Genomic DNA, 100,605 nt, shown 5'->3' with positions numbered 1-100,605 from the left:
CCTGAGTCAGCTGCCGGTAATGCGTAGTCATCTGCGCTTGAATCCTTCGGTGTGAGAGCCTGGATTCTACCGGTGGCTGACTCTCTGCCTATCGTTTCAAACGTTGCACTTATTCTATGAATTCAGGGTCATTAATGTTGGCGCTGCCAATCAGCGCATAGCGGTCATCGACAATCATGAGTTTGCTATGAATGTAAATCTGTTCGGTCACATAGCGCTCTTGTAAGCTGACCCAGTTGCGCAAGTTGAGCAGAGTTACATACTCGAAGCAGTCTTCGTCGGTCGCCACTAACACATCTTCAAATTCTTTACTTTCAACAAACTCCTGAATATCCGCGACTGTCTTTGCCATTACATCAGCACACACTGCCTGCGTGATTCGGTCAGCGTCGTACAGGCGCCCTAACTTCAAGTAAGCCTTAATACCCTCCAGCAAGCTCTGCTTACCAAAGGCAATGGTTTGTTGCGTGAAGTAAACCTGCGTGACAATCGCCGCGTTATCCAGCCCACCCCCTTCAGGGTGAACCGGCAGCACGATATAGGCGTGAAAGAGCGTCTTGCTCATGATCGCCCTGCCAATGCGATGGATCAGGCGCTTACTGATAACGTTCTGGACTTTTCCCTTGCTATCGCCCGCAAGGGCACGGGTTGCTCGCGGCCCGATGCCTGCGTTTTTTTTAATAGTGATAGAAGGCTCCTGAGGGTCTTCTTTCACCTCCTCACCAAAGTCACTCACAAAAAACTGCTGTTCGATATAGACGTAGTGCTTGGCCTTTTCGATCAACAACCCCATGGCCCGGTAGATATCGTCCTGCGCTTGGGTTGGCGGTGTGTCCAATGGCGGTTCGTTGCGCTCAATTTTCTGCATATTCAGCGGCGCACTGCGCAACACCTGTACCGAGCAAGTGCCTTTGGTGGGGTAGGTCTCAGGCTTGGCGGGTAGCGGCAGCACCGTTTTCTGGAGCGTGGATACCGTCTGTGGGCCATTCCAGCGCAGCACAAAATTACGCGTCAACTCCGCCACCGCAGGCCCTTCGATGCGCAGGTGCATGTCTTGCCAGGGCATGCGTGGCTGTCGGGAGGCATCGAGGCCTGCGGCGTTGGGTTTGAGGCGACCGAAACCGAGGGCCGCTTCGGCTTCATACGGGGTTTGGTAGTGATGAGGGGCAATCTGGAAATTCTCCTCATCGGGGTTGACCAGATTCTCCAGGCCCAAATGGCCTAGCTGAGGGACGCAACCGTTGTAGCGATTCATGCCCTGGCGTTCGTCGGCGTCGGCGCGTAGTTCAAAACAGTCATCGTCGTAACGGCCATAGGCCAAGTCCAGGCCGCCGACAAAGGCAAGTTGCTGGTCAATAACGACTTGTTTCTGGTGATGGCTGTAGAACGAAACGGCCTGGTCAGCGTTGGACTTGGCCAGGGTCACGAACACCCGCTGCTGAGCAACGATGCGATTGATATCGAGCAGCACGCGGCGGGTTTGCTCGTCGTAGGTTTGCACGGGCGCGCTGTCGTCCCAGGGCATCACGTAGATGTTCACACCCCGCTGGGCAGCGGCAAGTAGGCAATCGTAAAGGCGCACTTTCGGCGCTAGTTGCGCATCCCAATTGACCTGCCAGCCAGCGATGTAGATCGACTCTTTGGCCCCCGCGAATTCGTCTATCAGTTCGGCAAAGTATTCCTTGCCGTTGAAGTAGGGTTTAACACTGTTGCCTTTTTGGGGGGGCGAAAACGCAGGCGCAAGCCAGATGTTTTCAGTGGCAACGGCTTTATAGGGGTTGCCGTCGGTATCGACGATTTGGAGCACATTGCGCCGTGGCTGGCTGTTTTCTACAAGCGTCATTTCACTTGTCCTTCAGTTTGTTAATCAGCGACTGCGGGCTACCGGTTTTGGCGTCCTGTCTGGCCAAAGAGGCGTGCATCAAGCCAGCACTCACGCCGCCAACCTGAAAGTTGTTATCGCTGTAGCCCATCGCATCCAGTGCGTTGAAAAGACTCTGCTGCTCGTTCCAGTTGCCCTTGTCGACCTCCAGCACAACCTCGCGCACCTGGTCGGCATAGACCAGCCAGCACTGATTGGGCGCTTGGTTGTAGTGCTCTTTCAGTGTTTTCTCTTGCTCGTCGGTTAACTCGACTTTGCCCTGAGCGTTGCTTTCGCCTTGCAGGACGATGCTTTTGGTGATGAGTGCGCTGGTGGGATTGTCGGCCTGGACAATTCGCCAAGCCGTTTGGGGAGTCGCGGTTCCATCAGGCCCCGGCACATCCATCAGCCGCAAATCAAATGTGGCCGCGACCTCGGGCAGGGGGTTGCGCGGGAATGGGGGCAGGGGGAAGTACTGGTGTATGGGGCCGTTGAACTGGCGTTTGCCGGCATACACCTTGATGCTGCCCGGGCAGGCGAAGGTGATGTTGCCGCCTTCCAGGGTCAGGCTGGCGCCGCCCTCCACGGCCAGGTGCAGGGTGGTGCCGGCGGCCATTTGTGCCGCTGCCTCGATCGAGATGATCTTCAGGTCGTCTTGGGCGCTGAGGTGGATGTCGCTCTGTTGCGCCTGGATGTCCACCGCCCCGGCGCTGGCGATCAGGGCCAGGCCGATGCCGTCGGCCTGTTGCGCGCCGGCCAGGGCGCCGATGGCTTGGCCGCTGTGCAGGCGCAGGGTTTGGCCGGTGGCCAGGTGGGTGTCGGCGCCGCTGCCCAGGGTGAGGGTTTGCGCGGCGGTCCATTGCAGTGATTGGCCGGCGATTTTGGCGATGCTGTCGCGGGCGCTGAGGGTGAGCAAGGGGTCGGCGCTGTGGGGGATGGGGTGGTGGCTGTCGCGCTTGAGGGCGTCGGCGCTGGCCTGGGCGAGTTGCTCGCCGGTGACGGTGGCGCTGAGGCTGGCGTGCAGGGCCTGGAGCGGTGCTTGATCGGCGATCAGCGCGCTGAGTTGGGCCTGGTGTACGCCGCGGTGGCTGGCCAGGGGCACGGTGTGGTGGATCTGCGCGGCCAGGTCGAAGCGTGCGGCGAGGTCGCGTTGTTGTTGCAGCAGCGCTTGCGCGGCGCTGGCATCGCCTGCCGGGGTGTGCGGCTCGATGGCGTAGGTGCTGAGCAGCAAGCCTTTGGCGGCGCGCACCGCACCGTAGGCGTCGGTGCGCAGTTCAAACCCCTGCCCGCGAAAACTGCCCCGGTAGTTGCCGGCCTGATGGATCAGGTGGCCGAGGTTGAGTTGGCTGTGGGCTTGGGTGGTGGCCATCTGGATGCGGCCTTGTTGGTCGCTGTCGTCGAAGACCAGTTGGTTATGGCCTTGGCCATCGAAGCCTTGGGTCTTGAAGCCCGACAGCGCCGCCGCGTTGCGGTGCTGTGTTTCACCGCCGCCGCCACCATGCCACGCCGGGCTGTTGCCCCCGGCGAGGTTGGCTTCGGCGCTGGGGCGTTGGTCGTTGGCTTTGGCATACACCGCCAGGTTGCTTTGCCCGGGGGCGCCGCCCGGTGTGGGGGCCACGCCGCCTTCGCCGCGGCCGTTGTACAGGGCCTTGAAAATGATCGGCCGGTCGATGTCGCCGTTGATGAAGTGCACCAGCACTTCCTGGCCGATACGGGGCAAGAACTGCGCGCCGAACCCCTGGCCCGCCAAGGCTTGGCCGACCCGCACCCAGCAGGCGCCACGGTCGTCTTCGGCCTGCCAATGGAAGCGCACCCGCACCCGGCCCATGGCATCGCAATGCAAGGGGCTGCCGCTGCCCGCCGTGGTTTGCCCGTCGGCGCCGACGACGATGGCCGTTTGTGGGCCGTGGGCGGTGGCCACCGGGTTGAGGCGCTGGCCGGTGCCATCGGCCAGGGTCGGGCGCCACGGTTGGTTGTGCCCCACAGCGTTGAACTGCTGGGCAAAGCCGCTGCGCTGGGCTTCGGCCAGCACCTGGGGGTCGAGGTGGTCGAGTTGCAGGCGCGTTGTTAGGTCGGCATCCAACAGCGCTGCGCCGCTTTCCAGGTTGTTGATGCCGTAACTGTGCACCTGGGTGAAGAGGAAGTGGTCCTGCCCGCGCAGGTGCGCCGTGTGGACCCAAGGCGCGTGCAACAGCTCAAAGCGTGTTCCGGCGCGGGCACTGCGTACGTTGGCGCGGCCGTGCCAGAAGGACTTATCGACCTGCAGGGCCTCGCTGTGCAAACGCACGTAATGCTCGGCCTCGCTCAGGGTGGCAAAGGCGTAATCGCCCACCGGGTCGTAGCTTTCCAGGCCCTCGCGCTCGGGGCCGACGGGGCGCGAGGCGCTGATGGCCTGGCGGGTTTTGTAGTCGCTGCTCAGCAGGGTGATGCGCCGGTGGCTCAGGCGATGGAGCTGGCCCATGAACTGCACGGTGTCTTGCTCCTCCACCGCGTCGGCACGCTGGTAGCGCAGGCCGGTGGCGCTGGCCGAGGTGAGGTCTTCAGGCAGCCCAGAGCTCTGGCCGAAGATAACCAGGCAGTGGCCGGCCGGTGCTTGTGGGTCCTCGACAAAGCAATAGCCCAGGCCCTCTTCGGCCAGTAGCCGCTGCACGAAGTCGAAATCGGTTTCACGGTACTGCACGCAGTAACTGCGCGGGCGCACGTGGCTCAGTAACTGGTCGGCGTCGAGGGTGAAACGCCAACGGGCGTAGGCCTCGTAACCGGCGAAGACCTGGCTGACGATCTGCTGCACGGTGCTGTCTTGGAACACCCGGGAGCGAAAGCTCTGGCTCAACACCCAGAGCCAGGGCACCAGGGTCAGGTGATAGCGGGTCAGGGAGCCGTCGCTGCCCAGGCGGGCGACACGGCTGAGCAAACCGCTGCGTCGGCTGTGGCTGCCATCGGCCAGGGCCGTGAGCAAGGTAATGGGCGCACCGAGCATCGCCTCGAGGGGCAGGCGATGGTCGGCGCTCAGGGCCAGCACGTCCCAGCGGTACAGCTCGGAAAGCGCCTCGCGGCCGGCCCAGCGCTCAACGTGCAGGGGGGCCATGGACGTGGGCGTTTGCAGGGAATACAGGCGTGTTTGATCGCTGATGAGCGGGGCAGTGGGGTTCATGGGCGTGAAATCCAAACCAGGCATAAGGTTGCGGAATTCGCAGTTCAGCCAGTCGGCCATAACCCGCCAAAGAGGCTAACAGCGTTGGGATGTGAAACGCGCCAGGCAGCGGGGCGCGGCGGCATTGTGCCTAGTTGCGGGGGAGGATTGAGGGGGGGCGGAGCGTTTAAATATGAGGCCTACATGAATTAGAGAAAAACCCTACGCAACATGCCAGTGGGGGGGGCACCGTAGCCCCCTCACAACGCGATCTGTAAGGGGAGCACACGGCGGGCGGGACCAATCAGGAGAAGTTCTGCACCAGCACTTCGCTGCCCGCGCCCAGGCGCCGGTAACTGAGCAGCGCCGCCGCCAGCACTACCGCCCCGGCCGCCAGCGCCAGCCAGAAACCGCTGCGGGCACCGAACTGGTCCACCAACGCGCCGGAACCGGCGGCGCCAATCGCCACGCCGACGCTCAGGCCGGTGATAAGCCAAGTCAGGCCTTCGGTAAGACGGGCCGGCGGCACCAGTTTTTCGATCAGGGCCATGGCTACGATCAGGGTCGGGGAGAAGAACCAACCGGCCACGAACACCGCCAGGGACAAGCCGAGGATATCGCTGGCCAACAACAGAGGCAGGGTGGTCAGGGCCGTGGCCATGCCACCGTAGAGGAACAAGCGGGGCAAGGGGATGGCGGTTTTCCACGCGCCAAAGGCCAGGCCTGCCACGCACGAACCGATGGCGTACACCGACAACACGATGCTCGCCGCCGCCGGTTGCCCCTGCTGCTGGGCAAAGGCCACGCTGACCACATCCACCACCCCGGCGATGGTGCCCATGGCCATCATCAACAGGCACAACAGGCGCACCGCGCCACTGCGGATCACCGAGCGCTGGCGGCCGGCCGCGCGGGGGTGAATCGCCGGCTCCGTGGCCCGTTGCAGCACGAACGCGGTCACGCCGATCACCAGCATCACCAATGCCACCAACGGCCCGGCCTCGGGAAACAGGCCCACCGACAAACCCACCGCCACGGGCGGGCCAAGGATGAAGCACAGCTCATCGAGCACCGACTCAAGGGCGTAAGCGGTTTGCAGCTGTGGCTGGCCGCGGTACAGCGCCGTCCAACGCGCCCGCACCATGGGCGACATGCTGGGCATGCAACCGGCCAGCGCGGCGAACACGAACAGCATCCAGTGGGGCGCCTGCAAGCGGGTGCACACCAGCACCATCAGCAACCCGCCGCCGCCCACCAACGCCGCCAGCGGCAGCACCCGGCCCTGGCCGAAGCGGTCCACCAGGCGCGACACCTGGGGCGCGCAAAAGGCCGTGGCCAGGGCGAAGGTCGCCGCCACCGCCCCCGCCAGGGCATAGCCGCCCTGCAATTGGGCGAGCATGGTAATCAGGCCGATCCCCGTCATGGAATACGGCATGCGCGCCACTATGCCCGCCAGGACAAAGGCCCGGGTGCCAGGAAGCTGGAAGAGTTCGCGGTAAGGGTTGGCCATGGGGCTGGGTCTCTGGGTCGGGGTGTGACGCAGCATCAAAGCACAGGTCAGGGACCTGCAAATACCCAGAGTGTGTAGGTGTTTGGTAAGGACCGTGGGTAGCCAGCGGGCAGCCCGCTGGCTACGTCAGAATCAGTATCAGGCGATCAGTGCCGTTTGTGCTTGCGCTTGTGCTTGCTCGACTTGCCGTGGCTCTTGCCGTCGTCGTTGGACAGGTTGCTGCCCACTGCCCCACCCGCTGCACCGCCCAGGCCCGCGCCGATGGTGGAACCGGTGGAACCACCCAACTGGTTACCGACCACCGAGCCACCCGCACCACCCAGGCCACCACCGATGGCGGCCTCGGTGCGGCTGCCCTTGCGCGCACCCACCGCACTGCCCGCCGCGCCACCGACGCCAGCACCGATGGCCGCGCCGGTGCTGCCGCCCAGTTGCTGGCCGACCACGTTGCCCAGGGCACCGCCCAGGCCGCCGCCGACGGCAGCGGTGCCATCCCCTGCCGCCATTGCACCTTGTGCGGCGAGCAGACCGAAAACCAGAGCAGGCAGTGTTAGACGCATGACGAGAACCTCGAGAATCGCAATGGGAGTGCCCGACCCACGCGCCGGTAAAGGCGCGGTGCGGGCGACAAAGGATTGGACAGGCAATGCCGAGAGAGATTCACACAGGCAAAAAAAAGCCCGCTGGGGAAGACGGGCTTGAATGGATCTGCTTTTTAACGGATGAGCTGAGACTACCGAGGCGCTTGTGAATAATTCGTGAAAGGAATGTGGACAGAACGAGAAATAACGCCCACAACCGTAGGAAAGTTCCTAAAAACACATCACACAGGCATCGCCGCCAGAGCCATGATGGCCGCCAAGGCCTGCTCCCCGGCCTCGGGCGCCAGTGCCGCCTCGCGCCCTGCCCCACGCAGGACCGACAACCCCTCCAGCAGCGCCACGATCAACACCGCCCGCCCCCGTATCGTTTCGGCCGGCACCTGGGCTGCGTCCCGCGTCAGCAGCACACACACGCGGTCGATGTAGGCCTGGTAGAACCCGGTCAGCGCGGTGTTGGCCGCCGGGTCGTGGCCGGCCATCGCCCACAGTTCCCACAGCACCTGGCAGTCCTGGCAGTGCAGATGGCTGTCGAGTACCAGGGTCAGGGCCGAGGCCAGGTCGTCTGGAGCCGCGGCCAGGCGCTGGTCCCACTCGCGCAGATAACGCTCGACCACCGCTGCCAGCAGGCTGTCCAGAGAGGGGAAGTAATACTGCACATGGCTCAGGGACAGGTCCGCCGCGCTGGCCACCGCACGCATACGAAAGCCATGGGCGCCCTGCTGCGCCAGCACTTGCAACGCCGCCTCCAGAACTCGCTCGCGGCGCACCTCGCCTTTTGTCGCCATCCCTTACCTCCTGACCGTTGAAAAAAAACCTCGACGCCGCCCGCCACCGATGCCAATAATTGGTCAACTGACCAAATATAGGAAATCACCCCGTGAAAGTACACCGCGTATTGCTGGCCGGCGGGGCCGGCGTCGTCGGCGCGCAAGTGGCGGCCATGCTGCATCGGCGCCAGCCCCAAGTACAGTTGATTGTCGCCGGGCGTCGCGTGCAGGCCGCCGAGGCGATGGCGCGGCCCCTGGGCGCTGAAGCGCTGCAACTGGACATCGATGGGCCGCGGTTCCCGGCCCTGGCCGAGGGCACGCTGATCGTCGCCCTAGCCAATGACCGCCACGACCGCTTGCTACGGTTCGCCTTGGACGGCGGCCATCCTTATATAGATGTCACGCGCTGGACCGAGCGCCTCAAGCAAGCGCTGGTGTGCGTCGCCAGTGGCCCGCCGCCACGGGCGCCGGTGGTCTTCGCCTCGGCATGGATGGCCGCCACCGCCGGCCTGATGGCCCGCGAACTGGTGCAGGACTTGGCCAGCGTCGAGCGCATCAGCCTGGACATTCTCTACGCCTTGGCCGACCGTGCCGGGCCGAACTCGGTGGAGTACCTGGATCGTCTGTCGGTGCCCTTCCACACCTTGGATGGCGGGCAGTGGCAGCAGCGCCAGGGTTTCAGCGACGGCCAGGTGGCGGATTTCGGCGACGCCGGGCGCCACACCACGTACCGCTTCGACACCCCCGAACAAGCCAGCCTGCCGCACCTGTTGGGCGCGGCGACGGTGGAAGCGCGCATCGCCTTCGACGACCGCAACGCCACGCGCCTGTTGCGCACCCTGGTGGCCAGCGGCGTGTGGAAGCTGATTGCCGGCCCGCGCTTTACTCCCCTGCGCCGCGCCATGCTGTACAACCCCGGCAACGGCGGGCCGCACCGCATCCGCCTGCGCGCCGCAGGCACGGACCGGCAGGGCAGCCCCGCGCAGCGCACGCTGTTGCTGACCGACCCCGCCGGCCAGACCCACCTCACCGCCCTGGGCACCGTGCTGCAAATCGAGCGCCTGCTGGGCCTGGAACAACCGCCGCCCGCACCGGGGGTTTATTTGGGGGAAAACCTGCTCGACCCCTGCCAGACCAAAGCACAGCTTCAGGCAGAAGGTGTGTTGATAAGCGAGTAAAAAACCAGGCTGACGGGCGAGATAGAACCGCCCGGTTGCCTGCGACAGAGAATGACCGTTTATCGGGCGAGAACTATTCACCCAGAACAAGGTAAAACGCCCTACATAGCTGCTCTCGTTATATCCCTAGATTGGCGCCTTCATTTTTCAACACGGTAATTTCCTCGTGTTTAAGCGCCTTTTCTTACTCATCACCTGTAGCTTTTTCGTACACATCAGCCAAACCACAGCCAGCCCACTGCCCCAGGTCATCGACCGTGCCCACGATTTGATTGGCACACCCTATCGCTGGGGCGGCAACAGCGAAAAAAGCGGTTTCGATTGCAGCGGCCTGATGGTCTACCTGTTTCACCATGAAGCCGACATCAAGTTGCCTCGCACCACCGCCGCCATGGTCAAGGCCGGCTACAAGACCGTTGAAAAGCCCCATTTGAAACCGGGAGACGCGGTGTTTTTCGCGCGCAATGGCAAAGGCCCGATCAACCATGTGGGGCTGTACATCGGTGACGACAAATTCATCCACGCCCCGCGCACCGGCAAAAACGTGCGCATCGACAGCTTGAGCAACAACTATTGGCGGCGCAGCTACAAAACCGCCAAGCGCTTTCATGAGCCACCACCGCGCCCGTTCAACGCCACCGCCGCCCAGCAAGGCCTGGCCCTTCAGAGCCACCAACGCAGTAGGTAGAACATCCCCATGCTCAGCAGCACCGTGGTCAGCACACGGCCAGTCCACAGCATCAGCCCCACCGCACACAGGCCGGCCCACAGGTAAGGGTTGGCCGGGTTGAGGTTGAGCTGATGGTCACTGATGAAAATGATCGGCCCGCAGATCGCGGTGAGCATGCCCGGCACCGCGAAACCGAGAAAATCCTTCACGTTGCGCCCCAGGCGCAATGGCAGCCGCGGTTCCAGGAACAGGTAGCGGTTGAAAAAAACGATCAGGCCCATGCCCACAATAATGGCGAAGATCATCACAGGCGCACCGCCAGGCGTTTGCACATAAACCCGGCGGCCATGCCCGCCAACCCCGCGGCGACCACCGCCGACTCCCACCGCCAGTAGCTGAACAGCACCGCGCAAAACAGCGACACCGCCACGCAGATCACCGTAGGCACGTCGCGCACCACCGGCGTAATCAAGGCAATGAAAGTTGCCGCGATGGAAAATTCCAGCCCCAGGTGTTCCAGCCCCGGGATGCTCTTGCCCAACACGATGCCGGCGAGGGTGAAGAGGTTCCAGATCAGGTAAAAACTCAGGCCCACCCCCAGGGCGTACCAGCGGTTGAAGGTCTGGCGGTCGTACTGGCTGACCAGAGCGAAGAACTCGTCGGTGAGCAAAAAGCCCAAGCCCATACGCCAGCGCAACGGCAGCGGCGACAGGGTCGTGCGCATGTGCATGCCATACAGCAAGTGCTGGGAGGTCAACAAAAGCGTGGTCAACAGGATCGACAGCGCGCCCGCGCCACCTTTAATCATGCCGATGGCCACCAGTTGCGCCGCGCCGGCAAACACAATCACCGACAGGCTCTGGCTTTGCAGCGGCGTGAGTTGAGCGTCGATGGCGGTGGACCCGGCCAGCAGGCCCCAGGGCGCACAGGCCAGGGACAGCGGCAGGATCGCAATCGCGCCACGGACGAATGCATGCTGGGGAAGCGCAGTGGGCATCGCAGGGTGCTCATCAAGGTCGGCCGCCAAGGTTGGCAGTTTTGCCAGTGGCTGTCTTGAACGATCTTGCGTTGCGAACGTAGAAAACGGCACAAATGGGGCGCCAAACGGCGGCGAATGGGGGCGGTATGCAAATAAAACCGGTCAATTACCGTTTTTATTTGCGCTTGGACTAACCTTTTAGACCATTCAGCCGATGATATTCCCCCCGTCATACCATCAAGAGCATAGGGATATGAGAAACAACCAGCCTGTCACCCACAGAGAAGTCGCCCTGGGTTCGTCGCAAAAGCTCATCTCCACTACCGATGCGCGGGGTGTCATCACCTACTGCAACGATGCGTTTGTCGCGATCAGCGGCTTTGAGCGCGATGACCTGATCGGCGCCCCGCAGAACATCGTGCGCCACCCCGATGTACCGTCCGCCGTGTTCGCCCACATGTGGGCGGCCCTCAAGCAAGGGCGCCCGTGGATGGGCATCGTCAAGAACCGCAGCAAGAATGGCGACCACTACTGGGTCAACGCCTACGTCACGCCGATCTTTGAGGGCAACCAAGTGGTGGGCTACGAGTCGGTGCGGGTCAAGCCCACGGCCCGGCAGATCCAGCGCGCCCAAGCCCTGTATCTGCGCATCAACCAGGGCAAACCGGCCCTCCCCCGGCGCCATCTGTGGCTGAGCCTGGCCCAAGACTGGCTGCCATTGCTGCTGCTTAGCCAAGTGAGCGCGGCGCTGATGCTGTGGCTCGGCGCGCCGCTGGCTTTCGCCCTGGCGGCGGTGCTGGCCATCGCCCTTGGCGGTGCGACCCTGTACGGGCGTAAAAACGGCCTCAAGCATTTGCTCCAGGGTGTGGAACGCAGCACCTGTGATGGTTTGATCGCCCAGATGTACAGCGACGGCCGTGGCCCCCAGGCGCGCCTGGAAACCGCCCTCATCAGCCAGGACGCACGCCTGAAAACCTGCCTCACGCGCCTGCAGGACAGCGCCGAGCAGGTCAATCAATTGGCCAGCCGCTCCGACACGCTCGCCGCCGATAGCTCCAAAGGCCTGGAACGCCAGCGCGTGGAAACCGAGCAGGTGTCCACCGCCGTCAACCAGATGGCCGCCACCACACAGGAAGTGGCCAGCCATGTACAGCGCACCGCCGACGCGACCCAGCAGGCCCATCAACTGACCAGCCATGGCCGCAACGTGGCCCGCGACACCCGCCAGGCCATCGAGCGCCTATCGGTGGTGGTGGGCGAAACTGGCGAGACCGTGGCTCAACTGGCCCGCGACAGCAATGAAATCGGCACGGTGGTGGACGTCATCAAAGGCATCGCCGACCAAACCAACCTGCTGGCCCTCAACGCCGCCATCGAAGCGGCGCGGGCCGGCGACATGGGCCGCGGCTTCGCGGTGGTCGCCGACGAAGTGCGGCAACTGGCCCAGCGCACCACACAATCGACCCAGCAAATCCACCAACTCATCACCCAGCTCCAGCAGTCGTCCAACAACGCGGTGCAGGTCATGGCCAGCGGGCATCGCCAGGCCGAAGAAGGCGTGGCCTGGGTGCTCGAAGCGGACAAGGCGCTGGTGGGCATCAGCGATGCGGTGGCCCACATCACCGATATGACCACCCAAATCGCCGCCGCCACCGAGGAGCAAACCGCCGTGGCCGAAGAGATCAGCCGCAACATCACCACCATCGCCCACCTCGCCGACCAGACCTCCGAGCAGGCCCAGCATTCGGCCCTGCTCAGCCAGGAACTGACCCGCACCGCCACCACCCAGTACTCCCTGGTGGAACGCTTCAACCGCTAGCCGCGAGCGGGGCGACGCCAGTTGCGGCGCCCCGTGCGCGACAAGTTTTCCTGTTGTGCAGCTACAAGTTTTTTTGTTGGACGCATCCCCCCCTGGCGGCAAAGATGCTCGCCACTGACGCTGGGCCTCCCGGGTCAATAATAAAAACCGAGTCGCGCTGCGCGCCGTTCTCCAAGCATGAACCTGACCTGCGCGTCGGTTCGCTGTGGCGCCGTGGCCTGCCGCTGAGGACTTCAACCCCATGCAAACCGTCGTGAACCTGTGGCCGCTGATAGGCGTGCTCGTCATCGTGGTCGGCTTCGTGCTGCGCTTTAACCCCTTGCTCGTCGTCACCGCGGCGTCTATCGCCACGGGCCTGGCCGCACACTTTTCCCCGGAAAAAATCCTCGCCACCATGGGCGAAGGCTTCATCGAAACCCGTGCCCTGCAACTGATCCTGCTGCTGCCCCTGGCCGTCATCGGCCTGCTGGAACGCCACGGCCTGCGCCTGCATGCGCAGAACTGGATCGCACGGTTTCAGCGCGCCACCGTCGGGCGCCTGCTGATTATTTACCTGTTCGTGCGCGAATCCACCGCCGCGATGGGCCTGACCAGCCTGGGCGGGCACCCGCAAATGGTGCGCCCGCTGCTGGCGCCCATGGCCGAGGGCGCAGCGGAAAAACGCTACGGCAAACTCCCCGATGCCCTGCGCCACAAAGTCCTGGCCATGTGCGCGGCCACCGATAACGTGGGGCTGTTCTTTGGCGAAGACATCTTCGTCGCCTTCGGTGCGATTGCCCTGATGCACACCTTCCTGTTGGGCTCGGGCCTGGACGTCGAACCGCTGCACATTGCCTTCTGGGGCATCCCCACGGCCATTTGCGCGTTCATCATCCACGCCATCCGCCTGCACCGTTTCGATCGCATGCTGACCCGCGAAATGCAGCCCACCGGGCAACCCGGCCGCCAGGTGGAGAGCGCGAAATGATTATCTCGATCCAATACCTGTTCTGGCTGGCCGGAGTGCTGCTGCTCATCACCGCCGGCATGATCCTCAGCGACCGCAGCCACCCCAAGCGCTGGTCCACCGGGCTGTTCTGGATGCTCTTCGCCGTGGTCTTCCTGGTGGGTGAACGCCTTGACCCGGCCGTCGTCGGCGGCGGTGTGGTGCTGATGGCAATCATCGCCGGCCTGGGCGGCGTCGGCCGTGGCGCCCACGCCGAATTGCACGTCAAGGCCGCCCGCGCCAGTGCCGGACGCCTGGGCCACAAACTGTTCATTCCGGCCCTGGCCATTCCGCTGACCACCGTCATCGGTTCAGTGCTGCTCAAGCACACCGAGATCGGCGGCGTGCCACTGCTGGACCCGAAGAACACCACTTTCGTCTCCCTCGGCCTGGGCTGCCTGATCGCCCTCGGGCTGGCCTGCTGGCTGACCCGCGACACGCCGATCCAGGCCATGCGCGAATCCCGGCGCCTGACCGAAGCCCTGGGCTGGGCCATGGTGCTGCCGCAGATGCTGGCCATGCTCGGCCTGCTGTTCAACGAAGCGGGCGTGGGCGACGCCGTGGCGCACGTGGCCACTACCTACATCAACCTCGACCTGCGCCTGGTGGCGGTGATGGTCTACGTACTGGGCATGGCCCTGTTCACCGTCATCATGGGCAATGGCTTCGCCGCGTTCCCGGTGATGACCGGCGGCATCGGCGTACCGGTGCTGGTGGGTGTGTTCGGTGCCAACCCCGCCGTGATGGCGGCCATCGGCATGTTCTCCGGCTACTGCGGCACCCTGATGACGCCCATGGCGGCCAACTTCAACATCGTCCCCGCCGCGCTGCTGGAACTGCCGGACAAAAACGCCGTTATCAAGGCCCAGATGCCCACCGCGCTGCTGATGCTGGTGGTCAACATCGTCCTTCTCTACCTGTTGATGTGAGGCGCCAATGAACACCCTGCTGCTGACCGGGTTCGAGCCCTTCGACCAAGACCCCATCAACCCCTCCTGGGAAGTGGCGCGCAGGCTCGACGGCGTGCAGTTGCGCGACGACCTGCGGATCGTCGCCCGCCAGTTGCCCTGCGCCTTCGCCACCGCGCCGGGCAGCCTGGCGCAACTGCTGGCCGAACACCGCCCGCAGATGGTCATCGCCCTGGGCCTGGCCTCGGGGCGCCCAGACCTGTCCATCGAACGCGTGGCCATCAACCTCCACGACGCCCGCATCCCAGACAACCTCGGCCAGCAACCCATCGACACCCCCGTCGCCCCCGACGGCCCCGCGGCCTACTTCAGCACCCTGCCCGTCAAAGCCATGGTCAAAGCCCTGCGCGAAGCCGCCATCCCCGCCAGCGTTTCACACACCGCCGGTACCTTTGTCTGCAACCAGGTGTTCTACCTCCTGCAACACAGCCTCGCCGGCACCGGCATACGCAGCGGCTTTATCCACGTTCCCTGCCTGCCCGCCCCCACCACGCCCCATCCGACCATGGCTTTGGCCACACAAGTCGAGGGCCTGCGCATCGCTGCGCTGGCGGCTTGGGAGACTGCGGTGGATGTGGTGGAGAGTGGGGGGCAGGTGAGTTAGGGGCAGTAACGGCTGGTTCCACAGCGCTTCTGCCCGCACGTAAACATGCACTGAGCCTGTAGCGTGATGACCCGAAGGCCGATTTTCCAGACGCCAGAAACCACAAAACCCCTGATTTCGCTAGAAACCAGGGGTTTTGTGTATCGAATATGGCGGTTGAGGAGGGATTCGAACCCTCGATACAATTTCTTGTATACACACTTTCCAGGCGTGCTCCTTAAGCCACTCGGACACCCAACCGTTGCTCTTCAAACTCTTTCAGTCTGTCGAGGCGCGCTAATGTAGTCGAAAGCTTTTCCGATGGCAAAGGTTTTTTTCAGAATTTTCATGCGCTTAAGGCATTTAGGCAGCTTGCCCGGCTGGGGTGCAGGGCAAACCGGCCAATCTCTGGCTTGGCGGGCCCTTCTATATAGAAGGTAATGGGCCGCGGGCGTGGCGGGTGGGGCCTGGCGCTGGGCTCGGGGCTGACCGGGCGGTCAGTCACGGCGCTTTACCTGGAAGGTGGCGGTGAGTAACGTCTGCCTACTTCATTACAAGGAATAGCGTCATGAGTGAGTTGATTTCCTACCACCTCGAAGACGGTATCGCGACCCTGACGTTGAACAACGGCAAGGTCAATGCCATTTCCCCGGACGTGATTGCCGCGTTCAATAGCGCGCTGGACCAGGCAGTGGCCGACCGTGCCGTGGTCATCATTACCGGGCAGCCGGGAATTCTGTCCGGTGGCTATGACCTGAAAGTCATGACAGCCGGCCCCAAGGAGGCGGTGAGCCTGGTGACCCAGGGCTCCACACTCGCGCGGCGCCTGCTGTCGCATCCCTTCCCGGTGATCGTCGCCTGCCCTGGGCACGCGGTGGCCAAAGGTGCCTTCATTCTGTTGTCGGCCGATTACCGCATTGGTGTCGACGGCCCGTTCAGCATTGGCCTGAACGAAGTGCAGATCGGCATGACCATGCACCACGCCGGCATCGAGCTGGCCCGCGATCGCCTGCGCCGTTCGGCGTTCCACCGTTCGGTCATCAATGGCGAGATGTTCAACCCGCAGAGCGCGGTAGACGCCGGTTTCCTCGACAAGGTTGTGGCCCCTGAAGAGTTGCAGAGTGCAGCGCTGGAAGCTGCCCGTCAGTTGAAGAAGATCAACATGACCGCCCACAAGAACACCAAGCTCAAAGTGCGTAAGGCCCTGCTCGATGCCCTGGAGAGCGCGATCGCCCAGGATCAGCAGCACATGGGCTAAGCCGCGCTCCCTGGCCGCAAAAAAAACCGCATCCCTGGGGCTGCGGTTTTTTTCTGCCTGGAGTTTGCCTTCGAAGGCGTGGCTGACTTGCGCCCGAACTCTCGCCGTGAGGGGTGACGTGTGAGCTGTTTTGGAGGGTGCCGATGGAGCGGCCCGGCGAGCATCCCCACGCAACATAGAGACTTGATCCGACACCATCTGCCGGAAACATGCGCTTAAACATCCGCTATCTCCTACCTCCACCGGGGTAATTGTGCAAAACAGTGCACATCCGTACACTGCGCCACCTTTTGTCCCGGCGGGCCCACAAATGCTGTACCTGTTTCGCATGTTGCTGATGAGCCTGCACTTTCTGCTAGCAGGTGTGCTGGGCGTGGTGCTCGGCCTATGCCGCCCGTTCAACCCAGACAACAGCCGCCTGTGCGCGCGGCTCTACGCCTGGCCGGCGATGTGCATTTTGCGCCTGCGGGTGCGGGCCAAAATCGCCTCCCTCAAGCATAAGCCGTCGGGCTGCGTGATCGTCGCCAACCACCAGTCCAACTACGACCTGTTCGTGCTGGGCAACGTGGTGCCCTACCGCACCGTGTGCATTGGCAAAAAGAGCCTGAAGTGGGTACCGCTGTTCGGCCAGTTGTTCTGGTTGGCGGGCAATGTGCTGATCGACCGCGGCAACGCCCGCAAGGCGCGCCAGGCGATGCTCACCACCACCGAGACTTTGCAGCATAAGGACACCTCCATCTGGGTGTTCCCCGAAGGCACCCGCAACCTGGGCCAGGACCTGCTGCCGTTCAAGAAAGGCGCGTTCCATATGGCCATCGCCGCTGGCGTGCCGATCATCCCGGTGTGCGTGAGCAGCTACATCACCCACATGCGCCTGAATCGCTGGAACAGCGGGCAGATCCTGATCGAATCACTGGCCCCCATCCCCACCGCCGGCCTGACCCTGGACGACATCCCCGGGTTGATCGAACAATGCCGCGTGCAAATGCACGACTGTATCGCCGCCCTCGACCGCCAAGTGCTGGCCCGGTAGTAGCAAGCGGGCTGGCCCGCGCTGGGTGCGTAGCGCACCCCGACGGTGTATTGCCCAGTAGAGGTTTACGACCCTGCGCAGCCGAGCGCAGGCAAGCCTGCTGACTACTCAAGCACGCTCAGGCTAAGCTGCACGCTGTTTGTGGCCAGAAGAAGTGAACCGGGACCATGGGTAGAGTCGTTGCAGCAGCGGTGTACAGCGCCGGCAAGAAAGTCACCAACATCACCCTCGACGAAGGCAGTGCCTGGGCCGCCAAGCCCGGCCACTTTGTGTGGATCGGCCTGGAAGAGCCCGATGCCCAGGAGCTCGCCAACCTGCAACGCCAGTTCAACTTGCATGAACTGGCCATCGAAGACGCCCTGGAAAAACACAGCCGCCCCAAGCTGGAAACCTTCGGCGACGCACTGTTTATCGTGACCTACTCGCCGATCCGCACCGCCGGCAAGCTGGAGTTCATCGAAACCCACATCTTCGCCGGCAAGGGCTACATCATCACCGCCCGCAACGGCCACTCGGCGTCCTATGCCCACGTGCGCCAGCGCTGCGAGGCGCGGCCGCTGCTGCTGGAGCACGGCGAAGATTTCGTGCTCTACGCCTTGCTCGACTTCGTGATCGAGAACTATCAGCCCGTGGGCGAAGCCATTCATGCCGAGATCGATGAACTGGAGCGCAACGTGCTGTGCAGCGCGATGAACGAACGCGACGTGCTGGCCCTGCACAGCCTGCGCCGCGATGTGCTGCGCCTGCGCCGCTATGCCGCGCCCATGGTGGAGATCAGCGAGGAGCTGCAAAAGCTCAACTTCCCGTTTATCGACAAGAACATGCGCCCCTACTTTCGCGACGTGCAGATCCACGTCACGCGGCAGATGGAAGATTTGTCGACTCTGCGCGATATCGCCAGCCAGACCATTGAGATCGGCGTGCTACTCGAAGCGGCGCGCCAGAGCGTGGTGCAACGCAAATTCGCGGCGTGGGCGGCGATCCTCGCCTTCCCCACCGCCGTGGCGGGCATCTATGGGATGAACTTCGAGAACATGCCTGAACTGACCTGGCACTACGGCTACTTCGGCGTGCTGGGGTTCATAACCTTGGGGTGCGTGGGGTTGTGGGCCAGCTTCAAGCGCTCGGGGTGGCTGTAGCAAACCACATGGCTACGCTGTCGGAGCAACTGTCTTACCCCTTCCACTCGTCACCGCCATTCAATGCCGCCATCGCGAGCAGGCTCGCTCCCACAGTGGAAAAATGAAAATCCCGCCCACACCCCCGTTCAACTGTGGGAGCGGGCTCGCCCGCGATGGCCGCATTCCAATCACTAGAGAGGCTGCGGTTTTACCCGCCTCATCGCGGGCAAGCCCGCACCCACAAGCCTTCTTCCACACAAACGCCCACCGGGCAGTGGCGGTCTGTCAAGCCTGATGCGCCACAAACCGCATCATCCATTCCGCCACCGTGGTGCCGTGGTGGTCGTGTTCCAGGCTGGCCACGCCGCGGGTGTAGACCTGTTCCCCCAGGTGCTGCTGGCGCAGGTCGAGCAAGGCGCGGGAGTAGTCGTGGATGAATTCCGGGTGGCCCTGAAAGCACAAGACCTGGTCATTGATGTGGTAGGCGGCGAACGGGCAGAAATCGCTGGAGGCGATCACCGTGGCGTTTTCCGGCAGCGCGGTGACCTGGTCCTGGTGGCTGATGAGCAGCGTCAGTTCTTCCACCACCGGGCTCATCCACGGCGCCTTGGCCGCCAGCTGATAGTTGTGGGTGCCCACGCCCCAGCCCTTGGTCGCGCGCTCGCTGCGCCCGCCCAGCAACAGCGCCAGCAACTGATGCCCAAAGCAGATGCCCAGCAGTTTGTCGCCACGCTCGTAGCGTTCAAGCAGGTAGGTCTTGAGGGTTTCGATCCACGGGTCGGTGCCGAAGGAGTCGGCCTTGCTGCCGGTGACCAGGTAGGCATCGAAGTGTTGGTCATCGGCCGGGTACTGGCCCTGCATCACGTTGTAAACGGTGAACTGGGCGGCAATCGGCTGGCGTGAAAACAAGCGCTGGAACATCTGCCCGTACCCCTGGTATTGGTCCACCAGTTCGGGGCGCAGAACGTCGGTTTCCAGAATGCAGATGTGTAGCGACATAAAAAGTACCTGACACGGTAAAGGCAAGAGCGCACGCCCCAGAGCCTGCCTTGAAATACCAGCCCAAGGCAAGCGTCGGGGCGCGGCTCAACCAGTCAGAACAACTGCCCCCGGGCGGCTTTTTCCAGCAGCAGCGCCGGCGGCGCGAAGCGCTCGCCGTACTGCTCGCGCAGGTACTGGGCGCGGGCGACGAAATCAGCCACGCCGTACTGGTTGATAAATTGCAGCGCACCGCCGGTCCATGGGGCAAAACCGATGCCGAAGATCGAGCCGATGTTGGCGTCGGCGGTCGAGCGCAGCACGCCCTCCTCCACGCAGCGCACGGTTTCCAGGGCCTGGATGAACAGCAGGCGATCACGCACGTCCTGGGGCGCGATCTGCCCGTCAGCCTTCTCGAACCGCGCCTTGAGTTCGGGCCACAGGTGCTTGGTGTCGCCCACCGGGTAATCGTAGAAACCGCCACCGGCGGCCTTGCCCGGGCGCTGATACTCGTTGAGCAACAGGTCGATCACGGCGAACGCTGGGTGCTCGGGCAACGGCTTGCCTTCGGCTTGCAGGTCTTTGATGGTCTGCTGGCGGATGTGGCTCATCAGGCTCAGGGACACTTCATCCGAGATCGCCAGCGGCCCGACAGGCATGCCGGCCTTGCGCGCCTCGGTTTCGATCATCGCTGCAGCGATGCCTTCGCCAAGCATGGCGATGCCTTCGTTGGTGAAGGTGCCGAACACCCGGGAGGTGAAGAAGCCGCGGCTGTCGTTGACCACAATTGGGGTTTTCTTGATTTGCAGGACGAAATCGAACCCCCGGGCCAGGGTTTCGTCGAGGGTGTGGGTGCCCTTGATGATTTCCACCAGGGGCATTTTGTCCACGGGGCTGAAGAAGTGCAGGCCAATGAACTTGCCTGGGTCCGGCACGGCCGTGGCGAGGCCACTGATGGGCAACGTGGAGGTGTTGGATGCGATCACCGCATCGGCGCCTACCACCTGCTGCGCCGCCGCCGAGACGCGCGCCTTGAGTTCACGGTCTTCGAACACTGCCTCGATCACCAGGTCGCAACCGGCCAAATCGGCGTCCTGCTCGGTGGCGTGGATGCGCGCCAGAGTGGCGTCGCGCTGCTCCGCGCTCAACTGGCCACGCGCAACCTTCTTGTCGAGCAGCGCCGCGCTGTGGGCTTTGCCCTTTTGCGCCGCCGCCAGGGTTACGTCTTTGAGCACCACCTCGATGCCGGCCACGGCGCTGACGTAAGCGATGCCGGCGCCCATCATGCCCGCCCCCAGCACACCGACCTTGCGCGTCACGGTCGGGGCAAACCCGGCGGGGCGCGAGCTGCCGGCGTTGATTTCGTTGAGCTGGAACCAAAAGGTGCCAATCATGTTTTTCGCCACCTGGCCGGTGGTCAGTTCGGTGAAGTAGCGGGCCTCGATCAACTGCGCGGTGTCGAAATCCACCTGCGCGCCTTCTACGGCGGCGCAAAGGATTTTCTCCGGGGCCGGCAGGCAGCCTTGGGTCTTGCTGCGCAGGATCGACGGGGCAATGGCGAGCATCTGCGCCACTTTCGGGTGGGACGGCGTGCCGCCGGGGATCTGATGACCTTTGATGTCCCACGGCTGTTTGGCGCCGGGGTTGGCCAGAATCCAGGCGCGGGATTTGCTCAGCAGTTCATCGCGGTCCGCCGCCAACTCATCCACCAACCCGGCCTGCAAGGCTTGCTGGGGCCGCACTTTCTTGCCTTCAAGCAAATACGGCAGGGCTTTTTCCAGGCCCAGCATGCGCACCGTACGCACCACGCCACCGCCGCCCGGCAACAGGCCGAGGGTGACTTCCGGCAGGCCGATCTGCACCGATGGATGGTCCAGCGCGACGCGGTGATGGCAGGCCAGGCAGATTTCCCAACCGCCGCCCAGGGCCGCGCCGTTGACCGCCGCAACCACTGGCACGCCGAGGGTTTCCAGGGCGCGTAGTTGGCCCTTGAGCTCCAGGATATTGCGGTAGAAGGCTTCGGCCTGGGGCTTGCCGACTTTGATGAGTTCGTTGAGGTCGCCACCGGCGAAGAAGGTCTTTTTCGCCGAGGTAATGATGACGCCGGCAATCGCGTCTTTGTCGGCCGTGAGCCGGGCCACAGTGGCGGCCATGGCGTCGCGGTACACCGCGTTCATGGTGTTGGCGCTCTGGCCCGGCATGTCGATGGTCAGTACGACGATCCGGTCCTGGTCTTTTTCATAGCGAATGGCAGCGGTCATGGCAGCAGTTTCCTTGGAATGGGGGGCTCAGAGGCGTTCGATGATGGTGGCAATACCCATGCCGCCGCCGACGCAGAGCGTGGCCAGGCCATAGCGTTGCCCGCGCACTTCCAGTTCATCGAGCAAGGTGCCGAGGATGGCGCACCCGGTGGCGCCCAAGGGGTGGCCCATGGCGATGGAGCCGCCGTTGACGTTAACCCGCGCCGGGTCGATGGCCATGTCTTTAATGAACTTGAGCACCACCGAGGCAAAGGCTTCGTTGACCTCGAACAGGTCAATGTCCTCGACCCGCAGCCCGGCCTTAGCCAGGGCCTTGCGCGTGGCGGGCGCGGGGCCGGTGAGCATGATGGTCGGGTCGGTGCTGGTGACCGCCGTGGCAACGATCCGCGCCCGGGGCGTGAGGCCCAGTTCGCGGCCCTTGGCCTCGGAGCCGATCAGCATCAACGCGGCGCCATCGACAATCCCCGAGCTGTTGCCCGGGGTGTGTACGTGGTTGATCCGCTCCACGTGGCTGTAGACCCTCAGCGCCGTGGCGTCGAAGCCCATCTGGCCCATCATCTCGAAACTCGGCTTGAGGCTGCCCAGGCCTTCGAGGGTGGTGCTGGCGCGGATGAACTCGTCATGGGCCAGCAGCACGATGCCGTTCTGGTCACGCACCGGCACCAGGGATTTGTCGAATGAGCCGTCGCCGCTGGCGCGTGCCGCTTTTTGCTGGGAATGCAGGGCGAAGCGGTCGACGTCGTCGCGGCTGAAGCCTTCGAGGGTGGCGATCAGGTCGGCGCCAATGCCTTGGGGCGCGAATTGGCTGTGGATGTTGGTTTGCGGGTCCAGGGCCCAGGCCCCACCGTCGCTGCCCATGGGCACGCGGGACATGGATTCCACGCCGCCGACCACCACTAAATCCTCGAAACCGGAACGCACTTTCATCGCCCCCAGGTTGACTGCCTCCAGCCCCGAGGCGCAAAAGCGGTTGATTTGCACACCGGCCACGCAGATATCCCAATCGGCCACCAAGGCAGCGGTCTTGGCGATATCGGCGCCCTGGTCACCCACGGGCGTCACGCAGCCCAGGACAATGTCATCGACCTGGCTGGTGTCCAGTGCCGTGCGCTGTTGCAGGGCGCCGAGCAACCCGGCCACCAGGTTCACGGGTTTGACGCTGTACAAGGCGCCGTCGGCCTTGCCTTTGCCACGGGGCGTGCGTAGTGCATCGAAAATCAACGCTTGGGTCATGACGTCCTCGAACCGCTGTGCAGGAGAGTGAATGGCGAGTTCCCACCTTAGGCTCGGCGGCGGCGGATTCAATGACCTAAGCGCTCACGGGCCTTGACGGTCACGCTCAGACGAACGGTAGTCGCCTAACGGATTGCCCCGCGTGAGGGCGCCACGTGTCTAGCCAAGGGGCCGCTAGGCGGCTGGCAATAGGCCTCATACCTATTTGGAAGGTTTTATAAAGACATCCATACGAAATGGGTCTAAGCCAGGCGCCACGTGGCCCCTAAGGTAAATTCTGTACGAGATAGCCGTCGGGTTTTGCCGGGGCTCTCGTCACAAGGAAAGTACAGCGCTTTGCCCAGACGGATCTGACAGGCAAGCATTTGACGCTCAGGAAATAACAAAAAAGGCAGTCAGCCATGTTTAAACACTCGAAAGTACGCCAGGCCGGGCTCATTCTTTTCGCCACCACTCTGCTGTTGATCGTGCCGAACATCACCAAGTTGATCGGGTAGACGTGGGTGTGCCAGTCTTGCCAGCTCGCCCGGCAACTGGCACATACCCCACTTTTTTCGACAGGCCTCCCTTCTTGAAAGCCCTTCTGCTGCTGGCAGCCCTGCTGCTTTGCCCGCCCTTGTCCGCGGCACAACTGGTGCTGGAGCTGGGCACCCCGCAACGCACCTGGCAAACCGCCGAACTGCTCGCCCACCCGCAAGCGCAAGCCGTGCATATCCGCAACGACGTGACCTATAAGCGCGACATGACTTACCGCGCCGTGCCCCTGGCAGCGTTGCTGACGGGCATTACTGCGGCCGATCACCTGCAAGCCGTGGCCCTGGACGGTTTTGCCGCCGAACTGGCCGCCGCGCCACTGTTACAAACTGCCGGCGCGCAGGCTTGGCTGGCGGTGGAAGACCCGCAAGCACCCTGGCCGCCATTGGCCCAGGGCAAGCCCAGCGCCGGGCCGTTCTATCTGGTGTGGACACACCCGCAGGCCAGCGCCATCAGCCCCGAGCAGTGGCCGTTCCAAGTGACGCGAATCAAACGCCTGGCCCCGGTGGCCGAACGCTTCCCGGCGCTGCGCCCCGACCCGGCCCTGGCCAGCGACGACCCGGTCAACCGTGGCTTTACCCTGTTCCAGAAAAACTGCCTGGCCTGTCATCGCCTCAATGGCGCGGGCGATGCCCAGGTCGGCCCGGACCTGAACCTGCCTTACAGCCCCACCGAATACTTCGGCGCCGACTTTCTCAAGCGCTACATCCGCGACCCGCAAAGCCTGCGCCACTGGCCCCAGGCAAAAATGCCGGGCTTTAACGCCAGCATTCTGCCGGATGAGCAATTGGCGTGGTTGGTGGAGTATTTGACCCATATGGCGGGGCGCAAACCGCGCCTTTGAGGCTGCGCGGCTGCTGTAGCAAGCGGCGGCATCAGCAGCACGCCGTTAGCTTTACTGCTGCTGGACGAGAAGCACCGGTGTGGGCGAGACGAACACCTTGGCGTGCATCTGCTCGCAGCCGCCGCCCCGACGCATGCCGCGTACCGGGCAGGCATCGAGGTAATCCAGGCCCACGGCCAGTTTCAGGTGGCGTTCGGGGCGGGCCAGTTCGTTGGTTACGTCGAAGCTGTACCAGGCGTCGTCGAGCCAGGCTTCGGCCCAGGCGTGGCTGGCCAGGTGTTCGCAGTTTTCGCTGTACAGGTAACCCGACACGTACCGCGCCGGGATGCCCAGGCTGCGGGCGCAGGCGAGGAAGGCGTGGGTGTGGTCCTGGCACACGCCGGCGCGCCCGGCGAAGGCCTGCGCGGCGCTGGTGTCCACTTCGGTGGAGCCGGGGGTATAGGTCATGTGCTGGTTGAGGGCGTGCATCAGGTCGATCAAGGCACTGCGGTCGCGACGGCTGAAGCATTGGCGGCGGGCGAATTCGCGCAAGGCCTCATCGGCCTCGGTCAGCCGGGTGAAGCGCAAAAACGGCAGCGCCGACTGGCTCTCGTGCTCGGCCTCGCGTAATTCGTCGATGTCCACCTGGCCCCGCGCGCCAATGATGATGGCTTCGTGGGGTTCGTCCAGGGTCAGCACGTGGAGGATGTTGCCGAACGGGTCCAGTTGCGCGCGCACCGGGCGCGGCAGGTCCAGTTGCCAACTCAATACGTGCTGGCGCTCGCTGTCGTGGGGCGTGAGGCGCAGGTACTGGATGCTGGCGCGCACCTGGTCGTCGTAGTGGTAGGTGGTTTCGTGGCTTATGGAGAGTCTCATGCAGCCTCCAGGTAGGAACGGTGAATGGCGTTGCCCAACTGGCGCACCAGTGGGATGAACTCGGTCAGCCAGGCGTGCAGGCCTTCGTCGAGGATTTCGTGGATGCCGGTGTAACGCAGGCGCGCGTCCATTTCCGCCGCCAGGCGTTGGGCCGGGCGGCCGTTGGTGCCGGGCAGGCTGGCGAGGATTTGGTCGATTTCTTCGGTGCAGGCACGTAGCGAGCGCGGGACGTCGGCGCGTAACAGCAGCAGTTCAGCCACATGCCGCGCGCCGGGGGCGTCGCGGTAGATCTCGGTGTAGGCCTCGAACGAGGACAGCGCCCGCAATAACGCGCTCCACTGGTAATAGGCATGGGCGGTGCCGTCGCTCACCGCTTCGGCCTGGTCGCCGGCCATCTCGTAACGCGCATCGAGCAGGCGCAGGGTGTTGTCGGCCCGTTCGATAAAGGTGCCCAGGCGTATGAAGCGAAAGGCATCGTTGCGCATGATGGTGCCGTAGGACGCCCCGCGGAACAGGTGGGAACGTTCCTTGATCCACTCGCAGAAACGGCTCATGCCGTAGCGCCCCAGACCTTGCTCGGCGATGCCGCGAATTTCCAGCCAAGTGGCGTTGATGTTTTCCCACATGTCGGCGGTAATCCGCCCACGCACCGCGTGGGCGCTGGCCCGCGCCGCGCCCAGGCAGCTGTAGATGCTGGCGGGGTTCTCCGCGTCCAGGGCGAAGAAATGCAGCAGGCGTTCGGCATGCAATTCGCCGTGGCGTGCCAGGTAATCGTCCAGGGTGCCGGTAATCAGCAACGGCATCGCCAGTTCATGCAGGCCATCGCCGCGCCCGTCCTGGGGCATCAGCGACAGCGAATAACTGACATCGAGCATCCGCGCGAGGTTTTCCGCCCGCTCCAGGTAACGCGACATCCAATACAAATCCGAGGCAGTTCTACTCAACATGGCAAGCTTCCTTCAATCCTCGACCACCCAGGTGTCCTTGGTACCGCCGCCCTGGGACGAGTTCACCACCAGGGAGCCCTCGCGAAGGGCCACGCGGGTCAAGCCGCCGGGCACAACCCGGGTTTCGCGGCCAGACAAGACAAACGGGCGCAAGTCGATATGGCGCGGCGCAATGCCGTTTTCGACGAACGTCGGGCAGGTGGACAGCGACAGCGTGGGTTGCGCGATATAGGCGTGGGGCTTGGCCTTGATCCGCTCGCGGAAGGCTTCGATTTGCGCCGCCGTGGACGCCGGCCCCACCAACATCCCATAGCCACCCGAGCCTTGGGTTTCCTTGACCACCAGGTCTGGAAGATTGGCCAGCACATGGGAAAGCTCCGAGGGGTTGCGGCACTGCCAGGTCGGCACGTTCTTCAGAATGGGCTCTTCGTCCAGGTAAAAACGGATCATGTCGGTGACGAAGGGGTACACCGACTTGTCGTCCGCCACCCCGGTGCCGATGGCATTGGCCAGTACCACGTTGCCGCAGCGATAGGCCGCCAGCAGGCCCGGCACGCCGAGCATGGAGTCCGGGTTGAAGGCCAAGGGGTCGAGAAAGGCGTCGTCCAGGCGCCGGTAAATCACGTCAACGGCCTTCGGGCCGTCGGTGGTGCGCATGAACACGCGGTCGTCGCGCACGAACAGGTCGGCGCCCTCCACCAGTTCCACGCCCATTTCCCGGGCCAGGAACGCATGCTCGAAAAACGCGCTGTTGAAGCGCCCGGGGGTCAGCACCACGACGCTAGGGTCGTCCAACGGGCTAGAGCTTTTCAGGGTGTCGAGCAACAGGTTGGGGTAGTGGTCGATGGGCGCGATGCGCTGGGCGGCGAACAGCTCGGGGAACAGGCGCATCATCATCTTGCGGTCTTCGAGCATGTAGCTCACGCCGCTGGGGGTGCGCAGGTTGTCTTCGAGCACGTAGTAGGTGCCGTCGCCGTCGCGCACCAGGTCCACTCCGGAAATATGGGAGTAAATGTCGCGGTGCAGGTCCAGGCCCTGCATGGCCAACTGATACTGCTCGTTGGCCAGCACCTGCTCGGCCGGAATGATCCCGGCCTTGATGATGCGCTGCTCGTGGTAGAGGTCGGCCAGGAACATGTTCAAGGCCTTGACCCGCTGGATGCAGCCGCGCTCGACCACGCGCCATTCGCTGGCGGGGATGCTGCGCGGGATGGTGTCGAAGGGAATCAGGCGCTCGGTGCCCTGCTCGTCGCCATAGAGGGTGAAAGTGATGCCGGCCCGATGAAATAGCAGGTCGGCCTCCCGACGCCGCTGGGCCAGCAGTTCATCCGGTGTTTCGGCCAACCAGCGGGCGAACTCCCGGTAATGCGGGCGCACTAGGCCGGCGGCATCGTACATCTCATCAAAATAGGTGCGGATCATGCCGTACTCCTTGTCACCAGGACACGAAGGCTTCGCAAGCCTCGTGCCATCGGCATAAACGCTTAAATATCAATCAGTTGGATATACAGCCAGCGTACGGCGCACCATTCCTGTGCAGCAAACGCCTCCCTCTGATCGATCCCGCTTCATTGCGAAGCAATAGCCATAGCTATCAACAGCATAGTCAGAGTTGATTTCACTGCACGCCGGCGCGTCGGGATAATCGCCGCCACTTGCCCCAAAGCGCCCAGGACGGCGGACCGGGTGCCCACGCTCTTCCCTTTTGGCCACCTTCGCGGTGGCTTTTTTTTTGCGCGTCTGTCGCCAGGTTCAGTGCCGCACAAACAAAATCGGCCGACCCGAAGGTCAGCCGATGCTGGTATGTGATGACACTCAGGGTGTTCAGGCCAATCGCCCGCGAACCTCCTGCTTGACGCCCCAACCTTCGAGAATGCCGCCCAGTGGTTCGACCACTGCCTCGAAGTCCTGCTCGAAATCGCCGATGCCGCCGTATGTGGCGTACATCACCTTGCTCAACTCCAGGTGCCAGGCGCCGTCGTCGCGCGCACTGACTTGGGCATTAAGGGATTCACCGCGAAACTGCCTGGCTGCCCGGCGCGCTCCTTCTTCGTCCGGGAAAATGGCGTAAAACTCGATGGGATGGAATCGTGAAAAATCAAAGCCGCCTTCTTTCATGCGGCGCAGCACGCTGGTGCTGAGGTCTTCTTGATAGGCTGTGCTCATGAAACGTCCTCCTCACGATGGATAGACTTTCCGTACTCCCTGCACTGGCGCACGACGGCGGACAGCGATATGGCCCGGTAATGGCCAACGGGAAACAAGCATGTAGCTGACAAGACCGGAACTAGCGATGGACTCGCTGATCTCCGTTGCAGAGTAGCCCGAAGCCATTAGCTCTGCCAACGGGCTATGGTGGGTTTTTTAACCGGGGCTGGTCGGCAGAACACTGATGATTTCGATGCTGTTCTGCTCTTTCAGGCTCTTGAGCGTCGGGTCATCGGTGCGCCCTTCCAGGTCATTGAGGGGCAAGGCGTCGAGCGCGGGAAACAAGCGGGCCCGGATCAGCTTGGCCGCCTCTTCATGACTGGGCGGACCGACGCACTCAAACACCTCGACATTGGGTTCACCGTGATCGTCGACATAGGTGACATTCCACTTTTGCATCAGCGCCTCCTCGATAAACCCCAAAGTGGGCTCACAGTATCTCGACCGGCCCCACGCCCGATTCGTTCAACCCGCCCCACAGCAAAAGACCGCCACGGGGGCGGTCTTGGGCGGGCACGTTGCGCCCTTACTTCTCGGCGCGTTCCTTGAGGGCCTTCAAGGTATTGAACGGCGCCTCGACCACGAACTTGTTGGCCAGCCACGACGGCACGCTGCCGCCCGGCTCGGTGTGGACCTGGTAGGTCACTTCAATCTGGTCCGCGCCCTTGGGCACGAACTTCCAGAAGCCCTCGACCTGGGCCACCCGCACAAAGCCCTTTTCTTCGGGCAGGTAGGTGGGCACGCCTTTGAGCGTGCGGGTCAGGCTGCCATCGGCGCCTTGCTCGGTGGTGATCTGCGTCACCGAATCGCGCGGTGTGACCGGCCATGGCGTATTGAACTGGGTGTAGGTCCAGCTCTGCGCGCCTTCGTGCTTGAGCAGTTTCTGCGACTTGCACTCGTGGATCCAGGCGCAAGCGCCGGCCACGTCTTCCTGCAGACCGCGCAGCTTGTCCATGGAGGTCTTAATCACCGTGACGCCGCGGTAGGCCTTGTACTGAGAGCCTGCGACTTCACTCAGGGAAATCTTGATACCGTCCTCATCCTTGGCGGTTTTCCAGTCCTCAGCTTGGGCGGTGGCCGCCAATAAAACCGTTAAACCACAGCACATTGCCATTCGATGCAGCGAACCCATTGTCTTATTCCTTGTTGTTGAAGTTCCGGTCATGGCTGGCCCTCAGGCCGCCGTCATGTCTTCCCACCAACCGATCAGCCTGATGGCTTCTTCGCGATCACTACCACAGACCTCGACATCCGCCTGAAACGCACCACACACGGGCGGGCGTTCGGGCTGGCCGAAAATCAGGCACAGGTGTTCGACCGACAGGTGCAGGCAACGTTCGCCCGCAGCTTTGCCGTTAGGCATGCCGGGCAACGGTGTACTGATGGAGGGGGCGATGCAGCAAGCGCCACAGCCTTGGCGGCAGTTCATGACGAGGGGTTCCTAGATAACAAGCCAGAGCAGGTGAAACGCGGCACAGGTTACTCGCTAAAACAGCCGTTTGAAATTCCCCGGAACCGGGTTTTTACGCGCAAAGCGCCGTGACCGGGCAGTCGGCGACAAAGGGTCATGGCCAGAACGCACAACGGTGGTGATGGGCTACTGCTTGAACTCGAAGTCCAGGGCTGCGCCTTCCACATCGCGGCGCTCATCATTGCGCAATTGCAGGCCCATTTCGTTGCTGAGCAAGCGCCCGTTGAGCTGGAAGGGGCTGTCGTCCTTAGGTTTTTCGTTGAACAACGGCGGCAGCAGCGGCTCGCGCTTGACCAGCGAGGGCAGCGCGCCCAGTGGCTGCAAGTGGCGAACCATGTCCTGGGGCAAGCTCAGGTCCAAGTGCGCCGGCACCAACGGGGTTTTCGCCAGTTCGCTGGCAGACTTGGATTTAGCCGCGACCGGCGCACGTTTGCGCGTGGGCCGAGGCTTGGGCTTGGCGGCGGTATTTTTCGGGGAGACCGTTTTTTTCGCGCCGACCCCAGCCGGGTTCACCGTGGTGCTAGCGGTGGACTTCTCCTGGCCGCTGGCCGCCAGCACGGTGCCCACATTGAGGGCACTCAACAGGCCGACCAATAACCAAACAGCGGGAAAACTCGGTTTCATAGACCTGACAGCATTAACGGCAGAGGGCCATATGCTGGCCTGTTGAACACTTGATGACAAGCGCGCCGGCTCAATCGCCCGCTCAAAGCCCCGCAAAACCGCCGGTGGTTTCCTGGCACAGTTGGCTGGCCAGCATGCCCAAGGTCATCAAGGTGCGCTCCGCCTCACGGTTCCAGGGCGTGGCGCAGTTGAGGCGGATGCAGTGGTTGAACTGCTCGGTGTTACTGAAAATCAGCCCAGGTGCAATGCTGATGCCCTGCTGCAACGCCCGCACATGCAGCTCCTGGGTGTTGACCCGCCCCGGCAAACTGACCCACAGGATAAAGCCGCCCGTAGGCCGGGTCATTTGCGTACCTTCGGGAAAATGCTGCTGCACCGCCAGTTGAAAGGCGCTGAGGTTCTTGCGGTACTCCTGGCGGATGTAGCGCAGGTGGCGATCGTAGCCGCCGTTTTCCAGATACGCGGCGATGCCCATTTGTGTGACGCTGCAGGCCGAATGGGTACTGAACGTCTGCAAACGTTGGATTTCCTGCTGGTATTTACCGGCAATCATCCAACCGATGCGCACCCCCGGCGACAGGGTTTTGGAAAAGCTCGAACAGTAGATCACCCGGTCCAGTCGATCGTAGGCCTTGAGGGACTTGGTGCGCCCCTGCTCGAACATCAGTTCGCCATAAATATCGTCTTCGACGATCTGGATATCGAAATCCGAGGCCAGGCGCAGGAGTTGCTTCTGGCGCTCTTCCGGCATGGTCCCGCCCAAGGGGTTGCTCAGGCGCGTGGTCAGCACCAGGGCCTTGATTGGCCACTGGTTGGCCGCCAATTGCAGGGCCTCCAGGCTCATGCCGGTGGAGGGGTCGCTGGGGATCTCGATGACCTTAAGCCCCAGCAGGTCCGCCAGTTGCAGCAGGCCGTAATAGGTCGGCGACTCGGCGGCGATCAGATCGCCGGGGCGGGTCAGCACCCGCAGCGACATCTGCAAGGCATCGACACAGCCGTGGGTGATAACGATTTCCGAAGGGTCAACCACCACCCCGGCATCGCGCATGCGGATCGCCACCTGGCGGCGCAGCGGTTCGAACCCGGGGCTGAACATGTAGCTGAAGGCCCGCGGGCTATGGAAACGGGTGACCTTGGCCAGTTGCTGGTGCAACGCCCTTACCGGCAGGTAATCCACGCTGGGCACCGCCGCCCCCAGAGGAAACACGCCTTCGCGGCGCGACTCGACCAACACCTGCTGGATGATACTGCTGCGGGTGACCAACCCCGGCCGCTCGACCCGCGCGATATCCGGGGTAGGCGCCGTCAGTGCTGGCGTCTGGTGCACGTAGTAACCCGACTGCGGCCGTGCGCGGATCAGGCCCTGGTCTTCCAGGTTGGCATACGCCTGCAGCACTGTGGCATGGCTGACATTGAGCTGCGAACTCATCTTGCGCACCGACGGCACGCGCTCGCCGGGCTGATAGACACCGCGCCGAATGTCCTCGGCCAACTGCTGGGCGATACGTTGGTAGAGCAAAAGGTTGGTCATGACGCGGTACTCGGCTTACGGGCCTATTATTTTTGTGGGACGTAACACCGGCACAGTTTAGAAGTGTACGGGCACAGTTGCCACAATAGTCGAGCAGCCAAGGCAGTGACAGGAAAAACTGGACGGTTTGCGCTGTTGTTCACAGGTGCAAACCCGCGCATCAGTGGCAGGTTTGCCCTGTGGGAGCGGGTTTGGTCCGCTCCCACAGGCTCGTTCAGTGTTTTTTTTGGAGGGCCGGATTTAGCGGGCGGCGCCGAGTTGGCCTTTTTCGTCGGAAAAGACGATTTCCACCCGGCGATTCTGGGCACGGCCGCGCTCGGAAGCGTTGGCTTCCACCGGGTATTCATCGCCATAGCCTTCGACCTGGATGCGTTTTTCGTCGATGCCCAGGTCGATCAGCACGTCCGCGACCGCTTGGGCGCGGTCGCGGGACAGTTTCAGGTTGTCCTGGCGCCCGCCCGTGCTGTCGGTGTAACCCTCGATGCGCACCACGCGCTTTGGGTTCAGTTGCAAGAACTGCACGAGTTTGAGCACGGTACGGTTGGCTGAGCTTTTCAGGTCGGCCTCGCCCGTGTCGAACAGCACGTCGCCCAGGGTCATCACCAAGCCGCGGTCAGTCTGGGTGGTGGCCAGGCTGATGATCTGCTCTTCCAGCCACTTGCCCTGCTGCTGCACGCTGAGCAACTTGGCCTCGCGCAAAGCCAGTTGCAGGCGTTGGCGCTCCAGTTCCAGCTTGGCGGCGCGCTCCTGGTTGAGCACCTGCTCGGTGTGCTCCAGGGCGATGTCGCTGTAGCGCTGGCTCAGGTAGGCGTAATGGGTCACGTCTTCGCCACTGCCCCAGTAACTGGAGAGACGATCGGCACGGGCCAGGGATTCACCGGCGCGGATCACATCCTTGGGCGCGATGCGCAGCACATTGGAGTCTTCCTTGACCTTCTGGAACTGGGTCGCTGCCTGTTGCAGCGCCGCATCACTGTGCTGGCCGGCGCAGCCGAAAAGGCTGGCGCAACTGGCCAGGAGCACACCGCCCATCACGCTTTTATTCAGGCTCATTGGGCGTCTCCCAACTGCTTGCGCAAGCGCGTGATACGGGTGTTAAGCACATTCAACTGCTCGCGGCTCTTGAGGGTCAGGACCCGCGCTTCGGCCAGGCGGGCGTCCAACTCGGCCTGTTCAGCCTGCATGCGGGCGTCCTTGAAGGACTGATCGGACATCTCGGCCCGCGCGCGCAGCAATTTATCTTCGGCCAGTTTCAACTCGGCCACGTCCTCGGGCATGGCGCCCACGGCCTTGGCCTGTTCCAGGGCTTGCTCGGTCAAACGCATTTGTTCATTCGGCGCCGGATCGGCTGCACAACCCGCCAGAGCCAGAACGGCCAGGGCAGCGAAAAGAGGTCGAATACTCACTAAAAATCCCTACTGATTTGGGGCGCTGGCGGGTTGCTTCTGCTGGGCCTTCCAGCGCTCGATATTGCGCTGCAGCACAGCCTGCGCCAGGCCGGACGCGGGCAATTCTGTCATCTTTTTGGCCAACTGTCCGCGCAACCATGGATCGTTGCAGGCCGAGTTATGGGAAACCGCCAGGAACAACCCCGGCTGATCCACCGCTTGCCCGTGGGCCAGGAGGTCGTCGGCCATGCCCAGGGTCTGGGCCATGGCCATTCCCGCATAGCGCCCGGCTAGGACGTACTCCACTTCGCCCAGCAGCAGTTTCTGCAAGGCCTGGGTCAGGTTGGGGGGGCGCACCAGGGCCAGGTTTTGCTCGGCGAACAGTTCAAAATCCTGGGTAAGCCGGGCCTTTTGCGACAAGGCCCCGGAGTGGCCCTGTAAGTCTGAAGCCTGGCTGTAGACCAGCGGCGAATCCTTGCGGGTCCAGACCAGATAGTCGTTGCGTACCAGCGGTGGGTGCACGTAGTCCAGGGCGGCCAGTTCATTAACCGTCAACGGTGCGTCCAGCAGCAAGTCCATGCGCCCGCTGCGCACTTCGTCCAAGGCCTGGGCCCGTTTGCCGGCGTACAACACTTCGACCTTAAGCCCCAGCTCACCGGCCACTTGCTGCATCAGGTCGGCACTGGCGCCGATCAAATGTTTGGGGTCTTGCGGGTCCTGCCACAGGTAGGGCGGGGCATCCGGGCTGCCAGTCACCACCAGCCGCTCGCATTTACCGGCCGCGCCCGCCAGTACCGGCAACAGGCCCAACCCCACCAGCAACGACATTCCGCCCAAGCGTCGCAACGCCATGCCTACCTCCCCACCCACAGTGAACACAATAAAAAAAGCCCGACCATAAGGCCGGGCTCTTTATAAGTGAAGCGACTGGTTTAAACCAGCTTCTCCAACTCAGGTACAGCTTCAAACAAGTCAGCTACCAGGCCGTAATCAGCCACCTGGAAGATCGGCGCTTCTTCGTCCTTGTTGATCGCAACGATCACTTTGGAGTCTTTCATACCGGCCAAATGCTGGATCGCGCCGGAGATACCGACAGCAATGTACAGCTGTGGGGCGACGATCTTGCCGGTCTGGCCAACCTGCATGTCGTTAGGCACGAAGCCTGCGTCCACGGCCGCACGGGAAGCACCCACAGCAGCCCCCAGCTTATCGGCCAGGGCGTAGAGGTGCTTGAAGTTGTCGCCGTTCTGCATGCCACGGCCGCCGGAAACGACGATCTTGGCAGCGGTCAGCTCAGGGCGGTCGGACTTGGCCAGCTCTTCGCCAACGAAGGACGACTTGCCCGCGTCGTGCGCAGCGCCAACGGCTTCAACCGCGGCCGAACCGCCCTCGGCGGCAACCGGGTCGAAACCGGTGGCACGCACGGTGATGACTTTCACCGAGGCCGAGGATTGCACGGTGGCAATGGCGTTACCGGCGTAGATCGGGCGTTTGAAAGTATCGGCTGATTCTACCGAGATGATCTCGGAGATCTGGTCAACGTCCAACTGAGCGGCAACGCGCGGCAGGATGTTTTTGCCGTTGGAAGTCGCGGCAGCCAGGATGTGGCTGTAGCCAGCGCCCAGTTCGGCAACCAGCGGCGCGACGTTTTCCGGCAACTGGTGGGCATAGGCAGCGTTGTCGGCCAGCAGCACCTTGGACACACCAGCCACTTTCGCAGCGGCTTCAGCCACGGCGCCAGCGTTGGAGCCCGCTACCAGGATGTGAATGTCGCCACCGATTTTCGCAGCCGCAGCCACAGTGTTCAGCGTGGCCGGGGCCAGCACTTTGTTGTCGTGTTCAGCAATAACCAAGATAGTCATTTAGATTACCTTCGCTTCGTTTTTCAGTTTCTCGACCAGTTCAGCCACCGACTTGACCTTGATACCCGCGCTGCGTGCAGCCGGCGCTTCGACTTTCAGGGTCTTGTTGGTGGAGGCGGTGGAAACGCCCAAAGCGTCCGGAGTCAGCACTTCCAGAGGCTTCTTCTTGGCTTTCATGATGTTTGGCAGGGACGCGTAGCGCGGCTCGTTCAAACGCAGGTCGGTGGTGACGATCGCTGGCAGGCTCAGGGAGACTGTTTGCGCGCCGCCGTCGATTTCGCGGGTGACTGCAACCTTGTCGCCCGCCACTTCGACTTTCGACGCGAAGGTGCCCTGGCCGAAACCGGTCAGCGCCGCCAGCATCTGGCCGGTCTGGTTGTTGTCGCTATCGATGGCCTGTTTACCCAGGATCACCAGTTGCGGCTGCTCCTTATCGACCACAGCCTTGAGCAGCTTGGCCACGGCCAGGGAGTTCAGTTCATCGGCGGATTCGACGAGGATGGCACGATCGGCACCCAGGGCCAGTGCGGTACGCAGTTGCTCTTGGGCAGTGGACGGACCAATGGAGACGACGACGATTTCAGTCGCTACACCTTTCTCTTTCAGGCGTACCGCTTCTTCCACTGCGATTTCGCAGAAAGGGTTCATCGACATCTTGACGTTAGCGAGGTCGACGCCGGAGTTGTCCGCTTTGACGCGAACCTTGACGTTATAGTCGACCACTCGTTTGACAGCTACAAGAACCTTCATGGATTCCTCGTTACTCTCCGGTGAAAAGAAAGTCGCCTAGGCGAACCTGGCGGTTGATGCTTATCGGCGCAAGGGCACCTCTAAAAACGCCGGCATATTGAACGGGGGACTGTGCCCGCAAGGCGGATGACCATTCGTCAGTAGTGACTGACAAGTCATTCCCTTTCGCGGTGTGTAAACTGCGCGCCAAACCACGCGCCTATGTCACCTGATGCTGCCTTCGCCCTGTCTTTAGAGGTGCTCTTGAAACCAACAGCCAGCCTACGGCGAGCGCAAAACCGACCGTATCTTGACCGGAACGCCTATTCCGGTCAATACGGCAAAATGGTCAGTTATAAGCCGCGCTTCTTTGATTTATCTGGCTTCCAGCAAATTCAAACAAACGTTTGTATTGGACGCTGAGAGTGGTGTAGATATAATGCGCCGCTTAGAGAGACAGGTGGGTCATCCATTGCTTGCCCCCCTTGAGTGCGGCGTCATAAAGCGGTAGCCCAAACAACGGATGCAACACCAAACCTCCAATTAGAAAAAACTGTGAGCCTTGAGTAGGAGAGAGCCTGTGGAACGCGAATACATGGAATTCGACGTAGTCATCGTCGGAGCCGGCCCCGCTGGCCTGTCTGCCGCCTGCCGTCTGAAGCAAAAGGCCGCGCAAGCGGGCCAGGAAATCAGCGTCTGTGTGGTCGAAAAAGGCTCGGAAGTCGGTGCGCACATCCTGTCGGGCGCCGTGTTTGAACCCCGGGCCCTGAACGAACTGTTCCCGGACTGGAAGGAACTGGGCGCGCCGCTGAACACGCCAGTGGTACGCGATGACATTTATGTCCTGCGCAGTGCCGAGAACGCCACCAAAGTTCCCGACTTCTTTGTGCCCAAGAGCATGCACAACGAGGGCAACTACATCATCTCCCTGGGCAATCTGTGCCGCTGGCTGGCCCAGCAGGCCGAGAACCTGGGCGTGGAGATCTACCCAGGCTTCGCTGCCCAGGAAGCGCTGTTCGACGAAAACGGCGTGGTGCGCGGCATCATTACCGGCGACCTGGGCGTAGACCGCGAAGGCCAGCCCAAGGAAGGCCTGTACACCCCCGGCATGGAACTGCGTGGCAAGTACACGCTGTTCGCCGAAGGCTGCCGTGGCCATATCGGCAAGCAACTCATCAAGCGTTTCGACCTGGGCAGCGACGCCGACGCCCAGCACTACGGCATCGGCCTGAAGGAAATCTGGGAAATCGACCCGGCCAAGCATCAGCCAGGCCTGGTAATGCACACCGCCGGCTGGCCGCTGGACATCATGAGCAACGAGAACACCGGTGGCTCGTTCCTTTATCACCTGGAAAACAACCAAGTGGTGGTCGGCCTGATCGTCGATCTGTCCTACAGCAACACCTTCCTGTCGCCGTTCGATGAGTTCCAGCGCCTCAAGCATCACCCCGTGCTCAAGCAGTACCTCGAAGGCGGCAAGCGCATCAGCTACGGCGCCCGCGCACTGAGTAAGGGCGGCCTGAATTCGCTGCCGAAAATGGTCTTCAAGGGTGGCGCGCTGATCGGTTGCGACCTGGGCACCATGAACGTCGCCAAGATCAAGGGCAGCCACACGGCCATGAAGTCCGGCATGCTCGCCGCCGACGCCGTGGCCGATGCGCTGCTGGCCGGCGGCGAAGGCGCTGACGAGCTGACCAGCTACGTCGATGCGTTCAAGGCCAGCTGGCTCTACGAGGAACTCTTCGCCACCCGCAACTTCGGCCCGGCGATGCACAAGTTCGGCCCGATCCTGGGCGCCGGGTTCAACTGGTTCGACCAGAACATCCTGGGCAGCAAGATCCCGTTCACCCTGCACGACACCAAGCCGGACTACGCCTGCCTCAAGCTGGCCAAGGACAGCAAGAAGATCGACTACCCCAAGCCCGACGGCAAACTGAGTTTCGACAAGCTCAGCTCGGTATTCCTCTCCAGCACCAACCATGAAGAAGAGCAGCCGTGCCACTTGAAACTGGCCGACCCGAGCATCCCGATCAACCAGAACCTGCCGTTGTACGACGAACCGGCGCAGCGCTACTGCCCGGCCGGCGTATACGAAGTCATCACCAAAGAAGACGGCGAAAAGCGCTTCCAGATCAACGCCCAGAACTGCGTGCACTGCAAGACCTGTGACATCAAGGACCCTGCGCAGAACATCACCTGGGTCACGCCCGAAGGCGCTGGCGGCCCGACTTACCCGAACATGTAAGCCGCACGCTTGAACATCGAGGCTCCCGCATGGGGGCCTTTTTGTTGCCCGCCGCTTTAGCGCCCGCCTACGACGCCACCCGCTCCGCCCCCGGGTTACGCTCGAAATAGCGCTTGTACTCACGGCTGAACTGCGAGGTGCTCTGATACCCCACGCGGTGGGCCGCCTGAGCCACGCCCATGCCTTCGGCCACCAGCAATTGCTGGGCCTTGAGCAAACGCAGGCGCTTGAGGTACTGCACCGGCGACAACAGGGTGCTGCGCTTGAAATGCTCGTGGAAGGTCGATGCGCTCATGTTCGCGTAGCGCGCCAGGGTTTCCACATTCAGCGGCTCGGCATAGTGCTCGTGCAAATGGCTGAGGGACGCGGCGACCCGGGCAAATTGCCCCTGCTGTTCCACCAGCGCCCGCAGCACATCGGCCTGGGGCCCGCGCAGCGCGACGAACAACAGCTCGCGCAAACGGGCGCTGCCCATCACCTGGCATTCCAGCGGATCGTGCAGGCAGCGCAACAGCCGCTCGACGCAACCGCGCATGGTGTCATCGAGCACCGCCGAGCTCATGGACTCCAGGGTTTGCGCCGCCACGGGGCCTCCCTCGTCGCGGCCCATCGCCAACACCAACTCGCCGAGCACGGCGCGGTCGATGCCGATCGCCAAGCCCAATAAAGGCGCATCCGCCGAGGCGAAGGTTTCGCACTCGAACGGCACCGGCAACGCCTGGATCAGGTAATGGCCAGCGCCGTATTCCAGGGTGCGCGGGCCCAGATACGCCAGTTTGCTGCCCTGCACGATAATCATCAGGCTCGGCTCGTAGATCTGTGGCCCGCGCGCCACATCCCGGCTGGCGCGCAGCAATTGCACGCCCGGCACGGCGGTGGGAATGAAGCCATCGCGGGTAGCAAGCGGCGCGAGCAAGGCAACCAACGTGGCATTGGCGTCCAAATGACGGGTCAACAACATGGCACAGGCTTCAGGCAAAAAATGAGGCGCCCATCATCGCAGGTCTGCTGGCCGTTGCCGCGCGCCACGGGGCGAATCCGGAGGAATAGGCAAGAGAGCCGGAGTATTCGCCCTGTCGAGCCGGGCCACCGGCGCGCAAAATAACCCGCCTCAACAGTCAACGCATCTGCGAGGTTCTTCATGTACACAGCCATCGGTTACGCCGCCCAGTCCGCGACCACTCCCCTCGCCCCCATGACCTTCCAACGCCGCAGCCCGCGCCCCGACGACGTGGCCATCGAAATCCTCTACTGCGGCGTGTGCCACTCCGACATCCATCAGGCGCGCAACGAGTGGGGCATCGCCGTATACCCGCTGATGCCGGGCCATGAAATCGTCGGCAAGGTCACCGCCATCGGCGCCCAGGTCACGGCCCACAAGGTCGGCGACCTGGTGGGCGTGGGTTGCATGGTCGATTCCTGCCGCCACTGCGACGCCTGCCACGCCGACCTGGAGCAGTACTGCCTCGAAGGCCCGACCATGACCTACGCCACCCCGGACCGGGTCGATGGCAGCAACACCATGGGCGGTTACTCCGACAGCATCGTGGTCAGCGAGCGCTTTGTGGTGCGCATCCCGGCCAAGCTGGACCTGGCCAGCGCCGCGCCGATCCTTTGCGCCGGCATCACCACCTACTCGCCCCTCAAGCACTACGGTGTCGAGCCCGGTGACAAGGTTGGCATCCTCGGTATGGGTGGCCTGGGCCATATGGGCATCAAGTTCGCCAAAGCCATGGGCGCAGAAGTGACCCTGTTCACCCGTTCCGCCAGCAAGGCTGAAGAAGCGCGGCGCCAGGGTGCGGACCATGTGATCGTATCCACCGACGCCGCGCAGATGGCTGCCGCCGCAGGGCAGTTCGACTTCCTGCTCGACACCATCCCGGTGCAGCACGACCTCAACCCCTACCTGCAAACCCTGCGCTTTGACGGTGTGCATATCCTGGTCGGGCTGATCGAACCGGTGAACCCGCCGATCCACGCCGCACACCTGGTGACCCAGCGCCGCGTACTGGCAGGCTCATTGATCGGCGGCATGGCCGAAACCCAGGAAGTGCTGGATTTCTGCGCCGAGCACAACATCACCTGCGACATCGAAATGCTCGACATCCGCCAGATCAACGAGGCCTACACCCGCATGATCGCCGGCGATGTGAAGTACCGCTTCGTGATCGACATGGCCACGCTCAAGGGCTGAACCGGCCGATAGAAAAGCTGCGTTTGTTCTGACCTCATCGCGTGCAGGCTCACTCCCAACCCGGGCGGCTTGCTCGCGATGGCCGTGGCCCTGCCAACACAGACGCGGTGTCAGCCCTGGGCAAACTCGCGCAGAGAATCCCCCTCCATGCGATAGCGCACCCATTCTTCCTGGGGCTTGGCGCCGATGGATTCATAGAATTTGATCGCCGGCTCGTTCCAGTCCAGCACGCTCCACTCGAAACGCCCGCAACCGTTGTCGCAGGCAATGCGCGCCAGGTGGCGCAACAGTTTCTTGCCCGCGCCGCCGCCACGCTGCTCCGGGTTGATGTACAGGTCTTCGAGGTACAGGCAATTGCTGCCCAGCCAGGTCGAGTAGCTGAAAAAGAACACCGCGAAGCCGATCGGCAAACCGTCGCGCAGGCAAATCAGGCCATGGGCCGTGGCGCCTTCGCCGAACAGGCTGCGCTGGATGTCGGCGACGCTGGCAATGACTTCGTGGCGGGCCTTCTCGTAATCCGCAAGCTCAGTGATAAAGGAAAGGATTTGCTGGGCGTCACTGGGCAACGCCGGGCGGATTTCGATGGTCATGGACGATCCTGGCAAAAATTCAAAAGGCGATGCTAATGCAGTTTGCCGACCTGGCGCAGCTCAATTTCAGCGGCGAATGGCAGAACCTTCGCAGCAGGATCAGCACCGCCCGTCGCCCGCCCGGCACCCCACCGGCCAGCGGCTGACCAATTGAAGGTAACCCCCTGACATTGGAGACGACACCATGAATCGCTCACTCCTTACAAACCTGGCCCTGGCCGGCCTGCTGTCCTCGGTTTCCCTGGCCTCGTTCGCCGGTTCCACCGGGCCGACCAACCCGGTCGATTCGCCAACGCCGCCCACCACCCAGGGCTCGACACCGTCGATGGACACCGGCGGCGCCATGGATAACGGCGGCCTGCCTCCATCCACCGGCACCGACCCGCGGGTGCAGGGTAACGACAGCGGCCGCCAGGGCGGCGCGCCCGATCCGGAAAACGGCAAGATGGGCAGCGGCTCGAAAACCACCACCGGCGGCTCTGGCTCCGAAGGCAACGGCGCCGCTCAGTAAGCGCCAGGCCCCTGGCTCAGGGTTCCAGGCCGATGGGGAAGAACACCCCGGCGCTCCACACCCCGAGCCAGTTCTGGCCATCGATGGGGCGGCTCACCGCCAGCTCCACCAATTGGTAGAAGACGTTGCGGTGGATCAGCGCTTCCAGATTGCTGCGTACCAGCACGTAGGGCGCTGGCTCCTGGCTCGCAGGATCGATCACCACCCGCAATGGGTGTTCGGCATCGGCGGCGAAGGACTCTTCGACATTGCTGGTAAAGCGCAACACTTGGCTCTCGCCCTGCCCTTCAACCTCCAGGGTCACGGCAATGAACGGCGCGTCGTCGACCTTGATCCCTACTTTTTCCACCGGGGTAATCAGGAAGTAGTCATCGCCGTCGCGGCGCAGGATGGTGGAGAACAACTTGACCATCGGCTTGCGGCCAATGGGCGTGCCCTGGTAGTACCAGGTGCCGTCGCGGGCGATGCGCATATCGATATCGCCGCAGAACTCGGGATTCCACAGGTGCACCGGTGGCAGGCCCTTGGCCTTGGGGATCTGGGCGAACAGGTCGAGGGCTTTTTGCGTGTCGCTCATGGAGGCTCCGGGGGCCGCGCTCAGTCGCTCAGGCCCAGCAGGCTGCGCGCGTACTGGCGCAGGGGTTGGCCGAGCAGGTCTTGCGGCTTGTTGTCATGGAACGTCAGTAAACCGCCACGGCTGCGGATGCGCGCCGTGTCGATCAGGTATTGGGTACTGGTCTCGATCAGCATGATCTGAATCACACCGGTGTCCACCCCTAGGCGATCCACGGCTTCCTGGTCGGCCCATTCATCGTAGTTACCGATGCGGTCTTCGGCCTTGGCGAAGCGGGTGTAGAGCAGGTAATGGGCGCCGGCGGCGCGAGCCTCGGTCATTGCCTCGTCCAGCCCTTCGGGGGCACGGGCGCGGCGCACCATGGGGAAATACTCGACGAAGCTGTTGAACGCCTCTTCGGCCACCACATTGGGCCGCGGGTAAGCGCTGCCCGGCGGGGCGAACGCGCCCTGGGCGATAAACACGAAGGAATCGGGTTGGATGCGCACGGAGCTGGTGCGGCGGGTATCGCTGTGGTCCAACAGGCCCGCATCGCTCATGTGGTAGCGAGCGCCCTCGCCCAGGTCACTGACATTCATGCAGCCACCAAGCGCCAAAACGGCCAGCAGCAAAACCAGGCTACGCATCCTACCCTCCAGAGGCCGGTGACGGAAAACCGGCGAATGGGCACCAGATGCAGCTTCCGGGCCAGCCTGCCTGGGCCTCAGCCGCCAATGATCTTCATCACCGTCGCGCCGCCGGAGAACGCCACTTCCTGCTTGTCGTCCAGGGCTTTCATCAGCAGCCGCTGCAACGCGGGCAGGGCCTGGTGGCGCGGTTTGTCCAGCAAGTCGCCGATGTAGTGGCGGTTGCTCGACGACAGGCAGCCATGCAGCCAACCGGTGGACGACAGACGCAAGCGCGAACAGGTCCGGCAAAACGGCACGCTTTCATTGGCAATCACACCGAAGAAGCCATGGCCCGGCACTTCGTAGCGCACCGCAGTGGCGTCCACCGGGGCGTCGGCTTGCAAGTATTCGTAGCGCTCGCCAATCAGCCCCAGCAACTGCTGGAGGCTGACAAACTGCTGCAGGAAGCTATTGCCATCGCTGGCCAGGTGGCCCATGCGCATCAACTCGATGAAGCGCAACTCGTAGCCACGCTCCAGGCAGTAGTCGAGCAGCGGCATCACCTGGTCCAGGTTCTGCCCGCGCAACGGCACCATGTTGACCTTGACCTTCATCCCGGCGGCCTTGGCCTGGGCCATACCGTCGAGCACGGTGGGTAGGTCGCCGCCCCGGGCGATGGCGCGGAAGGCTTGCGGGTCGAGGGTGTCGAGGGAAACGTTGATGCGGCGGATGCCGGCCTGCACCAGGGAGGGCAACTTGCGCGTCAGCAACTGGCCATTGGTCGTCAGGCTGATGTCCGCCAGGCCCATCTGCCCCACGGCCGCCATGAACGCTTCCAGCTTGGGGCTGACCAGTGGTTCGCCGCCGGTGATGCGCAAACGCTCGATGCCTGCCGCCTCGATCAGGTACGCCACGCCCCGGGCCATGGCCTCGGCCGACAGTTCATCCTGCGCAGCCACCAGCCGCTTGCCGTTGGGCACGCAGTAGGTACAGGCATAGTTGCAGGCTGAAGTCAGGCTGATACGCAAATTGCGAAAACGCCTGCCTTGACGGTCAACGATCATGAAGCACTCCGGCGGAAGAAAAATCGGGACCGGCAAAACCTGACTTATAAATCAGGTTTTAGCAAGTCCCATGCCTGAGTATAAGCTGGGGAGGTTCGCGCCACGTAGCTCAATGATGGCGCAATAAAGCACTTGAATGGCTCAACTGCCTGGGGCATCGGTGTCGCGCTTGCGCTTGTTGCCCATGCGCACACCGATATCCATCAGGAACTGGAAGAAGCCTTCCTGGTCTTCCAGCACATTGCTCCAGAACGGTGAGTGGTACAGCGCCACGGCGCCGTGGACCAGCGCCCAGGACGCGCAATAGTGGAAATACGGCGGCACGTCTTCGAGCTTGCCCTCGCTGATGCGGCCCTTAATCAACAGGGTCAGGCGCTCGAAGTTCGAAGCACGGATCTTGTGCAATTCTTCGACCATCTCCGGAACCTGGTTGCCCTTGACCACCTTCTCTTCCAGGCGATCGAACAAGCGATAGCGCTGCGGGTCGCGCATGCGGAACTCAAAGTAAGCCCGGGACAGGGCTTCCTTATCCTTGTCCACATCGGCAGAGTGCAGCAGCTCATTCAGGTCGCGCTCGTAATCGAGCATCAAGCGCAGGTAGATCTCCGCCTTAGACTTGAAGTGCTTGTAGATCGTGCCTTTGCCGATACCCACGGCATCAGCGATCATCTCGACGGTGACACTGTCTTCACCTTGTTCGAGGAACAGCTTGAGCGCGGTATCGAGAATTTCTTGCTCGCGGCGACGAAACTCACGGACCTTACGAGGTTCTTTGTGCATAAGAAAAGGTCTGTAGGGGTCAAAATCGAAGCCGCGTATTATGCCTAACTTGCGCCAAATTGCACGGATCATCCGACCATGACTACGTTTCTTGATGAATTTGTACAGGCTCCCGGCCTGCGTTATTTGAACCACGCGGCCGTTGCGCCCTGGCCCAATCGCGCCGCATTAGCCGTCACCCGCTTCGCCCAGGAGAACGTTTTGCTCGGCGCCAGGGACTATCCGGACTGGATGGTACTGGAACAACGCCTTCGCGAACGCCTTACCCGTCTGCTCAACGCACCGGCAACGGATGACGTGGCGCTGGTCAAAAATACATCAGAAGCCCTCTCTTTCGTAGCCTTCGGTTTGAGCTGGAAAAACGGCGACCAGATCGTCATCAGCGACGAAGAATTCCCCTCTAACCGCATCGTCTGGGAAGCCCTGGCCGGGCAAGGGGTGGAAGTGGTGCAAGTCAGCCTCAAGGGCGATGACCCGGAAGCCGCGCTGCTGGCGGCCTGCGGGCCGCGCACGCGGCTGATGTCGGTCAGCGCCGTGCAGTTCGCTAGCGGCCTGCTGCTGGACCTGCGACGCCTGGGGGCCGGCTGCGAACAGCGCAACGTGCTGTTTTGTATTGACGCGATCCAGCAACTGGGCGCCCTGCCCTTCGATGTGCAGGCCTATCAATGCGACTTCGCCATGGCCGACGGCCATAAGTGGATGCTCGGCCCAGAAGGCCTGGGGGTGTTCTATTGCCGTGCCGAGTTGCGCGAACAACTCAAACTGCATGAATTCGGCTGGCACATGCTCGAACACATGGGCGACTACAGCCGCACCGCGTGGGAACCGGCGCAAAGCGCACGGCGTTTTGAATGCGGCAGCCCCAATATGCTCGGGGCCATGGCGCTGGAGGCCAGCCTGTCACTGCTTGAAGACGTGGGCATGGAAGAAGTCGCCCGGTTAATCGCTGAACGGGTGCAGTGGTTGCAAGACGGTTTGAGCGCCATTCCCGGGGTGCGCTTGCACAGCCCGCTGAATCCGGCGCGTCGGGGCGGGATTTTCTCGTTCAGTATCGATGGCATCGATAATCAGCAGCTATGGCGGCAGTTGATGGCGCAACAGGTGGTGTGCATCCCCCGTGGTGAGGGTGTGCGTTTTTCCCCGCACTTCTATACAGAAAAGCGCGTAATCGACGAAACTCTGGCGATTGTCGCTACCCTGGCGCGGCAATGAGAACTCAAGCGAAGCGCGCGTATTCCAAATCTGTTTAAGAAATAGCCAGCGCGAACTGGACGCAACGCCAATGTGATCAATACTTGAGCTGTCGGCGCGGCATCTCCCCCAAGTGTCGCGGCGATGAAGGTACCAACGGACCGCGTGCCTTTGTTTTACTCCTAATGGTCTTAACCCGGATTCACCCCCCAGAACCCGGGTTTTTTTTGCCCGCGATTTACCTTAGAACGGCTTGACCCGAGCCAGCGGGAACAACCGCTGGAAGTTCTCGCTGGTTTGGCGGGCAAACGCATCAAAGGGCTGGCCGCGCAGCATCGCCAGATACTGCGCCACTTCCCGCACGTACTGCGGCAAGTTGGGCTTGCCCCGGTACGGAATGGGGGCCAGGTAAGGCGAGTCGGTCTCTACCAGCAGGCGATCGGCCGGCACCTGGCGCGCCACATCGCGCAAGGCCTCGGCATTCTTGAAGGTGACAATCCCCGACAGCGAGATGTAGAAGCCCAGGTCCAGCGCGGCTTTGGCCATGTCCCAGTCTTCTGTGAAGCAGTGCAGCACGCCCGCTTGGGGCAACGCTGCTTCGCGCAGCAGGGCCAGGGTGTCGGCCCGCGCGCCACGGGTGTGGACGATCACCGGTTTGCCGGTTTGCTGGGCGGCCTCCAGGTGCAGGCGGAATGAGGCTTGCTGCAACTCGGCGGCTTCAGGTTCGTAGTGGTAATCCAGGCCCGTCTCGCCAATGGCCACGACACGCGGGTGGTTGAGCTCACGCAGCAGCCAGTCCAGCGCCGGCGCGGCGCCGGGCTGAACGTCGAGCGGGTGAACACCCACCGAACAATCGACATCGTCATAGCGCTCGGCCAGTGCCTTGACGTCGGCCGCGTTGTCGACACTGACGCCAATGCACAGGAAATGCCCGACGCCACATTGGCGGGCAGCATCCAGTGCTGCGTCCAGGGAGCCGCCGTGGGCAGCCAGGTCGAGGCGGTCGAGGTGGCAGTGGGAATCTACAAGCATAAAAAGTCGCAACTCGGTTCTGTGGATAAAAAAGCGCCGCGGGCGGCGCCGATCAACGGCGGCCGAGCAACCCCACCCATTGCACCAACAGGGCTTCGAGCAACAACACCCGATTGAGGTTGGCCTTACCCAGGACTTTCTGGCGCTGGGCGAGGATCCAGTCCTGGATCTCCAGGACCTTGCCCTGCGGGCTCTTTTGCGCCAGGTACTGCACAACCTTGCGCATGTCGGCCAGGCCCAGGCCGGCCTCGTCGTGGGTCAGTTGATAACGCAGGATCAGGCTCGACCAGTCGCAGAACCAGTCGAACAGCAGTAACAACGGGATGGCATTCCAGCCCTCGGCCAATTGGGTCGGCGATTGCTGTTGTTTGAGCAGTTTCTTCACCCCTTCAACCACCAACGCCCGCTGCTCGCGCACGCCCTGGGCCTGGAGGCTGACCGCCAACAGCGGCGAGCCGGCGGCCAGGGTCAGGAGTTCACCACGCTCATCCGTTGTGCAGTCGGGCAACGCCTGGGCCAGCCATTGCAGGCTCATGGCTGGGCTCGGCAACGGGCACGCCTGCTGCACGCAGCGGCTCTTGACCGTGGGCAGCAAGCGGCTTGGCTGGTGGCTGACCAGCAGCAGCACCGTGTCGCCGGAGGGTTCTTCGAGGCTTTTGAGCAAGGCGTTGGCTGCGTTGTGGTTCATCGCCTCCACCGGCTCGATCAACACCACTTTGCGCCCGCCCATTTGCGCGGTCTGCACCACGAAACTCACCAGGTCACGGACCTGATCGACCTTGATCGCCTTGTCCGCTTCTTCCGGCTCCAGAATGTAGTTGTCCGGATGGCTACCAGCCTTGAGCAGCAGGCAGGATTTGCACTGGCCGCAAGCCTCCAGCCCCTCGGGTCGTTGGCACAACAGGCTGGCCATCAGGCGTTCGGCCAGGGCGCGCTTGCCGATACCCATGGGGCCGTGCAGCAAATAAGCGTGGGCGTGCTGGCTGCGGCCGGCCAATTGCTGCCAGAGGCTGTCCTGCCACGGATAGGCTTCAGCCACGATGGCGCTCCAGCAGGGTCGGCACCAGGGCATCCAGCGCACGTTGAACCTGCGCCAGGGGTTGAGCGGCATCCACCAGCAGGTAGCGCGCCGGGTCCGCCTTGGCTCGGGCGAGGAACGCGCTGCGAACCGCGTCGAAAAACAGCCGATCTTCCAGCTCGAAGCGGTCCAGCCGCCCACGGGCGCTGGCCCGGGCCATGCCGATTTCCACCGGCAGGTCGAACACCAGCGTCAGGTCCGGGCGCAGATCGCCCTGAACGAACGTTTCCAGCGCCGCGATACGCTCCACGGACAAACCGCGGCCGCCGCCTTGATAGGCGTAAGTGGAGTCAGTAAAGCGATCACACAGCACCACCGCGCCCCGTGCCAGCGCCGGGCGGATCACTTGTGCCAAGTGCTGGGCCCGTGCGGCGAACACCAGCAGCAGCTCGGTGTCCGGGTTCATCACTTCATCGATGGGCGCCAGCAGCACCTCGCGGATGCGTTCGGCCAGCGGTGTGCCGCCCGGTTCGCGGGTCAGTAACACTTCAATGCCGGCGGCGCGCAGGCGCTCGGCCAGGTATTCGCGGTTGGTGCTTTTGCCGGCGCCTTCCGGGCCTTCCAGCGTGATAAACAAACCAGTCACGGGCAGTCCTTAATCAATGTCATTGCGGGCTTTGCGGCGGGTTGGCGTCCAGCGCGGGCTCATCATCCTGGGGCGGCACGACGTCTTCAGGAGCAGCCTGCGGCACCTGCAGTGGCGCCGGACTGGAGCGGTAGTCGGCACGACGCTTGAGCTGATACTCGCGCACGGCGGCGTTGTGCGCATCCAGGTCGTCGGAGAACACATGGCTGCCATCGCCACGGGCGACAAAGTACAGGCTGCTGCCAGCAACCGGGTTGAGCGCGGCGTTGATTGCTTCGCGCCCGACCATAGCAATGGGCGTCGGCGGCAACCCGAAGTTGGTGTAAGTGTTGTACGGCGTTGGTTCGCGCAGGTGGGAGCGGGTCAGCTTGCCGTTGTAGCGCTCGCCGAGGCCGTAGATCACCGTCGGGTCGGTTTGCAGCATCATGCCGGTGCGCATGCGGCGCACGAACACCCCGGCAATCTGCCCGCGCTCCTGGGGCACACCGGTTTCCTTCTCCACCAGCGAGGCCATAATCAGCGCCTGATAGGGCTGGGTGTAGGGCAAGTCGGCAGCGCGCCGGCTCCACTCCTTGGCCAGCACCTCATCAAGACGCTCGTAGGCTTTTTTCAGCAACTCGGCATCGCTCATGCCGCGCACGAAACTATAGGTGTCGGGAAAGAACCGCCCCTCGGGGAACACGCCGCCATGGCCCAGTTTTTCCATCACTTCGCTGTCGCTCAGCCCCGCCAGGGTCTGCTCCAACTTGTCGTTCTTGCTCAGGGCGGAGCGCACCTGGCGGAAGTTCCAACCCTCAACCAGGGTCAGGCTGTATTGCACCACTTCGCCGCGCTGCCACAGGCCAATCAAGCCCTGGGCGGTCATGCCCGGCAGCATGCGGTACTCACCGCTGTGCAAAGGCTGGCCAGCAAGGTTAAAACGCCAGTACAGGCGCAGCCAGAAAGCATCCTCAAGCACGCCATCGGCTTGCAGGCGATTGAAGGTTCCCGTGGGGGTCGAACCGGCCGGGACTTCCAGCAGTTCTTCGGTGGCCAGGTTCAGCGGCTGTTCCAGTGCCGAATACAGCTTCCAGGCAGAAGCGCCCAGCAGCAAGCCTGCCAGAACCAGTCCGGTTTCCAGCAGCAGCAAAAATTTACGTCTCACGAATCAAACATCCAGTAGCGCGCGGGCAATGCTCTGCAGTTTACGGGTGAGCGGGCCAACCGGCCAGCTCAGCGCTGCATAAGCGCGCACAGGCCAGACGCCATACACGCTATTGCACACAAAGACTTCGTCAGCCCGCTGCAAGTGCTCTAGCCCCAAGTCCGCGACCTGCACGGCGATGCCCAGGGACTCGGCTTGGAACAGTAACTCGGCGCGCATCACACCGGCCACGCCGCAACGGCTCAGGTCCGGCGTCAACAGCACAGCATCACGTACCAGGAACAGATTGCTGAACACCCCTTCGATCAGACGACCCGAGGTGTCGAGCATCAGGCCTTCGGCGTGCTCGGCGTCCTGCCATTCGGCGCGGGCGATGACTTGTTCGAGGCGATTGAGGTGCTTGAGGCCGGCGAGCAAGGGTTGCTCGGCCAACCGGGTGGTACAGGGGAATAGGCGCACGCCGTGCTGCGCGTGAGCTGAGGGATAGACGGCGGGCGGGTTGCCTTGCAGGATCCGCCGAGGCTGGGCGCCGGGCGGCGCGGCATAACCGCGCAGGCTATCGCCGCGGGTGAGGATCAGCTTGAGCACGCCCTCCCCCAGCACCGCCGCGTAGGCCAGCAGTTCACTGCGGATCAGCGCCGCATCGGCGTTGATGCCCAGGCGTGAACAGCCTTCGGCCAACCGCAGCAAGTGCCGCTCCAGCAACACGGGCCGACCGCCCTTGACGGCGACGGTTTCAAACAACCCGTCGCCGTAGGCCAGGCCACGATCCTTGAGTGGCAGAGCGCTTTCGGGCTGACCGTCAACCCAGCTGTGCATCAGTCAATGAACCGGCGGAACACCAGGGAGCCATTGGTGCCGCCAAAGCCGAACGAGTTGGACAACACCACATCAATGGGCATGCGCCGCGCTTCGTGGGGCACGAAGTCGAGGTCGCAACCTTCGTCCGGTTCGTCCAGGTTGATGGTGGGCGGCGCGATCTGGTCGTTGATCGCCTTCACACTGAAGATCGCCTCGATCGCGCCCGCGGCACCAAGCAAATGGCCGGTCATGGACTTGGTCGAGCTGACCGCCAGTTTGTAGGCGTGCTCGCCGAACACCGACTTGATCGCCTGCACTTCCGCCAGGTCACCCGCCGAGGTGGAGGTGCCGTGGGCGTTGATATAGTCCACGTCTTGCGGGGCAATCCCGGCATCGCGCAGTGCATTGCTCATGCAGCGCGCGGCGCCCGCGCCATCGGCCGAAGGCGACGTCATGTGGTACGCGTCGCCGCTCATGCCAAAGCCAATCAACTCGGCATAAATGGTCGCGCCACGCGCCTTGGCGTGCTCCAGCTCTTCGAGTACCAGCGCACCGGCGCCATCGGATAGGACAAAGCCATCACGACCCTTGTCCCAAGGGCGGCTCGCGCGGGCTGGCTCGTCATTGCGGGTCGACAAGGCACGCGCCGCGCCAAAACCGCCCATGCCCAAGCCACAGGCCGCCATCTCAGCGCCGCCGGCGATCATCACATCCGCTTCACCGTAGGCGATGTTGCGTGCAGCCATACCGATGCAATGCGTACCCGTGGTGCAAGCCGTGGAAATAGCGTAGTTCGGCCCCTGAGTGCCCAAGTGGATGGACAGGAAACCGGAGATCATATTGATGATCGAGCCAGGCACGAAGAAAGGAGAGATCCGGCGCGGGCCCTGCTCATGTAGGGTGCGGCTGGTTTCTTCGATATTAGTCAGGCCGCCAATACCCGAGCCCATGGCCACGCCAATGCGCTCGCGGTTAGCGTCGGTAACTTCCAGGCCCGCGTGGTTGACTGCCTGGAAACCAGCGGCCAGGCCATACTGGATGAACAGGTCGAGCTTGCGCGCTTCCTTGGCCGACAGGTATTGCTCGACATCGAAGTTCTTTACCGAGCCGCCAAAACGGGTGGAATAGGCAGAAAGGTCCGTGTGTTCGATCGGACCAATGCCACTGCGGCTGGCCAGAATGCCTTGCCAACTGCTCGAAACATCCGTGCCCAATGGCGACAACATACCCATACCGGTGACTACGACGCGTCTACGCGACACAGCACTCTCCTTTTTCTAATGACGACACTTTTGTATCAGGCCTAAAGAAAAAACCGCACGCCGTGATGGCAGTGCGGTTTTTCCATGACAGCTAGCAACGACTACAAACGATTAAGCCTGGTGGCTAGTAACGTAGTCGATGGCCGCTTGAACGGTAGTGATTTTTTCAGCTTCTTCGTCAGGGATTTCGGTCTCGAATTCCTCTTCCAGAGCCATCACCAGCTCAACGGTGTCAAGGGAGTCGGCACCCAGGTCTTCTACGAAGGAAGAATCGTTCTTCACTTCGTCTTCTTTAACGCCCAGTTGCTCGGCAACGATTTTCTTGACGCGCTCTTCGATGGTGCTCATACCTTGTTTTCACTCCTAATGGACAAATTCAGGCAGCTGGCCAGTGGGTAAGTGTATAGAAAGACTTTTCAGCTTTTCAACTGAAAGCTTCACTCCTCAAACCCTGCGACCATCTGCCTATAAATAGATTGCAGCTTTATAACGGATTTTAGACAGCTCGTATGACATTTTTTTGAAGCGATCCGTCACATTTAACTCATGTACATGCCGCCATTCACCGGGATTGTAGCCCCAGTCACGTAAGCAGCACCATCCGAAGCCAGAAAAGCGACCACTTGCGCGATCTCTTGAGCTTGCCCCAGACGGCCCAGGGGGATTTGTGCCTGCAAGGCTTCACGTTGCGCTTCTGGCAGCTCGCGGGTCATATCGGTGTCGATGAACCCCGGAGCCACTGCGTTGACCGTGATCGAACGCGACCCCAACTCCCGCGCCAGCGAGCGCGTGAAACCTTCCAGCCCCGACTTGGCGGCCGCGTAGTTTACTTGGCCCGCGTTGCCCATGGCACCCACAACCGAGCCAATACTGATAATTCGCCCCCAGCGCGCCTTGGTCATACCGCGCAGAACGCCCTTGGACAGACGGAAGAGACTGTTCAAGTTGGTATCGATGACATCGTTCCACTCGTCATCTTTCATGCGCATCATCAGATTATCGCGGGTGATACCGGCATTATTGACCAAGATCTCCGGCGCACCGAACTGCACCTGAATGCTCGCCAACACGGCGGCAACGGACTCATTGCTGGTCACGTTCAGCTCCAGACCAGTACCTTGGACGCCGTTTTCCTTCAGGGTCTGAGCAATGCGCTCGGCGCCCGAAGCAGTGGTTGCCGTGCCGATCACTACAGCGCCCAGACGCCCCAGCTCAAGCGCAATGGCCTGGCCAATACCACGGCTAGCGCCGGTCACCAATGCAACTTTACCTTGCAGACTCATGCAGGCTTCTCCTGATTCAAGCCAACGCTGCGCGAGCGGCAGCGAAAGCGTCGGGTGTATTGAGGTTTGCAGTCGAAACGCCTTCAGCGCAACGCTTGTTCAAGCCGGCGAGCACTTTGCCTGGACCGCATTCGACCAATTGGGTGGCGCCCTTAGCGGCCAGTGCCTGCACCGATTCCACCCAACGCACAGGCTTGTACAACTGTTCCAGCAGATCGCGCTTGAGGGTGTCCAGGTCTGCGGCAACCGCGGCGCTGACGTTTTGCACCACGGGGATCTGCGGCACCTGCCAATCAATGGCAGCGACGGACTCGGCAAACCGCTCGGCCGCCGGGCGCATCAGTTCGCAATGGGACGGGACGCTGACCGGCAACGGCATCGCGCGCTTGGCACCACGCGCCTTGCAGCCTTCGATGGCGCGCTCGACCGCAGCCTTGGCACCTGCGATGACGACCTGGCCCGGGGAGTTGAAGTTGACCGCGCTAACCACTTCGCCCTGCGCCGCTTCGGCACAGGCTGCCAGCACATCGGCGTCTTCCAGGCCCAGGATCGCAGCCATGCCACCCTGCCCGGCCGGTACGGCCTCTTGCATCAACTGGCCGCGACGCTCCACCAACTTGGCAGCTTCGCCAAGGCTCAGGCTACCGGCCGCAACCAATGCACTGTATTCACCCAGGCTGTGGCCGGCGACGTAAGCCGGGCGCGCGCCACCTTCAGCCAACCACAAGCGCCACAAAGCGATGGACGCGGCGAGGATCGCTGGCTGGGTTTTGTCGGTTTGATTGAGCAGTTCTTCCGGCCCCTGCTGGGTCAACGCCCACAGGTCATAGCCCAGAGCATCGGAAGCCTCCTTGAAGGTTTCCAGAACCAGCGGATATTGCGCGCCAAGCTCGGCCAGCATGCCGAGGGATTGCGAACCCTGTCCGGGAAAGACGAATGCGAGGGAGGTAGACATGAAACAAGCCCCTAATGATCTTGTCGTCGAAGAATTGGCGCCACTTACTGTAGGCGCGAGAAACTGACAATTGGATGGCATTTTGAACCCAGCGGTCACATCGCCCCGCTGGCCCACGAAAAGCCGCTAAGGCAACAGCGCCTCCAAGCGACCGTGCAAGCGCTCGGGCAGGTTCTCCTGAATCTCGATCAAGGCCCGCTGAATCGCACTTTGGAAACCCTGCACACCGGCCGAACCATGGCTTTTCACCACGATACCCTGCAACCCCAAGAAACTGGCGCCATTGTGCCGCGCCGGGGCCAAGTCTTGCTGCAAGCGCCGCATCAATGGCATTGCCAAGGCTCCAACCATGCGCGACAGCAAGCCTTGCCTGAACAGCGCCTCGATGCGAGCCGCGATCATGGTGGCCAGGCCTTCGCTGGACTTAAGCAGGATGTTGCCGACAAAACCGTCGCACACCACCACATCGGCCTCGCCACGGTACAAACCGTCGCCTTCGACAAAGCCGATGTAGTTCAGGCCCCGGGCAGCCTGCAACAAGGTCGCGGCCAGCTTGACCTGTTGGTTGCCCTTGATGTCCTCAGTGCCGATGTTCAGCAACGCCACCCGCGGACGCACGACACCTAAAGCTTCGGCTGCCACCGACCCCATGATGGCGAATTGCAGCAGGTGCTCGGCACTGCAATCCACATTCGCCCCAAGGTCCAGCAACTGGCAATAACCCGCCTGGGTCGGGATAGCCGCAACCATTGCCGGGCGATCAATGCCCGGCAGGGTCTTGAGCACGTGCCGCGCCAACGCCATCAACGCCCCGGTATTGCCAGCACTGACACAGGCCTGCACCTTGCCATCGCGCAGCAATTGCAACGCCACCCGCATGGAAGAGTCGGGCTTGCCACGCAATGCCTGCGACGGCTTCTCGTCCATGGCAATCACCTGCGTTGCCGGGATGATTTCCAGGCGCGCGCGATCCACAGCCGAATGGCCAGCAATCATTTCTTCAAGGAGGGAGGGTTGACCGACGAGGGCCAGATGCAACGATGGCGTAGCAGACAGACAAGCAAGGCTGGCCTGGACAATGCTGCGGGGACCGAAGTCCCCGCCCATTGCGTCAATCGCGATGACTTGAGCGGACAAGGATTACTCGTCAGCGCCCTTGTCGATCACTTTACGGCCACGGTATACGCCTTCTGGCGATACGTGGTGACGCAGGTGAACTTCACCCGTGGTTTTTTCTACAGACAGGGTGCTAGCCTCGAGAGCGTCGTGGGAACGACGCATGTCGCGGGCGGAGCGGGATTTTTTGTTCTGCTGAACAGCCATAATTGATTAACTCCTAAACGTTTGGGTCACGCTTTAACTGCGCCAATACACTGAACGGGTTGGACCGCGTTACCTCGTCCTCGCTCGGTTCGGGCTCATCGAGACCCGCCGGCTGCTGGCATTCTTCCGGATGATGAGCAGGCACAATGGGCAAGGCGAGCAAAAGCTCCTCCTCGATCAGTGACTGCAGATCCAAAGGATCTTCGCCCAGTTCCAGCACGTCATAACCTTTCGGCAACGACTGGGTATTCGCACCCTCTTTCACCACGGCATAACTGCACTCGCTGTGGATCGGCAGGGTGACCAGCTCAAGACAACGCTGGCAAACCATTTTGACTTCGGTGTCGATAAAGCTGTGGATAACCACAGATTTACGTTCATCTCGCTCAAATACGAATTTGGCCTGCACCGTACCGACAGTGTCGGAAAGCGGGTCGCAGAGTCTCTCCAAATCGGCCAGCAGCACCTCACCTTGAAGGGTGGTGCCACGATCAGCCAATTTGCGCGGGTCAACGTGAGGTGGAATCGGGTCATTCAACATAGGCGCAGCATTATAGGGATGCCCCCAGCCATGTCAAAGGAAATTCAGCCCTGTGCGTCACTTGCCAGCCTGGCTAGAATTGCCAACCACTTTCTGGAGAACCGCATGCTGCCTTTATTACTTGCCTCAAGCTCGCTCTACCGCCGCCAATTGCTCGAGCGGTTACACCTTGAGTTCAGTTGCAGTTCGCCGGATATCGACGAAAGCCACCGCCCCGGCGAAGCCGCGACAGACTTGGTCAAGCGCCTCGCCCAGGAAAAAGCCCAAGCCCTCGCCACCCGCCACGATGCCCACCTGATAATCGGCTCCGACCAGGTCGCCGTACTCGATGGCCGCATCATCGGCAAGCCCCACACCTTCGAGAACGCCCGCGCACAACTGCTGGCCGCCAGCGGTAGCCGTGTGACCTTCCTCACCGGCCTGGCCCTGCTCAACAGCCAGACAGGCCACTGCCAGGTCGATTGCATCCCCTTTACCGTGCACATGCGCCACCTCGATGCGCCACGCATCGAGCGTTACTTGCGCACCGAGCAACCCTACGACTGCGCCGGCAGCTTCAAAGCTGAAGGCCTAGGGGTCAGCCTGTTCCAGAGCACCGAAGGGCCGGATGCCACCAGCCTGGTCGGCCTACCGCTGATTCGCTTGGTAGACATGCTACTGACCGAAGGCGTGCAGATCCCCTGAAGCAAAAATGGGAGCGAGCCTGCTCGCGATGGCGGCACTTCACAGGCACTGGCCGTGATACCACTGTCGCGAGCAGGGTCGCCCCCACTTGAATGACTGCGCTTAGCGCAAGGCTGGTCCCTGGAAGCCCATCCACATCGCCATCTGCTGCGCAATGCTGGCACCGAGCTTTTTCGAGAAGCGATCAAAGGGCGATTCCTGGACGGTGAAATCGACCAGCTCCTTCTCCTTGATGACATCCCGCGCCACCGAACTGGCGCTGCCCAGACCATCGATCAACCCCAACGGCAACGCCTGCTCGCCGGACCACACGAGGCCGGAAAACAACTCCGGATGTTCCTTGTCCTTCAAGCGCTCGCCACGGCCCTGCTTGACGCTGGCAATGAACTGGCGGTGCGTGGTGTCCAGCACGCCTTGCCAGAACTGCGTCTCTTCAGGCTTTTGCGGCTGGAACGGGTCCAGGAACGACTTATGTTCGCCTGAGGTGTAGGTGCGCCGCTCGACGCCCAGCTTCTCCATGGTGCCGACAAAGCCGTAGCCCGCCGCTGTCACCCCAATGGAGCCGACCAGGCTGGCCTTGTCGGCGTAGATCTGGTCCGCCGCGCTGGCGATGTAATAGGCGCCGGAAGCGCCCAGGTCCGAAATCACCGCATAAACTTTGGTTTTTGGATACAGAGCACGCAAACGGAGGATCTCGTCGTAGACATAACCGGACTGCACCGGGCTGCCGCCAGGACTGTTGATGCGCAGCACCACACCCTTGACCTTCGGGTCCTCGAACGCAGCACGCAGGCTGGCGACGATGTTATCGGCGCTGGCCGCTTCCTTGTCGGCAATCACCCCAACCACATCGATCAGCGCGGTGTAGCCAGGGCCGCGGGCGGCGCTCTTTTCCATGTCCATCAGGGGCGAAAACAGCACCAACGCCAGCATCAGGTACACAAAGGTCAGCAGCTTGAAGAAAATCCCCCAGCGCCGCGAGCGGCGCTGCTCCTGCACACCCGCCAGGAGAGTGTTCTCCAGCAGTTTCCAGCTCTTGTCTTCACCGGCCTCGGCGCCTGCCTTAACGGGTTCCTTCCATTCATTGCTCATGCCATCTACCCCAAGCCACTACTTAATGGGTGCGCCCTGGCCTAGCCAGTCGCGCAACTCGCAGAAACGATCGATCACCCACCGCGGCTCGAAGGTGCGCAAAGCCTCCACCGATTGGGCTCCATAGCTGACCGCCACCGAATCCATCCCCGCATTGCGCGCCATCAGCAGGTCGAACGAAGAGTCCCCCACCATCAACGCCTGCCCGGCCGGAACACGGCAATGGGCAAGGATTTCCTCAAGCATCAAAGGATGGGGCTTGCTCGCGGTTTCATCCGCGGCCCGGGAGATGTCGAAAAAATCTTCCCAGCCATGAGCCTTGAGCACGCGATCCAGGCCTCGGCGCGCCTTGCCGGTGGCCACCGCCAAGTGATAGCCGTCGCGCCGAAAGCCCTCCAGCGACTCCACCACACCTGCAAACAAAGGCGAAGGCTCGGCCTCAAGGGCTATGTAGTGATCTGCGTAATGCTGCCGAAACGCCAGCAGCTCGACGTCGCCGATCTGCGGGTACAGGGTGCGAATCGCCTCGGGCAAGCCCAGGCCAATGATCCCCTTGACCGCCTCGTCGCTGCACAGCGGCAGGGACGAACGGGTGGAAGCCACATGCATGGCCTCGACAATCCGACCAACGGAGTCGGCTAGGGTGCCATCCCAATCGAAGATCAGCAGCTTGTAGTCAGCTTGCACTCAGGCGCTCCACGGTCTTGGCCCACATCTCGTCGACCGGCGCCTGCAACTTGAGCTCGCCACCATCGGGCAACGGCACTGTCAGCATGTAGGCATGCAGGAACAGGCGCTTGCCGCCCAAGTCGCGGATTTCCTTGCTGAACTCTTCATCGCCGTACTTGCTGTCACCGGCGATGCAATGCCCGGCGTGCAGCGTGTGGACGCGAATCTGGTGAGTCCGGCCGGTCACAGGCTTGGCTTCGACCATGGTGGCGAAGTCGCCGAAACGGCGCAGCACCTTGAACAGGGTCAGCGCCTCCTTGCCCTCCTCGTCCACTTCCACCATGCGCTCGCCGGAACGCAGGTTGCTCTTCTGCAACGGCGCCCGCACTTGCTTGATGGACGTCGCCCAGTTGCCGCGTACCAGCGCCATGTAACGTTTGTCCACGCCATCGCCGCGCAATGCCGCGTGCAAGTGCCGCAGCATGCTGCGCTTCTTCGCGATCATCAGCAGGCCGGAGGTGTCGCGGTCGAGGCGGTGCACCAGCTCCAGCTCCTTGGTGTCCGGGCGCAACTGACGAAAGGCCTCGATCACGCCGAAATTCAAGCCACTGCCACCGTGCACGGCAATGCCAGCAGGCTTATTAATGACAATCAGGGCCTTGTCTTCAAAGACAATCGAGGCTTCCAGGCGCTGCAACAGTCCCTGGGCCAAAGGCACCGGCTCGTCGCGCTCAGGCACGCGCACAGGCGGCACACGGACGATATCGCCGGCTTGCAACTTGTACTCGGGCTTGATCCGGCCCTTGTTCACCCGCACTTCGCCTTTACGCAAAATGCGATAAATCAAGGTCTTGGGCACGCCTTTGAGACGGGCAAGCAGGAAGTTATCGATACGTTGGCCGGCATATTCCGGCGAGACCTCAAGCAGCTGGACGCTGGGGGTCGGGGGGGCAGTAGTCGTCATGCCGCGAATGATAACAATTTTTTATGGATTTGAAGCACTTAATGATTGCTGCTATAGTCGCGAACGCCGCCAAAAGCGGCCTGGGCAGCGCATATACGGTCAACCACCGGCCCTGACCAACGCAATTCATCAGGACGCGAGGCCGTCCTACGGGGCTTTCGCCACTTACAGGCAAGGTTCGCGAGTGTAACAAGCGCAGGTGACATGAGGCCTGAAGCGAGCGTGAGAAGCAGAGTCATTACTCGCCTTTTACGCCGATATTCACGGCCAGTTCACAAAGTGCAGTCAGTCGCGAATGAACCTTGGCGAAGGCTTCGGAAACAACGCCTAAATTAGCCATGATGCGTGACCTCCCCTTTCGGAGCTCACGGTAAATGCCAACCCGCTGCGGATTCTGCGCGCGGCAGCACCCGAATTATCAGGGATACGTGTAGGGTGGAGATGCACAACCGTCGGACCGTGTAGCACTAGGCTTATATTTAGACGCTTCATCTCGTCCACATCCGCCGGTTGATTCCTCCTCCTGACTGAGTGCTTAAGTAGCCACAGCAAGCAGGACGCGTAAGTCGCGACTTCGCCCCCTTTGGGCGAACCTCGCCAGACACGGGAGTGGCCAACCACTCCTGACGCACCTGACACCGACCGTGAGAAGTCGTGTGTGCCGAACGCCGTTTCCGGCAGCCCGGAAACCGACGGTACTACATGAAAAGAATGCTGATTAACGCAACTCAACCCGAAGAGTTGCGTGTTGCACTGGTAGACGGCCAGCGCCTCTACGACCTGGACATCGAGTCCGGTGCACGCGAGCAGAAGAAGGCCAACATCTATAAAGGCCGGATTACTCGCATCGAACCAAGCCTTGAGGCTGCCTTTGTCGATTTTGGCTCTGAGCGCCACGGCTTCCTGCCCCTCAAAGAAATCTCCCGCGAATACTTCAAGAAAGCCCCCGAAGGCCGCGTCAACATCAAGGACGTCCTGAGCGAAGGCCAGGAAGTCATCGTCCAGGTCGAGAAAGAAGAACGTGGCAACAAGGGCGCAGCCCTGACCACCTTCATCAGCCTGGCCGGTCGTTATCTGGTACTGATGCCGAACAACCCGCGTGCCGGCGGCATCTCGCGCCGCATCGAAGGCGAAGAGCGCAACGAACTGCGCGAGGCCCTCAACGGTCTCGTGGCGCCTGCCGACATGGGTCTGATCGTGCGCACTGCCGGCCTTGGCCGCAGCAGCGAAGAAATGCAGTGGGACCTCGACTACCTGCTGCAACTGTGGACCGCCATCAAAGAAGCGTCCCTGGATCGCTCCGCGCCGTTCCTGATCTACCAGGAAAGCAACGTCATCATCCGCGCGATCCGCGATTACCTGCGCCAGGACATCGGCGAAGTGCTGATCGACAGCGTTGAAGCCCAGGACGAGGCCCTGACTTTCATCCGCCAGGTGATGCCGCAGTACGCCAGCAAGATCAAGCTGTACGAAGACAGCGTGCCGCTGTTCAACCGCTTCCAGATCGAAAGCCAGATCGAAACCGCATTCCAGCGCGTCGTCGAACTGCCGTCCGGCGGCTCCATCGTCATCGATCCGACCGAAGCCCTAGTGTCCATCGACATCAACTCGGCGCGCGCCACCAAAGGCAGCGACATCGAAGAAACCGCCCTGCAGACCAACCTGGAAGCGGCTGAGGAAATCGCCCGCCAACTGCGTCTGCGCGACATTGGCGGCCTGATCGTGATCGACTTCATCGACATGACTCCGGCCAAGAACCAGCGCGCCGTGGAAGAAAAAGTCCGCGAATGCCTGGAAGCCGACCGCGCCCGCGTCCAAGTGGGCCGCATCTCGCGCTTCGGCCTGCTGGAAATGTCCCGTCAGCGCCTGCGTCCGTCCCTGGGCGAAAGCAGCGGCATCGTTTGCCCGCGCTGCAACGGCACCGGCATCATCCGTGACGTCGAATCGCTGTCCCTGGCGATCCTGCGCCTGATCGAAGAAGAAGCCCTGAAAGACCGCACCGCCGAAGTCCGCGCGCAGGTGCCGATCCCGGTCGCAGCCTTCCTGCTCAACGAAAAACGCAACTCGATCACCAAGATCGAACTGCGCACCCGTGCCCGCATCGTCATCCTGCCGAACGATCACCTCGAGACGCCGCACTTTGAAGTGCAGCGCCTGCGTGATGACAGCCCGGAAGCCCACATCAACCAGTCCAGCTACGAAATCGCCGCTGCCGCTGCCGAAGTGGAAGAAGTGCAACCGGCTGCCGCTACCCGCACCCTGGTTCGCCAGGAAGCCGCCGTGAAAACCGCGCCGGCCCGTGCCAACGCACCAGTACCGAGCGAAGCCGTCGCCGCCCCGGTCGCACCGGCCGTCGTGCCTGAGCCGAGCCTGTTCAAGGGCCTGGTCAAGTCCCTGGTCAGCCTGTTCGCTACCAAGGAAGAGCCTGCCGCACCGGTCGTGGTCGAGAAACCGGCCAGCGAGCGCCCTGCCCGCAACGAAGAACGTCGTAACGGTCGCCAGCAAAGCCGCAACCGCAACGGCCGCCGCGACGAAGAACGCAAGCCCCGTGAAGAACGTGCCCCTCGCGAAGAACGCGCACCGCGCGAACCCCGTGAGCCACGTGAAGACCGCGCGCCACGCGAAGCCCGTGAAGAGACCCCGGCAGTCGCCCGCGAAGAACGCGCACCGCGCCCACCTCGCGAAGAACGTGCCCCTCGCGCCCCACGCGAAGACCGCAAGCCACGCGGCGAGCGTGAAGAGCGCCCGGTACGTGAACTGCGCGAGCCCCTGGACGCCGCTCCAGCTGCTGCCGCCGCCGTTGCAGCCGTGAGTGAAGAGCGCCCGGCCCGCCAACCACGGGAAGAGCGCGCACCGCGCCCACCACGTGAAGAGCGCCAGCCACGTGCCGAAGAGGCCGTAGCCGCCGTTGCCGAAGAAGAACTGCTGCCTAATGAAGAGCAACTGCAGGACGACGGTCAGGACGGCGCCGAAGGCGATCGCCCACGCCGCCGCTCCCGTGGCCAGCGTCGTCGCAGCAACCGTCGCGAGCGTCAGCGTGATGCCAACGGCAACGTGATCGAAGGCTCGGAAGAGTCCGAGAACGGCGAAGAACCAAGCAGCGCCGACCTGGCTGCCGGCCTGGCCGTCACTGCCGCCGTGGCCAGCACCGTCATCAGCGCCCCGGCCGAAGCCCAGGCACACCAGCAAGCCGAACGCGCCACCGCTGCCATCGAAGACGCGCCGCAGGTCGAAGCGCCCGCCGTTGAAGCGACCACGCCCGTAGCAGCGCCCGTCGTGGCTGAAGTGGAAGTAGCCGCCGAGCCTCAGGCCGAACCTGAAGCCGTGGCCATCGCAGAGCCGGCTGCGGCCGGTATCGAAGCCTTGGCCCAAGTGCCAGTGGCAGAAGCCGCACCAGAGCCGGTTCGTGAAGAACAGACCGCGTTCAACTGGACCTCGGAGCCTGCTGTAGTCGAAGCCCCAGCCCCAGTGGCCGAAGTAGTGGTTGCCGAGCCTGTTGCTGAGCCGGCGCCAGCCGTCGAAGCCGCAGTCGAAGCGCCAGTGGTTGCCGAAGCCGCCGCGCCGGTCGCCGACGTGGCCCCAGCCGTGGTACTCAGCGAAAACGGTCGCGCACCGAACGACCCACGTGAAGTGCGTCGCCGCAAGCGTGAAGCCGAGCGTCTGCAGAAGGAAGCCGAACTGGCTAGCGCTGCTGCGCCTGCTGCCATGGAAGCGGCGCCGGTTGCCGAAGTGGTCGAGGCGCCAGCCCAGGCTAGCGAAGTGGCCGCCGAGCCTGCCATCGACGAAAACCTGCGTAGCGTCGAAGAAGTGGTCGAGCACAACCCGCAAGCCCTGGAAGCAGAACACGAGCCTAAACCCCTCGCCTGACGCCAACAGCTGTTGAAAAGCCCCGCCTGAGCAATCAGGCGGGGCTTTTTTATGGTTCAGAACACCAAGGCCTGCGGCTCGTCCACGTCCCACAGCACGCCCAGATCCGGCACCGCCACCTCGGCCACCCGCGCCGAAGCGAACAGGCGCTTGGCCCCACGGTCCCCACTCAGCCCCGCCAATGTCGCACCGAACCCTGCGCCAAACCCCACCGGGTGCCCGCGCTCGCCCTGATGCAGCGGCACCGCGATGCTGTCCGGCATCAACGCGGCAGCCACCTGCTCGATGCTCGCGGGCAACACAAATGGCATGTCCCCCAACACCAGCAACCAACCACCCGCAGAAGGCCCGAGAGCGACCGCCGCAGCGATGCTATCGCCCATACCGCCCGGCTCGACGATCAGCACCTGGCAGCCATAGGCCCGCGCCAGGCTGGCCACTCCGGGGCGATCCGCCGTGGTCACCAGCAGCCGGCGCGTGAACTGCGCCGGCAGGTTGCGCAGCACCTGCTCGATCACCGGCCGACGACGGCCATCACGGCCGACACAAGGGGCCAGCAACTTGTCCTGCCCCGCCCCCGCCACCTCGCGAAAGCGCCTGCCCTGCCCGGCCGCCAGCACCACCACCAAAGGCGTCACGCTGCCGCCTCGTCCGCCCGCCGCATGCCGGCCTGGGCCACGCCGTTTTTGTGGGCAACGATTTGCGCCAGCAGCGACAGGGCGATCTCCGCTGGCGTGTGGCTGGCGATGTACAAGCCGATCGGCCCATGCAAGCGCTCGATGGCGGCGCCGGGCAAGCCCAGTTGGGCGAGGTTTTCCCGGCGTTTGCGGCTGTTGGCCCGCGAGCCGAGCGCGCCCACATAGAACGCCCGGGACTCCAGCGCCGTGAGCAAGGCCATGTCGTCCAGGCGCGGGTCGTGGGTCAGGGCGACGATGGCGGTGCGTTCGTCGGTGTGGATGTTGAGCACCGCGTCATCCGGCATGCCCGCGACGAACCGCCCATGGGCCTCGTCCCAGCCGTGGCTGAACTCTTCGCGCGGGTCGCAGACCAGCACCTCGAAATCCAGCAACCGCGCCATCTGCGCCACATAGCGCGAGAGCTGCCCGGCGCCGATCAGCAGCAAGCGCCAGCGCGGGCCGTAGATCGCGCGCAAGGTGCGCCCATCGAAACTCAGGCTGTCGGCCCGCCCCGCCGCCAGCAACGTCACCCGGCCTGTGGCCAGGTCCAGTTCGCGGGCGACGATTTCGTGGGCCGCGCAGCGCTCCAGCAGTTGCGCGACCCAGGCCGGGTCGTCGAGCCGTTCCTGGGCCAGGCGCAAGGTGCCGCCACAGGGCAGGCCGAAACGGGCCGCCTCGTCGCGGCTGACGCCATAGGTCAGCAGCTCCACGGGCGGGCCGCTCGCCGCCAGGCGTCCGTCATGCAGGCGTGCGATCAGGTCGTCTTCGATGCAGCCGCCGGACACCGAGCCGATCACCACGCCATCATCGCGCAACGCCAGCATCGCCCCTGGCGGGCGGGGCGCGCTGCCCCAGGTCTGCACCACGCTGTAGAGCACCACCGCGCGGCCATCACGGCGCCATTGCAGCACGCTGCGCAACACGTTCAGGTCGACACTGTCCATCAGGCGCGCCATCCCTGGGCCTGTAAGCGCACCGGCAAGTTACGGATGCGCTTGCCGGTGGCGGCGAAAATCGCGTTGCACAGCGCCGGCGCGATGGGTGGCACACCGGGTTCGCCGACACCGCCCAACGGCACCTCGCCGGGCGGGGTGACCAGGTGCACGGCGATTTCCCGAGGCGCCAGGGACATGCGCGCGATTTCGTACATATGGAAGTTGTCCTGCTGCACGCGGCCATCCTTGAAGCTGATTTCCCCCAGCACCGCGTTACCCAGGCCCATCACGCAGGCGCCCTCGAACTGCGAGCGGATGCGCTCGGGGTTGATCTGCGGGCCGCAATCGACGGCGATATCGGCCTTGTGCACGATCAAGGTGCCATCGTCCTGGACTTCCACTTCCAGCACCGCCGCCACGTAGGTGACGAAGCTGTAGTGCACCGCCAGCCCCAGCCCCCGGCCCTTAGGCAGTGGCCGGCCCCACCCGGCAGCCTTGGCCGCCACTTCCAGCACTTGGCGCAGGCGCCCGGTGTCGATGGGGTAGCGCTCGGGGGATTCGCCGTAGTTCCACTCTTCACTGAGGGTGCGCGGGTCGATCTGGCGGTCCGGGCCCAACAACTTGAGCTGGTATTTGAGCGGGTCCTGGCCGGCTTTATGGGCCAGTTCATCGACAAAGCTCTGGATGGCAAAGCCATGGGGAATGTTGGACACCGAGCGGTACCAGCCGACCCGGGTATGGGCCGCCGCCTCGGGGTTTTCCAGCCGCACGTTGGGGATCGCGTAGGCCATGTTGGTAAAGCCCATGCCCAGCTCGAACGCAGCCTCGTGGGCCATGCCTGGGGCGAACAGCGCGGTGATACTCGGCGCCACCGTGCGGTGCAACCAGCCCGACGGCAAGCCGTCCTTGTTCAGGCTGGCCTTGAGGTACTCGGCCGACACCGTGTGGAAGTAGGAAAAATGAATGTCGTCCTCGCGGGTCCACTGCACCCGCACCGCTGTGCCGGGGAAGGCCTTGGCCAGGATCGCCGCCTCTAGGATGAAATCCGGCTTGGATTTGCGGCCAAAGCCGCCGCCCAGCAGGGTGACGTTGACCCGCACCTGCTCAAAACCGATGCCCAGGCGTTCGGCAATGCGCTCGCGGGTCACCTGCGGTGCCTGGCTCGGCGCCCAGGCTTCGCAGTGGCCACCCTGGAAGCGGGCGATGGCCACCATCGGCTCCATCGGCGATTGCGCCAGGTGCGGCAAGTAGTAGGCGGCTTCCAGGCTGCTGTCAGCGCTGGCCATGGCCTGCTCGATGTCACCGCTGTTGCGCACCACTTTGCCGGGTTGGCGGGCGGCGGCTTCCAGCTCCTGGCGATAGGCGGTGGAGTTGTAGCCGGCATTGGCGCCGTCGTCCCACTCGATTTTCAGCGCTTCGCGGCCCTTGATCGCGGCCCAGGTGTTACGGGCAATCACGGCGATACCGCCCAGGGGCTGGAACTCCGAGGGCAACGGCCGGCCCTCGATGGCCATGACTTTGATAACCCCGGGCACCTTGAGCGCCGCGCTGTCGTCCAGCAATTTGACCTTGCCGCCATACACCCGTGGCCGCGCCACGGTGGCGTAGAGCATGCCTTCAAAATGCACGTCGGCGCCGTAGATAGCCCGGCCGTTGACGATATCGGCGCCGTCGATGGCCCGCGTCGCCTCCTTGCCGATGTAGCGGTACTCGTGCGGGCCCTTGAGGCGCAGGCCATCACGCGGTGGCACGGGTAAGGCTGCGGCGGCGCTGGCCAATGCGCCGTAGCCCAGTTCGCGGCCACTGGGCGAGTGGATGACCTGGTGCAAGCGGGCCCGGCATTCGCCCACCGGCACCTGCCACTGGGCGGCGGCGGCCTGCTCCAGCATCGCCCGCGCCGCCGCCCCGCAACGGCGCATCGGCTCGAACCAATGGCGCATGCTGCGCGAACCATCGGTGTCCTGGTTGCCGAAGCGCGCTTCATCCCCCGGCGCCTGGGCCACGCTGACCCGCGCCCAGTCTGCTTCCAATTCGTCGGCCACCACCATGGCCAGGCTGGTGCGCACGCCTTGGCCCATTTCCGAGCGGTTGCACAGCACCGTGACCTGGCCATCGGCGGCGATGCTCACGTACACCTTGGGGTCGTCTACCGCGCCGTGGGGCATGCCTTCGGCGCCGAACTTGGCTTCGTCGGCCAAGGCCTGCTGCCAGCCCCAACTGGCCGCCAGCACCAATGCGCCGGTGGCGCCGAGGCCTTTGAGGAAGCCGCGGCGGCTCAAGTTGCTCAGGGCAAAATCGCTGGGTAACGGGCTCATGCCTTGGCCTCCTGCAATCGGGCCGCGGCCTGGTGGATGGCGGTCTTGATGCGGTTGTAGGTGCCGCAGCGGCACAAGTTGCCAAGCATGGCGTGTTCGATTTGTTCGTCGCTGGGGTTGGCCGTGGTTTTGAGCAACGCGGTGGCGGACATGATCTGCCCGCCCTGGCAGTAGCCGCATTGCGCCACCGCCACGTCGAGCCAGGCTTGCTGCACCACTTGGCCCACCGGGTCGTTGTGCAGGTTGTCGATGGTGCTGACGTTGCGCCCGGCCACCGAGCCGATGGGGGTGATGCAACTGCGCGCCGGGGCGCCGTCGATATGGACGGTGCAAGCACCGCACAGGCCCATGCCGCAACCGAATTTGGTGCCGCTGTAACCGATCACATCGCGGATGGCCCAGAGCAGGGGCATGTCTTCGGTGACGTCCAGGGGGTGGTCTTGACCGTTGAGTTTGAGTGTCATCATGGGCACGCCCGCCTTGTTTTTGGCTTTGGGTCGAGCCATCTGCCGCTCGGGGCCGAGCGGTGTGGCAACGCAGATGGGCTCAGGCTAAGGGGAGGCTCTCTTGCGAAGACGGGTCTTCACCGGGCCTTTTAAGTACAACGAACGACGCATCGTTAGCAGGCCAAGTTAAGCAGCAATTGACAAAAAAGCCCTGGGATCGAAACGATCACAGGGCTTTGGATACCGCAGGTGCCGAGGCTAGTAGCGGTTGGGCTCCATCTCCAATTGCACCTTGAAGCGTTGGGCGATGTCCTGCTGGATGCGCTGGGCCAGGTTCAGCAACTGCAACCCGGTGGCGCCGCCGTAGTTGACCAGCACCAAGGCCTGGAGGCGGTGCACGCCGGCATCGGCCTCGCGAAAGCCCTTCCACCCCGCGCGCTCGATCAGCCACCCGGCGGCCAGTTTCATCTGCCCGTCCGCCTGCGGATAAGCCACCAGGTCCGGGTAATCCACCTTGAGCTCGGCCACCAGCGCTGCCGGCACCAGCGGGTTCTTGAAGAAGCTGCCGGCATTGCCGAGCACGGCCGGGTCCGGCAGTTTTTCGCTGCGGATGCTGCAAATCGCCTGGCTCACGTCGCTGGCATTGGGCTGGGCGATGCCCAACTGCGCCAAGCGTTGGCTGACCGGGCCGTAGCCCAGGTGCAAATGCTCGACGCGGCTCAGGGCAAAGCGTACCCGCAGGATCAGCCAGCGCCCCGGCTGCTGCTTGAACAGGCTATCGCGGTAGCCGAAGCGGCAGGCGTGCAGGTCAAAGTCGCGCAACTCGCCGCTTTCGCGGTCCAGGGCGGTCAACCCGGCGAACACGTCCTTGATCTCCACGCCATAAGCGCCGATGTTCTGCATGGGCGCGGCGCCCACGGTCCCGGGGATCAGGCTGAGGTTCTCCAGCCCCGACAGGCCCTGGGCCAGTGTCCACAGCACAAAGGGGTGCCAGGCCTCGCCCGCTTCGGCTTCGACGATCACCTGCACGCCGTCATCGCTAAGGATGCGGATGCCCTGGGTGGCCATGCGCAGTACCAACGCGGGGATGTCGGCAGTCAGCAGCAGGTTGCTGCCGCCACCGATCACCAACAGCGGCAATTGCTGTTGCGCGCAATAGGCCAGCGCTTCGCGCACATCAGCGTCGCTGTGGGCCTGGGCGAACACCTGGGCGCGCACATCGACGCCGAAGGTGTTGAAGGCCTTGAGCGAAACCTGCGGTTCAAACACCAGGCTCATAGGCGCCCCTTGACTTCGATCACCAGCAAATCGCAGGCATGCTCGATCAAGTCCAGCACCTGCTCGAAGCCTTGCTCGGCGTCGTAGTAAGGGTCGGGCACTTCATCGACGCTGGACGCGTAGCGGCGCAGGAACAGGTCCAACTCTGCACGCCCCTGGGCCGGTTGCAGGGCCTTGAGGTTGCGCAGGTTGCTGTGGTCCATGGCCAGGATCAGGTCGTAATCGGCAAAATCGGCGCGGCTCACCTGCTGCGCGCGCTGGGCCGAGAGGTCGTAGCCACGGCGCAGGGCCGCGGCCTGGCTGCGTTTGTCCGGGGCGTTGCCGACATGCCAGTCACCGGTGCCGGCCGAAGCCACTTGCACCTGCGCAGCCAACCCGGCCTCGCGCAATTTGTGGCGCAACACGCCTTCGGCGGTGGGCGAGCGGCAGATGTTGCCCAGGCACACGAACAAAACGCGCATCAGGCCTCCAGCAGACGTCGAACGCGTTCGAGGTCTTGCGGGGTGTCGACCCCGGCCGGTGGCGCTTCCAGGGCGTCGGCGACGTGGATGCGCACGCCGTGCCACAAGGCGCGCAGTTGCTCCAGGCACTCGGTGTCTTCCAGCCAGCACGGGCCCCAGTTGACGAAGTCATGAAGGAAACCGACGCGGTAGGCGTAGATACCGATGTGGCGGCGGTACGGCACGCCGGCGGGCAGTTGCGTGCGATCGCTGGCGAAGGCATCGCGTGCCCAGGGCAAGGTGGCACGGCTGAAGGTCAGGGCCAGGCCGTTGCAGTCGCTGACGACTTTGACGACATTGGTATTGAACAGGGTTTCAACGTCTTCGATCGGCTCACAAAGCGTGGACATGCGCGCCTCGCCGTGGTGCGCCAGGTTGGCCGCCACTTGGTCGATCAGGGCCGGCGGAATCAACGGCTCGTCGCCCTGCACGTTGACCACAATGGCGTCGGGCGCCAAGCCCAGCGCCGTGGCCACTTCGGCCAGGCGATCAGTGCCGGAATTGTGGTCTTCGCGGGTCAGCACCACTTCGGCACCAAAGGCGCGGCAGGCGTCGACTATGCGCGCGTCATCGGTGGCCACCACCACCCGCTCGGCGCTGCTTTTGCAGGCCTGTTCCCAAACGTGCTGGACCATCGGCTTGCCGGCGATCAGTTGCAGCGGCTTGCCCGGCAGGCGGGTGGAGGCAAAGCGCGACGGGATGACAACGGTGAACGCGGTGCTCATTTATCCAGCCGCTCGTCGTTGCTCAGGGTGCGGGCCTCGGTTTCGAGCATCACCGGGATGCCGTCGCGGATCGGGTACGCCAGGCCGGCGCCCTTGCTGATGAGTTCGGTCTTGTCGGCGCTGAGTTTGAGCGGGCCTTTGCAGACCGGGCAGGCAAGGATATCGAGCAGTTTGGTGTCCATGAAAACTCCTTGGATAACAGCGTATTAAGGCAAGAGACGGGTGGGTAGCAGGCGCATCAATTGGGTATCGAACCAGGCGACGAAGGCCGGCGACGGCGCGGCATCCACGGCCAGGTACCACCAATCGGCCAAGGCAAAGGCCCGGCATTTGACCGCGTCTTTTTCGGTCATGACCAACGGCAGCGCAGGGGTGAAACTCAAGGCCTGCGGGCTGTACTGGGCATGGTCGGCGAAGGCGTGGGCCACGGGCCGCCAGTGTAGCGCTTGCAGGGTAGTGAAGAAACGCCGCGGGTTGCCGATGCCGGCCACCGCGTGCAGGGCCTGGCCCGGGGCGAAATGATCGAGGCCACGGCGCTCGCCGGTGAGCAGGTTGACCAGCGCCGTGGGTTGCAGTTGGAAGGCGTAACCCTGGGGGGTATCGCTGGCCGCGCCGTTGAACAACTGCGCGTCGACGCTGTGCAGACGCTCCACCGGCTCACGCAGCGGCCCGGCCGGCAGGCAACGGCGGTTGCCCAGGCCCCGGGCGGCGTCGATCAGCACCAGTTCCAGGTCGCGGGCCAAGCGGTAATGCTGCAAGCCGTCGTCGCACAGGATCAGGTCCAGCGGTTCGGCCGCCAGCAAGGCCTGCACGGCGCGGCTGCGGTCGGGGTCGATCATCAGCGCCACACCGGTGCGCTGCACGATCAGCAAGGGTTCGTCCCCGGCCTCGGCGGCGCTCTGTTCGGCGCGCACGCGCCACGGCAATTGCGCCGGTTTGGCGCCGTAGCCACGGCTGACCACACCCACCCGCAGGCCCTGGCGCTGGCAGTGTTCGATCATCCACAGGATCAACGGCGTCTTGCCGGTGCCGCCCACGGTGATATTGCCGACCACGATCAGCGGCACGGGCGCGCGGTAAATCGTGCCCTCCCCGGCCAGAAAACGTGCGCGCTTGCCCGCCACCACGCGCCGGTACAGCCATTCCAGGGGCTGCAACAGCTTCAGCGCGGGGTGGCCGGTGTACCAGGCGTCGAGCAAGCGATCGGAAAGTGCCATCAGGGAACCGGGGCCGCTTCGACCGTGGTCATGCGCAAATGGCTGAAGCCCAGTTTGCCGGCCGCGTCCATGGCGGTAATCACGGCTTGGTGCGGGGTCTTGCCATCGGCGCTGATGGACAGCGGCAGGCTGGTGTCGCCCGCCGACTCCTTCTGCAAGGCTTCCATCAGGCCGGCGAGGTCGTTCTTGGCCAGCAGTTGGTTGTTGACGCTGTACACGCCGTCGGCGCTGATGGCGATGTCCACCTGCTTGAGCACCTGGTCTTCGGCCGGCGAGCCGCTGACGGCCTCGGGCAGGTCGACGCGCAGTTGGGTTTCGCGGGTGAAGGTGGTGGTCACGACGAAAAACAGCAGCAGGATAAACACCACGTCGATCAGCGAGGCCAGGTTGATATCAACCGTCTCTCGCGGTTTGCGGCGAAATTTCACGCTTTGCCCTCGACCAGATCGACGTCCCGGTCGCCCTGTACCACCTCGACCAATTTGATCGCTTCCTGCTCCATGCCCACCACCAGTTCATCGACCCGGCGTTGCAGGAAGCGATGGAAGAACACGGCGGGGATGCCCACCATCAGGCCCGCGGCCGTGGTAATCAGGGCCTTGGAGATGCCGCCGGCGAGTACCGCGGCATTGGCGCTCATGCCCGTACCCATGAATGAGCTGAAAATATCGATCATGCCCAGCACCGTGCCCAGCAGGCCCAGCAGCGGCGCCATGGCGGCGATGGTGCCCAGGGTGTTGAGGTAGCGCTCCAGTTCATGAATGACCCGGGCGGCGGCCTCTTCGATGCACTCCTTCATGATCTCGCGGCCATGCTTGGAGTTGGCCAGGCCCGCGGCCAGGATCTCGCCCAGGGGGGAATTGGCGCGCAGCTCCTTGAGTTTTTCCTTGTTCAGCTGTTTGTCCTTGATCCAGCGCCACACCTGGCCCAGCAAGTGCTCGGGGGTGACACGGCTGGCGCGCAGGGTCCACAGGCGTTCGGCGACGATGCCCAGGCCCGCGATGGAACTCAGAATGATCGGCAGCATCATCCAGCCGCCGGATTTGACCAATTCCCACACAGTGACAGCCCCCTCGAAAAAGTGCGCCACTCTAACATAGCGCCGCAGGCCACCGAAGAACGTGATGTCGCATTGACCCCGCGTTTAATAACACCGGGTTATCTCAGGGCGGGCGCCAGAAGCGCCGTTGCTGGCGCAGGGTTTGCGCGGCGCTGAAGGTGCCCAGGTCGAGGCGAATGGCGCCCTGTTCGGCGCTGTCGTAAACGTCCATACCGAGGTAGTGGTAACGCGCCATCACCCGTGGATGAGGGTGACCAAAAGCGTTGCCCTGGCCACGGGAGATCAACACGGCGCCCGGTTTCAGGGCCTGGAGCAACGCCATTGAGGATGAGCTGCGGCTGCCATGGTGGGGCGCTTGCAACCAATGGGTCGGCACCGCCAGGGGGCTGGCCAGCAGCGCCCGTTCGGCCTCGGTGTCGATATCGCCGGTCAGCAGCAAGCGTTCGCCGCCGGCCTCCACCTGCAACACACAAGAGGTCTGATTGCTGTCGCGGGCGTCGGCCCAGCGCCAGAGGCGGAAGGTCACGCCATCCCATTGCCATTGCTGGCCACTGGTGCAGGCCTGGGCGTTCAAGAACGCCGGCAGCGCGGCCGGGTCACCGCCGATCACCGCCGCCACCGGCAGGCCCCGCGCCACCGCGCCGGCACCGCCCGCGTGGTCGGCGTCGGCGTGGCTGAGGAGCATCAGGTCCAGGCCCTGGACCCCCAGGCTGTGCAACGCCGGCAGCACCACCCGCTCGCCCAGGTCGAATTCGCCCTGGCGCGGGCCGGCGTCGTACAGCAAGGCGTGCTGGCGCGTGCGCACCAGCACCGCCAGGCCTTGGCCGACGTCCAATTGCCAGACCTGCGCCTGGCCGTGGGCAATCTCCGGGCGCGGCGCATAAACCGCCATCAGCAGCATCGGCCAGCCGAGCCCGCGCAACGGCACGCCGGCGGGCAACAGCAATAACACCGCGCCCAGGGCAGTGATCGCCCACGCCCACCCCGCCAAGGCCGGCGGCGCCCAGGCCGGGCGTTGCGCGGCCAACAACGCGAGGGCGCGAAACAGCAGGTCGAGGGCGCCGCCAGCTAGCCACAACAGCCCCTCTCCGACAAACGGCAGCGCCAGCAACGCCGTGCCGAGCAGGGCCAGGGGCAACACCAACAGGCTGATCCAGGGCACGGCCACCAGGTTGGCCAAAGGCCCGCTCAGGCTGATGGGCAAGCCCAACGCCAACAGCACCGGGCCCAGGCCGATTGCGATCAGCCACTGCGCCCGCGTCCAGGCCTGCCAGCCGCGCCAACGGCCCAGGCGAGCGCTGAAGATGAACACCAGCACCGCCACCGCCGCAAACGACAGCCAGAACCCCGGTTGCAGGCTGGCCAGCGGCTCCACCAGCAGCACGCCATTAAGCGCCAGCAACAGCGGCCACCCCGCGCCCAAATGGCGAAAGCGCAAACGCCATAACAGCACCAGGCCGATCATCAGGCAGGCGCGGCGCACCGGCACATCAAACCCGGCCAGCAGGCCATACCCCAGCGCCGCCGCGAACCCCAGGCCACAGGCCCATGGCAGCCACGGCCAGCGCCGCGGCCACAGGCCCAGGCGCGCCACCCCGGCCACCGCGCCATACACCAACCCCGCCAGCAAGCCGATGTGCTGCCCGGAAATCACCAACAGGTGCACGGTGCCGGTATCGCGCAGCACCTGCCAGTCGCTGCTGCCCAGGCCCGCGCCGTCCCCCAGCACCAACGCCGTCAGGGCTGCGTTGCGGCCCTGGGCATCGACCTGCGCCAAGCGCTGGCGCAGGCTGTCGCGCCAGGCCCCGTGCGCCGGTGCCAGGCGTTGGCCGTCCTTGACCGTACCGGTGGCGCCGATGCGCTGGGCCAGCAGCCAGGCGTCGTAATCGAAGGCGTGGGGGTTGAGCAGCCCGCTCGGGCGCTTGAGTTTGACTGCCAGGCGCCAGCGCTCGCCGCTGCGCACCGGTGGCCCGCCGTGCCAGGCCAGGCGCATCAACTTGGGCAAGCGGGCCTTGCGCGCCGTGGCCCCGGCCAGCTCGAAACGCACCACGCTGCCCGCCTCTTGCGGCAGCCCCACCACGCGGCCCTCGACCCAGCGGGTCTGCCCGTCCAACGCCGGGGCCAAGCGATCGGCCAAGGCCCAGTGGGCCGACACGCTGGCCCAACTCAGCCCCAGCAGGCACAACGCCAGTGGATAAGTGCGAAACGGCAACAGCATCAGCGCCAGCGTGACCGCCAGCAGCAATAACCCGACCGGCGGCAGTACCGGCAGAAAACGCAGCGCCAACAAACCCAGCGCCAGCGCCAGCATCCCTGTGCGCATAAGCCCGTCCTTGAGAGTCCACGACTGAGGAATAGCCGGGTCACACAGGCACGCGCTTATTAATTGTCACAAAGTCTGAATCGGCCTTCGGTAGATTCCGGGCATACTGCCCGCTTGAACCGACCGAGAATTCCCATGCCCCGGCGCTTATTCAAACGCTACATGCCCGACCCGACCAGTATCCGGGAACACAAGTCCTTACGCTTTCTCGGCAAATTGCTCCACGACCCCAACCTCTGGCACCTCAATCGCCACTCGGTTGCCCGCGCCATGGCGGTGGGCCTGTTTGCCGCGTTCATGCCGATCCCGGCGCAGATGCTGCTGGCCGCCGCCCTCGCGGTGTCGGTGCGCGGCAACATGCCGATTGCCGTGAGCCTGGTGTGGCTGACCAACCCCATCACCATGCCGCCGGTGTTTTTCTGCACCTACCAGCTCGGGGCCTGGCTGATGAACGTGCCGCCGCGCAGCCTGCCCGACGAGCTGACCTGGGAGTGGATCAGCAGCCAGCTTTCCACCCTGTGGCAGCCGTTCTTGTTGGGCTCGGTGGTGGCCGGCGTGGTACTCGGCGCCCTCGCCTATTGCCTGACCATGCTGTACTGGCGCTGGTGGGTGGGGCGCCAGTGGAAGCAACGCCAGAAAAAGCGCCAGTAAAAACGCAAACGGCCTCCAGATGGAGGCCGTTTTTCATTACGTATCAATTAGCTATTGACGCATCCCGCGCCCGCTCACCAGCAGCCGCGCGCAACCGATGTACAGCACCGCGGTGGCCACCAGCATAAAGGCGATGGCGACGCTGATCTTGATGTCCGACACGCCCAGGATGCCGTAGCGGAAGGCGTTGACCATGTGCAGCACCGGGTTGGCCAGCGACACGGTCTGCCAGAACGGCGGCAGCAGGCTGATGGAGTAGAACACCCCGCCCAGGTAAGTCAGCGGGGTCAGCACGAAGGTCGGGATAATCGAGACATCGTCGAAGTTGCGTGCAAATACCGCGTTAATGAACCCCAGAAGCGAGAAGATCGTCGCCGTCAGCACCACTACCACCACGGTCACGCCCAGGTGGTGGACCTGCAAATCGGTGAAGAACAGCGACAGCAGCGTCACGATCAACCCCACCATCAGGCCGCGCAACACGCCGCCCACGGTATAGCCGATGAGGATGGTGTGGGGCGACACCGGCGACACCATCAATTCCTCGATGGAGCGCTGGAACTTGGCGCCGAAGAAGCTCGACACCACGTTGCTGTAGGCGTTGGTAATCACCGACATCATGATGAGCCCCGGCACGATGTACTCCATGTAGGTGAAACCGCCCATGTCGCCAATCTGCCGGCCGATCAGGTTGCCGAAGATCACGAAGTACAAAACCATGGTGATCGCCGGCGGCAGCAGGGTTTGCGGCCAGATGCGGGTAAAGCGCCGCACTTCACGGTAGATGATGGTGTTGAGGGCAACGAGGTTGGGCCGCAGTTCCGAGTTCATATGGCCACCTTCGCCAGGTTTTTTTCCACCAGGGACACAAACAACTCCTCAAGGCGATTGGTTTTGTTGCGCAAGCTCAGCACTTCGATGTTCTGCGCCGCCAGTTGGCCGAACAGCGCGGTGATGCCCACGGCCTTGTCCACCTGGACTTCCAGGGTGTGGTTGTCCACCAGCCGATTGGGGTAGCCCACCAGCGCCGGTGGCGCTTGCAGGTTGTGCTTGAGGTCGAGCAAAAACGTCTCGACATGCAGTTGGCCGAGCAACTGACGCATGCTGGTGTTCTCGACGATGGTGCCGTGGTCGATGATGCCGATGTTGCGGCACAGCTGTTCAGCCTCTTCCAGGTAATGGGTGGTGAGGATGATGGTGATGCCTTTCTCGTTCAGCTCGGTGAGGAAGGTCCACATCGAGCGGCGCAGTTCGATGTCCACGCCCGCGGTGGGCTCGTCGAGGATCAGCAGGCGCGGCTCGTGGACCAGGGCGCGGGCGATCATCAAGCGCCGCTTCATGCCACCAGAGAGCGAGCGCGACGGCACATCGCGCTTGTCCCACAGGCCGAGCTGGGTCAGGTACTGCTCGGCGCGTTCCTTGGCGACTTTGGCCGGGATGCCGTAGTAGCCGGCCTGGGTCACGACGATGTCGAAGGTCTTCTCGAACTGGTTGAAATTGAATTCCTGCGGCACCACGCCGATGCAACGCTTGAGCGCCGCCGGGTTGCGGTCCAGGTCATGGCCGAAGATGTTCACCGTGCCGCTGGTCTTGTTGACCAGGGTGGAGAGGATGCCGATGGTGGTGGATTTACCGGCGCCGTTAGGGCCGAGCAAGGCGAAAAAGTCACCTTCGGCGACGTCCAGATCGATACCACTCAGGGCCTGGAAACCGTTGCCGTAGGTTTTGGTTAGCTGCCGGATGGACAGAGCGGAACTCATATCGGATTCATGCACCAAGAAGGAAGGAAAAGAGGAAAACCAGCGTGGGCCGCAAGCAATGCAGCGGCACCGACAGGCGCAATGGTGCTTGTCGAGGCCGCACAAGTACAGTCACCTGTGTTGATAGTCGGTATTAAGTCAACGCAGTCATCACCGCGTGGCGGTAGGCCGGGCGCTGTTTCAGGCGCTCGTACCAGGCGTGCAAATGGGGCAGCGGCGCGCGCTCGATGGGCATCTCGAACCAGGCGTAAATAAAACTGCCCAGGGGAATATCGCCCATGCCGATGGCCTCGCCCGAGAGGTAGGGTTGGCCAGCCAACGCCTGGTCCACACGGGCCAACAATTGCGCGCAGGTGTCGCGGGCGGCGTGAATGGCGGCCCAGTCCTGCTGCTCGGCGGGGGTGCGCAGCACGCCCCAGAACACCTGGCGGAAGGGTTCGGCAAAGGTCGAGGTGGTCCAGTCCATCCACTTGTCGGCGCTGGCCCGGGCCTGCACATCGGCCGGGTACCAGGGCGAATCGCTGGCGTGGCGGGCGCACAGGTAGCGCACGATGGCGTTGGATTCCCACAGCACAAAGCCATCGTCCTCGATCATCGGGATCCGCCCGTTGGGGTTGAGCGCCCGGTACTGCGGCGTATCCACCACGCCAAAGGCACCGCCGGCGTCCAGGGCCTCGTAGGCCAAGCCCAACTCTTCGGCGCACCACAGCGCCTTGCGCACGTTGGATGAGTTTTTCCGACCCCAGATTTTCAGCATGAGCGCTCCCAGATGGCTAAATGCCCGGGCAGTCTACGCCGGATCAGGCGCGACTCAAATCGCTCTGCAAGTCCCCCAGCAGGCCGCTCTGATGGTCGGCGAGCAGGTGCGGGTAACACTGGGCAATGTGGCCGAAGAACAACGCCTCGGGCACATCGGCGAACTGGCCGTGGTCCACCAGGTACTCCATCGACTGCTGCCCCTGGCGGTTGAAGGGGTGGAATACGCTGTCGTTGACCCCGTCGAAATCCAGGGCCGGCACATCGAACAGGTCGCACAGTTTCTGGTTGAACGCAGGCGTGGCCTTGACCCAGCGCCCGTCCAGGTACAGCTCGGTGTAGCCGTGCATGGCGAACACATCGCTTTTGAGCAGCTCGATCAGGCGCGGCGTGGACAGGTGGTTGCGCACATCGGCCAGGCCAATGCGCGCCGGTATACCGCAATGCCGCGCGCACCCGGCCAGCAGGGTGGCCTTGGGCACACAGTAACTTTCGGCGCTGGCCAGGGCGTAGCTGCCGCGCAGGGTGTCGGGGTCGCGGCTGAAGGTGTAAGGGTTGTAGCGCACCGCTTCACGCACCGCGTAGTACAGGTTCACCGCTTGCTCGCGCGGCTCGCGAGCAGTGCCGCGATGTTTTTGCGCGAACTCCACCACCGCAGGGTGGTCACTATCGATGAACCGGCCGGGCTTGAGGTATTCGTGCATGGGAAGGCTCTCCTGGGGAAGCCCCGAGTCTAGCGACAGACCCCGCACACGGATAACGACGTTTCGGCCAAATATCAGGGATTGCCACCGGGGCAGGCGCCAGCACTCTTACATCTGCCGCCGACCCGACTGACAATCATCACGCACACTGTCCTACCCCGCTCTCACCGCCCCCGCTTCACAGATGCCGTCTACGCTCTGAGGGTGGTTTTGCCCCTGGTCTCATGGAGGATTGAATATGTTGCTGTTGTGGATACTGGTTCTGGTGCTCGGCATTGCTTACCTGGCGCATCGCCGGGTCGCGCCCCTGCCCGCGATGGGCATGGTGGCCGTGTACCTGGTGGCCATGGGCGTCGCCAGCCACGCACCGGGTTGGCTGCTGCTGGTTTTCTGGCTGTTGCTGGCCGCCGTGGCCGCGCCCCTGCTGCTGCCGGACCTGCGCCGCAAACTGTTCACCGCGCCGCTGTTCAGCTGGTTCCAGAAAACCCTACCACCCATGTCCCAGACCGAACGCGATGCCATCGACGCCGGCACCGTGTGGTGGGACGGCGAGCTGTTCAGCGGGCGGCCCAATTGGGACACCCTGCTGGCCTACCCCAAGGTGCAGTTGAGCGAAGAAGAACAAGCCTTCCTCGACGGCCCCACCGAAGAACTGTGCGCCATGGTCAGCGACTGGCAGATCGGCCAGGACATGGACCTGCCGCCCCAGGCCTGGGAGCACATCAAGCAAAACGGCTTTTTCGCCCTGATTATCCCCAAGGAATTCGGCGGCAAAGGCTTCTCGGCCTACGCCCACTCCCAAGTAGCGATGAAACTGGCCACCCGCAGCGGCGACCTCGCGTCCACCGTGATGGTGCCCAACTCCCTCGGCCCGGCCGAGCTGTTGCTGCACTACGGCACCGATGAGCAGCGCAACCACTACCTGCCACGCCTGGCCCGGGGCGACGACATCCCCTGCTTCGCCCTGACCGGACCGCTGGCCGGCTCCGACGCCGGCGCCATGCCCGACACCGGAATCATCTGCAAAGGCCAGTGGCAAGGCCAGGAAGTGCTGGGCCTGCGCCTGAACTGGGAAAAGCGCTACATCACCCTCGGCCCCGTCGCCACCCTGCTGGGCCTGGCGTTCAAGGCCTATGACCCCGAGCATTTGCTCGGCGACCAGGAAGACCTGGGCATCAGCCTGGCGCTGATTCCCACCGACACCCCCGGCGTGGAAATCGGCCGCCGCCACCTGCCCCTGGGCGCGGCGTTCATGAACGGGCCGAACTCGGGCAAAGACGTGTTCGTGCCGCTGGACTGCCTGATCGGTGGCCAGGAAATGCTCGGCAAAGGCTGGGTGATGCTGATGAACTGCCTCTCCGTGGGGCGCTCCATTTCCCTGCCGGCGGTGGGCACCGGCGCGGCCAAGTTCACCAGCCTGGTGACCGGCCAGTACGCCCGGGTGCGCGAGCAATTCAACGTACCGCTGGCGGCGTTTGAAGGCATCCAGGAAGCCCTGGCGCGCATCGGCGGCAACGCCTGGCTGATGGACAGCGCCCGCATGCTCACCGCCAACGCGGTGGACCTGGGGGAAAAACCCTCAGTACTTTCGGCCATCCTCAAGTACCACCTCACCGAGCGCGGCCGCGAGTGCATCAGCCACGCCATGGACGTGCACGGCGGTAAGGGCATCATCATGGGGCCCAACAACTACCTGGGCCGCAGTTGGCAAGGGGCGCCAATTTTCATCACCGTGGAAGGCGCCAACATCCTCTCGCGCAACCTGATGATCTTCGGCCAGGGCGCGATCCGCTGCCACCCGTTCGTGCTCAAGGAAATGGCCCTCGCCGCCCGCGAAGACAAAGACCAAGCCCTGGTGGAGTTCGATGGCCTGCTGCTCAAGCACATCGGCTTTGCCGTGAGCAACGCTGCCAGCACCCTGGTGCTCAACCTGGGCCTGGGCCACTTCGAAGCGGCGCCCGGGGACAAGCTCAGCCAGGGCTACTTCCGCGCCCTCAACCGCCAGGCTGCGGCCTTCGCCCTGCTGGCCGACCTGTGCATGATGCTGCTGGGCGGCGAACTCAAGCGCCGCGAGCGGCTGTCGGCACGCCTGGGGGATGTGTTGAGCAACCTGTACCTGGGCAGCGCCGCCCTCAAGCGCTACCACGACCTCGGCTCGCCCGACTACATGGAGCCGCTGCTGTGCTGGGCCATGGAGGAAAGCCTCGGCCAGGCCGAACGGGCGCTGGATGAACTGCTCAGCAACTTCCCCAACCGCGTGCTCGGCTGCCTGCTGCGGGTGGTGGTGTTCCCCTTCGGCCGGCGCCACACCGGGCCGTCGGACACACTGGCCGCGCAAGTGGCTGCGTTAATCGGCCGCGCCAAAGGCGACCCGGCCCTGGAAGAGTTGCTGCAAGGCTGCTACCGCCCGCAATCGGCGCAAGACCCGGTCGGCGCGCTGCAACACGCCTGCGACCTGCTCGACGGTGCCCAACCCTTGCAGAAAAAACTCCACGCCGCCCTCAAAAGCGGCCAGGTCACCCCGGCCGCCGGCGAGCATGCCATCGATGCCGCCCTGGAGGCCGGCGTGTTGCAGGCCGGCGAGGCGCAGACCCTGCGCGACGCGCAAACGGCGCAGCGCGCGGTGATCGACGTCGATGACTTCAGCAAAGAGGAACTGAGCGCCAGCGCCGGCAAAGTGCGCTGACCACTGCCCGCAGAGCGGGCGGGTAATGAAAAACGGGCGCCGCGGCTATATACTCCGGCGCCCGTTTTGCTTCAGTTCTAGAGGACCCTTCATATGCTCGACCAAACACTCGTCCAGCTCGACCTTCTGCGCAGCATCCTGGTCGCGGTAGGTGATGCCGAGCAGGTGCCGGAAGAGAGCCACGCCTTGTTCCTGGAACGCTTCGACGAACTGCGCGCCTCCTTGCCCATCGAGCCGATCGAAAGCCAATACCTGGGCCAGGACCTGCTGTGCCAGGTGATCCAGCGCTACCCGCAAATCGCCCACCTGGTGCCCCGCGACCTGCTCTGGTACTTCGCCGGCGACTGCCTGCACTACATGCCCGACGACGAAATCGACCTGTACCAGGCCCTCGAAGACCGCCGCTACGAAGCCGAGCAGAACGACGAACCCTTCGACTGGAACCAGGAAAAGCAACTGCTGGCCATGCCTGACGAGGGCAGCAAGCACTGATCCGCCGCCACGCTTGACCCAAGGCCCGCCAGCCCTGCGCTACGGGCCTTTTGTTTGCGCGGCTTTCCAGGGTGCCAACGTCGGCTCGCGGCCCAGGCACTCAACCAGATAGTCGATAAACACCCGCAACTTGGGCGGCAGGTAGCGGGTGGGCGAGTACAGCAACCAGGCGTCGCCCGTGTAGGAGGCGATGAAGTCCCAGTCCGCCAGCACCTGCACCAGGGTGCCCTGCTCCAGGGCATGGCGCGCGGTGAAGTACGGCAGGCTGGCGATACCCACATGCTGCAACGCCGCGTCCAGGCGCACGCCGGTGTGGTTGGCGGCATAGCGCCCGCGCACGGCCACCGTCACCGCGCGGCTGCCCTGCTTGAATTTCCAGCGTGCATCGCCCGGGGTTTCCCCCAGGTAAATACAGCTGTGGCCGAGCAAGTCCCGAGGCTGGCGCGGCGTGCCGTGCTCGGCCAGGTACTGCGGTGTGGCGCACAGCAAGTGGTCGATGGGCAGCAAGGGGCGGCCGATCAACCCCGGCGGCGGGCTGTCGGTGATGCGGATGCTCAGGTCGACGTTGTCGTCGATCAAATCCACCTGGCGATCTTCGAGGATCAACTGCACGTCCACATTGGGGTAGCGACGCAAAAACTCGGCCATGTGGGGGTGCAACACAAAACGCCCGACAGCCTTGGGCACACTGACCCGCACCAGGCCCTGGGCTTCCTGCACGTACTGGCCGCTGACCGCCAGCACCGCACGGGCGGCGCTGACCATGTCCTGGCAGCGCTTGAACACTTCCTCGCCGCTTTCGCTCAGGCGCAACTTGCGCGTGGTGCGTTGCAGCAGGCGCGTACCCAGGGCCTGTTCCAGGCGCGAAATGCTGCGGCTCACCGCCGAGGGTGACAGGCCCAACTGGCGCGCGGTTTCGGAGAAGTTGCCGGTTTCCACCACCTTGACGAAGGTGGCCATCTCGGCCAACAGCGGTAACGGTAGATTGATGCTCATGGCGCATAAGTCCATTGAAATTTGCACGGATTATCCACTATCGCGCGCAAGTTTATACTGCGCCCCATACCGCTGATCGCCAGCCGCCGCACTCCCCGCCCTTTTGGAACCGCCATGCTCTCGACTTATCTGGGCGAATTCATCGCCCTGGCCACCATTCACCTGCTGGCCGTGATCGCCCCCGGCCCGGACTTCGCCGTGACCATCCGCCAAAGCGTGCGCTTCGGCCGCCTCACGGGCCTGTGCACCGCCCTGGGTATTGGCGCGGGGATTTCCGTGCACGTGCTCTACACCCTGCTGGGCGTGGGTGCACTGATGCACGCCCTGCCCTGGCTACTGACGGTGGCCAAGGTGGTGGGCGCTGGCTACATTTTGTATTTGGGGATCAACCTGCTGCGCAGCAAGGTCCGCAGCCAGTTGGAAGGCATGGCGCAAGCGGAACCCGATTTGCCCCGGCAACGCCTGGGCAAGGCCTTTATGACCGGGTTCCTGACCAACGCCACCAACCCCAAGGCGACGCTGTTTTTCCTGGCGATTTTCACCACCGTGGTCAGCGCCTCGACACCGTTGCAGGTGCAGGCGCTGTACGGGGTGTGGATGTGCCTGGTCAACGCGGCGTGGTTCGTCATCGTCGCGCTGTTTTTTTCCAGCGCCCGGGTGCGCCAGGTATTCCTGCGCCTGGGGCACTGGTTCGAGCGCAGCATGGGGCTGATCCTGATTCTGTTCGCTGGGCGCCTGATGTTGTCGCTGTAGCCCCCGGCGAACCGCTGCGCTACAAGTCGTAGCGCAGCGCCAGGCCCAGGGTACGCGGGGCGCCGACGTCGATGATGTCGTCCACGCGGTTGTTGGTGACGTACTCCTTGTCAAAGGCGTTTTTCACGTAGGCAGAGACGGTGACGTTCTGGGTCAAGGGGTACTGGCCGTTGAAGTTGACCAGCACGTAGTTGTCGCTTTTGCGCTCGCCCGTCACCTTGCCCGCGTCGTTGAACTGGTACTGCGAAGGGCTCGCGGCCTGGTAGGTGACGTCGGTATTGAGGCTCAAGCCGTTGTCCAGGCGATAGGTGCCGCCCAGCGAGACCTTGTACTTGGGCGAATGGAGGAACGACTCGCCGCCCATGTCCTCACCATTGCCGGTGACGAAATCCTTGTACTTGCCATCGGTCACCGCACCGCCGGCGGTCAGGGTCAGGTGGCGGCTCACGTCCTTCTCGACGAACAGCTCCAGGCCCTTGATCTCGCTGCGCCCGGCGTTATAGATGTGCACGAAGTTGCCCGCGTCATCCAGCACGCTAACCTGCTGGTCTTTCCAGTCGGTGTAGTAGAGGTTGGCGCGGGCGCGCAGGGTTTTTTCCTGCCACGCGCCGCGGTACGACAACTCGTAGGTGGTGGTGTATTCCGGGTCGTAGGCCGCGTGGCCGCCACCGGCGCGCACGTTGACGCCACCGCCGCGATAGCCCTTGCGCACCATGAAGCCGACAAATTGGTCGGTGGCCAACTCGTAGTCAATGCCCAGTTTGGGCAGCACGGCATTGAACGACTTGCTGACCTTGCCGGCGCTGGAGAAGTCGTCCTGGTCGATGTCGGTGTCGTTCTGTTCGTGGTCCAGGCGCAGGCCGGTAACCAGGGTCCAGCGCGGCACGAAGGTCCAGTTGATCTCGCCGAACAGGGCCTGGTTCTGGATCCGCGTATCGCCCTTGGTGGTGCCGCCCAGTACTTTGTCGAACAGCAGGCGATCGTGGAAGTTGTTGGTGGTGTTGCCGTAGTAGGCGCCGACGAAACTGCGCAGCGTCTCGGATTGATAGCCCAGGCGCAGTTCCTGGCTGAACAGGTCACCGTCCTGCTTGCGCAGGACCACATCGTTGGCCGTCGCGCTCTGGTCGAAATCCAAGCGGGCGCTGTAGTCCGAATGCGTGTTGGCGGTCAGGCTGGTCAGGGTCCAGGCGTCGTTCAAGCGGTAATCGACCTTGGCGCTGAGGGTGTCTTGCTTGAGGTTGTCGAACGCCTGGGTGTCGGACGAAATCTTGTAGTACTGCACCTTGTCATTGACCCGCATCACCGAGCGATCGCCCTGGCGGTGCTCGTTGTGGGCGTAGGTGAGCAGTACGTCAACATCGTCTGTCGGCAGAATCAGCAATTTGCCGCGGGCATTGCTGGTGCGACGGGGGTTGGCGTCGTCGTGCAGGTCGACGTTGCGAATAAAGCCGTCGCCTTCCTGGTAGTCCACGGCAATGCGCCCGGCGATCTTGTCTTGCACAAGCGCACCGCCACCGGCCACGGCAGCACCGTGTTCGCCGTAGTTACCGACGTTGGTCTGCGCGGAAAAGCTCGGCTCGAATGTAGGATTCTTAGTTTGGATCACCACCGCACCGGCCAGGGAGTTACGCCCCTGGGTGGTCGATTGCGGGCCAAGGAACACTTCCACCTGCTCGGCGTCCCACAGCGGCGTGGGGCTCAGGGTCAAGGCGCGGTTGGGCTGCTGGGCGCCGTCAACGTATACCGAAATGGCGCCATTGAGGGTGGCCGGGCCCTGGTCATCGAAACCGGACACCGGCACGCCGCGAATACCCCAGGTTTCATTGCCGGCCTGGTTGTAGACGCCGGGGGTGCGGGCGAAGACGTCCACCAGGTCTTTATCGCCGTGTTCGCGCAGCTTTTCTTCGGTGACCACCACCACGCTGGACTGGGTCTGCTCCAGGGTGCGGTTGATTTTTTCCCCAGTCACCGTGATCGGCGCGATTTCCAGCACGTTCGTGGCGGTGTCAGCCCAAGCGCTAGGCGCCAGGTAATACGCCGACCCGATGGCCAGCACCCAGGTGCGTCTCTTGAAAGGCATGCCCTGCTCCCCTGCGACAGATCGTTGTTTTTTTGTCTGCAAACTGGCACTTGGCGCCAGCGGGGCGGAGTCTAAGGGAAAAGCAGGCGCAGAGAAACAGATTGATAATCCGTCTCATTAACACCGAAATCGACAAATCGCGCACAAACAAAAACGCCGCTCTATTGAGCGGCGTTTTCGTGAAATGGAGCGGGAAACGAGACTCGAACTCGCGACCCCGACCTTGGCAAGGTCGTGCTCTACCAACTGAGCTATTCCCGCAAATGGCGTCCCCTAGGGGACTCGAACCCCTGTTACCGCCGTGAAAGGGCGGTGTCCTAGGCCACTAGACGAAGGGGACACGCTAACTGGAACACATGGTGTGTATCCCAGTGCCCAGACCCTCACCCGAAGGCTTGGTCCTGGTTTCACTCAGTGCCGCCCGAAAGCAACACCGTTTAAAAATGGAGCGGGAAACGAGACTCGAACTCGCGACCCCGACCTTGGCAAGGTCGTGCTCTACCAACTGAGCTATTCCCGCAATGGCGTCCCCTAGGGGACTCGAACCCCTGTTACCGCCGTGAAAGGGCGGTGTCCTAGGCCACTAGACGAAGGGGACACACGTACAACATTCACTGCTTACTGCGTGTTGGCTGTGTGCTTTACGCTGTAAGTGGCGCGCATTCTATGGATGGATTCGGGGGTCGTCAACCCCCAACTATAAATTTATTTAAATCAATGACTTCGGGGTGGTTTCAGGGCGCTCCCCGGGATTTGTGCCGCCCGGTGTTTGGCGCCTATATTCTGGCGCCCGACAAGACGCTATAGTTCACCGAGCCAGATGATGGCAAAGTGCACCCATCGTTTACTACCCTTATATAAGCAGCGAAGCGACCGGCTCCAACTCGTCGTACGGGCCTATGCGCCTATAGGCTAAGCCACTACACTCGCACGCCAATCCCCTGAAGAGGCCTTACCGGTGACACCACTCATGATCGCCCTGCTAGTCATAGCCGGGATTGTCCTATTGATTGCCATTGGCTACATGAACCATGTGGTGGAAAACAACAAACTGGAAAAGGCGCGTACCCGGGTAGAACTCAATGACCGTATCCGCCGTTGCGGCGAAATCACCGAGACCTTTCCCGGCCAGTTGATGACGCCAGCCCTCAAGTTGCTGCTCACGCGCCTGGAACTCAATGTCACCCAGCGCCTGCTCAACCTGAACAAGTCCGACCCGTCCATCAAAGCGCGGATTGCCGAACTCCAGGCGTTGGTGGCCCAGGGCGAATCGATCCCGGTCAACAACCCGCCGGGGCCGATCCTGACCGAAGCCAAGGCCAAGGACGTGCGTTTCCTGCTCGAAGCCCTGCACGGTCAGGTCACTCGCGCGGTGCAAGATGGCTTTCTGCCCACCAACGAGGCCAAGCACTGGCTGCGGGAAATTCGCCACCTGCTGGTGCTGCTGCACATCGAGTTCTTCAATAACCTGGGCCAGCACGCCCTGCAGCAAAACCAACCGGGCCAGGCTCGCCTGGCGTTCGAGCGCGGCGCCCAATACCTGCGCAAGCAGCCGGACCCTGCGGTGTACAACGAGCAGCTCAAGTACCTGGAAAAACTCCTGGCCCGCGCTAACTCCATGGTGCTGACCAACATCCAGCCTACCGAAGACGAAGCCAACGAACTGACCGAAGGCCTCAAAGCGGCAGAAGCCGACGCCGACTGGAAGAAGAAAGTCATCTACGACTGACGGCCAATGCCCGCCCACGCTCACCGACGTGGGCGGGCGCTCTCCCCCCGCCCGCAATACCGGCCTGCTACAGGCGAAAGTGCTCCACCATCCCCTGCAATTGCCCGCCCAACTGCGCCAACTCGATGCTCGAGGTGGCATTGCCCTGCATCGCCAGTGACGAATGCTCGGCACTGGCGCGGATGCTGGTGACGCTGCGGTTGATTTCCTCGGCCACCGAACTCTGCTGCTGCGCCGCCGCCGCAATCTGCTGATTCATTTGCTGGATCAACGACACTGCCGCCGCAATGCTGCCCAAGGCACTCTCGGTCTGCAATGCATCGCTGACAGCCAGCTTCACCAACTCACCACTGCCTTGGATCTGCTGCACCGAAGCACTCGCCGCTGCGCGCAAGGTACTGACCAGGCGTTCGATTTCCTCGGTCGATTGCTGCGTACGCCGGGCCAGCGCGCGCACCTCGTCCGCGACCACGGCAAAGCCCCTGCCCTGCTCGCCCGCGCGCGCCGCCTCGATGGCCGCGTTCAGCGCCAGCAGGTTGGTCTGCTCGGCCACGCTCTTGATGACCTCCAGCACCGTACCGATGTTCTGGATCTGCGCACTGAGGCTCTCGATGCTGTTACTGGCCGCCGTGGCCGAACCCGCCAGTTGCTCGATGCGCTGCAAACTCTGGCGCACCACCTGCTGGCCGCCCTCGACCTTGTCGTCCGCAGTCTGCGCGGCCTGGGCCGCTTGTTCGGCGTTGCGCGCCACATCATGCACGGTGGCGGTCATCTGGTTCATGGCCGTCGCCACTTGTTCGGTTTCTTCTTTTTGGCTACTGACTTCCCGGTGCGTCTGCTCGGTGACCGCCGACAGCGACTGGGCCGCACCGGCCAATTGTTCGATGCCTACCTGCAACCCGCTGACCATGCGGCTCAGGTCCTCGCCCATCTGCGCCATGGCCTGCATCAACTGGCCCATTTCATCGCGCCGGGTGACGGGAGCCATGGCCGTCAAGTCCCCCGCGGCGATGCGCTGGGCAACCGCAATCACGCTGCGCAACGGCGCCACGATCAAACGGGTGATCCCCCATGCCGCCACCAACCCCACCAGCAACGCCAGCACCGAGGACGCGCTAATCAACAACATGCTCTGCTTGATGCGCGCCTGCATGGCCTGGTCCTCGACGCCATAGGCCTGATCGACCCGCGCCACCACCTCGGCGGCCCGCTCGTGCAATTGCTGGTACACCAGGTTCTCCCGGGCCAGCAGCGCCGTGTATTCGCTGAGTTTTTCACCGAAGCTGGCGATGTGCCCAGACACCTCGCCCAATACAGTCCGGTAACCGTCGTCCGTAACCAAGCCTTTGAGCTGCTCGACCTGTGCCAGTGCCTGCTGCGCTTGCTCGATCTGGCCTTGCGCGGCGTCCTCGCCCTTGCGGTTCTGATCCAGGCGCAGCCGCGCTTCGTTCATCGCTTGCAGCATTAATTTCGACACCTGGCTGATCTGGCTTGCCTGCTCGACAAATGCGGCGCCGTCCTTGCCCTGGGTTTCCTTAAGGGTGTAAGTGCCATCATCGATCAGGCCGGCCTGGAGCACGTCCAGGTTATTGGCCACGCTGGACACCGACCAACTGGCCATTTCCAGGGCCAGTTCCTTGGCTTGGGTCAAATCGACAAACTCGTCGAAGGCCTGGCGGTAGGCGCCCAGGGATTGCTCGACCGCCGCCATGAGCTGACCGTTGGCGGGCGAATCGGCCTTGAGCTGCCGCGCCTGCACCACCAAGGCGTCTGTGCCTTCGTGCAGGGCTTCGACGGTTTTCGGGTCACCACGCAAGGCGTAGTCCTGCTCCAGCAGTCGCACCGCGAGCAAACGGCTATTAAGGGAGGACATTTGTTTGAGCCCGTCGAACTGGCGGCCAATGGCCTGCAGGGACCACACACCTATGACCGCCACCACAGCGGTCAGCAACAACACCAGCACAAAACCGATCGCCAGCTTCTTCGCCATGCCCAGGTTGGCGAAACGCCCTTCAATGGCCGTATTCATTGCGTGCGGTCCCCTTGCCTTGCTCAATGGCAATACGCCATTTCTCTACCTGCAGAGTCGCAACGGGCCAACCCCGAGCACAAGCCTTAGCCATCGCAACAATGGCAAAAAGCTATGCCGAGGTCGTTTTCAGGACAGTGTGCATCACTGCGACGGCAACATTGCCTGGAAGAATGCCAGGGCCCGCGGGTCGCCGGCATAGGCCACATTGATCCGCAGCCAAGGGCTAGACTCGGCCTGCACATGGAACGCATCGCCCATCGACGGCAGCACGCCGCATCTAGTGGCCTGCTCGCGCACCTGCGCCTCATCGCCCTTCGCCGGCCGTGCCCAGATGAACATGCCGCCGGCAGGGCGGGTGAACACCTCCCACTCGGCATCTTCGAGGGCTTGCAACGTGGCCGCCATTTCCTTATTAAGGCGCTGGCGCAAGCGCTGGGTCAGCTTTCGATACGCCCCGGTGGCCAACATGCTCGCCACCACAGACTCACAGAACCGCGAGGTGCCCAGGCTGGTAATCATCTTGACCTCAGCCAGGCGTGCCACCAGCTCGGGGCTGGCGACCAGGTAACCCAAGCGCAATGAGCTACTCAGGGTTTTGGACAGGCTGGCGATGTAGATCACCCGGCCCTCGGTGTCCATCGCCGCGAGCCGAGCGAATGAGCCGTTCTGGAAGTCGGCGTAGGCATCGTCTTCGACCAGGTAGCAATCGTATTCGCTGGCCAATTGCAGCAGACGCCGAGCAACCGTGGGGGTGAGGCTGCTGCCGGTGGGGTTGTGGTACAGGCTATTAATGAACACCGCGCGGGGCCGGTGCTCAGCCAGCAAACGTTCGAGCTCCTCCAGATCCGGGCCGGTGCGGGTACGCGCAACCTCCAACAGCGTGGCACCGCAAAACGTGAGCAGGCGATGGAGGTTGGCAAAACCGGGGCGTTCAATCACCACGCAATCGCCTGGGCGCAACAGGGTCCGCACCAACAGGTCGAGGCCGTGGCTGGCGCCCTGGGTGGTCAGGATCTGCTGCTCTTGCACGCAAATATCGACCTGCTTGAGGTGCCGGCGTAGCTGCTGGCGCAAGGCCGGCAACCCCAGGGGCGTGCTGTAGCTAAAGAGCCCCGCCATGTCAGTGCGGGTGACTTCACGGATCGCATAGCTGAGGTCATCAGTTTCGCGCCAACTCTCCGGAAGCCAGCCGCATCCCAGTTTCAATTCGCCCATCGGGCTCTCGTCCACCCGCCCCCACGCCAGTTCTGCGCCCGCAGGCGCAGCTTCGCGCTCCGTGAGCGAAGTCGCGCAGGCCACGTAAAAGCCCAGGCCATGGCGCGAAGCCAGCACGCCCTGGGCAACCATTCGCTCATAGGCTTGCACCACACAGGACTGGCTAAGCAAATTCTCCCTGGCCAGTTGCCGAATGGAGGGCAGGCGCGTTCCCGGTTGCACGTTGTCCTGGCGGATCCAACTGGCCAATCCGTTGACGATTTGCTGCACCACGGGCACGAGCGCCTGCCGATCAATCTTCAGATCCATGAGTAAGCGATTCCTAACTGTTTGTTTTGTTTCCAAAAAAAGAAGTTAAGCACAGGTGCCCCGTCACTGAAGCCCCTAAAGGCGTCGGAAACAGCCATTCCTAACCCCTTGAAACACAATCTCGGGATCGTGACCGAAAAAGCCAGAAATATGGCCCAAGGAGCCAATGCGCAGTCAGGATGTGCCTACTTTTCCCGCAGAGGGCCAGGCATGCTTCCCATAGCAAAACGCCCCGCCCCCGGTGAAGGGGGCGAGGCGTTCGGTCACGGCATTCGCTTGCGGTGAGCGCGTGAAGTCAGAGTTTCGCCGCGTGTCGCTGATGCCGCTCCATGTAGCGCTCTACATAAGAGCAAGAAGGAATGACCGTGTAGCCCATGCGATCGGCGTATTCCAGCGCCTGCTCGGTCAATGCCGCCGCGATACCACGCCCACGCAGGGCGTTGGGCACAAAGGTGCGATAGATATCCAGGGTCTGTTTACCCAGGTCCATATAGGTCAAGTAGGCACGATGACCGTCCACATTGGTCTCGAACTGATGACCAACCTGGTCATGGTGGATGGACAACGCCTCGCTCATCACTACTCCTCGCGGGTCTGGGTTAGCGACCCTACCTTACCGATGTTTTTCCGGCGAAGGAACATCTACGCCACCCCGTGCCTGCCAGGCACCAAACAAGACCTGTCGATTCTGCGCAGCCGAGCACGTATCAAATAGTAGGCGCCATTGCCGCAAATGCTCAAGGCGCGCTCGTCATTGCAACGTTGGCTGGCCAAACGTGCCGGGGGGACTATAGAAGGCTCGACCCAATATGCCGGGTCGATAGCCCGCACATTGCCGGATATTGAGACTTAAGACGAACCAGCACTCTTAAAGTCACCTCAATATGGATAAAGATACGAGAGCCCGACCACAGATTCAGAACTACAGTCTAGACAAATCAATAAAGAATGACTGTTGGCAACACTGCACGGCGCCTACAACCATCGCCCTGCCTGGAGCGCAGGCCTGCGTTTTTTTAAACAACGCTGTGAAAAGTTGCTCAAAAAAGAATCAACGCCTACAATTTTTTTGCTTCTTGCGCTACGTCAGTTTACTTACTACAAGTAATGGGTAGTATGTACGCCGGCTATTTCCTCACTCTGAGGAAGTGGCTACTTAATTGAAAGTCCTTGAAGGGGAACACGATGAACAACGTTCTGAAATTCTCTGCTCTGGCTCTGGCCGCAGTTCTGGCTACCGGTTGCAGCAGCGTCTCCAAAGAAACCGAAGCACGTCTGACTGCAACTGAAGACGCAGCAGCTCGCTCCCAGGCTCGTGCAGACGAAGCCTACCGTAAAGCTGATGAAGCTCTGGCTGCTGCTCAAAAAGCACAACAGACTGCTGACGAAGCTAACGAGCGCGCTCTGCGTATGCTGGAAAAAGCTAGCCGCAAGTAATAGTCCTTAGGGATTGTTATCAAGCCGATCCATTTTTGGGTCGGCTTTTTTATTGCCCGCTTTTTACCCAGGCAATAAAAAACCCGCCAACACGACTCCGTGCTGGCGGGCTCTAGGCAGGCGCCTACTGCAGCTCGACCGGGGTACTGCTCATCATGGGCGCAGTGGTCGGCACCGCAATCTCCACCGGCAGGCCATCTTCGGCCGCGACTACGTCACGCACCACGTCCCAGTTCATGCGCAGGCTGTTGGCCAGGTCTTCACGCTTGAGCAAGGCGTTGATGACGGCGGTGTGCTTGTCCACCACCGAGGGGTTGCCCTTGTCATCCAGCGGTGTATGCGCCTCCAGGTACACCTTGCCACCACTGAGGCCGAACTTGTAGGGCTCGCTGATGATCCGCACGGACGTACCGACTGGCACCATGCCCGCCATTTCCAGCACGTTATTGTTGAGCATGCGGAAGCAGCCGTGGCTGGTGCGCATGCCGATGCCGAACTTCTTGTTCGAGCCATGGATCAGGTAACCCGGGGTGCCCAGGGTGAACTTGAAAGGCCCCAAGGGATTGTCCGGGCCGGCAGGCACCACGTTAGGCAGCGGATCGCCATCAGCCGCGTGCTCGGCCTTGATAGAGGCCGGCGGCGTCCAGGTCGGGTTTGGCGTCTTGGCTACGATACTGGTGTGGGCGATCGGTGAGCCCCAGCCTTCGCGGCCGATACCCAGCGGGAACGTGTAGACCACGTTCCGCCCCTTGGGGAAGTAATACAGGCGGTATTCAGCCAGGTTGATGACGATGCCTTCGCGCGGCCCTGGCGGCAGGATGAAGCGGGTCGGCAACACGACTTCGGTACCCGCCCCCGGCAACCACGGATCGACCCCCGGATTGGCCGCGACCATTTCCAGGTAGCCCAGGTCGTAGGCGGTGCCCAGGTCGGCGAAAGTGTCTTCGTACTTGGCCTTGATGACCTGCACCTGGCCCACGATGTCTTCGCCCGGCGGCGGCAACGGCAGCTCCAGGGCAGCAACGGGGCCAGCCACACACAGGGCGGCAAGGGTCAGGCAGCGGGTGACGGCAGGAAAGCGCGGCAACATCCGGAAAGTCCTTCGCAGGGTCAAGAGGTCAAAAGAGGCGATTGTACACCGCGGCCCGGGGCTTAGGGGGTGTCAGCGGGCGGGGTGGCGGGTTACAGCTCGAAGCGCAGCTCCGGCCAGATCGGCGGCGTACCGCGCTTCTGGGATTCGAGGATAGCCCGACATAGCGGGCACAGGCGTTGGTCCTGGAAAATTTTGCGGTCTACCGCCGACCACCGCGGCTGCGCGGGCAACAACGTGCCGCACAGGGTTCGATCCGCTGAGCCGCCCAGTTCCAACTGCCGTGTCACCAGGTGCACCCGCACTTCCTGGCAGGCGAACAGATCCAGCTGTTCATCAGGCTCGATCAGTTGATAGGCAAACAGGGACCAGGCGGGACGTGGCATCGGGGGCTCCAAATCGGGGCGCCACCTTAGCCGAAAGACCGCCGCTAGAAAAGTCTCAAAGCAGCGGTTTCAGCGTCGGCCAGACATTTTCCAGCAACTGGCCCTGGGCCGCTGCGGCCGGGTGGATGCCATCGCGCTGCATCAGCTCCGGATGGCCACCCACCCCTTCGAGGAAAAACGGCACCAGTGGCACTTTTTTCTCGCTGGCGAGGTGGCTGTAGACCTCGGCGAAGGCCTTGGTGTAGCGCACGCCATAATTAGGTGGCAACTGCATGCCCAGCAACAACACCTTGGCACCGCTGGCACGGGCACTGTCGATCATCGACGCAAGATTTTGTTGCAATTGCGTGGGCAACTGCCCGCGCAGGCCATCGTTGCCGCCCAGCTCCAGGACCACCAGCGCCGGCTTGTGCTCTGCAAGCAGTGCCGGCAGGCGCGCCTGGCCCCCTGCGCTGGTGTCGCCACTGACGGACGCGTTGACCACCTTGTCGTCGAACCCCTCGCGCACCAGGCGCTGCTCCAGCAAAGCGACCCAGCCTTGGCGGGTATCCAGGCCGAAAGCCGCGCTGATACTATCGCCCACGATCAGGACTGTACCCGCCGCTGCGTTCTGGGCCATGCACACCAAGGCCAGGCCAGCACTCAAAAACCACACACGCATCGGACTCTCCATGGGCGCAAGCATTCTCACTGCGCGGAACCTTAGCAAAGTGGTTCCCAGCGCGGAAGGTGAACTGACCATCCTGCACGAACTCAGCCTGGAACTGAACAAGGGCGATAGCCTGGCCATCGTCGGCGCTTCCGGCTCCGGTAAATCCACCCTCCTGGGGCTGCTCGCCGGCCTCGACTTGCCCAGTGGCGGCGAAGTGGTGCTGGCCGGCCAGGCCCTGAGCACCCTGGACGAAGACCAACGCGCGCGAGTCCGGGCCGAACACGTGGGCTTCGTGTTCCAGTCATTCCAGCTGCTCGACAGCCTCAACGCACTGGAGAATGTCATGCTGCCGCTGGAACTGGATGGGCGCAAAGACGCCCGCACGCGCGCCACCGAGTTGCTCGAACGGGTCGGCCTGGGTCGGCGCCTGAGCCACTCGCCACGCCAGCTCTCCGGCGGCGAGCAACAACGGGTGGCCATCGCCCGCGCCTTTGCCGCCGAGCCCGACGTGCTGTTCGCCGACGAGCCCACCGGCAACCTTGATAGCCATACCGGCGAGCGCATCAGCGACTTGCTGTTCGAGCTCAACCAGGAACGCGGCACCACCCTGGTGCTGGTGACCCACGACGAACGTCTGGCCCATCGCTGCCGACGCCTGATCCGCCTTGAAGCCGGCCTGCTGGTCGCGCCATTGGAGCCTTGATGGCACGCCTGCCGCTGTTGCGCCTGTTCAGCCTCGCCGTCCGCCAACTGCTGCGCGATGCCCGCGCCGGTGAGTTGCGGGTGTTGTTCTTCGCCTTGCTGGTGGCCGTGGCTGCCAGCACTGCCATCGGCTATTTCGGCGCCCGCCTCAATGGCGCCATGATGCTGCGCGCCACCGAGTTCCTCGGCGCCGACTTGCTGCTGGAAGGCAGCTCGCCAGCGCGCCCGGAGCAGACCCAGAGCGGTCTCGACCTGGGCCTGGAACACGCGTCGGTGGTGGAATTTTCCAGCGTCATCGCCACCGACAACGGCATCCAGTTGTCCAGCGTAAAAGCGGTCAGCCCGGCCTACCCGCTGCGCGGAGAACTGAAAAGCGCCAGCGCACCCTTCGCACCAGAAGCGCCCGGTGGCGGCCCCCAGCCCGGCGAGGCCTGGGCCGAGGCGCGGCTGTTGACCGCCCTGGAACTCAAGATCGGCGACAGCATCGATGTAGGGGTCAAGACCCTGCGCCTGAGCCGTGTGCTGACCTACGAGCCCGACCGCGCCGGCAACTTCTATAGCCTCACCCCGCGCGTGATGATGAACCTCGCCGACCTGCAAGCCACGGGCGTGGTGCAACCGGGCAGCCGCGTTAGCTACCGGGAACTGTGGCGCGGCGAGGCCAGTCGCCTGGAAAGCTATCGCCAATTGATAAAACCGGGGCTGGCCGCCAACCAGCGCTTGCAGGATGCCCGCGACGGCAACCGGCAGATCGGCGGCGCCCTGGGTAAGGCCGAGCGCTACCTGAACATGGCGAGCCTGGTGGCGGTGCTGCTGTCCGGCGTGGCCGTGGCCCTGTCCGCCGCCCGCTTCGCCGCCCGGCGTTTCGATGCCAGCGCGTTGCTGCGCTGCCTCGGCCTCTCGCGGCGCGAAGCCCTGCTGCTGTTCAGCGTGCAATTGACCGTCCTCGGCCTGCTTGCCAGCCTCAGCGGTGCCCTCCTCGGTTGGCTGGCCCAACTGGGCCTGTTCGCCCTGCTCCACGATTTGCTGCCCAACGATGTTCCACCGGGCGGGTTGCTGCCGGCAATCGCCGGCATCGGCACCGGGCTGGTAGCCCTGGCCGGGTTCGCCCTGCCACCGCTGGCCGCCCTAGGCCGCGTGCCGCCGCTGCGGGTGTTGCGCCGCGACATGTTGCCCATCCCCTCCAGTAGCTGGGTGGTATACGGCGCAGCCTTGGCCGCCCTGGGGTTAATTATGTGGCGCCTGAGCCTGGACCTGGTGCTGACCTTCGCCCTGCTGGGCGGCGGCGTAGTGGCTGCGTTGGTATTGGGTGGCCTGTTGCTGCTTCTGCTGCAAAGCCTGCGGCGCCTGCTGGCCAAGGCTTCGCTGCCCTGGCGCCTAGGGTTGGGGCAACTGCTGCGCCACCCCTTGGCTGCGGCCGGGCAAGCCCTGGCCTTTGGCTTGATCCTGCTGTCGATGGCGCTGATTGCGCTGCTGCGCGGCGAGTTGCTCGACACCTGGCAAAACCAGTTACCCAAGGACGCGCCCAATTACTTCGCCCTCAACATCCTGCCCGCCGATAAAGATGCCTTCAGCGCACGCTTGAGCGAGGCGTCGGCGCAATCGGCGCCGCTCTACCCGGTAGTGCCGGGGCGGCTGATTAGTATCAATGGCGAGCCGGTGCGCGAGATCGTCACCAAGGAATCGAGCGGCGATCGCGCCGTGCAGCGCGACCTGAGCCTGACCTGGGCCACCGACCTGCCGGCAGGCAACGCCATCACCGAGGGAGCCTGGTGGCCGGCCCAGCCGCCCGATGACTTGCCAGGCGTGTCGGTGGAAACCAAGGTGGCCGAAAGCCTCAAGCTCAAACTCGGCGATCACCTGGTGTTCACCGTGGCCGGAGTCAATCGCGAGGCGCGGGTCACCAGCCTGCGCAGCATCAACTGGGATAACTTCCAGCCCAACTTCTTCATGATCTTCCAACCCGGCACCCTCAAGGATTTGCCGACCACTTACCTGACCAGTTTCTACCTGGCCCCGGGCAACGATCAGCAGATCATCGACCTGTCCCGCGCCTTCCCGGCGGTGACCATCCTGCAAGTCGAAGCCTTGCTCGAACAGCTGCGCAGCATCCTGGCCCAGGTCACGCTGGCGGTGGAGTACGTGCTGCTGTTCGTTCTGGCGGCGGGGATGGCGGTGCTGTTTTCCGGGTTGCAGGCCACCCTCGACGAGCGCATTCACCAGGGCGCCCTGCTACGTGCCCTGGGGGCGGAGCGGCGCTTGCTGGTCAAGGCGCGGCGCATCGAGTTCGGCTTGCTCGGCGCGGTCAGCGGCCTGTTGGCCGCGCTGGGTTCGGAAGTGGTGAGCCTGGTGCTGTACCGCTACGCCTTCGACCTGCCCTGGCAACCGCACCCCTGGTTGCTGGTGCTGCCATTGATCGGCGCACTGCTGATCGGTAGCGCCGGCGTCTTCGGCACGCGACGGGCGCTCAATGCCAGCCCCCTGACAGTCCTGCGCGAGGGTTGATAGACTCGCGCCCACTCCGCCCTCCGCACAAGAAGCCGCAATGAGCCGCTACCGCCCTCCCCGCACCGCTGGCACCGCCCTGATTACCCCCGAGGGCGAGGCGCGGATGCGGGCCGAGTTCCATGAGTTGTGGCATGTGCGCCGCCCCCAGGTCACCCAATCGGTGAGCGAGGCGGCGGCCCAGGGCGACCGCTCGGAAAACGCCGAGTACACCTACGGTAAGAAAATGCTGCGGGAAATCGATAGCCGCGTGCGCTTCCTGACCAAGCGCCTGGAAGCTCTGAAAGTGGTGAGCGAGCGGCCCAGCGACCCGAACAAGGTCTACTTCGGCGCCTGGGTGACCATTGAGGATGAGAGCGGCAAGGAGGCGCGCTACCGCATCGTCGGCCCCGACGAACTGGACCTCAAGCAAGGCCTGATTAGCATCGACTCCCCCTTGGCCCGCGCCTTGATCGGCAAGGCGCTGGACGCCGAAGTGCGGGTGCAGACGCCGACGGGCGAACAGTGCGTGTATATCGTGGCGATTGACTATCCCTAGCCTCAACGGCGGGTAATCAGACCCTGACGGCTGACGCGCACCAGTTGTTTAATCATCTCGTTGGCATCTGCGCCGCTGGGAGCTTGGATAACGGCCAGGTCGAAGCTATCGCTGGCAAAACGCGCCAGGGATTCGCCATCGGCCACGAACTGGATCAGGAACGCCGAAGGACGCCCCGTACGGCGCGGCCAGCCATCGAGATAGCGCAGCAAGGTGGGCTGATGCTTGCCACCGAGAAGGATTTTTGGATTGTGCTGGGGAAGGTTCGCCGTAATCGGCGCAAGACGTACAAGGGGGCTGGGTGCATTCATCGTGTCGTGTCTCTGCCTCAAATTTCTGCCGGGCAGGTGAGAGGCAACACCGAACCAGCGCTTTAGCGGTATTTCGAAGCCAGTATCAAGCTTCTATCGGTGACCTTTCGGTCCCCTGGCGCCCCGCAAGTAGCTGTTTAAATCGGCGCATGGGCACATCCTAGAGAAGCTGGCCAGTTAGTGTCAACCACCGCGTTCAGTGCTTTAGTCCGCGTGTTTGCGCCGCCCTTCAGCCCCCCGGTACCGCCTCGCGCCCGGAGAACCGCTCCCGATAAGCCTGGGGCGTGACCCCCAGGGCCTTGAGGAAACTGCGCCGCAAGGTCTCTTCGCTACCAAAGCCGCACTGCACCGCCACGCGCTTGACCGCCATGCCCGTGTCACACAGCAGGCGCCGGGCGCTTTCCACACGGATTGCCTCGATGGCCCGGGCCGGGGTCTGGCCGGTTTCCTGGCGGTAATGGCGTACGAAACTGCGCTCGCTCATCCCCGCCTGTAGCGCCAGGCTGGGGATGTTCAAGTCTAGCTTCAGGTTTTCTGCGATCCAGGCATGCAATTCATCAAAACGGCTGCCGTCCTGCTGCAAGGCCAGGGTCACGCTGAACTGGGATTGGCCTCCCGGGCGCTTGAGGAACACCACCAATTGTCGCGCCACTTCCAGGGCCATGGCCCGCCCCAAGTCCGCCTCCACCAGGGCCAACGCTAAGTCGATGCCCGCCGTCACTCCGGCGGAGGTCCACACCGGCCCATCGTTAATGAAAATCGGGTTGGCCTCCACTTGCAGGCTTGGATACAGCTGCGCCAACTGCTCGCAGCGGGTCCAGTGGGTAACCACCCGGCGCCCGTCGAGCCAGCCACTGGCGGCCAGCAAAAACGCCCCGGTGCACACCGACGCCACGCGCCGCGACTGCGCCGCTCGCTGGCGCACCCAGGCCACCAGCGCGGCGTCTTCGGCGGCGGCATACACGCCCCAGCCACCAGCGACGATCAGGGTGTCACAAGGCTGGCCGGGTGGTGGCAACTGCGCCGACACTAGCGCCAACCCCGCCGACGACATCACTGGCTCCAGTCCCGGCGCGATCACCCGTGGCACATAGGGCGGCGGCAAGCCTTGCTGGCGCGCCAGGTCATTGGCCGAGGCAAACACCTGCAGCGGCCCGGTGACATCTAGCAACTGCACGTTGGCAAACGCGAGTACATCAATAGTCTTGGGCATATTTGGCGTAATTCGTGGGCTAATTGGCGGATACGCCAAATCCTAGGCTCCTAGAGTGAAACCGTCCAGCCATGTCGGGTGGGCCGTCTCCCAAGGAAAAAGCGCCATGCCCCTGCAGATCGGTTTCCTGTTGTTCCCGCAAATTCAGCAATTGGACCTGACCGGCCCTTATGACGTACTGGCGTCGCTGCCGGACGTGAAGGTGCACTTGATCTGGAAGGACCTTGCCCCGATCACCTCCAGCACCGGCCTGGTGCTTCTGCCCACCACCACCTACGCAGACTGCCCAGCCCTGGACGTAATCTGCGTGCCCGGTGGCGCCGGCGTCGGCCCGCTGATGGAAGATACCCCGACGCTGGCCTTCATCCAGCGCCAAGCAGCCCAGGCACGCTACATCACCTCAGTGTGCACCGGCTCCCTTGTCCTTGGCGCCGCCGGGCTGCTCAAGGGCAAGCGGGCCACCACCCATTGGGCGTACCACGACTTGCTCAAGCCTTTGGGCGCCATTGCGGTGAAGGACCGGGTGGTGCGCGACGGTAACCTGCTGACCGGCGGCGGCATCACCGCGGGCATCGACTTTGCCTTGGTCTTGGCGGGTGAGTTGTATGGCACGGAGTTGGCGCAACTGGTGCAGTTGCAACTTGAATACGCCCCAGCCCCGCCCTTCCATGGCGGTACACCGGACACCTCCCCGGCCGTCGTGCTGGAGCAGGCCCTGCTGCGAGTGGCACCGTCGCTCAAGGCTCGCGAGGAGATCGTCGAGCGCGTGGCCCAGGGCTTGGCGTGAAAAATCGCGACCATGAAAAAACCCGCCGAAGCGGGTTTTTCCAGACCATTTACGACTCCCTGTCGCAGCATTCCTTGCCTATGGTCGATCATCCTTGATCCTGAGCGCATCCTGCGCTGCAGTTGACGGAGGCCAGATTAGCGCGGGCATTGCGCAGGCAATAGACGACATACCACTGCTCTGGTGTAAGCCTTTGGCTAGAGCCTTTGAGAGCCCGGTACCTGTCAGGGCTGCCACCGGGTGTTGACTGGGGATTCCACGCGCACTTGGACACCCATTCCACGAACACTTGGACAGCGACTCCACGCTGACTTGGACACTCATTCCACGGCCACTTGGACACTGATTCCACAAGCACTTGGACAGTGATGTCCC

Annotated in this window: 96 protein-coding genes, 5 tRNA genes and 3 pseudogenes; 27 read left to right on the top strand and 77 right to left on the bottom strand. The window is 63.2% G+C overall.

The annotated features are described in order from the left end of the window. Positions 1-109: 109 nt before the first annotated feature. From AC19YR_RS15850 to AC19YR_RS15830, 5 genes are all read right to left on the bottom strand, one after another. Positions 110-1,843 carry a hypothetical protein gene (locus AC19YR_RS15850; protein WP_500599182.1) on the bottom strand — a complete coding sequence of 578 codons (1,734 nt, stop codon included), beginning with the start codon at positions 1,841-1,843 and terminating at the stop codon, positions 110-112. Position 1,844: 1 nt separating this feature from the next. Then, positions 1,845-5,015 carry a type VI secretion system Vgr family protein gene (locus AC19YR_RS15845; RefSeq protein WP_500599179.1) on the bottom strand — a complete coding sequence of 1,057 codons (3,171 nt, stop codon included), beginning with the start codon at positions 5,013-5,015 and terminating at the stop codon, positions 1,845-1,847. A 283-nt stretch (positions 5,016-5,298) separates the two neighbouring features. Continuing rightward, positions 5,299-6,504, bottom strand: coding sequence for an MFS transporter (locus AC19YR_RS15840; RefSeq protein ID WP_095110890.1), 1,206 nt, complete (start codon positions 6,502-6,504; stop codon positions 5,299-5,301). A 146-nt stretch (positions 6,505-6,650) separates the two neighbouring features. After that, entirely contained in the window at positions 6,651-7,064 is a 414-nt protein-coding gene (locus AC19YR_RS15835; protein ID WP_095110889.1) for a glycine zipper domain-containing protein, read from the bottom strand. A 263-nt stretch (positions 7,065-7,327) separates the two neighbouring features. Continuing rightward, a complete protein-coding gene (locus AC19YR_RS15830) occupies positions 7,328-7,891 on the bottom strand; it encodes a TetR/AcrR family transcriptional regulator (protein ID WP_500599177.1) in 564 nt (187 codons plus the stop codon). Between the two features lie 92 nt (positions 7,892-7,983). Here AC19YR_RS15830 and AC19YR_RS15825 point away from each other — a divergent pair, with 92 nt between their 5' ends. Together AC19YR_RS15825 and AC19YR_RS15820 are read left to right on the top strand one after the other, a co-directional pair. Further along, positions 7,984-9,051, top strand: coding sequence for a saccharopine dehydrogenase family protein (locus AC19YR_RS15825; RefSeq protein WP_500599175.1), 1,068 nt, complete (start codon positions 7,984-7,986; stop codon positions 9,049-9,051). A 166-nt stretch (positions 9,052-9,217) separates the two neighbouring features. Continuing rightward, complete coding sequence (locus AC19YR_RS15820) at positions 9,218-9,739, top strand: C40 family peptidase (RefSeq protein WP_371856251.1); 522 nt, start codon at positions 9,218-9,220, stop codon at positions 9,737-9,739. Here AC19YR_RS15820 and AC19YR_RS15815 read toward each other — a convergent pair. Both AC19YR_RS15815 and AC19YR_RS15810 read right to left on the bottom strand, forming a co-directional pair. Continuing rightward, on the bottom strand, positions 9,715-10,026 hold the full coding sequence (locus AC19YR_RS15815; RefSeq protein WP_095110886.1) for an AzlD domain-containing protein: 312 nt from the start codon (positions 10,024-10,026) through the stop codon (positions 9,715-9,717). The two genes, AC19YR_RS15820 and AC19YR_RS15815, sit on opposite strands and share 25 nt — an antisense overlap. Further along, on the bottom strand, positions 10,026-10,718 hold the full coding sequence (locus AC19YR_RS15810; RefSeq protein ID WP_500599172.1) for an AzlC family ABC transporter permease: 693 nt from the start codon (positions 10,716-10,718) through the stop codon (positions 10,026-10,028). Before AC19YR_RS15810 ends, AC19YR_RS15815 begins: the two co-directional genes overlap by 1 nt. Positions 10,719-10,914: 196 nt before the next feature. Here AC19YR_RS15810 and AC19YR_RS15805 point away from each other — a divergent pair. From AC19YR_RS15805 to pcp, 5 genes and pseudogenes are all read left to right on the top strand, one after another. Continuing rightward, a pseudogene (locus AC19YR_RS15805) lies at positions 10,915-11,226 on the top strand (PAS domain-containing protein); the annotation flags it as partial. 225 nt (positions 11,227-11,451) lie between these two features. After that, entirely contained in the window at positions 11,452-12,519 is a 1,068-nt protein-coding gene (locus AC19YR_RS15800) for a methyl-accepting chemotaxis protein (RefSeq protein WP_500599183.1), read from the top strand. Between the two features lie 241 nt (positions 12,520-12,760). After that, positions 12,761-13,486: a DUF969 domain-containing protein gene (locus tag AC19YR_RS15795; protein WP_500599170.1), complete on the top strand. Its 726-nt coding sequence runs from the start codon at positions 12,761-12,763 to the stop codon at positions 13,484-13,486. Beyond that, positions 13,483-14,433 (top strand): DUF979 domain-containing protein, encoded by a 951-nt coding sequence (locus tag AC19YR_RS15790; protein ID WP_500599168.1) that lies wholly within the window; start codon positions 13,483-13,485, stop codon positions 14,431-14,433. Before AC19YR_RS15795 ends, AC19YR_RS15790 begins: the two co-directional genes overlap by 4 nt. Before the next feature lie 7 nt (positions 14,434-14,440). Further along, positions 14,441-15,076 (top strand): pyroglutamyl-peptidase I, encoded by a 636-nt coding sequence (gene pcp, locus AC19YR_RS15785; RefSeq protein WP_095110881.1) that lies wholly within the window; start codon positions 14,441-14,443, stop codon positions 15,074-15,076. Between the two features lie 150 nt (positions 15,077-15,226). Here pcp and AC19YR_RS15780 read toward each other — a convergent pair. Further along, positions 15,227-15,316: transfer RNA gene (locus AC19YR_RS15780), tRNA-Ser, on the bottom strand. Between the two features lie 307 nt (positions 15,317-15,623). Between AC19YR_RS15780 and AC19YR_RS15775 the strand changes: the two genes are divergently transcribed. The 3 genes from AC19YR_RS15775 to AC19YR_RS15765 all read left to right on the top strand — a co-directional run bounded on the left by AC19YR_RS15775 (position 15,624) and on the right by AC19YR_RS15765 (position 18,485). After that, complete coding sequence (locus AC19YR_RS15775) at positions 15,624-16,313, top strand: crotonase/enoyl-CoA hydratase family protein (RefSeq protein WP_095110880.1); 690 nt, start codon at positions 15,624-15,626, stop codon at positions 16,311-16,313. Positions 16,314-16,623: 310 nt separating this feature from the next. Then, positions 16,624-17,346: a 1-acylglycerol-3-phosphate O-acyltransferase gene (locus tag AC19YR_RS15770; protein WP_095110879.1), complete on the top strand. Its 723-nt coding sequence runs from the start codon at positions 16,624-16,626 to the stop codon at positions 17,344-17,346. A gap of 167 nt (positions 17,347-17,513) precedes the next feature. Then, a complete protein-coding gene (locus AC19YR_RS15765; RefSeq protein WP_095110878.1) occupies positions 17,514-18,485 on the top strand; it encodes a magnesium and cobalt transport protein CorA in 972 nt (323 codons plus the stop codon). 267 nt (positions 18,486-18,752) lie between these two features. On the opposite strand, the gene AC19YR_RS15760 is transcribed toward AC19YR_RS15765, so the two are convergent. From AC19YR_RS15760 to AC19YR_RS15750, 3 genes are all read right to left on the bottom strand, one after another. Then, complete coding sequence (locus tag AC19YR_RS15760; RefSeq protein ID WP_500599165.1) at positions 18,753-19,466, bottom strand: amidotransferase; 714 nt, start codon at positions 19,464-19,466, stop codon at positions 18,753-18,755. 95 nt (positions 19,467-19,561) lie between these two features. Then, the gene (locus AC19YR_RS15755) at positions 19,562-21,706 is read right to left on the bottom strand and encodes a 3-hydroxyacyl-CoA dehydrogenase NAD-binding domain-containing protein (RefSeq protein WP_500599163.1); all 2,145 of its coding nucleotides are present in this window, start codon (positions 21,704-21,706) and stop codon (positions 19,562-19,564) included. Between the two features lie 27 nt (positions 21,707-21,733). After that, the gene (locus AC19YR_RS15750; RefSeq protein ID WP_500599161.1) at positions 21,734-22,939 is read right to left on the bottom strand and encodes an acetyl-CoA C-acetyltransferase; all 1,206 of its coding nucleotides are present in this window, start codon (positions 22,937-22,939) and stop codon (positions 21,734-21,736) included. 571 nt (positions 22,940-23,510) lie between these two features. Here AC19YR_RS15750 and AC19YR_RS15745 point away from each other — a divergent pair. Beyond that, on the top strand, positions 23,511-24,317 hold the full coding sequence (locus AC19YR_RS15745) for a c-type cytochrome (RefSeq protein WP_500599159.1): 807 nt from the start codon (positions 23,511-23,513) through the stop codon (positions 24,315-24,317). 51 nt (positions 24,318-24,368) lie between these two features. On the opposite strand, the gene AC19YR_RS15740 is transcribed toward AC19YR_RS15745, so the two are convergent. From AC19YR_RS15740 to AC19YR_RS15675, 14 genes are all read right to left on the bottom strand, one after another. Next, positions 24,369-25,172: a transglutaminase family protein gene (locus tag AC19YR_RS15740; protein ID WP_095110873.1), complete on the bottom strand. Its 804-nt coding sequence runs from the start codon at positions 25,170-25,172 to the stop codon at positions 24,369-24,371. Next, complete coding sequence (locus AC19YR_RS15735) at positions 25,169-26,119, bottom strand: alpha-E domain-containing protein (RefSeq protein ID WP_095110872.1); 951 nt, start codon at positions 26,117-26,119, stop codon at positions 25,169-25,171. The genes AC19YR_RS15740 and AC19YR_RS15735 overlap by 4 nt, the downstream gene beginning before the upstream one ends. A gap of 12 nt (positions 26,120-26,131) precedes the next feature. Next, on the bottom strand, positions 26,132-27,541 hold the full coding sequence (locus AC19YR_RS15730; RefSeq protein WP_095110871.1) for a circularly permuted type 2 ATP-grasp protein: 1,410 nt from the start codon (positions 27,539-27,541) through the stop codon (positions 26,132-26,134). A gap of 402 nt (positions 27,542-27,943) precedes the next feature. After that, complete coding sequence (locus AC19YR_RS15725; protein WP_095110870.1) at positions 27,944-28,285, bottom strand: ribonuclease E inhibitor RraB; 342 nt, start codon at positions 28,283-28,285, stop codon at positions 27,944-27,946. A 198-nt stretch (positions 28,286-28,483) separates the two neighbouring features. Beyond that, positions 28,484-28,726, bottom strand: coding sequence for a hypothetical protein (locus AC19YR_RS15720; RefSeq protein ID WP_095110869.1), 243 nt, complete (start codon positions 28,724-28,726; stop codon positions 28,484-28,486). A gap of 127 nt (positions 28,727-28,853) precedes the next feature. Continuing rightward, on the bottom strand, positions 28,854-29,459 hold the full coding sequence (locus AC19YR_RS15715; protein WP_095110868.1) for an START domain-containing protein: 606 nt from the start codon (positions 29,457-29,459) through the stop codon (positions 28,854-28,856). A 42-nt stretch (positions 29,460-29,501) separates the two neighbouring features. Beyond that, positions 29,502-29,756: a YkgJ family cysteine cluster protein gene (locus AC19YR_RS15710; RefSeq protein WP_095110867.1), complete on the bottom strand. Its 255-nt coding sequence runs from the start codon at positions 29,754-29,756 to the stop codon at positions 29,502-29,504. A 168-nt stretch (positions 29,757-29,924) separates the two neighbouring features. After that, positions 29,925-30,422, bottom strand: a complete 498-nt coding sequence (locus tag AC19YR_RS15705; protein ID WP_095110866.1) for a translation initiation factor 2 — start codon at positions 30,420-30,422, stop codon at positions 29,925-29,927. 82 nt (positions 30,423-30,504) lie between these two features. Further along, a complete protein-coding gene (locus AC19YR_RS15700) occupies positions 30,505-31,953 on the bottom strand; it encodes an aminotransferase-like domain-containing protein (RefSeq protein ID WP_095110865.1) in 1,449 nt (482 codons plus the stop codon). A gap of 240 nt (positions 31,954-32,193) precedes the next feature. After that, entirely contained in the window at positions 32,194-33,006 is an 813-nt protein-coding gene (locus AC19YR_RS15695; RefSeq protein ID WP_500599156.1) for an OmpA family protein, read from the bottom strand. Continuing rightward, the gene (locus tag AC19YR_RS15690) at positions 33,003-33,359 is read right to left on the bottom strand and encodes a DUF4398 domain-containing protein (RefSeq protein ID WP_095110863.1); all 357 of its coding nucleotides are present in this window, start codon (positions 33,357-33,359) and stop codon (positions 33,003-33,005) included. The genes AC19YR_RS15695 and AC19YR_RS15690 overlap by 4 nt, the downstream gene beginning before the upstream one ends. A gap of 9 nt (positions 33,360-33,368) precedes the next feature. Next, the gene (locus tag AC19YR_RS15685) at positions 33,369-34,193 is read right to left on the bottom strand and encodes a substrate-binding periplasmic protein (protein ID WP_500599154.1); all 825 of its coding nucleotides are present in this window, start codon (positions 34,191-34,193) and stop codon (positions 33,369-33,371) included. Positions 34,194-34,273: 80 nt separating this feature from the next. Then, positions 34,274-35,203 carry an electron transfer flavoprotein subunit alpha/FixB family protein gene (locus tag AC19YR_RS15680; RefSeq protein WP_095110861.1) on the bottom strand — a complete coding sequence of 310 codons (930 nt, stop codon included), beginning with the start codon at positions 35,201-35,203 and terminating at the stop codon, positions 34,274-34,276. Next, on the bottom strand, positions 35,204-35,953 hold the full coding sequence (locus tag AC19YR_RS15675) for an electron transfer flavoprotein subunit beta/FixA family protein (RefSeq protein ID WP_095110860.1): 750 nt from the start codon (positions 35,951-35,953) through the stop codon (positions 35,204-35,206). A gap of 559 nt (positions 35,954-36,512) precedes the next feature. On the opposite strand from AC19YR_RS15675, the gene AC19YR_RS15670 reads away from it, so the two are divergent. After that, a complete protein-coding gene (locus AC19YR_RS15670) occupies positions 36,513-38,177 on the top strand; it encodes an electron transfer flavoprotein-ubiquinone oxidoreductase (protein WP_500599151.1) in 1,665 nt (554 codons plus the stop codon). Positions 38,178-38,244: 67 nt separating this feature from the next. Here AC19YR_RS15670 and AC19YR_RS15665 read toward each other — a convergent pair whose 3' ends face one another. Further along, positions 38,245-39,138 carry an AraC family transcriptional regulator gene (locus AC19YR_RS15665; RefSeq protein WP_500599149.1) on the bottom strand — a complete coding sequence of 298 codons (894 nt, stop codon included), beginning with the start codon at positions 39,136-39,138 and terminating at the stop codon, positions 38,245-38,247. Between the two features lie 180 nt (positions 39,139-39,318). On the opposite strand from AC19YR_RS15665, the gene AC19YR_RS15660 reads away from it, so the two are divergent. Then, positions 39,319-40,371, top strand: coding sequence for an NAD(P)-dependent alcohol dehydrogenase (locus tag AC19YR_RS15660; RefSeq protein ID WP_095110857.1), 1,053 nt, complete (start codon positions 39,319-39,321; stop codon positions 40,369-40,371). Positions 40,372-40,481: 110 nt separating this feature from the next. On the opposite strand, the gene AC19YR_RS15655 is transcribed toward AC19YR_RS15660, so the two are convergent. Continuing rightward, positions 40,482-40,961, bottom strand: coding sequence for a GNAT family N-acetyltransferase (locus AC19YR_RS15655; protein ID WP_095110856.1), 480 nt, complete (start codon positions 40,959-40,961; stop codon positions 40,482-40,484). A 184-nt stretch (positions 40,962-41,145) separates the two neighbouring features. Between AC19YR_RS15655 and AC19YR_RS15650 the strand changes: the two genes are divergently transcribed. Continuing rightward, on the top strand, positions 41,146-41,472 hold the full coding sequence (locus tag AC19YR_RS15650) for a hypothetical protein (protein WP_095110855.1): 327 nt from the start codon (positions 41,146-41,148) through the stop codon (positions 41,470-41,472). Positions 41,473-41,488: 16 nt separating this feature from the next. Here AC19YR_RS15650 and AC19YR_RS15645 read toward each other — a convergent pair whose 3' ends face one another. From AC19YR_RS15645 to AC19YR_RS15630, 4 genes are all read right to left on the bottom strand, one after another. After that, entirely contained in the window at positions 41,489-42,049 is a 561-nt protein-coding gene (locus AC19YR_RS15645; RefSeq protein WP_095110854.1) for a DUF1285 domain-containing protein, read from the bottom strand. A 20-nt stretch (positions 42,050-42,069) separates the two neighbouring features. Continuing rightward, entirely contained in the window at positions 42,070-42,672 is a 603-nt protein-coding gene (locus tag AC19YR_RS15640; RefSeq protein WP_095110853.1) for a DUF4823 domain-containing protein, read from the bottom strand. Between the two features lie 77 nt (positions 42,673-42,749). Next, a complete protein-coding gene (locus AC19YR_RS15635) occupies positions 42,750-43,718 on the bottom strand; it encodes a GTP 3',8-cyclase MoaA (protein ID WP_095110852.1) in 969 nt (322 codons plus the stop codon). A gap of 141 nt (positions 43,719-43,859) precedes the next feature. Beyond that, positions 43,860-44,498 carry a TetR/AcrR family transcriptional regulator gene (locus tag AC19YR_RS15630; RefSeq protein ID WP_095110851.1) on the bottom strand — a complete coding sequence of 213 codons (639 nt, stop codon included), beginning with the start codon at positions 44,496-44,498 and terminating at the stop codon, positions 43,860-43,862. Between the two features lie 78 nt (positions 44,499-44,576). Here AC19YR_RS15630 and AC19YR_RS15625 point away from each other — a divergent pair, with 78 nt between their 5' ends. Then, positions 44,577-45,710, top strand: a complete 1,134-nt coding sequence (locus AC19YR_RS15625; protein WP_500599142.1) for an aminotransferase class V-fold PLP-dependent enzyme — start codon at positions 44,577-44,579, stop codon at positions 45,708-45,710. A 222-nt stretch (positions 45,711-45,932) separates the two neighbouring features. Here AC19YR_RS15625 and AC19YR_RS15620 read toward each other — a convergent pair whose 3' ends face one another. From AC19YR_RS15620 to AC19YR_RS15565, 12 genes are all read right to left on the bottom strand, one after another. After that, a complete protein-coding gene (locus AC19YR_RS15620; protein WP_095110849.1) occupies positions 45,933-46,721 on the bottom strand; it encodes a TatD family hydrolase in 789 nt (262 codons plus the stop codon). A 52-nt stretch (positions 46,722-46,773) separates the two neighbouring features. Further along, positions 46,774-47,760 (bottom strand): DNA polymerase III subunit delta', encoded by a 987-nt coding sequence (locus AC19YR_RS15615; protein ID WP_500599141.1) that lies wholly within the window; start codon positions 47,758-47,760, stop codon positions 46,774-46,776. Then, on the bottom strand, positions 47,753-48,385 hold the full coding sequence (gene tmk, locus AC19YR_RS15610) for a dTMP kinase (protein ID WP_095110847.1): 633 nt from the start codon (positions 48,383-48,385) through the stop codon (positions 47,753-47,755). Before tmk ends, AC19YR_RS15615 begins: the two co-directional genes overlap by 8 nt. A 19-nt stretch (positions 48,386-48,404) precedes the next feature. Beyond that, positions 48,405-49,529, bottom strand: coding sequence for an endolytic transglycosylase MltG (gene mltG, locus AC19YR_RS15605; RefSeq protein ID WP_500599140.1), 1,125 nt, complete (start codon positions 49,527-49,529; stop codon positions 48,405-48,407). Between the two features lie 3 nt (positions 49,530-49,532). After that, positions 49,533-50,348: an aminodeoxychorismate lyase gene (pabC, locus tag AC19YR_RS15600; protein WP_500599138.1), complete on the bottom strand. Its 816-nt coding sequence runs from the start codon at positions 50,346-50,348 to the stop codon at positions 49,533-49,535. Continuing rightward, the gene (fabF, locus tag AC19YR_RS15595; protein ID WP_500599136.1) at positions 50,348-51,592 is read right to left on the bottom strand and encodes a beta-ketoacyl-ACP synthase II; all 1,245 of its coding nucleotides are present in this window, start codon (positions 51,590-51,592) and stop codon (positions 50,348-50,350) included. The genes pabC and fabF overlap by 1 nt, the downstream gene beginning before the upstream one ends. A gap of 111 nt (positions 51,593-51,703) precedes the next feature. Beyond that, complete coding sequence (acpP, locus tag AC19YR_RS15590) at positions 51,704-51,940, bottom strand: acyl carrier protein (protein ID WP_095110843.1); 237 nt, start codon at positions 51,938-51,940, stop codon at positions 51,704-51,706. Positions 51,941-52,131: 191 nt separating this feature from the next. Continuing rightward, positions 52,132-52,875, bottom strand: a complete 744-nt coding sequence (gene fabG, locus AC19YR_RS15585; protein ID WP_095110842.1) for a 3-oxoacyl-ACP reductase FabG — start codon at positions 52,873-52,875, stop codon at positions 52,132-52,134. A gap of 16 nt (positions 52,876-52,891) precedes the next feature. Continuing rightward, positions 52,892-53,830, bottom strand: a complete 939-nt coding sequence (gene fabD, locus AC19YR_RS15580; RefSeq protein ID WP_500599134.1) for an ACP S-malonyltransferase — start codon at positions 53,828-53,830, stop codon at positions 52,892-52,894. A gap of 126 nt (positions 53,831-53,956) precedes the next feature. After that, complete coding sequence (gene plsX, locus AC19YR_RS15575) at positions 53,957-54,967, bottom strand: phosphate acyltransferase PlsX (RefSeq protein WP_500599133.1); 1,011 nt, start codon at positions 54,965-54,967, stop codon at positions 53,957-53,959. A gap of 3 nt (positions 54,968-54,970) precedes the next feature. Next, the gene (gene rpmF, locus AC19YR_RS15570; RefSeq protein WP_003179396.1) at positions 54,971-55,153 is read right to left on the bottom strand and encodes a 50S ribosomal protein L32; all 183 of its coding nucleotides are present in this window, start codon (positions 55,151-55,153) and stop codon (positions 54,971-54,973) included. Between the two features lie 13 nt (positions 55,154-55,166). Then, positions 55,167-55,694 carry a YceD family protein gene (locus AC19YR_RS15565; protein ID WP_017475815.1) on the bottom strand — a complete coding sequence of 176 codons (528 nt, stop codon included), beginning with the start codon at positions 55,692-55,694 and terminating at the stop codon, positions 55,167-55,169. Positions 55,695-55,799: 105 nt separating this feature from the next. Between AC19YR_RS15565 and AC19YR_RS15560 the strand changes: the two genes are divergently transcribed. Continuing rightward, on the top strand, positions 55,800-56,378 hold the full coding sequence (locus tag AC19YR_RS15560; RefSeq protein ID WP_500599130.1) for a Maf family protein: 579 nt from the start codon (positions 55,800-55,802) through the stop codon (positions 56,376-56,378). 102 nt (positions 56,379-56,480) lie between these two features. Here AC19YR_RS15560 and AC19YR_RS15555 read toward each other — a convergent pair whose 3' ends face one another. The 3 genes from AC19YR_RS15555 to rluC are packed head-to-tail and all read right to left on the bottom strand — an operon-like array spanning position 56,481 to position 59,103. After that, on the bottom strand, positions 56,481-57,470 hold the full coding sequence (locus tag AC19YR_RS15555) for a S49 family peptidase (protein WP_095110838.1): 990 nt from the start codon (positions 57,468-57,470) through the stop codon (positions 56,481-56,483). Positions 57,471-57,488: 18 nt separating this feature from the next. After that, on the bottom strand, positions 57,489-58,157 hold the full coding sequence (locus tag AC19YR_RS15550) for an HAD-IA family hydrolase (RefSeq protein WP_095110837.1): 669 nt from the start codon (positions 58,155-58,157) through the stop codon (positions 57,489-57,491). Continuing rightward, entirely contained in the window at positions 58,147-59,103 is a 957-nt protein-coding gene (rluC, locus tag AC19YR_RS15545) for a 23S rRNA pseudouridine(955/2504/2580) synthase RluC (protein ID WP_500599129.1), read from the bottom strand. The genes AC19YR_RS15550 and rluC overlap by 11 nt, the downstream gene beginning before the upstream one ends. A gap of 702 nt (positions 59,104-59,805) precedes the next feature. On the opposite strand from rluC, the gene rne reads away from it, so the two are divergent. Next, complete coding sequence (gene rne, locus AC19YR_RS15540; protein ID WP_500599128.1) at positions 59,806-62,970, top strand: ribonuclease E; 3,165 nt, start codon at positions 59,806-59,808, stop codon at positions 62,968-62,970. A 56-nt stretch (positions 62,971-63,026) separates the two neighbouring features. Here rne and AC19YR_RS15535 read toward each other — a convergent pair whose 3' ends face one another. The 12 genes from AC19YR_RS15535 to AC19YR_RS15480 all read right to left on the bottom strand — a co-directional run bounded on the left by AC19YR_RS15535 (position 63,027) and on the right by AC19YR_RS15480 (position 74,446). Further along, the gene (locus AC19YR_RS15535) at positions 63,027-63,608 is read right to left on the bottom strand and encodes a nucleotidyltransferase family protein (protein WP_500599126.1); all 582 of its coding nucleotides are present in this window, start codon (positions 63,606-63,608) and stop codon (positions 63,027-63,029) included. Then, complete coding sequence (locus tag AC19YR_RS15530; protein WP_095110891.1) at positions 63,605-64,591, bottom strand: XdhC family protein; 987 nt, start codon at positions 64,589-64,591, stop codon at positions 63,605-63,607. Before AC19YR_RS15530 ends, AC19YR_RS15535 begins: the two co-directional genes overlap by 4 nt. After that, positions 64,591-66,897, bottom strand: a complete 2,307-nt coding sequence (locus AC19YR_RS15525; protein WP_500599125.1) for a xanthine dehydrogenase family protein molybdopterin-binding subunit — start codon at positions 66,895-66,897, stop codon at positions 64,591-64,593. The genes AC19YR_RS15530 and AC19YR_RS15525 overlap by 1 nt, the downstream gene beginning before the upstream one ends. Beyond that, the gene (locus tag AC19YR_RS15520) at positions 66,894-67,364 is read right to left on the bottom strand and encodes a (2Fe-2S)-binding protein (RefSeq protein WP_095110832.1); all 471 of its coding nucleotides are present in this window, start codon (positions 67,362-67,364) and stop codon (positions 66,894-66,896) included. Before AC19YR_RS15520 ends, AC19YR_RS15525 begins: the two co-directional genes overlap by 4 nt. A gap of 237 nt (positions 67,365-67,601) precedes the next feature. Next, on the bottom strand, positions 67,602-68,621 hold the full coding sequence (gene murB / locus AC19YR_RS15515) for a UDP-N-acetylmuramate dehydrogenase (protein WP_095110831.1): 1,020 nt from the start codon (positions 68,619-68,621) through the stop codon (positions 67,602-67,604). Continuing rightward, positions 68,618-69,082 (bottom strand): low molecular weight protein-tyrosine-phosphatase, encoded by a 465-nt coding sequence (locus AC19YR_RS15510; protein ID WP_500599123.1) that lies wholly within the window; start codon positions 69,080-69,082, stop codon positions 68,618-68,620. The genes murB and AC19YR_RS15510 overlap by 4 nt, the downstream gene beginning before the upstream one ends. Further along, positions 69,082-69,846: a 3-deoxy-manno-octulosonate cytidylyltransferase gene (gene kdsB, locus AC19YR_RS15505; RefSeq protein WP_500599122.1), complete on the bottom strand. Its 765-nt coding sequence runs from the start codon at positions 69,844-69,846 to the stop codon at positions 69,082-69,084. The genes AC19YR_RS15510 and kdsB overlap by 1 nt, the downstream gene beginning before the upstream one ends. After that, positions 69,843-70,028 (bottom strand): Trm112 family protein, encoded by a 186-nt coding sequence (locus AC19YR_RS15500; protein ID WP_095110828.1) that lies wholly within the window; start codon positions 70,026-70,028, stop codon positions 69,843-69,845. Before AC19YR_RS15500 ends, kdsB begins: the two co-directional genes overlap by 4 nt. A 24-nt stretch (positions 70,029-70,052) precedes the next feature. Further along, on the bottom strand, positions 70,053-71,063 hold the full coding sequence (lpxK, locus tag AC19YR_RS15495; protein ID WP_500599121.1) for a tetraacyldisaccharide 4'-kinase: 1,011 nt from the start codon (positions 71,061-71,063) through the stop codon (positions 70,053-70,055). Then, entirely contained in the window at positions 71,063-71,491 is a 429-nt protein-coding gene (pocB, locus tag AC19YR_RS15490; RefSeq protein ID WP_095110826.1) for a flagellar polar localization protein PocB, read from the bottom strand. Before pocB ends, lpxK begins: the two co-directional genes overlap by 1 nt. After that, positions 71,488-72,123 carry a flagellar polar localization protein PocA gene (gene pocA, locus AC19YR_RS15485; protein WP_176465160.1) on the bottom strand — a complete coding sequence of 212 codons (636 nt, stop codon included), beginning with the start codon at positions 72,121-72,123 and terminating at the stop codon, positions 71,488-71,490. The genes pocB and pocA overlap by 4 nt, the downstream gene beginning before the upstream one ends. 103 nt (positions 72,124-72,226) lie before the next feature. Next, complete coding sequence (locus AC19YR_RS15480; RefSeq protein ID WP_500599118.1) at positions 72,227-74,446, bottom strand: DNA internalization-related competence protein ComEC/Rec2; 2,220 nt, start codon at positions 74,444-74,446, stop codon at positions 72,227-72,229. A 135-nt stretch (positions 74,447-74,581) separates the two neighbouring features. On the opposite strand from AC19YR_RS15480, the gene AC19YR_RS15475 reads away from it, so the two are divergent. Next, complete coding sequence (locus AC19YR_RS15475) at positions 74,582-75,097, top strand: DUF2062 domain-containing protein (RefSeq protein WP_095110823.1); 516 nt, start codon at positions 74,582-74,584, stop codon at positions 75,095-75,097. Positions 75,098-75,148: 51 nt separating this feature from the next. Here the strand turns inward: AC19YR_RS15475 and AC19YR_RS15470 are convergent, their stop codons facing one another. The 4 genes from AC19YR_RS15470 to AC19YR_RS15455 all read right to left on the bottom strand — a co-directional run bounded on the left by AC19YR_RS15470 (position 75,149) and on the right by AC19YR_RS15455 (position 78,317). After that, positions 75,149-75,928 (bottom strand): ABC transporter permease, encoded by a 780-nt coding sequence (locus AC19YR_RS15470; protein ID WP_095110822.1) that lies wholly within the window; start codon positions 75,926-75,928, stop codon positions 75,149-75,151. Beyond that, positions 75,925-76,857: an ABC transporter ATP-binding protein gene (locus AC19YR_RS15465; protein WP_095110821.1), complete on the bottom strand. Its 933-nt coding sequence runs from the start codon at positions 76,855-76,857 to the stop codon at positions 75,925-75,927. The genes AC19YR_RS15470 and AC19YR_RS15465 overlap by 4 nt, the downstream gene beginning before the upstream one ends. A 133-nt stretch (positions 76,858-76,990) precedes the next feature. Beyond that, positions 76,991-77,614 carry a glutathione S-transferase family protein gene (locus AC19YR_RS15460; RefSeq protein ID WP_500599117.1) on the bottom strand — a complete coding sequence of 208 codons (624 nt, stop codon included), beginning with the start codon at positions 77,612-77,614 and terminating at the stop codon, positions 76,991-76,993. Positions 77,615-77,657: 43 nt separating this feature from the next. After that, the gene (locus AC19YR_RS15455; protein WP_500599115.1) at positions 77,658-78,317 is read right to left on the bottom strand and encodes a transglutaminase-like domain-containing protein; all 660 of its coding nucleotides are present in this window, start codon (positions 78,315-78,317) and stop codon (positions 77,658-77,660) included. Positions 78,318-78,555: 238 nt separating this feature from the next. Here AC19YR_RS15455 and AC19YR_RS15450 point away from each other — a divergent pair, with 238 nt between their 5' ends. Beyond that, positions 78,556-81,003 carry an acyl-CoA dehydrogenase gene (locus AC19YR_RS15450; RefSeq protein ID WP_500599113.1) on the top strand — a complete coding sequence of 816 codons (2,448 nt, stop codon included), beginning with the start codon at positions 78,556-78,558 and terminating at the stop codon, positions 81,001-81,003. 93 nt (positions 81,004-81,096) lie between these two features. After that, positions 81,097-81,495: a PA2817 family protein gene (locus AC19YR_RS15445; RefSeq protein WP_095110817.1), complete on the top strand. Its 399-nt coding sequence runs from the start codon at positions 81,097-81,099 to the stop codon at positions 81,493-81,495. 39 nt (positions 81,496-81,534) lie between these two features. Here the strand turns inward: AC19YR_RS15445 and AC19YR_RS15440 are convergent, their stop codons facing one another. Then, positions 81,535-82,491 carry a LysR family transcriptional regulator gene (locus tag AC19YR_RS15440; RefSeq protein WP_500599111.1) on the bottom strand — a complete coding sequence of 319 codons (957 nt, stop codon included), beginning with the start codon at positions 82,489-82,491 and terminating at the stop codon, positions 81,535-81,537. Between the two features lie 114 nt (positions 82,492-82,605). Here AC19YR_RS15440 and AC19YR_RS15435 point away from each other — a divergent pair, with 114 nt between their 5' ends. Then, complete coding sequence (locus AC19YR_RS15435; protein ID WP_500599110.1) at positions 82,606-83,244, top strand: LysE family translocator; 639 nt, start codon at positions 82,606-82,608, stop codon at positions 83,242-83,244. 19 nt (positions 83,245-83,263) lie between these two features. On the opposite strand, the gene AC19YR_RS15430 is transcribed toward AC19YR_RS15435, so the two are convergent. The 5 genes from AC19YR_RS15430 to AC19YR_RS15410 form a co-directional block, all read right to left on the bottom strand. Further along, complete coding sequence (locus tag AC19YR_RS15430; RefSeq protein ID WP_500599108.1) at positions 83,264-85,324, bottom strand: TonB-dependent receptor; 2,061 nt, start codon at positions 85,322-85,324, stop codon at positions 83,264-83,266. Between the two features lie 185 nt (positions 85,325-85,509). After that, positions 85,510-85,585: transfer RNA gene (locus AC19YR_RS15425), tRNA-Gly, on the bottom strand. A gap of 3 nt (positions 85,586-85,588) precedes the next feature. Further along, a tRNA-Glu gene (locus tag AC19YR_RS15420) sits at positions 85,589-85,664 on the bottom strand. A gap of 104 nt (positions 85,665-85,768) precedes the next feature. Next, positions 85,769-85,844, bottom strand: a tRNA-Gly gene (locus AC19YR_RS15415). Between the two features lie 2 nt (positions 85,845-85,846). Beyond that, positions 85,847-85,922, bottom strand: a tRNA-Glu gene (locus tag AC19YR_RS15410). Between the two features lie 360 nt (positions 85,923-86,282). Here AC19YR_RS15410 and AC19YR_RS15405 point away from each other — a divergent pair. Continuing rightward, entirely contained in the window at positions 86,283-87,053 is a 771-nt protein-coding gene (locus AC19YR_RS15405; protein ID WP_095110813.1) for a hypothetical protein, read from the top strand. Between the two features lie 67 nt (positions 87,054-87,120). Here AC19YR_RS15405 and AC19YR_RS15400 read toward each other — a convergent pair whose 3' ends face one another. The 4 genes and pseudogenes from AC19YR_RS15400 to AC19YR_RS15385 all read right to left on the bottom strand — a co-directional run bounded on the left by AC19YR_RS15400 (position 87,121) and on the right by AC19YR_RS15385 (position 91,186). Beyond that, positions 87,121-87,963: a methyl-accepting chemotaxis protein gene (locus tag AC19YR_RS15400; RefSeq protein ID WP_371856252.1), complete on the bottom strand. Its 843-nt coding sequence runs from the start codon at positions 87,961-87,963 to the stop codon at positions 87,121-87,123. Between the two features lie 15 nt (positions 87,964-87,978). Further along, positions 87,979-88,182 (bottom strand): annotated as a pseudogene (locus AC19YR_RS15395) (HAMP domain-containing protein); the annotation flags it as partial. Positions 88,183-89,194: 1,012 nt separating this feature from the next. Further along, positions 89,195-90,609: pseudogene (locus AC19YR_RS15390) on the bottom strand (aminotransferase-like domain-containing protein). Positions 90,610-90,904: 295 nt separating this feature from the next. Further along, the gene (locus AC19YR_RS15385) at positions 90,905-91,186 is read right to left on the bottom strand and encodes a GNAT family N-acetyltransferase (RefSeq protein ID WP_022640086.1); all 282 of its coding nucleotides are present in this window, start codon (positions 91,184-91,186) and stop codon (positions 90,905-90,907) included. A gap of 608 nt (positions 91,187-91,794) precedes the next feature. On the opposite strand from AC19YR_RS15385, the gene oprI reads away from it, so the two are divergent. Then, on the top strand, positions 91,795-92,046 hold the full coding sequence (gene oprI / locus AC19YR_RS15380) for an outer membrane lipoprotei OprI (protein WP_003172710.1): 252 nt from the start codon (positions 91,795-91,797) through the stop codon (positions 92,044-92,046). A gap of 124 nt (positions 92,047-92,170) precedes the next feature. Here the strand turns inward: oprI and AC19YR_RS15375 are convergent, their stop codons facing one another. The 3 genes from AC19YR_RS15375 to AC19YR_RS15365 all read right to left on the bottom strand — a co-directional run bounded on the left by AC19YR_RS15375 (position 92,171) and on the right by AC19YR_RS15365 (position 94,183). After that, the gene (locus tag AC19YR_RS15375; RefSeq protein ID WP_095110810.1) at positions 92,171-93,136 is read right to left on the bottom strand and encodes a L,D-transpeptidase family protein; all 966 of its coding nucleotides are present in this window, start codon (positions 93,134-93,136) and stop codon (positions 92,171-92,173) included. A 92-nt stretch (positions 93,137-93,228) separates the two neighbouring features. Continuing rightward, positions 93,229-93,522 carry a hypothetical protein gene (locus tag AC19YR_RS15370; RefSeq protein ID WP_095110809.1) on the bottom strand — a complete coding sequence of 98 codons (294 nt, stop codon included), beginning with the start codon at positions 93,520-93,522 and terminating at the stop codon, positions 93,229-93,231. Between the two features lie 55 nt (positions 93,523-93,577). Continuing rightward, entirely contained in the window at positions 93,578-94,183 is a 606-nt protein-coding gene (locus tag AC19YR_RS15365; RefSeq protein ID WP_500599105.1) for an arylesterase, read from the bottom strand. Between the two features lie 10 nt (positions 94,184-94,193). Here AC19YR_RS15365 and AC19YR_RS15360 point away from each other — a divergent pair, with 10 nt between their 5' ends. From AC19YR_RS15360 to greB, 3 genes are read left to right on the top strand one after another with little or no spacing between them, the layout of a single operon-like run. After that, positions 94,194-94,877 (top strand): ABC transporter ATP-binding protein, encoded by a 684-nt coding sequence (locus AC19YR_RS15360; protein ID WP_500599103.1) that lies wholly within the window; start codon positions 94,194-94,196, stop codon positions 94,875-94,877. Then, on the top strand, positions 94,877-97,381 hold the full coding sequence (locus tag AC19YR_RS15355) for an ABC transporter permease (RefSeq protein ID WP_500599102.1): 2,505 nt from the start codon (positions 94,877-94,879) through the stop codon (positions 97,379-97,381). Before AC19YR_RS15360 ends, AC19YR_RS15355 begins: the two co-directional genes overlap by 1 nt. 40 nt (positions 97,382-97,421) lie before the next feature. Next, a complete protein-coding gene (greB, locus tag AC19YR_RS15350; protein WP_095110805.1) occupies positions 97,422-97,919 on the top strand; it encodes a transcription elongation factor GreB in 498 nt (165 codons plus the stop codon). Positions 97,920-97,921: 2 nt separating this feature from the next. On the opposite strand, the gene AC19YR_RS15345 is transcribed toward greB, so the two are convergent. Further along, entirely contained in the window at positions 97,922-98,230 is a 309-nt protein-coding gene (locus tag AC19YR_RS15345) for a class I SAM-dependent methyltransferase (RefSeq protein ID WP_500599101.1), read from the bottom strand. A 229-nt stretch (positions 98,231-98,459) separates the two neighbouring features. Beyond that, positions 98,460-99,443: a GlxA family transcriptional regulator gene (locus tag AC19YR_RS15340; RefSeq protein WP_500599100.1), complete on the bottom strand. Its 984-nt coding sequence runs from the start codon at positions 99,441-99,443 to the stop codon at positions 98,460-98,462. Between the two features lie 106 nt (positions 99,444-99,549). Here AC19YR_RS15340 and inhA point away from each other — a divergent pair, with 106 nt between their 5' ends. Further along, positions 99,550-100,230, top strand: a complete 681-nt coding sequence (gene inhA / locus AC19YR_RS15335) for an isonitrile hydratase (protein WP_095110802.1) — start codon at positions 99,550-99,552, stop codon at positions 100,228-100,230. Positions 100,231-100,605 lie beyond the last annotated feature (375 nt).

This window comes from Pseudomonas sp. MF08817, assembly GCF_059862705.1.
Note: the sequence above shows the minus strand (reverse complement) of the source record. Positions and strands in the feature narration are given on the sequence as shown.

Excerpts from the sequence above, each read along its gene's own strand:
- AC19YR_RS15850 (WP_500599182.1), bottom strand. The coding sequence starts at position 1,843 with ATGACGCTTGTAGAAAACAGCCAGCCACGGCGCAATGTGCTCCAAATC.
- AC19YR_RS15845 (WP_500599179.1), bottom strand. The coding sequence starts at position 5,015 with ATGAACCCCACTGCCCCGCTCATCAGCGATCAAACACGCCTGTATTCC.
- AC19YR_RS15840 (WP_095110890.1), bottom strand. The coding sequence starts at position 6,504 with ATGGCCAACCCTTACCGCGAACTCTTCCAGCTTCCTGGCACCCGGGCC.
- AC19YR_RS15835 (WP_095110889.1), bottom strand. The coding sequence starts at position 7,064 with ATGCGTCTAACACTGCCTGCTCTGGTTTTCGGTCTGCTCGCCGCACAA.
- AC19YR_RS15830 (WP_500599177.1), bottom strand. The coding sequence starts at position 7,891 with ATGGCGACAAAAGGCGAGGTGCGCCGCGAGCGAGTTCTGGAGGCGGCG.
- AC19YR_RS15815 (WP_095110886.1), bottom strand. The coding sequence starts at position 10,026 with ATGATCTTCGCCATTATTGTGGGCATGGGCCTGATCGTTTTTTTCAAC.
- AC19YR_RS15810 (WP_500599172.1), bottom strand. The coding sequence starts at position 10,718 with ATGCCCACTGCGCTTCCCCAGCATGCATTCGTCCGTGGCGCGATTGCG.
- AC19YR_RS15800 (WP_500599183.1), top strand. The coding sequence starts at position 11,452 with ATGCTGTGGCTCGGCGCGCCGCTGGCTTTCGCCCTGGCGGCGGTGCTG.
- AC19YR_RS15795 (WP_500599170.1), top strand. The coding sequence starts at position 12,761 with ATGCAAACCGTCGTGAACCTGTGGCCGCTGATAGGCGTGCTCGTCATC.
- AC19YR_RS15790 (WP_500599168.1), top strand. The coding sequence starts at position 13,483 with ATGATTATCTCGATCCAATACCTGTTCTGGCTGGCCGGAGTGCTGCTG.
- pcp (WP_095110881.1), top strand. The coding sequence starts at position 14,441 with ATGAACACCCTGCTGCTGACCGGGTTCGAGCCCTTCGACCAAGACCCC.
- AC19YR_RS15775 (WP_095110880.1), top strand. The coding sequence starts at position 15,624 with ATGAGTGAGTTGATTTCCTACCACCTCGAAGACGGTATCGCGACCCTG.
- AC19YR_RS15770 (WP_095110879.1), top strand. The coding sequence starts at position 16,624 with ATGCTGTACCTGTTTCGCATGTTGCTGATGAGCCTGCACTTTCTGCTA.
- AC19YR_RS15765 (WP_095110878.1), top strand. The coding sequence starts at position 17,514 with ATGGGTAGAGTCGTTGCAGCAGCGGTGTACAGCGCCGGCAAGAAAGTC.
- AC19YR_RS15760 (WP_500599165.1), bottom strand. The coding sequence starts at position 19,466 with ATGTCGCTACACATCTGCATTCTGGAAACCGACGTTCTGCGCCCCGAA.
- AC19YR_RS15755 (WP_500599163.1), bottom strand. The coding sequence starts at position 21,706 with ATGACCGCTGCCATTCGCTATGAAAAAGACCAGGACCGGATCGTCGTA.
- AC19YR_RS15750 (WP_500599161.1), bottom strand. The coding sequence starts at position 22,939 with ATGACCCAAGCGTTGATTTTCGATGCACTACGCACGCCCCGTGGCAAA.
- AC19YR_RS15740 (WP_095110873.1), bottom strand. The coding sequence starts at position 25,172 with ATGAGACTCTCCATAAGCCACGAAACCACCTACCACTACGACGACCAG.
- AC19YR_RS15735 (WP_095110872.1), bottom strand. The coding sequence starts at position 26,119 with ATGTTGAGTAGAACTGCCTCGGATTTGTATTGGATGTCGCGTTACCTG.
- AC19YR_RS15730 (WP_095110871.1), bottom strand. The coding sequence starts at position 27,541 with ATGATCCGCACCTATTTTGATGAGATGTACGATGCCGCCGGCCTAGTG.
- AC19YR_RS15725 (WP_095110870.1), bottom strand. The coding sequence starts at position 28,285 with ATGAGCACAGCCTATCAAGAAGACCTCAGCACCAGCGTGCTGCGCCGC.
- AC19YR_RS15720 (WP_095110869.1), bottom strand. The coding sequence starts at position 28,726 with ATGCAAAAGTGGAATGTCACCTATGTCGACGATCACGGTGAACCCAAT.
- AC19YR_RS15715 (WP_095110868.1), bottom strand. The coding sequence starts at position 29,459 with ATGGGTTCGCTGCATCGAATGGCAATGTGCTGTGGTTTAACGGTTTTA.
- AC19YR_RS15710 (WP_095110867.1), bottom strand. The coding sequence starts at position 29,756 with ATGAACTGCCGCCAAGGCTGTGGCGCTTGCTGCATCGCCCCCTCCATC.
- AC19YR_RS15705 (WP_095110866.1), bottom strand. The coding sequence starts at position 30,422 with ATGAAACCGAGTTTTCCCGCTGTTTGGTTATTGGTCGGCCTGTTGAGT.
- AC19YR_RS15700 (WP_095110865.1), bottom strand. The coding sequence starts at position 31,953 with ATGACCAACCTTTTGCTCTACCAACGTATCGCCCAGCAGTTGGCCGAG.
- AC19YR_RS15695 (WP_500599156.1), bottom strand. The coding sequence starts at position 33,006 with ATGAGCCTGAATAAAAGCGTGATGGGCGGTGTGCTCCTGGCCAGTTGC.
- AC19YR_RS15685 (WP_500599154.1), bottom strand. The coding sequence starts at position 34,193 with ATGGCGTTGCGACGCTTGGGCGGAATGTCGTTGCTGGTGGGGTTGGGC.
- AC19YR_RS15680 (WP_095110861.1), bottom strand. The coding sequence starts at position 35,203 with ATGACTATCTTGGTTATTGCTGAACACGACAACAAAGTGCTGGCCCCG.
- AC19YR_RS15675 (WP_095110860.1), bottom strand. The coding sequence starts at position 35,953 with ATGAAGGTTCTTGTAGCTGTCAAACGAGTGGTCGACTATAACGTCAAG.
- AC19YR_RS15665 (WP_500599149.1), bottom strand. The coding sequence starts at position 39,138 with ATGTTGTTGACCCGTCATTTGGACGCCAATGCCACGTTGGTTGCCTTG.
- AC19YR_RS15660 (WP_095110857.1), top strand. The coding sequence starts at position 39,319 with ATGTACACAGCCATCGGTTACGCCGCCCAGTCCGCGACCACTCCCCTC.
- AC19YR_RS15655 (WP_095110856.1), bottom strand. The coding sequence starts at position 40,961 with ATGACCATCGAAATCCGCCCGGCGTTGCCCAGTGACGCCCAGCAAATC.
- AC19YR_RS15650 (WP_095110855.1), top strand. The coding sequence starts at position 41,146 with ATGAATCGCTCACTCCTTACAAACCTGGCCCTGGCCGGCCTGCTGTCC.
- AC19YR_RS15645 (WP_095110854.1), bottom strand. The coding sequence starts at position 42,049 with ATGAGCGACACGCAAAAAGCCCTCGACCTGTTCGCCCAGATCCCCAAG.
- AC19YR_RS15640 (WP_095110853.1), bottom strand. The coding sequence starts at position 42,672 with ATGCGTAGCCTGGTTTTGCTGCTGGCCGTTTTGGCGCTTGGTGGCTGC.
- AC19YR_RS15635 (WP_095110852.1), bottom strand. The coding sequence starts at position 43,718 with ATGATCGTTGACCGTCAAGGCAGGCGTTTTCGCAATTTGCGTATCAGC.
- AC19YR_RS15630 (WP_095110851.1), bottom strand. The coding sequence starts at position 44,498 with ATGCACAAAGAACCTCGTAAGGTCCGTGAGTTTCGTCGCCGCGAGCAA.
- AC19YR_RS15625 (WP_500599142.1), top strand. The coding sequence starts at position 44,577 with ATGACTACGTTTCTTGATGAATTTGTACAGGCTCCCGGCCTGCGTTAT.
- AC19YR_RS15620 (WP_095110849.1), bottom strand. The coding sequence starts at position 46,721 with ATGCTTGTAGATTCCCACTGCCACCTCGACCGCCTCGACCTGGCTGCC.
- pabC (WP_500599138.1), bottom strand. The coding sequence starts at position 50,348 with ATGCACAGCTGGGTTGACGGTCAGCCCGAAAGCGCTCTGCCACTCAAG.
- acpP (WP_095110843.1), bottom strand. The coding sequence starts at position 51,940 with ATGAGCACCATCGAAGAGCGCGTCAAGAAAATCGTTGCCGAGCAACTG.
- fabG (WP_095110842.1), bottom strand. The coding sequence starts at position 52,875 with ATGAGTCTGCAAGGTAAAGTTGCATTGGTGACCGGCGCTAGCCGTGGT.
- fabD (WP_500599134.1), bottom strand. The coding sequence starts at position 53,830 with ATGTCTACCTCCCTCGCATTCGTCTTTCCCGGACAGGGTTCGCAATCC.
- rpmF (WP_003179396.1), bottom strand. The coding sequence starts at position 55,153 with ATGGCTGTTCAGCAGAACAAAAAATCCCGCTCCGCCCGCGACATGCGT.
- AC19YR_RS15565 (WP_017475815.1), bottom strand. The coding sequence starts at position 55,694 with ATGTTGAATGACCCGATTCCACCTCACGTTGACCCGCGCAAATTGGCT.
- AC19YR_RS15560 (WP_500599130.1), top strand. The coding sequence starts at position 55,800 with ATGCTGCCTTTATTACTTGCCTCAAGCTCGCTCTACCGCCGCCAATTG.
- AC19YR_RS15555 (WP_095110838.1), bottom strand. The coding sequence starts at position 57,470 with ATGAGCAATGAATGGAAGGAACCCGTTAAGGCAGGCGCCGAGGCCGGT.
- rluC (WP_500599129.1), bottom strand. The coding sequence starts at position 59,103 with ATGACGACTACTGCCCCCCCGACCCCCAGCGTCCAGCTGCTTGAGGTC.
- rne (WP_500599128.1), top strand. The coding sequence starts at position 59,806 with ATGAAAAGAATGCTGATTAACGCAACTCAACCCGAAGAGTTGCGTGTT.
- AC19YR_RS15530 (WP_095110891.1), bottom strand. The coding sequence starts at position 64,591 with ATGGACAGTGTCGACCTGAACGTGTTGCGCAGCGTGCTGCAATGGCGC.
- AC19YR_RS15525 (WP_500599125.1), bottom strand. The coding sequence starts at position 66,897 with ATGAGCCCGTTACCCAGCGATTTTGCCCTGAGCAACTTGAGCCGCCGC.
- AC19YR_RS15520 (WP_095110832.1), bottom strand. The coding sequence starts at position 67,364 with ATGATGACACTCAAACTCAACGGTCAAGACCACCCCCTGGACGTCACC.
- murB (WP_095110831.1), bottom strand. The coding sequence starts at position 68,621 with ATGAGCCTGGTGTTTGAACCGCAGGTTTCGCTCAAGGCCTTCAACACC.
- AC19YR_RS15510 (WP_500599123.1), bottom strand. The coding sequence starts at position 69,082 with ATGCGCGTTTTGTTCGTGTGCCTGGGCAACATCTGCCGCTCGCCCACC.
- kdsB (WP_500599122.1), bottom strand. The coding sequence starts at position 69,846 with ATGAGCACCGCGTTCACCGTTGTCATCCCGTCGCGCTTTGCCTCCACC.
- AC19YR_RS15500 (WP_095110828.1), bottom strand. The coding sequence starts at position 70,028 with ATGGACACCAAACTGCTCGATATCCTTGCCTGCCCGGTCTGCAAAGGC.
- lpxK (WP_500599121.1), bottom strand. The coding sequence starts at position 71,063 with ATGGCACTTTCCGATCGCTTGCTCGACGCCTGGTACACCGGCCACCCC.
- AC19YR_RS15480 (WP_500599118.1), bottom strand. The coding sequence starts at position 74,446 with ATGCGCACAGGGATGCTGGCGCTGGCGCTGGGTTTGTTGGCGCTGCGT.
- AC19YR_RS15475 (WP_095110823.1), top strand. The coding sequence starts at position 74,582 with ATGCCCCGGCGCTTATTCAAACGCTACATGCCCGACCCGACCAGTATC.
- AC19YR_RS15470 (WP_095110822.1), bottom strand. The coding sequence starts at position 75,928 with ATGAACTCGGAACTGCGGCCCAACCTCGTTGCCCTCAACACCATCATC.
- AC19YR_RS15465 (WP_095110821.1), bottom strand. The coding sequence starts at position 76,857 with ATGAGTTCCGCTCTGTCCATCCGGCAGCTAACCAAAACCTACGGCAAC.
- AC19YR_RS15460 (WP_500599117.1), bottom strand. The coding sequence starts at position 77,614 with ATGCTGAAAATCTGGGGTCGGAAAAACTCATCCAACGTGCGCAAGGCG.
- AC19YR_RS15455 (WP_500599115.1), bottom strand. The coding sequence starts at position 78,317 with ATGCACGAATACCTCAAGCCCGGCCGGTTCATCGATAGTGACCACCCT.
- AC19YR_RS15450 (WP_500599113.1), top strand. The coding sequence starts at position 78,556 with ATGTTGCTGTTGTGGATACTGGTTCTGGTGCTCGGCATTGCTTACCTG.
- AC19YR_RS15445 (WP_095110817.1), top strand. The coding sequence starts at position 81,097 with ATGCTCGACCAAACACTCGTCCAGCTCGACCTTCTGCGCAGCATCCTG.
- AC19YR_RS15440 (WP_500599111.1), bottom strand. The coding sequence starts at position 82,491 with ATGAGCATCAATCTACCGTTACCGCTGTTGGCCGAGATGGCCACCTTC.
- AC19YR_RS15435 (WP_500599110.1), top strand. The coding sequence starts at position 82,606 with ATGCTCTCGACTTATCTGGGCGAATTCATCGCCCTGGCCACCATTCAC.
- AC19YR_RS15430 (WP_500599108.1), bottom strand. The coding sequence starts at position 85,324 with ATGCCTTTCAAGAGACGCACCTGGGTGCTGGCCATCGGGTCGGCGTAT.
- AC19YR_RS15400 (WP_371856252.1), bottom strand. The coding sequence starts at position 87,963 with ATGGTCAGCGGGTTGCAGGTAGGCATCGAACAATTGGCCGGTGCGGCC.
- AC19YR_RS15385 (WP_022640086.1), bottom strand. The coding sequence starts at position 91,186 with ATGAGCGAGGCGTTGTCCATCCACCATGACCAGGTTGGTCATCAGTTC.
- oprI (WP_003172710.1), top strand. The coding sequence starts at position 91,795 with ATGAACAACGTTCTGAAATTCTCTGCTCTGGCTCTGGCCGCAGTTCTG.
- AC19YR_RS15375 (WP_095110810.1), bottom strand. The coding sequence starts at position 93,136 with ATGTTGCCGCGCTTTCCTGCCGTCACCCGCTGCCTGACCCTTGCCGCC.
- AC19YR_RS15370 (WP_095110809.1), bottom strand. The coding sequence starts at position 93,522 with ATGCCACGTCCCGCCTGGTCCCTGTTTGCCTATCAACTGATCGAGCCT.
- AC19YR_RS15365 (WP_500599105.1), bottom strand. The coding sequence starts at position 94,183 with ATGCGTGTGTGGTTTTTGAGTGCTGGCCTGGCCTTGGTGTGCATGGCC.
- AC19YR_RS15360 (WP_500599103.1), top strand. The coding sequence starts at position 94,194 with ATGGGCGCAAGCATTCTCACTGCGCGGAACCTTAGCAAAGTGGTTCCC.
- AC19YR_RS15355 (WP_500599102.1), top strand. The coding sequence starts at position 94,877 with ATGGCACGCCTGCCGCTGTTGCGCCTGTTCAGCCTCGCCGTCCGCCAA.
- greB (WP_095110805.1), top strand. The coding sequence starts at position 97,422 with ATGAGCCGCTACCGCCCTCCCCGCACCGCTGGCACCGCCCTGATTACC.
- AC19YR_RS15345 (WP_500599101.1), bottom strand. The coding sequence starts at position 98,230 with ATGAATGCACCCAGCCCCCTTGTACGTCTTGCGCCGATTACGGCGAAC.
- AC19YR_RS15340 (WP_500599100.1), bottom strand. The coding sequence starts at position 99,443 with ATGCCCAAGACTATTGATGTACTCGCGTTTGCCAACGTGCAGTTGCTA.
- inhA (WP_095110802.1), top strand. The coding sequence starts at position 99,550 with ATGCCCCTGCAGATCGGTTTCCTGTTGTTCCCGCAAATTCAGCAATTG.